111 protein-coding genes and 3 pseudogenes (2 of these 114 only partly in view) are annotated in these 111,494 nt (G+C 65.1%); 58 read left to right on the forward strand and 56 right to left on the reverse strand.

All coding sequences use genetic code 11. The features are described from left to right. The 3 genes from J2W49_RS08095 to J2W49_RS08105 form a co-directional block, all read left to right on the forward strand. Nucleotides 1-58, forward strand: the 3' end of a protein-coding gene (locus J2W49_RS08095) for an acyl-CoA dehydrogenase family protein (protein WP_310314110.1). The gene continues 1,112 nt to the left of window position 1, outside the view; 58 of the gene's 1,170 nt are visible here — the last part of the coding sequence; its start codon lies off the left edge, out of view; its stop codon occupies nt 56-58. 83 nt (nt 59-141) lie between these two features. Then, the gene (locus J2W49_RS08100; RefSeq protein WP_310314113.1) at nt 142-1,791 is read left to right on the forward strand and encodes an AMP-binding protein; all 1,650 of its coding nucleotides are present in this window, start codon (nt 142-144) and stop codon (nt 1,789-1,791) included. Nucleotides 1,792-1,968: 177 nt separating this feature from the next. Continuing rightward, the gene (locus J2W49_RS08105) at nt 1,969-2,358 is read left to right on the forward strand and encodes a RidA family protein (RefSeq protein ID WP_310314114.1); all 390 of its coding nucleotides are present in this window, start codon (nt 1,969-1,971) and stop codon (nt 2,356-2,358) included. Nucleotides 2,359-2,514: 156 nt separating this feature from the next. On the opposite strand, the gene J2W49_RS08110 is transcribed toward J2W49_RS08105, so the two are convergent. After that, nucleotides 2,515-3,738 carry an Acg family FMN-binding oxidoreductase gene (locus J2W49_RS08110; RefSeq protein WP_310314116.1) on the reverse strand — a complete coding sequence of 408 codons (1,224 nt, stop codon included), beginning with the start codon at nt 3,736-3,738 and terminating at the stop codon, nt 2,515-2,517. 37 nt (nt 3,739-3,775) lie between these two features. Here J2W49_RS08110 and J2W49_RS08115 point away from each other — a divergent pair, with 37 nt between their 5' ends. The 4 genes from J2W49_RS08115 to J2W49_RS08130 all read left to right on the forward strand — a co-directional run bounded on the left by J2W49_RS08115 (nt 3,776) and on the right by J2W49_RS08130 (nt 7,076). Further along, on the forward strand, nt 3,776-4,666 hold the full coding sequence (locus J2W49_RS08115) for a LysR family transcriptional regulator (protein ID WP_310314117.1): 891 nt from the start codon (nt 3,776-3,778) through the stop codon (nt 4,664-4,666). Nucleotides 4,667-4,703: 37 nt separating this feature from the next. After that, entirely contained in the window at nt 4,704-5,642 is a 939-nt protein-coding gene (locus J2W49_RS08120) for an alpha/beta fold hydrolase (protein WP_310314120.1), read from the forward strand. Nucleotides 5,643-5,682: 40 nt separating this feature from the next. Further along, nucleotides 5,683-6,342 carry a glutathione S-transferase family protein gene (locus J2W49_RS08125; protein ID WP_310314123.1) on the forward strand — a complete coding sequence of 220 codons (660 nt, stop codon included), beginning with the start codon at nt 5,683-5,685 and terminating at the stop codon, nt 6,340-6,342. A 221-nt stretch (nt 6,343-6,563) separates the two neighbouring features. Continuing rightward, nucleotides 6,564-7,076 (forward strand): CZB domain-containing protein, encoded by a 513-nt coding sequence (locus J2W49_RS08130; RefSeq protein WP_310314127.1) that lies wholly within the window; start codon nt 6,564-6,566, stop codon nt 7,074-7,076. Between the two features lie 69 nt (nt 7,077-7,145). Here J2W49_RS08130 and J2W49_RS08135 read toward each other — a convergent pair whose 3' ends face one another. Then, on the reverse strand, nt 7,146-7,940 hold the full coding sequence (locus J2W49_RS08135) for a UPF0149 family protein (protein WP_310314131.1): 795 nt from the start codon (nt 7,938-7,940) through the stop codon (nt 7,146-7,148). A gap of 116 nt (nt 7,941-8,056) precedes the next feature. Here J2W49_RS08135 and J2W49_RS08140 point away from each other — a divergent pair, with 116 nt between their 5' ends. Next, on the forward strand, nt 8,057-9,676 hold the full coding sequence (locus J2W49_RS08140) for an FMN-binding glutamate synthase family protein (RefSeq protein WP_310314133.1): 1,620 nt from the start codon (nt 8,057-8,059) through the stop codon (nt 9,674-9,676). An 18-nt stretch (nt 9,677-9,694) separates the two neighbouring features. Here J2W49_RS08140 and J2W49_RS08145 read toward each other — a convergent pair whose 3' ends face one another. The 12 genes from J2W49_RS08145 to J2W49_RS08200 form a co-directional block, all read right to left on the reverse strand. Then, nucleotides 9,695-10,072: a DUF2784 domain-containing protein gene (locus J2W49_RS08145; RefSeq protein ID WP_310314136.1), complete on the reverse strand. Its 378-nt coding sequence runs from the start codon at nt 10,070-10,072 to the stop codon at nt 9,695-9,697. Between the two features lie 91 nt (nt 10,073-10,163). Beyond that, complete coding sequence (locus J2W49_RS08150; RefSeq protein ID WP_310314137.1) at nt 10,164-11,300, reverse strand: toxin-antitoxin system YwqK family antitoxin; 1,137 nt, start codon at nt 11,298-11,300, stop codon at nt 10,164-10,166. A gap of 9 nt (nt 11,301-11,309) precedes the next feature. Next, entirely contained in the window at nt 11,310-11,747 is a 438-nt protein-coding gene (locus tag J2W49_RS08155; protein ID WP_310314139.1) for a putative toxin-antitoxin system toxin component, PIN family, read from the reverse strand. Between the two features lie 176 nt (nt 11,748-11,923). Continuing rightward, entirely contained in the window at nt 11,924-13,246 is a 1,323-nt protein-coding gene (locus J2W49_RS08160) for a THUMP domain-containing class I SAM-dependent RNA methyltransferase (RefSeq protein WP_310314142.1), read from the reverse strand. A gap of 105 nt (nt 13,247-13,351) precedes the next feature. After that, complete coding sequence (gene rpoN, locus J2W49_RS08165; RefSeq protein ID WP_310314144.1) at nt 13,352-15,013, reverse strand: RNA polymerase factor sigma-54; 1,662 nt, start codon at nt 15,011-15,013, stop codon at nt 13,352-13,354. A gap of 22 nt (nt 15,014-15,035) precedes the next feature. Continuing rightward, the gene (gene lptB, locus J2W49_RS08170) at nt 15,036-15,818 is read right to left on the reverse strand and encodes an LPS export ABC transporter ATP-binding protein (RefSeq protein WP_310314147.1); all 783 of its coding nucleotides are present in this window, start codon (nt 15,816-15,818) and stop codon (nt 15,036-15,038) included. After that, complete coding sequence (gene lptA, locus J2W49_RS08175; protein ID WP_310314149.1) at nt 15,815-16,441, reverse strand: lipopolysaccharide transport periplasmic protein LptA; 627 nt, start codon at nt 16,439-16,441, stop codon at nt 15,815-15,817. Before lptA ends, lptB begins: the two co-directional genes overlap by 4 nt. A gap of 181 nt (nt 16,442-16,622) precedes the next feature. Continuing rightward, nucleotides 16,623-17,267, reverse strand: a complete 645-nt coding sequence (locus tag J2W49_RS08180) for a thiol:disulfide interchange protein DsbA/DsbL (protein ID WP_310314153.1) — start codon at nt 17,265-17,267, stop codon at nt 16,623-16,625. A 72-nt stretch (nt 17,268-17,339) separates the two neighbouring features. Beyond that, a complete protein-coding gene (locus J2W49_RS08185; RefSeq protein WP_310314156.1) occupies nt 17,340-17,987 on the reverse strand; it encodes an SPOR domain-containing protein in 648 nt (215 codons plus the stop codon). Nucleotides 17,988-18,018: 31 nt separating this feature from the next. After that, complete coding sequence (argS, locus tag J2W49_RS08190; protein ID WP_310314159.1) at nt 18,019-19,692, reverse strand: arginine--tRNA ligase; 1,674 nt, start codon at nt 19,690-19,692, stop codon at nt 18,019-18,021. Nucleotides 19,693-20,993: 1,301 nt separating this feature from the next. Next, nucleotides 20,994-21,278 carry a hypothetical protein gene (locus J2W49_RS08195; protein ID WP_310314162.1) on the reverse strand — a complete coding sequence of 95 codons (285 nt, stop codon included), beginning with the start codon at nt 21,276-21,278 and terminating at the stop codon, nt 20,994-20,996. A 129-nt stretch (nt 21,279-21,407) separates the two neighbouring features. Then, nucleotides 21,408-21,584: a hypothetical protein gene (locus J2W49_RS08200; RefSeq protein WP_310314165.1), complete on the reverse strand. Its 177-nt coding sequence runs from the start codon at nt 21,582-21,584 to the stop codon at nt 21,408-21,410. Nucleotides 21,585-21,661: 77 nt separating this feature from the next. Between J2W49_RS08200 and J2W49_RS25730 the strand changes: the two are divergent. Continuing rightward, nucleotides 21,662-21,880, forward strand: a pseudogene (locus J2W49_RS25730) (PKD domain-containing protein); the annotation flags it as partial. A gap of 192 nt (nt 21,881-22,072) precedes the next feature. Next, nucleotides 22,073-22,984, forward strand: coding sequence for a hypothetical protein (locus J2W49_RS08205; protein WP_310314167.1), 912 nt, complete (start codon nt 22,073-22,075; stop codon nt 22,982-22,984). A 338-nt stretch (nt 22,985-23,322) separates the two neighbouring features. Here J2W49_RS08205 and J2W49_RS08210 read toward each other — a convergent pair whose 3' ends face one another. After that, nucleotides 23,323-24,234, reverse strand: a complete 912-nt coding sequence (locus tag J2W49_RS08210) for an HTH-type transcriptional regulator ArgP (RefSeq protein WP_310314169.1) — start codon at nt 24,232-24,234, stop codon at nt 23,323-23,325. Nucleotides 24,235-24,402: 168 nt separating this feature from the next. Between J2W49_RS08210 and J2W49_RS08215 the strand changes: the two genes are divergently transcribed. The 3 genes from J2W49_RS08215 (at nt 24,403) to J2W49_RS08225 (ending at nt 27,645) form a co-directional block, all read left to right on the forward strand. Continuing rightward, nucleotides 24,403-25,083, forward strand: coding sequence for a LysE/ArgO family amino acid transporter (locus J2W49_RS08215; protein ID WP_310314171.1), 681 nt, complete (start codon nt 24,403-24,405; stop codon nt 25,081-25,083). Between the two features lie 64 nt (nt 25,084-25,147). Further along, complete coding sequence (locus J2W49_RS08220; protein WP_310314174.1) at nt 25,148-26,821, forward strand: flavin monoamine oxidase family protein; 1,674 nt, start codon at nt 25,148-25,150, stop codon at nt 26,819-26,821. Nucleotides 26,822-26,826: 5 nt separating this feature from the next. Beyond that, nucleotides 26,827-27,645, forward strand: coding sequence for a carbon-nitrogen hydrolase family protein (locus J2W49_RS08225; protein WP_310314177.1), 819 nt, complete (start codon nt 26,827-26,829; stop codon nt 27,643-27,645). Nucleotides 27,646-27,713: 68 nt separating this feature from the next. Here the strand turns inward: J2W49_RS08225 and J2W49_RS08230 are convergent, their stop codons facing one another. Next, nucleotides 27,714-28,499, reverse strand: coding sequence for a S1 family peptidase (locus J2W49_RS08230; protein ID WP_310314180.1), 786 nt, complete (start codon nt 28,497-28,499; stop codon nt 27,714-27,716). A 95-nt stretch (nt 28,500-28,594) separates the two neighbouring features. After that, a complete protein-coding gene (locus J2W49_RS08235; RefSeq protein ID WP_310314182.1) occupies nt 28,595-29,527 on the reverse strand; it encodes a LysR family transcriptional regulator in 933 nt (310 codons plus the stop codon). Nucleotides 29,528-29,739: 212 nt separating this feature from the next. Between J2W49_RS08235 and J2W49_RS08240 the strand changes: the two genes are divergently transcribed. Then, a complete protein-coding gene (locus tag J2W49_RS08240) occupies nt 29,740-30,438 on the forward strand; it encodes a haloacid dehalogenase type II (protein WP_310314185.1) in 699 nt (232 codons plus the stop codon). 75 nt (nt 30,439-30,513) lie between these two features. Next, nucleotides 30,514-32,724, forward strand: coding sequence for a malate synthase G (locus tag J2W49_RS08245; protein WP_310314188.1), 2,211 nt, complete (start codon nt 30,514-30,516; stop codon nt 32,722-32,724). A gap of 163 nt (nt 32,725-32,887) precedes the next feature. Here J2W49_RS08245 and J2W49_RS08250 read toward each other — a convergent pair whose 3' ends face one another. From J2W49_RS08250 to J2W49_RS08270, 5 genes are all read right to left on the reverse strand, one after another. Continuing rightward, nucleotides 32,888-33,277: a thiol-disulfide oxidoreductase DCC family protein gene (locus tag J2W49_RS08250; RefSeq protein WP_310314191.1), complete on the reverse strand. Its 390-nt coding sequence runs from the start codon at nt 33,275-33,277 to the stop codon at nt 32,888-32,890. Next, nucleotides 33,274-33,789 carry a DUF4166 domain-containing protein gene (locus tag J2W49_RS08255; protein WP_310315191.1) on the reverse strand — a complete coding sequence of 172 codons (516 nt, stop codon included), beginning with the start codon at nt 33,787-33,789 and terminating at the stop codon, nt 33,274-33,276. The genes J2W49_RS08250 and J2W49_RS08255 overlap by 4 nt, the downstream gene beginning before the upstream one ends. A gap of 26 nt (nt 33,790-33,815) precedes the next feature. Continuing rightward, nucleotides 33,816-34,925: a saccharopine dehydrogenase family protein gene (locus tag J2W49_RS08260; protein ID WP_310314194.1), complete on the reverse strand. Its 1,110-nt coding sequence runs from the start codon at nt 34,923-34,925 to the stop codon at nt 33,816-33,818. Between the two features lie 72 nt (nt 34,926-34,997). Next, nucleotides 34,998-35,399 carry a tautomerase family protein gene (locus tag J2W49_RS08265; RefSeq protein ID WP_310314197.1) on the reverse strand — a complete coding sequence of 134 codons (402 nt, stop codon included), beginning with the start codon at nt 35,397-35,399 and terminating at the stop codon, nt 34,998-35,000. Between the two features lie 2 nt (nt 35,400-35,401). Continuing rightward, a complete protein-coding gene (locus J2W49_RS08270; RefSeq protein ID WP_310314200.1) occupies nt 35,402-35,611 on the reverse strand; it encodes a hypothetical protein in 210 nt (69 codons plus the stop codon). Nucleotides 35,612-35,740: 129 nt separating this feature from the next. Between J2W49_RS08270 and J2W49_RS08275 the strand changes: the two genes are divergently transcribed. Together J2W49_RS08275 and J2W49_RS08280 are read left to right on the forward strand one after the other, a co-directional pair. Beyond that, the gene (locus tag J2W49_RS08275; RefSeq protein ID WP_310314204.1) at nt 35,741-36,661 is read left to right on the forward strand and encodes a LysR family transcriptional regulator; all 921 of its coding nucleotides are present in this window, start codon (nt 35,741-35,743) and stop codon (nt 36,659-36,661) included. Continuing rightward, nucleotides 36,658-36,975, forward strand: a complete 318-nt coding sequence (locus J2W49_RS08280) for a hypothetical protein (RefSeq protein WP_310314206.1) — start codon at nt 36,658-36,660, stop codon at nt 36,973-36,975. The genes J2W49_RS08275 and J2W49_RS08280 overlap by 4 nt, the downstream gene beginning before the upstream one ends. A gap of 33 nt (nt 36,976-37,008) precedes the next feature. On the opposite strand, the gene J2W49_RS08285 is transcribed toward J2W49_RS08280, so the two are convergent. Further along, on the reverse strand, nt 37,009-37,740 hold the full coding sequence (locus J2W49_RS08285; protein ID WP_310314209.1) for a M48 family metallopeptidase: 732 nt from the start codon (nt 37,738-37,740) through the stop codon (nt 37,009-37,011). Between the two features lie 195 nt (nt 37,741-37,935). On the opposite strand from J2W49_RS08285, the gene J2W49_RS08290 reads away from it, so the two are divergent. The 6 genes from J2W49_RS08290 (at nt 37,936) to J2W49_RS08315 (ending at nt 44,401) form a co-directional block, all read left to right on the forward strand. Beyond that, entirely contained in the window at nt 37,936-38,421 is a 486-nt protein-coding gene (locus J2W49_RS08290) for an Lrp/AsnC family transcriptional regulator (RefSeq protein ID WP_310314212.1), read from the forward strand. Between the two features lie 383 nt (nt 38,422-38,804). Then, entirely contained in the window at nt 38,805-39,893 is a 1,089-nt protein-coding gene (locus tag J2W49_RS08295) for a TRAP transporter substrate-binding protein (protein ID WP_310314214.1), read from the forward strand. A 15-nt stretch (nt 39,894-39,908) separates the two neighbouring features. Next, nucleotides 39,909-40,442: a TRAP transporter small permease subunit gene (locus J2W49_RS08300; protein ID WP_310314217.1), complete on the forward strand. Its 534-nt coding sequence runs from the start codon at nt 39,909-39,911 to the stop codon at nt 40,440-40,442. Between the two features lies 1 nt (nt 40,443). Further along, on the forward strand, nt 40,444-41,760 hold the full coding sequence (locus tag J2W49_RS08305; RefSeq protein WP_310315194.1) for a TRAP transporter large permease: 1,317 nt from the start codon (nt 40,444-40,446) through the stop codon (nt 41,758-41,760). 37 nt (nt 41,761-41,797) lie between these two features. Next, entirely contained in the window at nt 41,798-42,631 is an 834-nt protein-coding gene (locus tag J2W49_RS08310; protein ID WP_310314220.1) for a sulfite exporter TauE/SafE family protein, read from the forward strand. Nucleotides 42,632-42,814: 183 nt separating this feature from the next. After that, nucleotides 42,815-44,401: a gamma-glutamyltransferase family protein gene (locus J2W49_RS08315; RefSeq protein WP_310314223.1), complete on the forward strand. Its 1,587-nt coding sequence runs from the start codon at nt 42,815-42,817 to the stop codon at nt 44,399-44,401. Nucleotides 44,402-44,417: 16 nt separating this feature from the next. Here the strand turns inward: J2W49_RS08315 and J2W49_RS08320 are convergent, their stop codons facing one another. The 4 genes from J2W49_RS08320 to J2W49_RS08335 all read right to left on the reverse strand — a co-directional run bounded on the left by J2W49_RS08320 (nt 44,418) and on the right by J2W49_RS08335 (nt 48,187). Then, entirely contained in the window at nt 44,418-45,158 is a 741-nt protein-coding gene (locus J2W49_RS08320; protein WP_310314225.1) for an SGNH/GDSL hydrolase family protein, read from the reverse strand. 44 nt (nt 45,159-45,202) lie between these two features. Further along, nucleotides 45,203-46,042 carry a crotonase/enoyl-CoA hydratase family protein gene (locus J2W49_RS08325; RefSeq protein ID WP_405001003.1) on the reverse strand — a complete coding sequence of 280 codons (840 nt, stop codon included), beginning with the start codon at nt 46,040-46,042 and terminating at the stop codon, nt 45,203-45,205. A gap of 178 nt (nt 46,043-46,220) precedes the next feature. After that, nucleotides 46,221-47,552, reverse strand: coding sequence for a c-type cytochrome (locus J2W49_RS08330; RefSeq protein WP_310314230.1), 1,332 nt, complete (start codon nt 47,550-47,552; stop codon nt 46,221-46,223). Further along, entirely contained in the window at nt 47,549-48,187 is a 639-nt protein-coding gene (locus tag J2W49_RS08335) for a c-type cytochrome (protein WP_310314233.1), read from the reverse strand. The genes J2W49_RS08330 and J2W49_RS08335 overlap by 4 nt, the downstream gene beginning before the upstream one ends. Nucleotides 48,188-48,351: 164 nt before the next feature. On the opposite strand from J2W49_RS08335, the gene J2W49_RS08340 reads away from it, so the two are divergent. The 6 genes from J2W49_RS08340 (at nt 48,352) to J2W49_RS08365 (ending at nt 54,316) form a co-directional block, all read left to right on the forward strand. Next, nucleotides 48,352-48,618: a cysteine-rich CWC family protein gene (locus tag J2W49_RS08340; protein ID WP_310314235.1), complete on the forward strand. Its 267-nt coding sequence runs from the start codon at nt 48,352-48,354 to the stop codon at nt 48,616-48,618. 112 nt (nt 48,619-48,730) lie between these two features. Beyond that, nucleotides 48,731-50,224: an MFS transporter gene (locus J2W49_RS08345; RefSeq protein WP_310314237.1), complete on the forward strand. Its 1,494-nt coding sequence runs from the start codon at nt 48,731-48,733 to the stop codon at nt 50,222-50,224. Nucleotides 50,225-50,504: 280 nt separating this feature from the next. Continuing rightward, nucleotides 50,505-51,269 carry a class II glutamine amidotransferase gene (locus tag J2W49_RS08350; RefSeq protein ID WP_310314240.1) on the forward strand — a complete coding sequence of 255 codons (765 nt, stop codon included), beginning with the start codon at nt 50,505-50,507 and terminating at the stop codon, nt 51,267-51,269. 229 nt (nt 51,270-51,498) lie between these two features. Beyond that, nucleotides 51,499-52,518 (forward strand): ABC transporter substrate-binding protein, encoded by a 1,020-nt coding sequence (locus tag J2W49_RS08355; RefSeq protein WP_310314243.1) that lies wholly within the window; start codon nt 51,499-51,501, stop codon nt 52,516-52,518. Between the two features lie 125 nt (nt 52,519-52,643). Further along, complete coding sequence (locus J2W49_RS08360) at nt 52,644-53,459, forward strand: ABC transporter ATP-binding protein (protein ID WP_310314247.1); 816 nt, start codon at nt 52,644-52,646, stop codon at nt 53,457-53,459. Nucleotides 53,460-53,488: 29 nt separating this feature from the next. Next, the gene (locus J2W49_RS08365; RefSeq protein ID WP_310314251.1) at nt 53,489-54,316 is read left to right on the forward strand and encodes an ABC transporter permease; all 828 of its coding nucleotides are present in this window, start codon (nt 53,489-53,491) and stop codon (nt 54,314-54,316) included. Nucleotides 54,317-54,347: 31 nt separating this feature from the next. Here the strand turns inward: J2W49_RS08365 and J2W49_RS08370 are convergent, their stop codons facing one another. The 5 genes from J2W49_RS08370 to J2W49_RS08390 are packed head-to-tail and all read right to left on the reverse strand — an operon-like array spanning nt 54,348 to nt 58,247. Then, entirely contained in the window at nt 54,348-54,770 is a 423-nt protein-coding gene (locus J2W49_RS08370) for a hypothetical protein (protein WP_310314255.1), read from the reverse strand. Continuing rightward, nucleotides 54,767-55,315: a TetR/AcrR family transcriptional regulator gene (locus J2W49_RS08375; protein ID WP_310314257.1), complete on the reverse strand. Its 549-nt coding sequence runs from the start codon at nt 55,313-55,315 to the stop codon at nt 54,767-54,769. The genes J2W49_RS08370 and J2W49_RS08375 overlap by 4 nt, the downstream gene beginning before the upstream one ends. A 7-nt stretch (nt 55,316-55,322) precedes the next feature. Next, complete coding sequence (locus J2W49_RS08380) at nt 55,323-55,706, reverse strand: DUF6463 family protein (protein ID WP_310314261.1); 384 nt, start codon at nt 55,704-55,706, stop codon at nt 55,323-55,325. Nucleotides 55,707-55,766: 60 nt separating this feature from the next. After that, complete coding sequence (locus tag J2W49_RS08385) at nt 55,767-56,912, reverse strand: alkene reductase (protein WP_310314264.1); 1,146 nt, start codon at nt 56,910-56,912, stop codon at nt 55,767-55,769. Between the two features lie 3 nt (nt 56,913-56,915). Then, nucleotides 56,916-58,247 (reverse strand): SGNH/GDSL hydrolase family protein, encoded by a 1,332-nt coding sequence (locus J2W49_RS08390; protein ID WP_310314267.1) that lies wholly within the window; start codon nt 58,245-58,247, stop codon nt 56,916-56,918. Nucleotides 58,248-58,356: 109 nt separating this feature from the next. On the opposite strand from J2W49_RS08390, the gene J2W49_RS08395 reads away from it, so the two are divergent. Both J2W49_RS08395 and J2W49_RS08400 read left to right on the forward strand, forming a co-directional pair. Continuing rightward, nucleotides 58,357-59,310, forward strand: a complete 954-nt coding sequence (locus J2W49_RS08395) for a LysR family transcriptional regulator (protein WP_310314270.1) — start codon at nt 58,357-58,359, stop codon at nt 59,308-59,310. Further along, the gene (locus J2W49_RS08400; RefSeq protein WP_310314273.1) at nt 59,295-59,504 is read left to right on the forward strand and encodes a DMT family transporter; all 210 of its coding nucleotides are present in this window, start codon (nt 59,295-59,297) and stop codon (nt 59,502-59,504) included. The genes J2W49_RS08395 and J2W49_RS08400 overlap by 16 nt, the downstream gene beginning before the upstream one ends. Nucleotides 59,505-59,611: 107 nt before the next feature. Here J2W49_RS08400 and J2W49_RS08405 read toward each other — a convergent pair whose 3' ends face one another. Next, the gene (locus tag J2W49_RS08405) at nt 59,612-60,220 is read right to left on the reverse strand and encodes a TetR/AcrR family transcriptional regulator (RefSeq protein ID WP_310314277.1); all 609 of its coding nucleotides are present in this window, start codon (nt 60,218-60,220) and stop codon (nt 59,612-59,614) included. Nucleotides 60,221-60,295: 75 nt separating this feature from the next. Between J2W49_RS08405 and J2W49_RS08410 the strand changes: the two genes are divergently transcribed. Beyond that, nucleotides 60,296-60,676, forward strand: a complete 381-nt coding sequence (locus J2W49_RS08410) for an NAD(P)H-dependent oxidoreductase (protein ID WP_310314279.1) — start codon at nt 60,296-60,298, stop codon at nt 60,674-60,676. Between the two features lie 24 nt (nt 60,677-60,700). On the opposite strand, the pseudogene J2W49_RS25735 reads toward J2W49_RS08410, so the two are convergent. The 4 genes and pseudogenes from J2W49_RS25735 to J2W49_RS08425 all read right to left on the reverse strand — a co-directional run. Then, nucleotides 60,701-61,060: pseudogene (locus tag J2W49_RS25735) on the reverse strand (GNAT family N-acetyltransferase); the annotation flags it as partial. 69 nt (nt 61,061-61,129) lie between these two features. Beyond that, nucleotides 61,130-61,576: a hypothetical protein gene (locus tag J2W49_RS08415; protein WP_310314281.1), complete on the reverse strand. Its 447-nt coding sequence runs from the start codon at nt 61,574-61,576 to the stop codon at nt 61,130-61,132. Then, a complete protein-coding gene (locus J2W49_RS08420; RefSeq protein WP_310314284.1) occupies nt 61,566-62,228 on the reverse strand; it encodes a DUF4304 domain-containing protein in 663 nt (220 codons plus the stop codon). Before J2W49_RS08420 ends, J2W49_RS08415 begins: the two co-directional genes overlap by 11 nt. Nucleotides 62,229-62,579: 351 nt before the next feature. Next, nucleotides 62,580-63,281: a class I SAM-dependent methyltransferase gene (locus tag J2W49_RS08425; RefSeq protein WP_310314286.1), complete on the reverse strand. Its 702-nt coding sequence runs from the start codon at nt 63,279-63,281 to the stop codon at nt 62,580-62,582. A 140-nt stretch (nt 63,282-63,421) separates the two neighbouring features. Between J2W49_RS08425 and J2W49_RS08430 the strand changes: the two genes are divergently transcribed. Then, on the forward strand, nt 63,422-64,168 hold the full coding sequence (locus J2W49_RS08430) for a PQQ-dependent sugar dehydrogenase (protein ID WP_310314288.1): 747 nt from the start codon (nt 63,422-63,424) through the stop codon (nt 64,166-64,168). A gap of 184 nt (nt 64,169-64,352) precedes the next feature. Here J2W49_RS08430 and J2W49_RS08435 read toward each other — a convergent pair whose 3' ends face one another. Beyond that, on the reverse strand, nt 64,353-66,077 hold the full coding sequence (locus J2W49_RS08435) for a type III effector protein (protein ID WP_310314290.1): 1,725 nt from the start codon (nt 66,075-66,077) through the stop codon (nt 64,353-64,355). A gap of 5 nt (nt 66,078-66,082) precedes the next feature. Continuing rightward, the gene (locus tag J2W49_RS08440; protein WP_310314293.1) at nt 66,083-66,574 is read right to left on the reverse strand and encodes a type III effector protein chaperone; all 492 of its coding nucleotides are present in this window, start codon (nt 66,572-66,574) and stop codon (nt 66,083-66,085) included. A 574-nt stretch (nt 66,575-67,148) separates the two neighbouring features. Here J2W49_RS08440 and J2W49_RS08445 point away from each other — a divergent pair. Continuing rightward, nucleotides 67,149-67,616, forward strand: a complete 468-nt coding sequence (locus J2W49_RS08445) for a hypothetical protein (protein WP_310314296.1) — start codon at nt 67,149-67,151, stop codon at nt 67,614-67,616. Nucleotides 67,617-67,683: 67 nt separating this feature from the next. Here the strand turns inward: J2W49_RS08445 and J2W49_RS08450 are convergent, their stop codons facing one another. Then, entirely contained in the window at nt 67,684-68,229 is a 546-nt protein-coding gene (locus J2W49_RS08450) for a VOC family protein (protein ID WP_310315197.1), read from the reverse strand. Nucleotides 68,230-68,316: 87 nt separating this feature from the next. Further along, nucleotides 68,317-68,619 (reverse strand): annotated as a pseudogene (locus J2W49_RS08455) (YciI family protein); the annotation flags it as partial. A gap of 135 nt (nt 68,620-68,754) precedes the next feature. Here J2W49_RS08455 and J2W49_RS08460 point away from each other — a divergent pair. Continuing rightward, nucleotides 68,755-69,087, forward strand: coding sequence for a DMT family transporter (locus tag J2W49_RS08460; RefSeq protein WP_310314299.1), 333 nt, complete (start codon nt 68,755-68,757; stop codon nt 69,085-69,087). A gap of 9 nt (nt 69,088-69,096) precedes the next feature. On the opposite strand, the gene J2W49_RS08465 is transcribed toward J2W49_RS08460, so the two are convergent. Then, entirely contained in the window at nt 69,097-69,633 is a 537-nt protein-coding gene (locus tag J2W49_RS08465) for a hypothetical protein (RefSeq protein WP_310314302.1), read from the reverse strand. A gap of 148 nt (nt 69,634-69,781) precedes the next feature. Continuing rightward, complete coding sequence (gene gshB / locus J2W49_RS08470) at nt 69,782-70,738, reverse strand: glutathione synthase (protein ID WP_310314305.1); 957 nt, start codon at nt 70,736-70,738, stop codon at nt 69,782-69,784. 207 nt (nt 70,739-70,945) lie between these two features. Between gshB and J2W49_RS08475 the strand changes: the two genes are divergently transcribed. Beyond that, nucleotides 70,946-71,881 carry a SphA family protein gene (locus J2W49_RS08475; protein WP_310314308.1) on the forward strand — a complete coding sequence of 312 codons (936 nt, stop codon included), beginning with the start codon at nt 70,946-70,948 and terminating at the stop codon, nt 71,879-71,881. 1 nt (nt 71,882) lies between these two features. Here J2W49_RS08475 and J2W49_RS08480 read toward each other — a convergent pair whose 3' ends face one another. Continuing rightward, entirely contained in the window at nt 71,883-73,013 is a 1,131-nt protein-coding gene (locus tag J2W49_RS08480; protein WP_310314310.1) for a helix-turn-helix transcriptional regulator, read from the reverse strand. Nucleotides 73,014-73,104: 91 nt separating this feature from the next. Here J2W49_RS08480 and J2W49_RS08485 point away from each other — a divergent pair, with 91 nt between their 5' ends. Genes J2W49_RS08485 through J2W49_RS08520 form a run of 8 tightly spaced genes read left to right on the forward strand, consistent with a single transcriptional unit; the run spans nt 73,105 to nt 81,532 of the window. After that, the gene (locus J2W49_RS08485) at nt 73,105-74,748 is read left to right on the forward strand and encodes an amidohydrolase (RefSeq protein ID WP_310314313.1); all 1,644 of its coding nucleotides are present in this window, start codon (nt 73,105-73,107) and stop codon (nt 74,746-74,748) included. Then, complete coding sequence (locus J2W49_RS08490) at nt 74,745-75,800, forward strand: CobW family GTP-binding protein (RefSeq protein WP_310314315.1); 1,056 nt, start codon at nt 74,745-74,747, stop codon at nt 75,798-75,800. Before J2W49_RS08485 ends, J2W49_RS08490 begins: the two co-directional genes overlap by 4 nt. A gap of 22 nt (nt 75,801-75,822) precedes the next feature. Further along, on the forward strand, nt 75,823-77,127 hold the full coding sequence (locus J2W49_RS08495; RefSeq protein WP_310314316.1) for an ABC transporter substrate-binding protein: 1,305 nt from the start codon (nt 75,823-75,825) through the stop codon (nt 77,125-77,127). A 10-nt stretch (nt 77,128-77,137) separates the two neighbouring features. Then, nucleotides 77,138-77,863, forward strand: a complete 726-nt coding sequence (locus J2W49_RS08500; RefSeq protein WP_310314319.1) for an ABC transporter ATP-binding protein — start codon at nt 77,138-77,140, stop codon at nt 77,861-77,863. Beyond that, a complete protein-coding gene (locus tag J2W49_RS08505) occupies nt 77,850-78,548 on the forward strand; it encodes an ABC transporter ATP-binding protein (RefSeq protein ID WP_310314321.1) in 699 nt (232 codons plus the stop codon). The genes J2W49_RS08500 and J2W49_RS08505 overlap by 14 nt, the downstream gene beginning before the upstream one ends. 1 nt (nt 78,549) lies before the next feature. Then, nucleotides 78,550-79,416 carry a branched-chain amino acid ABC transporter permease gene (locus tag J2W49_RS08510; protein WP_310314324.1) on the forward strand — a complete coding sequence of 289 codons (867 nt, stop codon included), beginning with the start codon at nt 78,550-78,552 and terminating at the stop codon, nt 79,414-79,416. Then, entirely contained in the window at nt 79,413-80,381 is a 969-nt protein-coding gene (locus J2W49_RS08515) for a branched-chain amino acid ABC transporter permease (RefSeq protein ID WP_310314326.1), read from the forward strand. The genes J2W49_RS08510 and J2W49_RS08515 overlap by 4 nt, the downstream gene beginning before the upstream one ends. Then, nucleotides 80,381-81,532, forward strand: a complete 1,152-nt coding sequence (locus J2W49_RS08520; protein WP_310314329.1) for an ABC transporter substrate-binding protein — start codon at nt 80,381-80,383, stop codon at nt 81,530-81,532. The genes J2W49_RS08515 and J2W49_RS08520 overlap by 1 nt, the downstream gene beginning before the upstream one ends. An 8-nt stretch (nt 81,533-81,540) precedes the next feature. On the opposite strand, the gene J2W49_RS08525 is transcribed toward J2W49_RS08520, so the two are convergent. After that, on the reverse strand, nt 81,541-82,446 hold the full coding sequence (locus tag J2W49_RS08525) for a LysR family transcriptional regulator (RefSeq protein WP_310314331.1): 906 nt from the start codon (nt 82,444-82,446) through the stop codon (nt 81,541-81,543). Nucleotides 82,447-82,550: 104 nt separating this feature from the next. Between J2W49_RS08525 and J2W49_RS08530 the strand changes: the two genes are divergently transcribed. Genes J2W49_RS08530 through J2W49_RS08545 form a run of 4 tightly spaced genes read left to right on the forward strand, consistent with a single transcriptional unit; the run spans nt 82,551 to nt 87,798 of the window. After that, complete coding sequence (locus tag J2W49_RS08530; protein WP_310314334.1) at nt 82,551-84,716, forward strand: thiamine pyrophosphate-dependent enzyme; 2,166 nt, start codon at nt 82,551-82,553, stop codon at nt 84,714-84,716. A gap of 2 nt (nt 84,717-84,718) precedes the next feature. Further along, nucleotides 84,719-86,329: an indolepyruvate oxidoreductase subunit beta family protein gene (locus tag J2W49_RS08535; protein WP_310314337.1), complete on the forward strand. Its 1,611-nt coding sequence runs from the start codon at nt 84,719-84,721 to the stop codon at nt 86,327-86,329. Between the two features lie 41 nt (nt 86,330-86,370). Next, the gene (locus J2W49_RS08540; RefSeq protein ID WP_310314338.1) at nt 86,371-87,339 is read left to right on the forward strand and encodes a Bug family tripartite tricarboxylate transporter substrate binding protein; all 969 of its coding nucleotides are present in this window, start codon (nt 86,371-86,373) and stop codon (nt 87,337-87,339) included. 24 nt (nt 87,340-87,363) lie between these two features. After that, nucleotides 87,364-87,798: an acyl-CoA thioesterase gene (locus tag J2W49_RS08545; RefSeq protein WP_310314340.1), complete on the forward strand. Its 435-nt coding sequence runs from the start codon at nt 87,364-87,366 to the stop codon at nt 87,796-87,798. A gap of 26 nt (nt 87,799-87,824) precedes the next feature. Here the strand turns inward: J2W49_RS08545 and J2W49_RS08550 are convergent, their stop codons facing one another. The 7 genes from J2W49_RS08550 to J2W49_RS08580 all read right to left on the reverse strand — a co-directional run bounded on the left by J2W49_RS08550 (nt 87,825) and on the right by J2W49_RS08580 (nt 96,202). Further along, a complete protein-coding gene (locus J2W49_RS08550; protein WP_310314343.1) occupies nt 87,825-88,781 on the reverse strand; it encodes a phosphotransferase enzyme family protein in 957 nt (318 codons plus the stop codon). After that, the gene (locus J2W49_RS08555) at nt 88,781-90,103 is read right to left on the reverse strand and encodes an aspartate aminotransferase family protein (protein WP_310314347.1); all 1,323 of its coding nucleotides are present in this window, start codon (nt 90,101-90,103) and stop codon (nt 88,781-88,783) included. The genes J2W49_RS08550 and J2W49_RS08555 overlap by 1 nt, the downstream gene beginning before the upstream one ends. Before the next feature lies 1 nt (nt 90,104). Beyond that, complete coding sequence (locus J2W49_RS08560) at nt 90,105-90,812, reverse strand: HAD-IA family hydrolase (RefSeq protein ID WP_310314350.1); 708 nt, start codon at nt 90,810-90,812, stop codon at nt 90,105-90,107. Continuing rightward, the gene (locus J2W49_RS08565; protein ID WP_310314353.1) at nt 90,809-92,080 is read right to left on the reverse strand and encodes a Tm-1-like ATP-binding domain-containing protein; all 1,272 of its coding nucleotides are present in this window, start codon (nt 92,078-92,080) and stop codon (nt 90,809-90,811) included. The genes J2W49_RS08560 and J2W49_RS08565 overlap by 4 nt, the downstream gene beginning before the upstream one ends. After that, nucleotides 92,077-93,453, reverse strand: coding sequence for an aminotransferase class III-fold pyridoxal phosphate-dependent enzyme (locus tag J2W49_RS08570; protein ID WP_310314357.1), 1,377 nt, complete (start codon nt 93,451-93,453; stop codon nt 92,077-92,079). Before J2W49_RS08570 ends, J2W49_RS08565 begins: the two co-directional genes overlap by 4 nt. Nucleotides 93,454-93,586: 133 nt before the next feature. Further along, nucleotides 93,587-95,047, reverse strand: coding sequence for an NAD-dependent succinate-semialdehyde dehydrogenase (locus tag J2W49_RS08575; RefSeq protein WP_310314360.1), 1,461 nt, complete (start codon nt 95,045-95,047; stop codon nt 93,587-93,589). Nucleotides 95,048-95,185: 138 nt separating this feature from the next. Continuing rightward, complete coding sequence (locus tag J2W49_RS08580; RefSeq protein WP_310314364.1) at nt 95,186-96,202, reverse strand: helix-turn-helix domain-containing protein; 1,017 nt, start codon at nt 96,200-96,202, stop codon at nt 95,186-95,188. Between the two features lie 179 nt (nt 96,203-96,381). On the opposite strand from J2W49_RS08580, the gene J2W49_RS08585 reads away from it, so the two are divergent. Then, nucleotides 96,382-97,893 (forward strand): APC family permease, encoded by a 1,512-nt coding sequence (locus J2W49_RS08585; RefSeq protein WP_310314367.1) that lies wholly within the window; start codon nt 96,382-96,384, stop codon nt 97,891-97,893. Nucleotides 97,894-98,060: 167 nt separating this feature from the next. Here the strand turns inward: J2W49_RS08585 and gshA are convergent, their stop codons facing one another. Both gshA and J2W49_RS08595 read right to left on the reverse strand, forming a co-directional pair. Continuing rightward, a complete protein-coding gene (gene gshA / locus J2W49_RS08590) occupies nt 98,061-99,353 on the reverse strand; it encodes a glutamate--cysteine ligase (RefSeq protein ID WP_310314370.1) in 1,293 nt (430 codons plus the stop codon). 184 nt (nt 99,354-99,537) lie between these two features. Continuing rightward, nucleotides 99,538-100,818: a glutamate-5-semialdehyde dehydrogenase gene (locus tag J2W49_RS08595; RefSeq protein ID WP_310314372.1), complete on the reverse strand. Its 1,281-nt coding sequence runs from the start codon at nt 100,816-100,818 to the stop codon at nt 99,538-99,540. A gap of 142 nt (nt 100,819-100,960) precedes the next feature. Here J2W49_RS08595 and J2W49_RS08600 point away from each other — a divergent pair, with 142 nt between their 5' ends. Then, nucleotides 100,961-102,115 (forward strand): DUF2855 family protein, encoded by a 1,155-nt coding sequence (locus J2W49_RS08600; RefSeq protein WP_310314374.1) that lies wholly within the window; start codon nt 100,961-100,963, stop codon nt 102,113-102,115. An 82-nt stretch (nt 102,116-102,197) separates the two neighbouring features. Beyond that, complete coding sequence (locus tag J2W49_RS08605) at nt 102,198-102,578, forward strand: rhodanese-like domain-containing protein (RefSeq protein ID WP_310314376.1); 381 nt, start codon at nt 102,198-102,200, stop codon at nt 102,576-102,578. Nucleotides 102,579-102,643: 65 nt separating this feature from the next. Here J2W49_RS08605 and J2W49_RS08610 read toward each other — a convergent pair whose 3' ends face one another. Beyond that, entirely contained in the window at nt 102,644-103,429 is a 786-nt protein-coding gene (locus J2W49_RS08610; RefSeq protein ID WP_310314377.1) for an IclR family transcriptional regulator domain-containing protein, read from the reverse strand. 139 nt (nt 103,430-103,568) lie between these two features. On the opposite strand from J2W49_RS08610, the gene J2W49_RS08615 reads away from it, so the two are divergent. The 7 genes from J2W49_RS08615 (at nt 103,569) to J2W49_RS08645 (ending at nt 109,215) form a co-directional block, all read left to right on the forward strand. After that, the gene (locus J2W49_RS08615; RefSeq protein ID WP_310314378.1) at nt 103,569-104,459 is read left to right on the forward strand and encodes a shikimate dehydrogenase family protein; all 891 of its coding nucleotides are present in this window, start codon (nt 103,569-103,571) and stop codon (nt 104,457-104,459) included. Between the two features lie 32 nt (nt 104,460-104,491). Beyond that, nucleotides 104,492-105,283, forward strand: coding sequence for a 3-ketoacyl-ACP reductase (locus tag J2W49_RS08620; RefSeq protein WP_310314381.1), 792 nt, complete (start codon nt 104,492-104,494; stop codon nt 105,281-105,283). Nucleotides 105,284-105,383: 100 nt separating this feature from the next. Beyond that, nucleotides 105,384-106,373, forward strand: a complete 990-nt coding sequence (locus J2W49_RS08625) for a tripartite tricarboxylate transporter substrate binding protein (protein ID WP_310314384.1) — start codon at nt 105,384-105,386, stop codon at nt 106,371-106,373. A gap of 88 nt (nt 106,374-106,461) precedes the next feature. Further along, entirely contained in the window at nt 106,462-106,962 is a 501-nt protein-coding gene (locus tag J2W49_RS08630; protein ID WP_310314387.1) for a tripartite tricarboxylate transporter TctB family protein, read from the forward strand. Continuing rightward, nucleotides 106,959-108,455 (forward strand): tripartite tricarboxylate transporter permease, encoded by a 1,497-nt coding sequence (locus J2W49_RS08635; RefSeq protein WP_310314388.1) that lies wholly within the window; start codon nt 106,959-106,961, stop codon nt 108,453-108,455. Before J2W49_RS08630 ends, J2W49_RS08635 begins: the two co-directional genes overlap by 4 nt. Next, nucleotides 108,452-108,793, forward strand: a complete 342-nt coding sequence (locus J2W49_RS08640) for a hypothetical protein (protein ID WP_310314391.1) — start codon at nt 108,452-108,454, stop codon at nt 108,791-108,793. The genes J2W49_RS08635 and J2W49_RS08640 overlap by 4 nt, the downstream gene beginning before the upstream one ends. A 188-nt stretch (nt 108,794-108,981) precedes the next feature. Beyond that, nucleotides 108,982-109,215 carry a DUF6429 family protein gene (locus J2W49_RS08645; RefSeq protein WP_310314394.1) on the forward strand — a complete coding sequence of 78 codons (234 nt, stop codon included), beginning with the start codon at nt 108,982-108,984 and terminating at the stop codon, nt 109,213-109,215. Between the two features lie 282 nt (nt 109,216-109,497). Here J2W49_RS08645 and J2W49_RS08650 read toward each other — a convergent pair whose 3' ends face one another. Continuing rightward, a protein-coding gene (locus J2W49_RS08650) for an ATP-binding cassette domain-containing protein (protein WP_310314396.1) crosses the window boundary here: on the reverse strand, nt 109,498-111,494 show its 3' portion. It continues 238 nt past the right edge of the window; only the last 1,997 of its 2,235 coding nucleotides appear in the window; the start codon falls outside the window, past its right edge; its stop codon occupies nt 109,498-109,500.

The raw sequence follows: 111,494 nt of genomic DNA on the forward strand, positions 1-111,494 counted from the left end.
TTATGAAGGGGCGAGCGAGGTGCAGTTGCTGATCCTTGGCAAGGCAGCTCTGAGATGAACACCCCGCCGCACTTCGCGCGAGGCATGTTCTGTGCATGGTCTGACACACCTTGTCCTCACCGCCATCACCCGGCGTATTGAATGAAAGAACCAGCCATGCTTTCTGCCCAGACCGACCGATTCGTTCATGACCATTTGCCGCCTGCCGATCAATGGCCGGAGATGCGCTACGACTTGCCCGAATTGCGCGTATCTGAGCAGTTCAACGTGGTGCAGGCCCTGTTTGATCGGGCGTTTGCGAACGGCCACGCCGACCGCCCGCTGTTTCGCAGCGACGAACGCACCCTGAGCTACGCGCAGGCACTGGCCGAGGTGCAGCGCATTGGCCATGTGCTCACGAAGGACCTGAGTTTGGTGCCCGGCAACCGCGTGCTGCTGCGCGGGGGCAATTCCATTGCCATGGCATTGGCCTGGCTCGCAGTGGTGCGTGTGGGATGCATCGCGGTGGCCACCATGCCGCTGCTGCGGGCCAGCGAGCTTCAAGCCATCGTGGCCAAGTCAAAACCCGGCGCAGCGCTGTGCGACGTGAAACTGCAGGACGAACTCAAGACCGCGCTGGCAACCGACCCGACCACAGCCACGCTGCCCCTGCGGGTGTTCAACGTGGGCGATGCCGCCGCGGCCCTGCCCGATTCGTTGGAAGCCCTGGCACGCCACCACAGCGCCACCGGCGACGCCTGCCCCACGGCCGACAGCGACATCGCCCTGCTGGCTTTCACCTCAGGCACCACCGGCAAACCCAAGGCCGCCGTGCACAGTCACCACGACGTGATGGCCGCCTGCGAAGCCTGGCCGCGCCACGTGCTGCGCGCCACCCCTGAAGACATCGTCATGGGTTCACCGCCACTGGCCTTCACTTTCGGCCTGGGCGGCCTGCTGGTGTTCCCCATGTGGGCCGGTGCTTCGGTGTACTTCCCCAGCATCCCGTACACGCCCGAAGCCATGGTCACGCTCATGAACCGCGTGGGCGCCACCATCTGCTACACCGCACCCACTTTCTACCGGCAGATGGCGCCTTTCGCCAAACAGCACGGCGTGGGCCAGTTGCGCATCAGCGTGAGCGCAGGCGAGGGCCTGCCCGATGCGACACGCCAGTTGTGGAAGGAAGCCAGCGGCCTGGAAATGCTTGATGGCATCGGCGCCACCGAGATGTTCCACATCTTCATCTCATCGCCCCCCGAGAGAGTGCGTGGCGGCGCCATCGGCCAGGTGGTGCCGGGCTACGAAGCCCGCATCGTGGACGAACAAGGCCAGCCCGTGCCGCACGGCCAGGTGGGCCGGCTGGCCGTGAAAGGCCCCACCGGCTGCCGCTACCTCGACGACGCGCGTCAGGCGCAGTACGTGATCGACGGCTGGAACTACCCCGGCGACGCCTTCAGCCAGGACGCCGACGGCTACTTCTTCTACCAGGCGCGCACCGACGACATGATCATCACCGCCGGCTACAACGTGGCCGGCCCCGAAGTGGAAGCCTCGCTGCTGCTGCACCCGGCGGTGGCTGAATGCGGTGTGGTGGGCCGGCCTGACGACGAGCGCGGCATGATCATCGTGGCCTATGTGGTGCTCAAGCCGGGCGAAGCGGGCGATGCGGCACAGGTCAAGGTCCTGCAGGACCATGTGAAGCACAACCTGGCGCCCTACAAATACCCGCGCGATGTGATTTTCGTGAATCAGTTGCCGCGCACCGAGACTGGCAAGTTGCAGCGGTTTGCACTGCGCAGGCTGACATGACTCCCCCCGCGTCGCCTGACGGCGCCACCCCGCTCTCTGGCGCCTTCGGCTTGGAGGGGGGCGACACTTCGGGCCGGCGGAGCCGGACCCTCGGTGTCCCTTGAAGGGTCTGTAGCGATCGTTGCGTACCGTTCTTTGTCAGAGTCCCTTTGTTCGAACCCACCCACCCGCTCTCACATGAAACTGCTTCAACCGCCCGGATGGGCCACTCCAAAAGGTTATGCCAACGGCGTCGCCGCCAAAGGCACCATGGTGTTCGTGGGCGGCCAGATCGGCTGGAACGGAGCACAGGAATTCGAGAGCGACGACTTCATCGCCCAGACGCGACAGGCGCTGCTCAACATTCGCGACGTGCTGGCCTGCGCCGGCGCCGGCCCGCAACACATGGTGCGCATGACCTGGTACATCGTCGACCGCGTGGAATACAACAACCGCCTGCGCGAACTGGGGGCGGTGTACCGCGAGGTCATGGACAAAAACTTCCCCGCGATGACCTGCGTGGAGGTGAGTGCGCTGGTGGAGGAGCGTGCGAAGGTGGAGATCGAAGTCACGGCGGTGGTTGACTAGGTCCACCCCCGCTGAAATAGGCTCACCCCCGCCGAGCTTCGCTCGACCCCCTTCAAGGGGGCGATGCCTCGGACCGGCGAAGCCGGATCTTCGGCATCCCTCGAATGGGACAACTCGCGCCGAAGGCTTGCGTTCTACTCTGCTGGTTCACGTTCGTCACCCCCGCATCACATGCGCATCCACGCCCCTCCTGGGTGATGGCCCAATCGTCGGCGCGTGCCCCAGCCTGGCCCACATCTGCACCGTGAAGCGGGGCAGCGGCGCGCCGACCAACTCGTGTATCTCTCGATAGAGCTCCGCTTGCTCTGGGTATTCCTGCAGGGCCTGTGAAATGGGTTGCATGGACAGGCCCTGCGCCGTGGCGGCAAGCTGGGCGCGGGCCCAGGCGCGGCCGGCTTCGATCTGGGTCACGCGGTCATTGCCTTCGGTCACCAGCCAGTAGAACGCGGGCGTGGTGTCGATCTTGGGATTGAAATCGTCGATCTGCATGCGGGTGGCCGAATCCTCGGGGCCCGGTGGCTTGCTGCGGTCGAACAGGCCCACGGCGGCCAGTGCGCGCACCAGGGGGTCGTTGACCGTGAGGCCATCGCGGTGCTGGGCGATTTCTTTTGGCCCCACGCGCAACACCTGGATCGATTCCATCACCGTGCGTGGTGTCACCAGCTCGATGCGCCAGGCCTCTTTGGCGATGCGTCGGTGCTGTGCGATGGCCTCAAGCTGCGAAGCCAGCACGAAGCCGGTGCGCATGCGTGCCGGTGAAGCGCTGCCGGCGATGGCGGCCAGTGCTTCGGGCGCGGGCTCGCGGGTTTCGTAGGCTTCGCGGTTGGTGCGCCGGTGGAACACCTGCTGGAACAAGGGGTCGCGCATCACCCCTGCGTCGGGCACCAGGCGAATCTGCGCCGTGGGCCGTGCGTCAATCGCCGTCGGCCCGAACACGCCCTGTGGAAACAGCGTGATCTCGGCGCGCAGGCCTTTCTCTCTTGCGGCCAGATCCAGCAACTCCAGGAAGGTGCCCTGGCTCATCATCATCTGACGTGAGAAGGGATCGGTCTCGGGCAGCAAGCGGCTGCGATCGATGTGCAGCGTGATCGTGTCGGGCACGGACAGATCCACCAGCCAGCTCTGCAGGTTGTGGGAGTGTGGCGCCAGAATGGCGTGGCTGATTACCCAGCGCCGGGGATCGGGTTCGTTGCCCGGTCCGTTCCAGGCCGCAATGGCTTCGGGTGGCAGCGCGCTGCTGCAGCCGACCAGGGTGGTGGCGCTGGCGGCGGCAATGGCGCCCCCGCCGGCGAGGCGAATGAACTGTCTGCGTTGCATGGTGAACCCTTCGGCGCCGAACACCAGCGCCATGGCATGCATTGTCGAAAGCTCTTGCGTCATACACAATGGCTCAAACTCGAACACCAGCCATGCACGAATGAATACCAGTGAATTCAACTGGACGCTCATCCGCTCCTTTCTCGCCGCCCTCGACCGGGGCAGCCTGATGGCAGCGGCGCGCTCGCTGGGCACGACACAACCCACCGTGGGGCGCCACATTGGCGAGCTGGAAACCCAATTGGGCGTGGTGCTTTTCGAGCGTACCGGGCGTGGGCTCGAACCCACCCTGCACGCGCAGCGCCTGGCCGACGCGGCGCGCGCCATGGCCAGCGCTGCTGACCAGCTGGCGCGCCAGGCCTCGGGCGCCCAGAACGAAGCGAGCGGCACGGTGCGCATCAGCGCCAGCCAGCCGGTGACCTGCGTGCTGTTGCCCCCCGTGCTGTCGCAAATGCGCCTGGCATTGCCCGACATCCAGATCGACCTGGTCTCCAGCAATGCGGTGAGCAACCTGCTGCAGCGCGAGGCCGACATTGCGCTGCGCATGGTGCGACCCGACCAGGCGTCGCTGGTGTGCAAGCGCATCGGCCAGGTGGTCATTGGCACCTACGCCCATCGCGACTACCTGCGCCGACGGGGGACGCCGCGTGCACCTGCCGATCTGCTGACCCACGACCTGATCGGCAACGACCGCAACACCGACATTCTTCGTGGCTTTGCCGACATGGGTTTCTCGATCAAACGCGAAGACTTTGCCGTGCGCACGGACGACCTCAACGCCTACCACGCCGCCGTGGGTGCGGGGCTGGGGGTGGGCTTTCTGCCGCGCTACGCGGCGCGCCTGAATCCGGAGCTGGTGCCCCTGCTTCCCTTGTTGTCGATTCCTCCGCTGCCCATGTGGCTGGCGGTGCACCGCGAGATTCGCAGCAACCCTCGCATCCGGCAGGTCTGGGACTTTCTGGCCCAGGCCCTGCCACAGGCGCTGGCCTGAATCACGTACCCTCTTCCACAACAGGAGCACAACCCCTATGGAGACAGACTGGTTTGATGGATTCGAGCGACTCACCGTGCTGACCGCCGGGGAGCAGACCACGGTGCGGGTGGGTGGCCGGGCCGACGGCCCACCCCTGGTGCTGTTGCACGGTTTCCCTCAGACGCATGTGATGTGGCATCGGGTGGCGCGGTTGTTGGCGGCTGACTACCGGCTGGTGCTGCCTGATATGCGCGGCTATGGCGATTCTTCGCACGCCCCCGGCCTGCCCGACCACAGCAACTACAGCAAGCGCGCCATGGCGCAAGACGTCGTTGAAGTCGCCAACGCATTGGGCATTGACGATTTTTTCCTTTGCGGTCACGACCGGGGTGGCCGCGTGGCACACCGGCTTGCGCTGGACCACCCGGCACGTGTGCGCAAGCTGTGCCTGATCGACATCGCGCCCACGCTGGACATGTACGAACACACCGACATGGCCTTTGCCCGCGCCTACTACCACTGGTTCCACCTGATCCAGCCCGCACCGCTGCCCGAACTCATGATCGGCGGCAATGCGCGCGCCTATCTCTACACCAAGCTCGGTGGCTGGGGCTCGGCACCGGCGGCCGACAGCGCCGCAGCGGCGCGGCTGCCCCACATCGAACCGCAGGCCCTGGCCGAATACGAGCGCTGCTTCTGCCGGGCCGAATCCATACACAGCGCCTGCGAAGACTACCGAGCGAGCGCGGGCATCGACCTCGAACACGACCGCGCCAGCCGCAGCCGGGGCGAGCGCATCGCCTGCGAGACCCTGGTGCTCTGGGGTGAACGTGGCGTGGTGCACAGGCTGTGCGAGCCTCTCGCCTTGTGGCAGGCCCGTTGCAGCGCGCTCGTGACCGGTCATGCCCTGCCGGCGGGTCATTTCATTCCGGAAGAATTGCCCGAGCTCACCGCTGAAGCGCTGCGCGCATTTATACGTAACGAGAATCGTTGAGGTACGCTCGCGCTCATTCCCTCAGACACAGAAAGTCGCCATGCTCACCGTTCACCACCTCAACAACTCCCGTTCGCAGCGCGTGCTCTGGATGCTCGAAGAGCTGGGGGTGCCCTACGAGATCCAGCGCTACGAGCGCGACCGCAAGACCATGTTGGCACCGCCTGAGCTGCGCAAGGTGCACCCCCTGGGCAAGTCGCCCGTGGTCACCGATGGAGATGCCACGCTGGCCGAATCGGGCGCCATCCTGGAGTACCTCGTGGAGCGCTACGGTGAGGGCCGCTACTCGCCCGCGCCTGGCACGCCCGAGCACCTGCGCTACCGCTACTGGATGCACTACGCCGAAGGTTCGCTCATGCCACCGCTGTTGCTCAAGCTGGTGTTTGACCAGGTGGAAAAGGCGCCCTTGATCGTTCGCCCGGTGGCCAAGGCGATCTCGGCCACGGTGAAGCGCACCTTCATCACGCCCAACCTCACACAGCACCTGAACTTTCTGGAAGGCGAGTTGAAAGCCTCCCCCTGGTTCGCTGGCGACCGGTTCAGCGCGGCCGACGTGCAGATGAGCTTTCCGGTCGAAGCCGCCGTCGCGCGGGCGGGCCTCGACACCAGCCGCCCGCGCCTGATGGAATGGCTCAAGCGTGTGCACGGTCGCCCAGCTTATCAGCGCGCCATCGACAAGGGTGGTCCCTTCGCGTTGTGAGTCCGGGCGGGCTCGCCCCGCCACCTTCCCCTCGCCCCTGTCGGGCACGTACCACATTTGGGGGAAGGCCCAGCGTGCACAGGTTCACACACCCGCCATCCTTGAGCGAACACGGGCGCCAGAACCGCCACCTTTTGTTACGCTCACACGAAGCGGTCAAGTGCCACGCAAGGCTGTGCCCTGCAGCGCCTGGCAACCCCTCTTGCAGGGACGTCGTCGAGATGAAGATCCAGAACCTGTTCAAGCACCTGTTCAGGCCGATGTCGAACCCGGCCAGTACCCATGGCCGGGGCGGCAACGCGTCGTCGCGCCATTCGGAACTGGAGCGTTCTTCGTCACTGTCGGCGCAGGACCCTGAAGAACTGCTGGCGCAGGACATCGCCAAGCTCGACATTCAACGCGCCCTGGTGCACCACCTGGAGTGGTGCGTGGTGTTCAACGAACGCCTGCACCGCGCCAACAGCCTGCTCACCGAAACCGAGGCCCATCTGCCCGACGCTCACGAAAGCGGCCTGGGCCAATGGCTGGCCAAGGCCGCTGAACAGATCGTGGGCCATCACGACATGTTTGTGGAACTGCGGGACGAGCACGAGCGCCTGCATGAACTCGCCAGCCAGGCCTTGATGCATGCGCGCAGCGGCCGCATGGACCTGGCCAGCACCCTGCTCAACACCGACTTCGAGCGCAGCCGCATCCGCGTGCTGGAAACCTTGCGCATGCTGCAGCGCGGCTGAGCCACGCAGGGGCCCAGGCGCCGTGCGATGGGCGTGCCCGTCAGGCTCGCACGCCTTGTCAAGGTACGGTCAATTCAGACCGTGGCACTTCTTGTATTTTTTCCCGCTGCCACACCAGCAAGGATCGTTGCGACCCGGTGTCTCGGCTTTGCGCACCGTCTCCACGCGCGGTCCGATGCTCTGCCACAGTTCGCGCAGGTCGTACACCGCCCAGATGGCGGCGCCAAAGTCGTTCAAGCGCGCTTCGCTCACACTGGGCGGGCCGTCTTCGGTGTGCATGGAAACCGTTGGCGGATCGGTATCGTCCTCGGTCAATGACACGATGCTGTCCAGTGCTTCATTGAGCAGCGCTGCGGCCTCCTTGTCGCGCGGGGCCGCCCATTCCTCGGGCCAGTTTTCCACCACGAACATGAACCCCAGTGCCCACACCTGCGCGAACGCCGGCAGCTCCTGATCCCCGATCTCGGCACGGGCCTCGTCAGGCAGGCTGGCCACCGCACCGCGCACATCCATCACCTCGGGCTCGTAAGTGCGCTCGTCTTCCAGCGTCTCCACGTCGGCACCCAGCGCCTGCGCCACCTCGTTCCATCGTCGGGTCCACAGCGTCACGAAGCGGGTGAACTGCTCCTCGTCTTGAAACTGGTTGTCGCCATCGTCGCCGGTGCCCAGCAGCACGGGAAAGTACTCGCTGGGCAAGATCAGACGGCGCGTGCACAACAGGGCCGCGATCGCGCCTTCGCAGAACTCCCATTGCGGCACATCTTCGCCACGCGTGCGCAGGTCGTCCAGGATGTCTTCCAGGGCTTCGAATTCGTCGGATGTCAAGGGCGCGTTCAGATCGGCGGGCGTGGCAGGGATGTTCATCTCGTGAGGGAGCGCAGGGTTTTATGATGCCCGCCAGTGTAGGGCCTGTTCACACTGCGATCCACCTGGCGTGACCGCGTGAACCGGCCCTGCGGCCCACCCCTTTGAAAGCCCGCATGCTCGCACGTCTGAATGCCCTGTACCCCGTCCGATACACCGCACTGGCCCTGTGTGTGGCGGGTGCATTGCTGAGCCTGTTTTCCTGGGTGGCATTTGGTGTCGGCGGGGCCTACCTGGTGGTGTTTCTGGCGTTGTCGCTGCTCGGCCTGCGCGACCTGAAACAGACCAGGAGCTCGGTGCTGCGCAACTACCCACTGATCGGTCATCTGCGCTTCATGCTCGAAGGCATTCGCCCCGAGATGCGGCAGTATTTCCTGGAGGCCGACAACGAGGCCACGCCATTTTCGCGCAGCCAGCGCAGCCTGGCCTACGCACGCGCCAAGGGCGAGACCGACAAACGCCCCTTCGGCACCCAGGTCGACCAGAACGCCAACGGCCACGAATGGCTCAATCATTCGCTGACCCCCACCCTTCTGCCATCGCACGATTTCCGCACGCTCGTGGGCGGCCCGGCCTGCACGCAACCCTACGACGCCAGCGTGTTCAACATCTCGGCCATGAGCTTTGGCGCCCTCTCTGCCAACGCCATCCAGGCCCTCAACGCAGGCGCCCGGCGTGGCGGCTTTGCCCACGACACGGGTGAGGGCTCCATCTCGGCGTGGCACCGCCTGCACGGGGGCGACCTGATCTGGGAGATTGGCTCGGGCTACTTCGGCTGCCGCGACGACGAAGGGCGGTTCAGCGAAGACCGCTTCAAGGCCAATGCACAAGACCCGCAGGTCAAGATGATCGAGCTCAAGCTCAGCCAGGGCGCAAAGCCGGGTCACGGCGGTTTGCTGCCTGGCGCCAAGGTCACACTGGAAATCGCCGCCGCCCGCGGGGTGGCCGTGGGCAAGGATTGCGTGTCACCGGCTGCCCACAGCGCCTTTGCCAGCCCGATCGAATTGCTGCAGTTCATCGCCCACCTGCGCGAACTCTCCGGCGGCAAGCCCACCGGATTCAAGCTCTGCATCGGCCATCCCTGGGAATGGTTCGCCATCGTCAAGGCCATGCTGGAAACCGGCATCACGCCCGATTTCATCGTGGTCGATGGTGCCGAGGGTGGCACCGGTGCGGCCCCGCTGGAATTCACCGACCACGTGGGCGCGCCGCTGCAGGAAGGACTGCGACTGGTGCACAACACCCTGGTCGGCGTGAACCTGCGTGACCGCATCAAGATCGGTGCCGCCGGCAAGATCATCTGCGCTTTCGACATCGCCCGAACCATGGCTGTGGGGGCCGACTGGTGCAACAGCGCGCGCGGCTTCATGTTCGCGCTCGGCTGCATCCAAGCGCAGACCTGCCACACCGGCAACTGCCCGACCGGCGTGAGCACCCAGGACCCGGTGCGTCAGCAGGCACTGGTGGTACCCGACAAGACCACGCGCGTCTTCAACTTCCACCAGCAAACGCTCGAAGCCCTCAAGGAACTGGTGCAAGCCGCGGGCCTGCACCACCCCAGCGAGATCAGCGCCCACCACATTGTGCGCCGCGTGAACGAGAACGAAGTGCGCCTGCTGGCCAACCTGTTGCCCGAGGTGCCGGCCGGCTCCCTGTTGCTGGGTGCCGAAGGCCAGCACGCGGTGTTCACCACCTACTGGGACAAATCCAGCGCCGGGCATTTTGGGCTGGAGTAAGTTCGGTATGGTGTTGCCTCAGGTGCCCGCCGTGCGCAGGTTGAGCCACCAGACAATGCCCGCGTAGAGCAACCCGTTCCACAGCAGGATCGACACGCCGGCGATGCGCTCCATACGCTGGGGCATGCCACCGGGATACACCAGCGGGCCCAGGTAGTGGTGGACGAACCCGCCCTCATAGGACTTGCCGCCTGAGGCTTCACGCAGCCGGTTCTCCAGCGGTGTGAGCGGACAGGTCCACCCCACCAGGTTCACCACAGATGACCAGATCACGATGGGCAGGTGAATCCACACCCAGCCAGGTGCGATCAGAACGCCTAGCGCACCGAACACCGCGAGCATCACAAAAGCAAAATGCAACAACAGCACCAGCTCGGCAGCAAGACGGCGGATCATGGCGCAGGCACCTCAGAGGCAGGCCGGGCGTGGCAATCTGGACTCAAGATCATGGGTGGCTCCATTTATCGCAGGGCAACCCTGGCCCTCGTCACACCCGCGAGCCGTCCGGCAGAAAGCGCTCGTCCTTCTCCAGCGCCCCTTGTGCGCCGTACTGCTTGCGGCGCAACAGCACCCCGCGGTCGCCGTGTTCTTCCTCGCGCCGCAGGACACCGGCCTCATCAAAATACTTCTGCCACCCCAGCAAGCGGCCGTTGCGGTCCACGTTGATGGCGGCGGGTTGGCCGTTGTCCCAGAAACTTTCGGTGTGGCGTTGCTGATGGCGCCCGTCGCGCTGGATCGCCTGCCGCAGCTTGAGGCGCCCGTTGAGGTACCACTGCCGGATGGTTTGCTCCTGACCGTTGGCCCACTGCGTTTCCTGCGTGAGCTGGCCGCCCTCGGCCCACTCCCGCGCCAGGCCTTCGCGCCCCTCGCCTGAGGAAGGGTCCCTTTCAATGAAGTCGGCTTCAGACCGCAATTGGCCTGAGGGATAGTAGACACGCTTGATGCGCCGACCCTCTTTGACTTCTTCCGTGCGTACGATCGCGCCACGTCCGTCGATCACGGCGTGGTATTGCAGCTGCCCCGCGAGGTAGCGCAACTTGCCACTGGGCGTTCCCGGCTCGCGAAAAAGCGTGACTTCGCTGAGCACACCTGCATGCCCGCAGGGTGTCCGGTCCTGCGGCAACAGCGACTGCCCGGCACAACGCAATTCGCTGAGCGAACCATCGGACAGCAGCCCCAGTGTCACCACCGCTCGGCCATCCACAAAAAAGTCCAGCCGCTGCAAGTGCCCGGCCTCGGCGAACTGCTTTTGCTCGCCCACCGCCCGTCCGTCAACCAGCTGCTCTTCCCTGCGCAGCGTACCCCGGGCATCGAATTCACGAGCCACACCGTGGCGGTTGCCCCGCTCGTTCACGCTGTATTCCTTGCGGGTGCCGTCGCGCAACTCCAGGCGCACCGGTCCTTCGAAGCGTCCTTCGCGCACCGTCTGTTCGCGCAAGCGCAGCTCACCCAGATCGTCCGTGCACCGCATGACGCCGCTCTTGCCGGAAATGGTGTGCCCGTTGGCGGGGTTGACCGCTTCGCCATTGAGCTCGCACAGAGGCAAGGCATGCACCGTTGTGCCCACCGCGAAGAGCACCACCCCAAGGCCGATTCGGCGTGCGGTGCGGGCGGGCCAGTGCATGGCGGTCACTCAATCCAGATGGGCAGCTGCAAGGGATGCCACGGTCCAGACCCGGCACACACGCACCCCCAACCGTTCAAGCCGCCGCGCCATGCACAGCACCTCTGCGTCCTTGCTCACCAGCGTGGCACCGTGGGCCGCCGCCAGATCAATGAACACCTGATCGTCCGGATCCTTGCAAGTGAAAGGCGCCTTGGCTGCGGCTGGCACGATGCGGACGTGCCGGTCGAAAGCGTCCAGCACCTCGCGTTCCGACAAAGCTGCCGCCACCCGACGGCGCACGATCTGCGGGTAGGCCAACACACGTGCCAGCTCCTCGCGCATGGCACCCGTGGCCAGCCAGTTGAGCGCGTCGCTCTTCAGGGCTTCGCGCAGCGGCGCAATCGCCGGATCTTGAAAAACAAAAAGATCGAGCGTGATATTGGTATCAATCACAACCGCGCTCATGTCAGACCTCCTTCATTGCGGTGCACAAACCGCTGCGCGCGAACCGCCGAACCACGAACCCCTTTTCCGGAGGGAAGTGCCCCCAATCCAGGACACCCGAAGATCCGGCTCCGCCGGTCCAAGGGTGTGCCCCCCTCTCCGAGGGGGGTGACGCCGAAGGCGGCGCGGGGGGAGTTTCACTGCCGCCTCGCCATGAGATCAAACCGGAACAATCGGCATTCGATCGGCCCGTTCCACAAAGGTACCCGACGCGACTCCTTGAAACGCATCTTGCCCGGCAGCTTCAGGTCTGGCGTGAGCAGCCAGGCGCTCCAGCCCGCGTAATGGGACTTCCAGTGCGAAGCGAGTTGCTGGAAGAACTCGCTGCCATCCCCGCCATCGGCCATCTGGGCACTCTCGCGGCCCAGACCGGGTGCGGGTGGTGCCGCCTGGCCCACGGTGAAAGTGCGCGGCGCGCGCGGCGCCATGCGCTGGGCCCGTGCACTGGCGCGGTCTTCCGAGCTTTGCCCAGCCACGCCGGCAGCGGCAATGCGCTCGCCGTAAGGCGGATTGAGCAGCAGCACGCCTGGTTGGGTGGTGGGCGGCTGGCGCTGCAGCGCATCGCCGCCCCGCAGCTCAACCGCATGCGCCACCCCGGCGCGCTCCGCGTTGCGCTGGGCGAAGTCGACCATGCGGAAGGACACGTCGCTGCCGAACACGATGGGGGCGTGTCCCTCTGGCCACTCACGCTCCCCGCGCACGGCATCGTCCCGGATCGCCTGCCAGACATGGGGCTGGAACGGCAGCATTTTCTCGAAAGCAAAGCGGCGGCGCAGACCAGGCGCGATGCGAAGCGCGATCTGTGCGGCTTCGATCACCACCGTGCCACTGCCGCAGCACGGGTCGTACAGCGGCACGATGTCATCCAGCGCCTGATCGGCGCACGCATCCCAGCCGGTGGCGGCGATCATGGCGGCCGCCAAGGTCTCTTTCAGGGGCGCGTCGCCTTTGTCTTCGCGCCAGCCCCGCTTGAACAGCGGCTCGCCCGAGGTGTCGATGTAGAGCGTGAGCGCGTCTGTGGTGAGGTGGGCGTAGATGCGCACGTCGGGCCAGGTGGTGTCCACGCTGGGACGCTCGCCGCGCTTGTGGCGGAATCGGTCACAGATGGCGTCCTTGATCTTCAGCGCCGCAAAATTCAGGCTGGTCAGTGGGCTGTGCTGGGCGGTGATCTCCACCTTGATGGTCTGGGCCGGTGTGAACCAGATTTCCCAGGCCACGTCGCCAGCGGCGTTGTAGAGGTCCTGCTCGTTGCGGTATTCGCCATGCCAGAGCTGCACCAGCACGCGCTGGGTGAGCCGACTGTGCAGGTTCAGCCGCATGGCGTCGCGCCAGGAAGCCTGCACCCCCACGCCGCCACGCGCCTTGTGCTGCGCGGCCTCACCGGTGATGCGCTGCACTTCGGCGCTGAGCATGTCCTCCACGCCGGCGGCGCAGGGAAGAAAGAGCTGGAGCTGGTTCATGGAAAAGGCAAACGCTGGGCTGACAGCGTAGGGCAGAAAGTCAAAAGAGTGAAGAGGTGGGCCATAGACGGCGTGTTCAGCCCCAGGCGACGAGACCGAGTCCCGTCAGCGTTTGCGCAGATTGGCCGGCGCAATGCGCAAGGCTTCGCGGTATTTGGCCACCGTGCGGCGAGCGCACTCAATACCCTGTTCGCGCAGCAGATCGGACAACTGGTTGTCTGACAGCGGTTTGGCAGGCGTCTCGGACGCAATGAACTGCTTGAGCAAGGCCCGCACGGCCGTGCTCGACGCGTTGCCACCGGTCTCGGTGCCCAGCGACGAACCAAAAAAATACTTGAGTTCGTAGGTGCCGAAGGGCGTGGCCATGTACTTGGCGGTGGTCACCCGGCTGATGGTGGATTCATGCAGGCCGAGTTCGTCCGCAATCTCGCGCAGCACCAGTGGGCGCATGGCGAGCTCGCCATGCATGAAGAAGTTGCGCTGGCGCTCGACGATGGCACTGGAGACCCGCAGGATGGTGTCGAAGCGCTGCTGGATGTTCTTGATGAACCAGCGCGCCTCCTGCAGGCGTTGCTGCATGGCCGCATGACCGGCTTCGCCACCGTTGTCGCGACCGCCCCTGTTCTGGCGCATGGCGTTGGCATACACGTCGTGCACGCGCAGGCGCGGCATCACGTCGGGATTGAGGATGACCTTGAAGCCCCGCCCGGCACGCGAAACAATCACGTCGGGCACCACCAGGTTGCGTTCCAGGTCCACAAACTGGCGGCCCGGCTTGGGCTCCAGCCGGGCGATCAGCGCCATGGCAGCACGCACGATGTCTTCATCGAGCCCGCACAGAGTGCACAGGCGCTTCACGTCTCGTTTGGCGATCAGCTCCAGGGGTTGGTTGCAGATGGCCAGGGCCGCGCGCGCCTCGGGCGTGTTGCGCAGTTCCATGATCTGCAGCCGCAGGCATTCGGCCAGATCGCGCGCGCCCACGCCAGCCGGCTCCATGTGCTGCAGCCAGTGCAAGGCCGTGGCCAGGCGCTGCTCCAGCGCTTCGCGGTCTTCCAGGCTGGACTGCATATCCGCACCGGGGCTGTCACCGTCACCGGCTGGAACGCCCATGCGCAGCCAGGCAGCAGCAAGGTCGGACAGGCTTTCTTCCAGGTAACCGTCGTCGCTGAGCGATTCGATGAGAAAGTACAGCGCCGCACGGTCTTCATCGCTCAGTCGCAGGCAGCGGGCCTGGTCGTGCAGGTGGTCCTGCAGGCTGACGTTGGCCCGCGCCAGGTCGGCGGCCGAGGCGGTCTCGTCGCCGTCTGACACGCCGCTGTTGCGCGCCGGCGCCTCGCCACCCCATTCGCCATCGTCGGGCGCGATGTCCACCGAGCCATCGCCTTCCCAGCTTTCTTCCAGCGGAGACGCGCCGTCGATGCGGCTCTCGACTTCTTCACTCTGCGGGGTGTCGGTGCTGATTGAGCCGTCCCGGTCCATGGAGGCCCGCTCATGCTCGACCGGGCCCACAGCCAAGGGCTCATCACCGGGCAGGGAGGCGTCAGCGATCTGTTCACCGGCACTGACCGGCGCATCGGCCTGCTCAAGCCCAAACGCTTCGCGCTCGGCGATTTCTTCGGTGCGCTCCAGAAACGGGTTTTCATCGAGCATCTGCTCGACTTCCTGGGCCATTTCCAGCGTGGAGAGCTGCAGCAGGCGGATCGATTGCTGCAGCTGCGGTGTGAGCGCCAGATGCTGCGAAACACGCAGTGAAAGGCCTTGCTTCATGATGCGAGCAACAGGCAGGCCATCACATCCGGAAGTGCTCACCGAGGTACACCCGGCGCACGTCGGCGTTCTCCACGATCTCGGCGGGTGTGCCGCTGGTCAGCACGTGCCCATCGTTGATGATGTAGGCACGGTCACAGATGCCCAGGGTTTCGCGCACGTTGTGGTCGGTGATCAGCACACCGATGCCGCGCCCCTTGAGAAAGCCGATGATGCGCTGGATCTCGATCACGGCGATCGGGTCAATGCCGGCAAACGGCTCGTCCAGCAGGATGAACCGCGGATTGGTGGCCAATGCCCGCGCAATCTCCACTCGGCGACGTTCACCACCGGACAGCGCGGGCGCAGGTGAATCCCGCAGGTGGTCCACATGCAGTTCTTTCAGCAGGGCTTCAAGCCGGCTGGAAACCTCCGCTTGCGATAACGGTTTGCCCTCGCCATCGGTTTGCAGTTCCAGCACGGCGCGCACATTGTCTGCCACGTTGAGCTTGCGGAAGATGGAGGCTTCCTGCGGCAGGTAGCCCAGCCCAAGGCGTGCACGGCGGTGGATGGGCAGGCGCTCGATGGACTTCCCGTCGAGCATGATCTGTCCGCCGTCGACACGCAGCAGGCCCACGATCATGTAGAACGAGGTGGTCTTGCCCGCACCGTTCGGCCCGAGCAGACCCACCACCTCGCCTTTGTCCACAGCGAGCGAAACATCTTTGACCACCTTGCGGCTGCCGTACGCCTTCTTCAGCCCTCGGGCCTCCAGCGTGCTGCGGTCAACCGACACGGGCGGCCGGGCGGCCGCGTCTGTCGTCACTGGCTTTTCTCTTTGATCTGGCCACTGGGGCGCAGGGTGGCAGGATCGGCAGGAGCGGCAGCGGGTGCAGCCCCTTCGGTCGGCGTCGGCGTGAGCATGGCGCGCACGCGTCCGGACGGATTGGCCGCATCGCGCCCTGGCTCATTGCCCTTGACGGTGAACACCTCCGTGGCGCTGTTGTAGACGATCTGGTTGCCACGGGCTTCGTCGTTGATCTGTTCCCCCCGGTAACGCCGCAGCACGGCACTGCCCGTGAAGCGGATGATTTCCGACTTGCTGTCGTAGTCAATGCGCACCCCTTCACCCTCGATCCATTCATCCAGCCCTTCACGTTTCTGGCGGAAGAAACCAGGCGTTGCGGCGGTACCGGTGAGCACCCCCACCTGATTGCCCTGCGCGTCCTGCTTCACCTCGATCTGTTTGCCCCGCATGATGATGGTGCCTTTGGTCAGCACCACGTTGCCGGTGAACACGCTGGTCTGCTTGGCGTCGTCATAGCGCAGGGCGTCGGCCTCGATGTTCATGGGTTTGTCCTTGTCGGCCGCCTCTGCCAGGGCCGCACCCATGCAGAAGAGACTGGCGGCCAGCACGGAAACAAATCGGGTCAGGGTTTGGGTCGGCATAGAGGAGGGTATGACGGTTTGGGGCACGAAACTTGCATTCATTGTAACGGCGTGAATCCGGATTCCTGTGGCACTTTCACCCCTGATGGGAGCCCCACGCAGAAACAGAAAACCCCGCAGGGCGGGGCTTCTCGTGGCGTGATTTCTGGCCGACACCCAGGGGGTCCGGGAAGCGGCACTTTCAGCCTTTGCGCACCTCGGCGATCAGGGCATTGGCCACAGCCAGTGTGCGCGCGCCCTGGCCGGGTATGTAGAACCGGCCAGCCACGCCGAGTGCAGGCGTGCCTTCGACCTGGTAGGCCTCTTGCAGTTGCGTCGCCCGCCGCGCTTTGCCGGCCACGGCAAACGAGTTGTAGAACTCGGTGAACTTGGCCCGATCAACACCCTGCTTCTCAATCCAGTTGGTGATGGCGTCGGGCGTGGTGATCCGTTGCTTGTCGATGTGGATGGCTTTGAACACCTTGTCGTGCAGAGCATCGACCTGTCCCATCGCCTCCAGCGCGTAGTACAGGCGCTGCAGCGGCAGAAAAGCGTCGCTGAACGCCACAGGGGTGCGGCGCAAGGTGACATGGGCCGGCTTCTTCTTGAGCCACTCGGTGATGTGCGGCTCGAAGTTGTAGCAGTGGATGCAGGTGTAGGCAAAAAACTCAACCACCTCCACCTGGCCGGCGGCGCTGTCCACGGGCGCCGGGCGCGCCAGACGCAGATAGTCCGTACCTTCCTTGAGGCCAGCGATCTGGGCCTGGGCGGTGCCCCAGCCCAACGTGCCGGCTGCCGCCAGCCCACCACTGGCCAGCAGGGCCCGGGAAAAATTTCGACGTTGCATGTGTTCAGACTCCTGATGTTGACCGCACTTGGGGCGTTGGCCGGGTCGATAGTTCCCGTCGATTCACTGGGTTCAGCGATCGACGCGAACCAGGGCTGCGTCCACGCCGTTGACGGTGAGCTGCTCACGGGTGACATCCGCCAGCGCACGGTCGGCGAACGGGCCGACGCGCACACGGTAGACCGTCCGGCCCGCTTGTTCTCGCTCGGTCACGGCGGCATCGATACCGAGCATGGCCAGGCGGGCGCGCTGGGCCTGTGCGTCATCGGGATTGCGAAATGCACCCGCCTGCACAAAATACGCTGAGCCGCCTGCGGGATCGGCAGCAGCAGGCGCAGCAGTGTTCGGTTGACCCAGGCGCGATTGCACCAGATCCCCCAAGGGGTCACCAGCCGTGGCGGATGGCGCGCCGGCAGGCGGAAGGGATCGGCCGTCCGCAGGGGGCACCACGATGGCGCCTGCCGGGTCGGCGGGAGGCACCACCACCGGCGCCACCGGCTGGGTGTCGGGCCGCCCACCGAGCGTCGCATTGGGGTTCCAGCCACGGTTGCGCTCGGCCTCGATCAGATCCTGGTTCGCATTGCGCGACACGCCCCGATCTACAAAGGGAATCGGTACTTTGGTGACGTAAACGGCCACCGCCAACGCGGCGCCGAGCCCGACCAGCACCCCAACGACAAAGCCAAGCAGGGTGCCGCCTTGCTCTCGGCGTCGGTTCAAACACGGGGATTTCATAGACCAGGCTTCCACTTCACATCTTTTGGGGCGCGCTCACACCCAACACATTCAGGCCATTGTGCAACACCTGCGCCGTGGCAGCGACCAGGGCCAGGCGGGCGGTTCTGACCGCTTCATCATCCACCAGGATGCGCTCGGCATCGTAGTAACTGTGGTAGCTCGCAGCCAGCTCACGCAGGTAAAAGGTGACGTCGTGCGGTGCGAAGTCCCTCGCGGCGTCGCTCAACATGCCCGGGTACTTGGCCAGCAGCAGCATCAGGGCCTGGGCAGGCGCGCTGTCGAGGGCCAAGAGGTCGGCGTCTTTCAGGGTGGCCACATCACCGCCCCAGCTGGTCAGCACCGAACAGATGCGGGCATGGGCGTACTGCACGTAGTAGACCGGGTTGTCGTTGTTCTTCTGCACCGCCAGATCCACGTCAAACGTGTACTCGGTGTCGGGCTTGCGGCTGAGCAGGAAGAAGCGCACCGCGTCCTTGCTGGTCCACTCGATGAGGTCGCGCAGCGTCACGTAACTGCCCGCGCGCTTGCTGATCTTGACTTCTTCGCCGCCGCGAACCACACGCACCATGGTGTGCAGCACGTAGTCGGGGTAGCCTGGGGGAATCCCCACATTGGCCGCCTGCAGGCCAGCGCGCACCCGGGCGATGGTGCCGTGGTGGTCGGTGCCCTGGATGTTGATGACCTTAGTAAAACCGCGCTCCCACTTGCTGATGTGGTAGGCCACGTCGGGCACGAAGTAGGTGAACGAACCATCGGACTTGCGCATCACGCGGTCCTTGTCGTCGCCGTAGTCGGTGGACCTGAGCCAGAGCGCACCGTCCTGCTCGTAGGTCTTGCCGGCGTCGATCAGCTTCTGCACCGTGGCCTCGACCCGGCCGCTGGTGTAGAGGCTGGATTCCAGGTAGTAGTGATCGAACTTGACCGCAAAAGCTTGCAGGTCCAGGTCCTGCTCATGGCGCAGGTAAGCGACCGCAAACTGCCGGATGCCGTCGAGATCATCGATGTCGCCACTGGCGGTGAACTCGCGGTCGTCGGCCTTCACGGTCTTCTTCGCCAGGAAGTCGGCCGCGATGTCGGCAATGTAGTCGCCGTTGTAAGCCGCTTCCGGCCAGTTCGGATCGCCGGGCTTGAAACCCTGTGCACGCAGGTGGGTGGACGTGGCCAGGGTGCCGATCTGCACCCCTGCGTCGTTGTAATAGAACTCACGATGCACGCTCCAGCCCTGGGTTTCGTACAGGCTGCAGATGGCGTCACCCAGCGCGGCCTGACGGCCATGGCCCACATGAAGAGGCCCTGTGGGATTGGCCGACACGAACTCGACCATGAGTCGCTGACCGTTGGGCTCGGCAACGCCGAAGCGTCCAGCGGCAGCCAGCACTTCACGCACGATCTGCTGCTTGGCGGCTGGCTTGAGCCGGATGTTGATGAACCCCGGACCAGCGATGTCGATGTCGGACACCCATTGGGCGTAGACCGGCTGCGCCAGCAGGTCGTTGCGCAAGGCTTCCGCCAGTTGGCGTGGATTGAGTTTGAGTGGCTTGGCCAGCTGCATGGCGGCGGTGCACGCGAAATCGCCGTGGGCCGCCACTTTGGGCGACTCGAACGCGGCCTTCTCGCCTGCGCCGGGGGAACGCATTTCCAGTGCGGCGGCCAGTCCCGCCAGCAGTTCTTGTTTGATCTTGAGCATAGGGCGAGATTCTAGGGCTGCGGGCATGGTCGGCTCCCCACGCATCACGAGAAGCAGCGCCAGCAAGGATCCAGCAGTGATCCGGAGGGAAAGGGGACAAGCGCGGGACTTGCCAGCCCGACGGGTCCGTAAAAGAAAGTAGCTCAGTCACATTCGTTGCAACTCGGTTTGAATACCTTCTGTATTGCGGAGCATCCGAAGTCATGCATTTGAGATGGTCCAGGAACGAAAACAACACTTTGGGTTGCAGTTCCATTGGCTATCAAATCGGCGGTTTAACTGGGCGTGCAACCCATTTTTTTACGTCCTCTTACAGGCCTCCCCGCTCAAGCCTCCGGATAATCCGTTCAGCGGCGAGGGGGCCAACCACTGACTGGGCCTGAATACATTGGCGTTGTGGATTTTCTGAAAGCTGTTCCAAACATCAATCAGACATTCACGAGGATGTGTGAAGGACTGAGGGTTTGCCCACCAGCCCTGCAATGACTGCGGCGAGGTCCGTGAAGTGAGTGTTGTACAGGTACGGCGCTTGCATCACGGATACCTGGTTCAGCTGGATCTGATCGAGCTGTCCCGTCTCCTGAGTCACATATCCCATGAACTGGTTTCAAAGTTCTCGCGAGGGTGCTGTACCTCGCGGAGGGTAGGTTTGTCTTGGACGTTGACGGGTGCAACACCTGTCCGAGATGTGCAGCGCAGGAATTGTTTGACCATTACCGATTGCACCGTATTTGAATTTCGTTAAAGCGACATTGACCCCATGATTTACCTCAAAAACTCCGAACTCAAATCGTTGCACTCCAGCGGGATCGTACTGGCAACCCTGGTGTTGGCCTCTGCTGCTTCGTTTGATGCGCACGCACAGCAAACCATCGGTGGAATCACCTTCAGCTCCACAGCCTGTGCCACTGAAAATCGAACCTGCAGCTTCACTGGGACGCGCACAGTAGCCTATGGCGCTGCCAGCAGATTCAATGTCCGTACATTGGCGGGACCTGTGAATTGCAACAACAGCACCTTTGGCGAACCCATCTATGGGATCGTCAAGGCATGCTATCTGGCGACAGCTCCTGCTCCTGCTCCTGCTCCTGCTCCTGCTCCAGCTCCTGCTCCTGCTCCAGCTCCTGCTCCTGCTCCTGCTCCTGCTCCAGCTCCAGCTCCAGCTCCAGCTCCAGGCACCCAAATCATCAATGGTCAGACATTCGGCAGCTTGGCATGCGCCACCGAAAGCCAGATGTGCAACTTCTCAGGGCAACGGACTGTCGCGTATGGCGCTGCTGGGAGGTTCAGCTTGAGGACACTCAGCGGCCCCGCAAGTTGCTCCAACGGGGTTTTTGGTGATCCAATCCCCGGCACGGCGAAGTCTTGCTACCTGAGCACGACCACAACAGCACCAGCACCAGCACCAGCACCAGCACCAGCACCAGCACCAGCACCAGCACCAGCACCAGCACCAGCACCAGCACCAGCACCAGCACCAGCACCAGCTCCTGCACCTGCACCTGCACCTGCACCTGCACCTGCACCTGCACCTGCACCTGCTCCTGCTCCTGCTCCTGCACCTGCACCTGCTCCTGCACCTGCACCTGGAACCCAGATCATCGATGGCCGTTCATTTGTCAGCTCGGCATGTGCCAACGAAGGTCAGAGCTGCAATTTCGCTGGTCAACAGGAGGTGGCGTACGGTGCTGCGGGGCGCTACAGCATCAGGGCACTCAGTGGCCCTGCAAGCTGTTCAAACGGTGTGTTTGGCGACCCCATTCCTGGCACGGCGAAGTCTTGCTACCTGAGCACGGCCGCAACTGCTCCAGCTCCAGCTCCAGCTCCAGCTCCAGCTCCAGCTCCAGCTCCAGCTCCAGCTCCAGCTCCAGCTCCAGCTCCTGCACCCGCACCCGCACCTGCTCCAGCTGGCGCTCCTACCGCAGCTCTGCAGGCGACCCGGTTGACTGGCGTTGCACCGCTTGCCGTCATGTTCGATGCCACGGCATCGTCAGTGGGTACAAGTGGCACCCATGCCTTCCATGACCTCTCCTACGAATTCAACTTTGGCAACAACAATGGCCAAACCTGGAGTCACTCAGGCGAGCTGAAGAACACGCAGACGGGAGGTCCGCTCGCAGCCCATGTGTTCGAGCAGGCTGGCACCTATTCGGTCCGCGTCCGGGTGCGGGCACCCAATGGGCAATACACCGATGCCACCGTGTCCGTGACGGTCCAGGACCCTTCCGCCTACTATTCGGGCACACGAACGGTTTGTGTCTCGACTTCAGCCAACTACACAGGCTGCCCCACGGGTGCGACGCGGCAGACCACGTTGCCAGCCAGTCTGGACGGCAAACGGGTCCTCTTGCGCAGGGGTGAGAGCTTCCCCGCGATCACTGTGCGTCACGAAGACGATGTTGTACAAGTCGGCGCCTACGGAACCGGTGCAAAGCCAAGGGTGGCATCGGTACAAATTGGCCCGGGCCGCGCGGCGACTGCAGATTTTCCCGATGACATCACCGTGATGGATCTGGATGTCGCCAACGGCATCGAACAGACGGCGTCGGCGTCCAAGCTGCTCTTCCTGCGCAACGACCTTGACGACGCAGGCAGCAGGGTGAACAACAGCATCGTCATCGGCAGTGCCATGGGTTACTGGGCGACCACTTCCGATCCCTATCGCACCGTTCCCTTGAATGCGTTCTACAACCCGCACGAAATCTTTGTCGTCGAGAACCGTGTGATCGGCAGCACCGAGAATGATGACGTACCGCTGGCCAACCTGCACGGAAGCGGTGCTCGCATGGCCCTGCTGGGCAACGAGTTTGGCCGCTCCAGCCAACACACGGTGCGGCTGTACAACGCCTACAAGACGGTCATCGCTCACAACGTGATCAGGGGTATTTCTTCAGACGGCGTTCGTCATGCGCTCAAAATCCACTCGGGTGGGTTTGGGGAATACAACAACAACTTCTCCATCTCGGGCGGAACCTGGGCAGCCAAACAGATCGTGATCACGAACAACCTGATGGGCGATCCCGCCGACAACAACAACTGGACTGTGGCCATTCGCCCGCAGAACAGCCAGGAAAACAGCGGCGAGGGCATTGAGGACGTCATCGTTGAGAACAACCGCCTTGCCCGCGGCCCTCGGACCAACGTAGACATCCTGGTTGTCGGTCGCCGTGTCACTACCCGTGGCAACGCCCGGACCGTTGATGGCCAAAACCTGAGCGTCAGCACGGAACAGTCCGCCAGCTACCCGCTGTTGCCACAGTCTTGGAGAGGCCCGTACTTCATCAGGGACTGACGCGGAATGGGAGGGGAGTTTTCGCTACCTGAATTGCCGCAGTGACTCCCCCTCTTGGTTGCGCAAGGACTTTCCAGGAGCCTGCGCGGCAGAAGGCATCGAACGAAACGCACGCAAATCGGGGATTGTGTGGTGCGACCCAAAGTCCAGAAAATCATCTCTGGACTCAGCAGGTGGTACCAGTGGTCACAGGTTTGGCGTGCGCTTCAGTTGATGCTCTCTCTGCCGCGCAGGCTCCTCGTTTTGCGCGGTAGGTTCGCCTGCTGAAGAGCCTCCCCCTCTGAACACCGGAGGCAGGGCGCAACGAATGGCCGGACTCCTGTGTTTCGCAATCACCCTCAACTCAAAGCCAGCAGACTGCCTCGTGCGGCCGCCTTCACAGCGGCCGTGAGCCGCTGGGCTGAGGGCGGTTCGTGTGCCCAGTGTTGCCAATACAGCACCACGTCCACCGTGGCGCCAGGGAGCAGTTCTTCCAGGCCCGGCTTGTTCAGCAGGTGCTGCTCGGGCACCATGCCCCAGCCCAGCCCCAGTTCGATGGCAGTCTCAAAGGCCTCTACGGCGGGAGCGAAATGCCGGGGGTAGTTGGGCTGGTGCAAGCCGAAGTGCTGCTTCAGGAAATCGTCCTGCAGCGCATCTTTCCGGTTGAAGATGACGGCGGGTTGTGAGAGCAGTTTGTGCGGCGACACCGCGCCACTGGGTGTTCGACAGCGCTGCACCAGCTCGGGCGCGGCCACACAGCGGTAGCGCATCACGCCCAGAGGTTCGGCCACGCAACCGCGCATGGCGACAGCCAGCGTGGTCACACAACCCATCACGTCGCCGCTCTTGAGGGCGTCGTGGGTGTGGTCCTGATCGTCAATGACGATTTCCAGCAGCAAACGGTGGCGGTGCAGCATGGCCGCCACGCCGGGCAGGAACCAGCTCGCCACCGAATCGGCATTGATGGCGACCGACAGGCTCTGCCAGCGCGGCCCGCGACCGCCCGAAGCCGCTGCCCCGCCCTGCAGGTCGGCCAGCAGATCCGACTCCATCAGGCGCACTTGCTTCACATGGCCCAGCAACGCCTGACCGGCGGGCGTGGCCCGGACCTGTTTGCCACGCACCAGAAGACGCTGGCCCAGTGTGTCTTCCAGTGACTTGATGCGCAAGGACACCGCAGCGAGTGTGAGCGACAAGGCCTTGGCGGCAGGACCGAAGCCACCGTGTTCGACCACGGCGGCCAAGGCTTCCAGTTGACGGGCGTCGAGCATGAGAGAGCAGGCACTTCAAAGAAATGACATTGAGAAATGGCATTGATTTCAATATAACTTGAGTGAAGCTACTTTTAATTGATTTTGTTTAATTATTTGACGGTGACGCGCACACTCTCATCCATCGGCGCCCGGACTCCTACCGGGCGCTGCACCGTGAGAAACACCATGTCTGCCCTCGCCCTCCCTGCCCTGAACTTGCCTGCCCTGTTTTCACCCGCTTTCACCGCCGGCATGGTGCTCAGCATTTCACTGATCATGGCCATCGGACCCCAGAACGCGCACGTGCTGCGCATGGGTCTGCAACGCCAGCATCTGTGGCTCACGGTCGCGGTGTGTGTCGTGGCCGACATCGTTCTCATCGGTTTGGGGGTGCTGGGCCTGGCCCAGCTTGGCGGCCTGTCGGACAAGTTGCATGGCGCGCTGGTGGGTGCCGGCATGTTGTTCCTCGCGGTGTACGGCTGGCAGGCTTTCCAGCGATTCCTGCACCCCAGGACGCTGGCCATCGTGGCCGACGAAGACAAATCAGCGACCGACAAACCCGACGCCGCAGCGGTGACGCGCCGCCAGGCCTTGTTGTCGGCACTCGCTTTTTCCTGGCTGAATCCTCACGCCTGGCTCGACACCGCCGTGTTGATAGGCACCGCCTCGCTTGCCTATGGGCAGGGCAGCACGGTGTTCGGCCTGGGGGCCGCCGCCGGCTCGGTGGTGTGGTTCCTGGCGCTCGGCGCGGCCGCCTTCTGGCTGGGCCGCAGACTGAATTCACTGCGCGTGTGGCGTGCGCTGGACGGCATGGTCGCGCTCATGATGTGGGGCACCGCCATTGCGCTGCTGGTGAGCCTGTTCTGATCACACCCCCATTGCACAACCGGCAGAAACAGAGAAGACTGACGTCTGCCCTCCGCCCAAACCCATGACAACCTTGCGCACCCCCGACGCACCCGTCACTGTCTTCGGACCGGACTTCCCTTTCGCTTTCGACGACTGGATTGCCCACCCCAAGGGCCTGGGTGAGTTGCCCGCCGAGGTGCTGGGCAGCGAAGTGGCGATCGTTGGTGCCGGCATGGCCGGTCTGGTCGCCGCTTACGAACTCATGAAGCTGGGGCTGCGCCCGGTGATTTACGAAGCCTCCAAAATGGGCGGGCGTCTGAGATCACAGGTCTTCGAAGGCGGACGCGGCGTGGTGGCCGAGCTGGGCGGCATGCGGTTTCCGGCGTCGGGCACGGCGTTCTTCCACTACGTGAACCGGCTGGGCCTGCAGACCCGGCCCTTTCCCAACCCGCTGACGCCGGCTGCGGGCTGCACCGTGATCGACCTGGAAGGCCAGACCCACTGGGCGCGGCACCTGGACGAGCTGCCGCCGCTGTTTCGCGAAGTGGCCGACGCCTGGGCGCAGGCGCTGGAGCAGGGTGCGGGCTTCAGCGGTTTGCAGCAGGCCTTGCGCGAGCGTGACGTGCCGCGCCTCAAAGCCTTGTGGGACCGGCTGGTGCCGCTGTGGGACGACCGCACTTTTTACGACTTTGTGGCGCAGTCCGACGCCTTCGCGGCGCTCTCGTTCCGGCACCGTGAGGTGTTTGGCCAGGTCGGTTTCGGCACCGGGGGCTGGGACTCGGACTTTCCCAACTCCATGCTGGAGATCCTGCGTGTGGTGCTGACCGCCTGCGACGACGACCAGCATCTGATCGTGGGCGGTGTGCAGCAGGTGCCCCTGGGTCTCTGGCAACACGCGCCCGAAGCACGCGAACTGCGGCATTGGCCCGCCGGCACCACCCTGGCCTGGCTGAACGCAGGTGCCCCCCGCGCCGGCGTGAAGGCAATCGCCCGGGCCCCCGACGGCCGACTGGCGGTCACCGACACCTGGGGCAACACCCGCGCCTATGCCGCCGTGCTCACCACCTGCCAGAGCTGGCTGCTGACCACGCAGATCGCGGTGGAAGAATCGCTGTTCTCGCAAAAGCACTGGATGGCGCTGGACCGCACGCGCTACATGCAATCGAGCAAGACCTTCGTGATGGTGGACCGCCCGTTCTGGAACGACCTGAAGGCCAACGGCTGGCCGCAGATGGGCATGACGCTGACCGACCGCCTCACGCGCGGCACCTACCTGTTCGACAACGGCCCCGACCAGCCCGGCGTGATCTGCCTGAGCTACGCCTGGATGGGCGACGCGCTGAAGATGCTGCCCTACGACACCGAAAAGCGGGTGCAGCTCGCACTGGCTTCGTTGCGCAAGATCTACCCGGACGTGGACATTGCGAGACACATCATTGGCGACCCGATCAGCATCTCGTGGGAAGCCGACCCGCATTTTCTGGGGGCCTTCAAAGGTGCGCTTCCCGGCCACTACCGTTACAACCACCGCATGTACAGTCATTTCATGCAAGACGGCTTTCCCACCGTCGAGCGGGGCATTTTCATTGCCGGCGACGATGTGTCGTTCACACCAGCCTGGGTCGAAGGTGCGGTGCAGACCTCGCTGAATGCGGTCTGGGGCATCGTGCACCATCTGGGCGGTCGCAGCCACGCCGACAACCCGGGCCCGGGCGATGTGTTCGCAGAAATCGGCCCCGTGGCCCTGCCGGACTGACGAGCATGGACGCGCCCGCCGACACCCTTGCCTTGGCGCTTTGGCAATGCGCCTATGCCGAAAACACCTCGGACGCCCTGCTTCGGCTGGATTCGACAGCAGCGCAGGCACGAGCCCATGGCGCGGAGCTGCTGATCTGCCCCGAGATGTCGCTCACGGGCTATGCCATTGGCGCTGAGCGTGTCGCCCACCTGGCCGAATCCCCTGACGCCCCGCTGGCTCAGGCGGTGGGCATGATCGCTCAGCGCCACGGCCTGGCGATCGTGTATGGCTACCCCGAAAGCAACGGCACCCACCCACCTTTCAATGCCGTGCAGATGATGGGCCCGGATGCCCGCCCCCTGGCGCATTATCGCAAGACGCACCTGTTCGGTGACACCGACCGCGCCCAGTTCACCCAAGGCGACCGGCCACCAGCCGTGTTCACCTGGCGCGGTTGGCGCCTGGGCCTGCTGATCTGCTACGACGTGGAATTTCCCGAAACCATGCGCCTGCTGGCCCTGCAAGGCGCCGACGCTGCGCTCGTGCCCACCGCCAACATGCTCGCCTTTGATGAAGTGCCGCAACTGCTGGTGCCTGCCAGGGCATGTGAAAACCAAATGTATGTGGCCTATGCCAACGCCTGTGGAGAAGAACCGGGGTTGAGCTACGGTGGACTGAGCACGCTGGCATCCCCCCGGGGTACCGTGATGGCACGGGCCGGGCGTGAAGCCGATTTGCTGTACGGCGAGTTGCGTCGCTCGGTCAGGGGCGAAGCGAGTGCGGCATCTCAACTACGAAACCGCCGCATTGACTTGTACGGAGGCTTGCTGATTCAGCCGTGACCGCCTCGGACCGCCGGTCCAAGGTGCCGTTGTCTGGTGAGTGACGCGAAGCGGCGCGGGGGAGGCCTCTAGATCACCACGGCGTCTGGGGCGTGGGTGCGAATGAAGTCCAGCACTTTGGGTGTCTGGATGTTGGTGAACAGCGACACATCGCCCACGCCGCAGTCGCCGCTGGTGCCCGAAGACGTGATGCCCACCACACCATGCGTACCTCCCACTGCACGGTACATGGGGCCGCCAGAGTCACCAGGGCAGGTGTTGGCGCCTTTGCCGTCGTAGGTGTAGCCCAGGTGCAGCGCATTGACGATGCTCACCTTCGCGAAGCCTGCGGCCAGCTCGTTGTCCGGCCCGCCCCAACCCGCGATGAACACGCTCTGGCCCGCGGAAGAGGGGTTGCTCACCAGCAAGGGCATGGGCGGCGCAGGCAACGGGCTGCTCAGGGTGATGACGGCCGCGTCGTTCAGGAAGCCGGCTGACGTGCGCTGGTATTCCGGGTGCACCGCCCAGCTCTTTGCGCGCAGCGCGCGGGCCGTGCCGTCGGCCTGCCAGACCGGCGTGGTGACACGCGTCACCTCAGACGGCAGGCAGTGCGCGGCGGTAAGGATGCGGGTGGGGCTGATCAGGGTGCCCGAACAGTACAGGCCGGAGCCGTCGCTGCGGGTGGCGATGAACACCACCACCGGCGTCTGGCCCGGCAAGGCGCATTCCGTTCCGCCCCGGATCTTGGGTACCACACCGATGCTGGCGCACTGCGCCGCCGGCGTGGGGTCGGCCACCGCGTCCCCCCCTCCACCGCCGCAGCCAGCGAGCGCCAGAGCCGCAAGCGCAAAAGAACCGTTTGCAAACCAACCCATGACACTCCCTTTCGTGGATGTATTGAATGTTCTGAGGGTGGCACATGCCACCAGCAGCGGATGTTAGTCGAAAGCCCGATCACCCAGCCCAGCGCTTACCCGACAGGCCCCGACCAGAAATCGGCCTGTCCATAGTGGTGCTTGAGAAAGTCGATCCACAGTCGCACACGCAGCGCCAGGTGCTTGCGCTGCGGGAAAAGGGCGTAGATGCCGTTGGGCGGCGCAGCGAAAGCGTCCAGCACGCTGACCAGGCGCCCGGCTGCAAGGTCGGCCTCGACCTCCCACATGCTTCGCCACGCAATGCCATGGCCTGCCAGACACCATTCGTGCAGCACCTGTCCGTCCGAACAGTCCAGCGGGCCACCAGGGCGCAAGTGCACCAGTTCACGCTCATCGCTGTCTTCGATCGGCACGGAAAAGGCCCAGCCACGGGTCTGCGAGGCGTCGCTGGACAGCGTCAGGCAGTCGTATCGCGTCAGGTCGGCCGGCGTTTGGGGCGATCCATGGTGTCGCAAATAAGAAGGGGCGGCCACGCACAGGCGGCGGTTGTCGGCCAGGCGCACGCTCACCAGCGAAGAATCTGGCAGGTCGCCCACCCGCACCGCACAGTCGTATGCCTCGCCAGCCACATCGACCACACGGTCACTCAGGTTGAGCGAGATCGTGACCTCCGGGTGCAGTTCGCGAAACCGCGGCACCAGGGGCGCGACGTGGCGGCGGCCAAAGCCGGCCGGTGCGGTGAGCCGCAAATGCCCGCTGGCCTTGACGCCCCCGGCGCTGACGCTGGCTTCGGCGTTGGCCAGGTCCACCAGCAGGCGCTGGCAGTCCTCAAGGAAAGCACTGCCTTCGTGGGTGAGCGTGATGCGTCGCGTGGTGCGCACCATGAGCTTCACGCCGAGGCGAGCCTCCAGGGCGTCCAAGCGCCGACCAATGATCGCGGGGGCCACGCCCTCGGCACGCGCTGCGGCTGTGAGGCTGCCTCGCGAAGCCACCGAGGCGAAGGTTTCAAGCTGCTTGAGTTTGTCCACTGGCGCAGATTACCTCATGAAAAATGACAAATCAATCCAATAACTCCATTCATTTTTGTGTTTTTGGTGGCTATTCTTGAGGACGCGCATGGTAAGCCTGATCCTGGTCGCGCCACACATGATTGCCTCGAACCCATTACCCATCAAAAAGTCACAGATCCATCGCTTTTACCGCCATAAATCGAATTGCAAGTTCGGAATACAGTACATGCATGAGCCCACCCCGCGCTGTCTTGTTTGACGCCTATGGCACCTTGTTCGATGTGTACAGCGTCGGACTGCTCGCCGAGCAGCTGTTTCCCCAGCACGGCGCACGGCTGGCGCTGGTGTGGCGCGACAAGCAGATTGAATACACCCGGCTCGTGACCACCAGCAACCACGGCGCGCACTACCAGCCGTTCTGGTCCATCACGCGGCAAGCGCTCACTTTCGCCATCAAGCTGGTGGCCCCCGCTGCCCGGCAGGACTGGGCGCCGTTCGAGCCGCTGGCGGTGCAGCTGATGAACCAGTACCGCCACCTCTCCGCCTTCCCCGAGAACCACGAGGTGCTCAAGGCCTTGCGCGCACGGGGCGTGGTCACCGGCATTCTGAGCAACGGCGAGCCCGAGATGCTGGGCATTGCGGTGCGCAGCGCCGGGCTCGAAGGCCTGCTGGACCACGTGATCAGTGTGGACCCGATCCGCAAATACAAAACCCACCCCGACGCCTACGCGCTGGGCGAAGCCGCCACCGGCCTGCCGCGCTCGCAGATTGCGTTCGTCAGCAGCAACGCCTGGGACGCCCTGGCCGCGACCTGGTTCGGCTACCGCACCCTCTGGGTCAACCGCCAGAACCTGCCGTTTGAAGAACTGGGCACTCAACCCACCCGCACCGGCAGCAATCTGCGTGAAGTGCAGGGCTTCTTTGATTGAGCCTTACCTTTTCAACGTTTTCCTCTCCTCTCCGTTCGGGCTGAGCTTGTCGAAGCCCTCACCAGAAAGCCATCCATGACTCAACGCACCACGATCCACGGCCTGCAAGTGGCCTCCGAGCTCTACACCTTCATCAACGACAGCGTGCTGCCCGGCACCGGCGTTTCGGTCGATGCGTTCTGGAAGGGCTTCGACAGCATCGTGGCCGACCTGGCCCCCAAGAACGCCGCCCTGCTGGGCGAGCGCGACCGCCTGCAGGCCGAGCTGGACACCTGGCACAGCGCCAACCCCGGCCCCATCCGCGACATGGTGGCCTACCGCAAATTCCTGGAAACCATCGGCTACCTGGTGCCCGAGCCCAAGAAGGTCAAGGCCACCACGAAGAACGTGGACGACGAACTCGCCACCCAGGCCGGCCCGCAGCTGGTGGTGCCGATCCTGAACGCGCGTTACGCGCTCAACGCCGCCAACGCGCGCTGGGGCAGCCTGTACGACGCGCTCTATGGCACCGACGTGATCAGCGAAGACAAGGGCTGCGGCAAGGTGGCCAAGGGCAAGAAGGGTGGCTACAACCCCAAGCGCGGCGCCAAGGTCATCGAGTACGCGCGCCACGTGCTGGACCGCTGCGCGCCGCTGAAGAAGGGCTCGCACGTGGGCTCCACCAGCTACAAGGTCAACAAGGACGGTGAACTGGTGGTGGGCCTGGCCGAGGGCGGGACCAGCAAACTGGTCGACAAGACCCAGTTCATCGGCTTCCAGGGCGATGCCAAAAAACCCAGCGCCATCCTGCTCAAGCACAACGGTCTGCACCTGGACATCCAGATCAATCGCAGCACCCCCATCGGCGCCAGCGACGCAGCCGGTGTGAGCGACCTGGTGGTGGAAGCCGCCCTGTCCACCATCCTGGACCTGGAAGACTCCGTGGCCGCCGTGGACGCCGAAGACAAGGTGCTGGCCTACCGCAACTGGCTGGGCATTCTGCAGGGCACGCTGGTCGAGTCGTTCGAGAAGGGCGGCCAGACGATGACGCGAGGTTTGAACGCCGACCGCGTGTACACCTCAACCACCGGCAAGACCGTGCGCCTGCACGGCCGCTCGCTCATGTTCCTGCGCAACGTGGGCCACCTGATGACCAACCCGGCCATCCTCTGGGGCACGGAAGGCAAGGAGATTCCCGAAGGCATCATGGACGCGATGGTCACCACGGCGATTGCCATGCACGACCTCAAGCGCACGAAGAAAGACGCCATCCGCAACTCGCGCAAGGGCTCGGTCTACATCGTCAAGCCCAAGATGCACGGCCCGCGTGAAGTGGCGTTTGCCGCCGAACTGTTCGGCCGGGTGGAGAAGGTGCTGGGCCTGCCCGAGAGCACCGTCAAGCTCGGCATCATGGACGAAGAGCGGCGCACCTCGGTCAACCTCAAGGCCTGCATTGAAGCCGCCGCCAGCCGCGTGGCCTTCATCAACACCGGGTTCCTGGACCGCACCGGCGACGAGATGCACACCGCCATGCTGGCAGGCCCCATGGTGCGCAAGGGCGACATGAAGGCCAGCGCCTGGATCCAGGCCTACGAGAAGAACAACGTGATCGTGGGCCTGAACTGTGGCCTGCGTGGCAAAGCACAGATCGGCAAGGGCATGTGGGCAATGCCCGACCTGATGAAGGCCATGCTGGAACAGAAGATCGCTCACCCCAAGGCCGGCGCCAACACCGCCTGGGTGCCCAGCCCCACCGGCGCCACGCTGCACGCCCTGCACTACCACCAGGTGCTGGTGAGCGACGTGCAGAAGGAGCTGGAAAAGATCGACGCCACCGCCGAGCGCGACAACCTGCTCACCGGCCTGCTCACCGTGCCCGTGAGCAGCAACCCGAACTGGAGCGACGCCGAGAAGCAGCAGGAACTCGACAACAACGTGCAGGGTATCCTGGGCTACGTGGTGCGCTGGGTTGACCAGGGCGTGGGCTGCTCCAAGGTGCCCGACATTCACAACGTGGGCCTGATGGAAGACCGCGCCACGCTGCGCATCAGCAGCCAGCACATCGCCAACTGGCTGCACCACGGCATCGTGAGCGAAGCGCAGGTGAAGGCCAGCTTCGAACGCATGGCTGCCGTGGTGGACGGGCAGAACGCTGGCGACCCGTTCTACAAGAAGATGGCCGGCAACTTCGCCACCAGCAAGGCCTACCAGGCTGCGCTGGACCTGGTGTTCCAGGGCAAGGCGCAGCCGAGTGGTTATACCGAGCCGCTGCTGCATGCGTGGCGGCTCAAAGTGAAGGCTGCCTGACCGCCGCCCGCTCCCCCTGGGAGTGTGCTGGGGTGGGGAGACTGTGCAAGCCATGGACTGGAAAAGGAGCGGCGCCATCCGGCGCCGTTTTCTTTTTGGTTCCCGTATGAATGCGCACATGAACAACGCGCTTCCGAGTGCCACCCATTTCGGATAGATCGGATCAGTCCAGAAATCTGGTGGCGAAATCTGCGGGCGGCAGGATGCAAGTTTCCGAACGGCCAAAGATCCAGTAGCGGTTTCTGGCGATGAACCGGTATGCCGCGTCTCTCAGCACGGAAGGTATGAGCCATGCCACCCATGCCAGACGCCAAGGCCAGCCCAGTTGGTGCAGCACCTGAAAAATGGCGGCAGAGTATTGCCACCTGCGGTTCCCCTGAATCACCAGCAAGGTGTCGAGGCCTTCGGTTTTCAACCCGACCTCATCGAGCAGACGCATGCCGTTTACACCTTGAATGGAAGCGAACCTGATGTCACCCCGCCGGTCGTTCCGCAACAGAAACTGGACCCAGCCGTTGCAGAGCAGGCACTCAGCATCGAACACGACGATCATGGCCGGACCTCCGGCTCGAGCACCAGGTGCCCCTGATAGCTGGCCACGATGCCAATCAGGGGCACCGTCGCCGATACCCTGAAGTGGATCTGGTTGTGATCGCCATGTTCCTGCGCAACAATGGTTGGCAGCAACCAGCGGGGACACGGCACCCCCAGAAAGTGCAGGCGCTCAAGTTCCATCTCCAACCCGGCATCGGTGGCGCGCAACCTGAAGCGCAACCTGGACGCACCCAGCTGCTCCTCCACCCGTTCACCCGACCTGACCAGCCGGGACTTCATGGTTTTGGCGGGGAAGTGACGAACCCAGATCTCGGCTTCGGGTTGGGCATCCAGTTCAAACCGAATGCGTCCACGCTCGTCCTCTTGGGGCGAACCCAGACAGTACGCCAGCAATCGTGCCAGCGGGCTTGAAGGTGCACGGGTCTCCACCCAGCCTTCCAGCGACCGCTGGCCAGAGAGCCTGTGAAACCGCTGCACGGCAGCGGGCAGGCGCGCAAAACTCGTACCCATCACCTGTTCATACAAGGAGAGCTGGCTCACTCGTTGGGTCCCGTCATCTGAATTTGCAGTCCGTCGCATTCGCGAATGAAGTCTTCCAATGACAGTATGCCCACGCAGGGCCTGGCACCCGCCAGCGAGCCGTCGGCATTCTTGAGCTTTCGCACCAGGGCGGCGGCGGCGAGGGTCGGCACATACGGCCCGTCGCCGTGTGTGGCTACCAGATGCCATGTCCGGTGGCTCAAGTCTCCGGCAGTGGTGGTGCCCTTGACCGTGACGTGCATGGCGCCCGCGTCGCTGCCCAATGTCTGGAAGACATCGGCAGCGCGCTTGAGCAGCGGTGCGTGGACCGACCAGTCCGGCACCAGACCCCAGCGGGCCAGCCGGGCCATGGCATTCATGCCGCGATGCAGCGTGCGCAGTTCCAGACCGGCACCAAACCTCACCCGAGGTTTGCCCGGGTACCGATGGGGCAACAGCGCAAGGTCCGGCACATCGCACGGCGAAAGCAGGCGCTCACCGACCGGCGCAGGGTACGCGTGGCGGTAGCTGCCGACCCAGCCGAAGGTGTCATCTGGGCCGGGCAGCGGCTTTCCGCAATAGCTCAGGATGGCCTGCACGGTGGACAGACCACGTTCGGTGCGGTTGCCCGGGCTGATGCCGATGTCAATGGTCTGGATTTCCTTGAGGCCTTGAGCCAGGTGGTCGACCGCCGCACTGGAGAGCGCGGGCACCGAACTGGCCCCGCTGATGACGCACAGACCGGCGGCCTGGGCGGCGCTATGCAGCACGACGATTTCTTCCACAAACCGGCGCCCGTCAGCAAGGTCCACATAGTGCGATCCGCAGGCCAGGCAGGCCTCTGCCACGCGGTAGTCCTGGGCCTGGAACGGCCCCGAGGTGTGGATGGTGAGCGCCGGGGCAAGGGCGGCCAGATCGCGTTTGAATGTGGGCGACAAAATATCGAGTGTCGTGGCACTCAGCATGGACGTACCCGACGCGCGAAGTCTCTCTACCAGTGCATGCGCTTTCTCGGCAGACCTTCCGCCTACCACGATGTGCAGCCCGCTCTGCCTGACCAGCCGTTCCAACAGGCGGCTACCGAAGAATCCATACCCGCCTATGACCAGCACCCGGAAAGCTTGCATGCCACGAGTCTATCCATCGGCGCTGAGGTCTTTCGCAAGGCAGCGCGAGGTGCAGAGAGCGCTCAGGGCCGGTCAGGCTGTTGCACGTGCCAACTGCCGTGCACGCTGCGTCTGCCCACCATAGCCCCAGTCGGTGGCCGGCAGTTCGCGCACCGTGACATAGCTCGCCACCTCAAAGCCACCGTCCGGTGCCAGTTGGCGTTGCAGTTCGCGGAACGCGGCTTCGATGAATTGCGCCTTTTCCGCATCGGTGTTGGTGCCGGCGGTGATGGCGATTTCCAGTTGGGCGGTGGCGCCCTGCACCGGCCTGCCGCCCACGCACCAGCGCGCGCGGGGCAGGTCGTCGATAAAAACCGCCGTCACTTCAGGGCGCTTGCCCAGGATGTCGGCGGTGAGGGTGGTGAGCGCGGCGGCCAGGGCGTGGTAGCGCTCGGGGTTTTGCAACGGCGCGACTTTGAGGTTGAGCGTGGGCATGGTCAGGCCGCCTCGATGACACGTGTGCGGGCGGCAGGATGGCGCACGCCTGCCACCGTCTGCAGCAACCGGTGCGGCCAATCAACAAGCAGGGCATGAAAAAAGGTTTGCACGGCTTGGCGGTGCTCGCTCTCGGCCTGTTGCCTGATGTCGTCCTGCAGCCTGGCGTAGGCCTGGGGCGAAAGGGTTCGGTGAAGGTGTTCGGTGTGCATGGTCAGCTCCTTTGAGAGGGTGACTGGACTTTAGGCAAGACCCCTCCAGGCGGAAACGGTACCGGGCTCAAAACGGTTTTGCAGTGCGTGCAAGGCACGGGCCCGCCGCACTGGCCTACCATCGCCGCCATGGACAACCTCGCCTTCGACGACCTGAAGCTCTTCGCGCGTGTGGCCGCGCTGGGCAGCCTCTCGGCCTTGGCGCGCGAGCGCGATGTGCCGGTCAGCCAGGTTTCGCGTGCCCTGGCCCGCATTGAAAAGACCTGCGGTGCGCGCCTGGTGCACCGCTCCACCCATGGGCTCTCGCTCAGCGCCGAGGGCGAGACATTTCTGGTCTATTGCCACCGCATCACCGGTGCAATCGACGAGCTGCAGGGCGAATTCGCGCACCAGGCGGGCGAAGCCAGTGGCATGGTGCGGGTCGCGGCCAGCTCCCTGATCGCGCAATACCTGCTGCTGCCCAGCCTGGGCGCACTCAACCTGCGCCACCCGAATCTGCGCGTGGACATCCAGGTGAGCGACCAGCTCGCGGACATGGCGCGTGAAGGGATCGACATCGCCATCCGCACCGGCACCGCCCTGCCCGAAACCCAGGTGGCCCGCGCCCTCGGCCACCTGGACCGCGCGCTCTATGCCGCCCCGGCCTACGCCAGCCGGCTGGGGTTGCCGCAGCATCCGGATGAACTGAGACAACACCGGCTCATCATCAACACCGCCGCACCCCACCTCAACCAGTGGCCATTTGTGGTGGGTGGTCAGACGGTGCAGCTGCCGGCCGAAGGCTACTGGCGCATCAACGACACCGGCCAGGCCGCCAACATGGTGCTGCAGGGTCTGGGCATCGGGCGGCTGTCCACGCTGGCGGCGGAACCACTGGTGCGGCAAGGGTTGCTGCTGCCCGTGCTGCCCGCCTATGTGGAGCACAAGCCGGTGCCGCTCTACGCCATCACCGCCAGCGCACGCCAGCGCCTGCCCAAGATCCGGGCCTGCATCGAGTTCTGGGTCGAGTGGATCGCCCAGCAACAGAATCCCACTGTCACAGCCCCTTGACGGCCCCCTTCGCCATGCCCCTGCACTACCTGATCTTTGAAGCCTGCGATGACGGCGAAGGCTCCGGCACCTGGGACGCCATGGCCGGCGTGCGGGCCGAGCATGTGCCTGCCGTGATGAAGGAGGTGGAGGCCGTGATGGCCTGGGCCGATTCACACAGCCCCGGCCCGCGTGGCCCGCTGGACGAAGGCGGCGCCTGGGACGCCGACCAGCAGGTACAGACCGATGGCGAATGGACCACGGTGACGCTGACGATCACCGGGCCGTGGGTGTGGGGGGAGGAGCTGGTGCGCAGTCTGTGTGGCCCAGACTGACGGCTGCGGCCTGAAAGGCCGGGCCGGGTGTGCTCAGCGGCTTTGTGAGCGCGCCGCACGCGGTGGTTTGGTGCCAGCGTTGGCCGCCGCCTGCGCCCGCTGCAGCCGTTCGCGCACGTCCGGGTGGGTCGATCCCATCAGCAGGTTGAGCGAGGGGGTACCGTTGCCGTGCAGCTTCGCCAGCACGCTCACCATGGCATGGGGGTTTCGGCCGACGCGGCGCAGCAGTTCGATGCCACGCAGGTCGGCGTGATGTTCCTGGTCGTGCAACTCGCGACGTGCTTCACGTGCAATGTGGGAATAGGGGTTGAACATTTCCAGCGCCATGCGGTCGCGGGCCTCTTCGAAGCTGAGGTCGGGTTGTTGCAGGCGGTTGAGGTTGGCACAGGCTTCGATCAGCGAATCACGTTTTTCAATGTGGGCGAGTTCGTGGGCGATGACGGCGGCCAGTTCGTCGTCCGACAGGTTTTCCTTTTCGCTCCACAGCGCGCTGGTGAGGATCACCAGGCCGTGGTCGGCCGCATAGGCGTTGAGTTCGGCGTCATCGAAGGCCAGCAGGTGAATGGCGGGGCCATCGCGAAGGCGGGGAGAGGCGGCCACCAGGCTGTCCAGCATGCGGTGCAGCCGCTGTGGCAGGGCGATCACCTGGAAGCTGTCCATCATGTCGATCACCTGGGCTTCGTCCAGCACGCGCAACTCGTGGGCACGCTTCGGGTCGTTCAGGCAGGCGTCGCGCGCCAAAACCTGGCCGGGCCAGAGCAACATGGTGCAGAGGCTCAGCAGCAACGCCATAAAACGAGGCATACCGTTCATACTGTTTATACCGTTTACGCTTGCCGTTGTACCCCTTTCCCCGCCGGCCGACCACCCCTGGCGTGCGCCCGGATCAGCCGGGCCGACAGACGGCAGGGGCGCCGATCCGCAACAATGCGGTCAACGCCCCACTGCCCGGACAGCCCCATGCCCAAGAACCCTGCCCCTGAAACGCCCGATGTGGCCTTGAGCAAACTCGACAGCGCCCTGCTCAACATCCTGGTCAAGGATGGCCGCGCGTCGTTTGCCGACATCGCGCGCCAGCTGGGCATTTCGCGTGCCCACGCACGGGCACGCGTGCAGGCCCTGCAGAGCAATGGCGTGATCGAGTTGTTTGGCGCGGTGATCAACCCGGAAAAGCTGGGCAAGGTGATCTCCACCTTTGTGGACATCAAGGTGGCACCGGCTGCGATGGAGCAGATCTCGCAGGAGCTGGCGGACTGCAAGGAGGTGGTGAGCCTCTACATCATGAGCGACCTGCAAAGCCTGCATGTGCACGCGCTCACCGACAGCTACGAGACCTTTGATGCCTTCGTGCGGCGCCACATCTTCAACCGCCCGGAAATCCTTTCAGTCGATTGCAAGACGCTGATGACGCGGGTGAAGAACCGGCGCGGCGGCGCCCGGCTCTGACAAAAAACAACAGTTGACGCCCCGCACCCCCGTCGTGGTGCGCCCGCACGGTCGGCGTGCATGGTGTGCATTTGTTTTCTGCAGGGGTTGCCACTCCCCGTCTGGATGACCAAGATTTGCCAATTGGCAGTTCCGGCTGACGAATGTTCATGAAATGGCTGATTTCTTGCCATTTGGTCGAACGAGCATGCTGGGAAATTTCAATGAATGCACCTTGCCGGACATCTCCCGATTCGGCTACATTGCATTTTTATTCAATAAAATCAATTACTTGAATCACACGTCCAGCGTGGCACAGCGATTGCTATGAAGGGTCAGCGCCGCTTTACAAACGGCATCCACGGGCTCTGCCCGCCCTCCAACCGCCACAGGAGTCCACGCTCATGACACCGATTCGCCGCCAGTTCCTTGCCACCGCCGCCCTCTCAGGCGCCGCGCTGGCCGCGCCCAGCATCGCCAGCGCACAAACGACCAAGTTCAACTGGAAGATGACCAGCGCCTACGGCAAAGGCTCGCCTTTCTACATGGACGGCCCCGGCAGCGCGACCGACCTGGCCAAACGCATCCGCGAGATGTCGGACGGCCGGCTGAACATCCAGGTGTTCGGCGCCGGTGAATTGATTCCCGCCTTTGAAGGTTTTGACGCCGTTCGCGCCGGCACGGTGGAAATGAACCACGCCAACAGCTATTTCTGGACCGGCAAGACCTTCGCCGCCCAGTACTTCACCGCCGTGCCCTTCGGCATGAACTTCCAGGGCATGAACGGCTGGCTGTACGACGGCGGCGGCATCGACCTGTGGAACGAGGTCTATGCGCCCTTCGGCATGGTGGCCATGCCCTGCGGCAATACCGGCGTGCAGATGACGGGCTGGTTCAAGAAAGAACTCAAGACCGTGGCCGACTTGAAGGGCCTGAAGATGCGCATTCCCGGCCTGGCCGGCAAGGTCTACGCCAACCTGGGTGTGGACGTGAAGGTGCTGCCCGGTGGCGAAATCTTCCCCGCGCTGGAGCGCGGCGTGATCGACGCGGCCGAGTTCGTGGGCCCGTTCCAGGACCGCCGCCTGGGCCTGCAGAAAGCCGCCAAGTTCTACTACACCACCGGCTGGCACGAGTCGGCCACGGTGTCTGAGCTGCTGATCAACAAGGCCGCCTGGGACAAGCTACCCAAGGACCTGCAGGCCATCGTGAGCAACGCGTCGGCCGCCTGCAATGTGATCAGCGAAGCCTGGTGCCAGAAGGCCAACTCGGAAGCCATGGAAGACCTGGTCAAGAACCAGGGCGTGATCGCCCGCCCGCTGCCAGACGACATCATCAAGGCCCTGCGCGCCGAGACCGACAAGGCCCTGGCCGAAGCGGTGGCCAAGGACCCGATGACGAAGAAGGTGCACGACTCCTACATGGCCTTCATGGCCAAGTACAACCGTTGGACCGACGTGAGCGAAGGCGCTTTCCACGCCAGCGTGCGCGGCTGAGGCGGAGGCAGGTTCATGCTCAAGTCCCTGCGGCCCCTGGCCACTGGCATCGAAGGTTTCATCGACCGGCTGGGCTCGCTCACGGCGTGGATCGCGCTGGTGATGATCGGCCTGGTGGCCACCAACGTGATCCTGCGCTACACGCTGAGCCTGGGCTCGGTGTGGGCACAGGAACTGGAGTGGCACCTGCTGGCCGCGCTGATCCTGCTGGGCATGAGCCACGCACTGCAGCGTGGCGACAACGTGCGCGTGGACCTGTTCTATGCGCGCTACTCGCCACGCCTCAAGCGGGTGGTGGACGTGATCTCGGCGCTGCTGCTCATTGCGGTGGCGCTGGCGTTCATCCAGCTCTCGCTGGGGTATGTGGAACAGTCGCGCTCCATCATGGAAGGCTCACCGGACCCCGGTGGCATTCCCTACCGCTGGGCAGTGAAGGCCCTGATTCCATTGGGCTACGGATTGCTGGTGCTGCAACAGCTGGCGCATCTGCTGCGTCTGCTGACAGACCCGGTGGTGCCGGTCGAGCCGAAGGAGGCCGCCCGTGTTTGAAATGCAGACCTACGCCCTGATGATGCTGGGCGGTTTTTTCCTGATGCTGATGATCGGCATTCCGGTGGCGGTGAGCATCGCCACCGTGGGCTTTGTCTTCGGCTGGCTGGGCTTTGGTGACGTGCTGTTCAACCTGCTGCCAGCGCGCTTGTACGGCATCGTGAGCGGCTACCAGTGGATGGCGATTCCGCTGTTCGTGTTCATGGGCGTGATGCTGGAGAAATCGCGGCTGGCGGATGACCTGCTCGACGTGATGGGCCACATCGCCGGCGGCGTGAAGGGCGGCATGGCGGTGGGCATCGTGCTGTTCGGCGTGCTCATGGGCGCGACCACCGGCATCGTGGGCGCCACCATCATCACGCTGGGTCTGCTCACCCTGCCCACCCTGATCCGGCGCGGCTACGACAAAAGCGTGGCCTGCGGCGTGATCTGCGCCTCCGGCACACTGGGCCAGATCATCCCGCCCAGCCTGATCCTCATCTTGCTGTCGGACATCATGCAACTCTCGGTGGGCACCTTGTTCGCGGCGGCCGTGGGCCCGGGCATGCTGCTGGCGGCGGTGTACATCGTCTACCTGCTGGTGATGGGCTGGCTGCGCCCGGCCAGCATGCCGCCCATTCCCCTGGCCGAGCGCGACGCCGTTTCACGCCGTGAACTCTGGGCGCGCTTCTTCAAGGTACTGGTGCCGCCGGTGATGCTGGTGGTGGCGGTGCTGGGCTCCATCGTGGGTGGCATTGCAGCACCCACCGAAGCGGCCAGCATGGGCGCGGTGGGCGCGGTGCTGATCACGGTGTTTTCAGGCCGCTTCAGCTGGGCCACGCTCAAGGCCACCGCGCTGGACACCAGCAAGATCACCGCCATCATGATGTTCATCCTCATGCTGGCCCAGGTGTTCGCACTGTCGTTCCGCGGCTTGCAGGGCGAGGCGCTCATCGAAGGCCTGTTCGAGGCCCTGCCGGGCGGCGCCAATCTGGCCGTGTGGTTCATGATGCTGATCATCTTCGTGCTCGGCTTCTTCATCGAGTGGATCGAGATCAGCTACATCGCCGTGCCGCTGTTCCTGCCCATCCTCATCAACCTGGGCGTGGACCCGGTCTGGCTGGCCATGCTGGTCACGCTGAACCTGCAGTCGAGCTTTCTCACCCCACCGTTTGGCTGGGCGCTGTTCTACCTCAAGGGCGTGGCGCCACCCGAGGTGAACATCAAGGACATCTACCTGGGTGTGCTGCCGTTCATTGGCCTGCAGTTCACCGCGCTGGTGCTGCTGTTCTTCTACCCCCAGATCGCCCTGTGGCTGCCCAAGGCCATCGGCTGGTGATTCCACAACCACCTCTCAACAACAACGACGGAGACCCATGGCTTTCTTTGACCAATACAGTGCGGCCTGGCTGATCGGACTGGTGCTGGCCCTGCTTGCCACCGGCCTGGTGGCCGGCACGCTCGCCGGACTGCTGGGCGTGGGTGGGGGCATCGTCATCGTTCCGGTGCTCTATCACCTGTTCACGCTGCTGGGCATCGACGAATCCGTGCGCATGCACGTGGCGGTGGGCACCTCGCTGGCCACCATCATTCCCACCTCCATCATGTCCAGCCGCGCCCACCGCAAGAAAGGCAGCCTGGACATGGCGCTGATCAAGCGGCTGATGCCATCGGTGATCGTGGGCGTGATCGCTGGGTCGATCGCCAGCCGTTACCTCAGTGGTGCGGTGCTCACCGCCGTGTTTGCCACGGTGGGCCTGGTGGTGGCGCTGAACATGGCGTTCAAGAAAGACGGCTTTGCCGTGGGCAACGGCCTGCCCGGCACGGCTGGCACCGCGCTGCTGGGCGCCGGTATCGGCGGCATTTCCACGCTCATGGGCATTGGCGGCGGCACGCTCAGTGTGCCCATCCTCAATGCGCTGCGCGTGCCCATGCACACCGCCGTGGGCACCGGCGCCATGCTGGGCATGGTGATCAGCTTTCCCGGCGCGCTGGCTTTTCTGTACAACGGACTGGGCGTGCCGCTGCGCCCGCCGCTGAGCGTTGGCTATGTGAACCTGCTGGGCATGGCGCTGATCGTGCCGGCCACCATGCTCACCACGGGTTTTGGCGCGAAGCTGGCGCACAGCATCGATGCACGGCGGCTGCGGCAAGTGTTTGCGGCGTTTCTCGCTCTTACTTCGTTGCGAATGTTTTACGGGATGCTGTGACTCCCCCCTGCGCTGCTGACGCAGCTTCCCCCCTCTGTTGCGCGCCTGCGGCGCTTCGAGGGGGGACGCACCCTGTGGCCCGGCGAAGCCGGTTCCACGGGTGCCCTGGAGGGAGGCATTTCGCGCCGGAATGATGTTTGAACGCCTATTGCTTTTCCTGTCAGTCAAGAAAGAGAGACTCCGATGATCCACACCCTCAAATCCCTCGGCGGCATGGCCGTGGCGCCGCATCATCTGGCCGCGCAGGGGGCACGCGATGTGTTGCGCGACGGCGGCAATGCGGTCGAGGCCATGGTGGCGGCGGCTTCCACCATTGCGGTGGTGTACCCGCACATGAATGCCATTGGCGGTGATGGCTTCTGGTTGATCCATGAGCCGGGCAAGGTGCCAGTGGCCATTGACGCCTGTGGCCCGGCTGCGGCGTTGGCCACACCGGCTTTCTATGCCGGGCAGAAAGCCATCCCGGCGCGCGGTCCCCAGGCCGCGCTGACCGTGGCCGGCACCATTGGTGGCTGGCAGAAGGCGCTGGAAGTTTCCAGCCGCTGGGGCGGTTCGATGCCGCTGTCGCGGCTGCTGCAAAACGCCATCGACCACGCCCACAACGGCGTGGTGGTGACCGCCAGCCAGTCCCAGCTGACGCGCGAAAAGCTGCCCGGCCTGAAAGACGCACCCGGTTTTGCCGAAACTTTTTTAACCAAGGGCGATGCGCCCGAACCGGGCGCAGTATTGAAGTACCCCGCTCTGGGCCACACGCTCAGGCAACTCACCGAACGCGGGCTGGACGATTTCTACCGCGGCGAACTGGCCCAGCGCATGGGCGCCGAGCTGGAGCGCGTGGGCAGCCCGCTGCGCACCAGCGACCTTACTGCCTACCGGGCCCAGTTTGTCGACCCGCTGGCGGTGCGGCTGAACGACAGCACGGTCTACAACCTTCCGCCGCCCACGCAGGGTTTGTCGGCGCTCATGATCCTGGGGCTGTTCGAGCGACTGGGCGTGACCGAGGGCGAGGGCTTTGCCCATTTGCACGGTCTGGTGGAGTCGACCAAACGGGCCTTCCGCGTGCGCGAGCGCGTGGTGACCGACCCCGGTCGCCTGCCGGCCAACCCGGCGGACTTCCTCACCCCTGAAAAACTCGACGCACTCGCCGCCGACATCGACATGCAGCGCGCCCTGCCCTGGCCCGACCTGGCCAAGCCCGGCGACACCATCTGGATGGGTTGCGTGGACGCGCAGGGCCGGGCGGTCAGCTTCATCCAGAGCGTGTACTGGGAATTCGGATCGGGCGTGGTGCTGGGTGACACCGGCGTGTGCTGGCAGAACCGGGGCACCAGCTTCTCGCTGGACCCGAAAGCCCTCAACACCCTGGAGCCCGGGCGCAAGCCGTTTCACACACTCAACCCCTCGATGGCCTTGTTCGACGACGGCCGCGTGATGCCCTTCGGCACCATGGGTGGCGAAGGCCAGCCGCAGACGCAGGCTGCGGTGTTCACCCGCTACGCGCGCTTCGGCCAGGGCCTGCAGCAGGCCGTCACCGCCCCGCGCTGGCTGCTGGGTCGAACCTGGGGCAGCGAAACCACGTCACTCAAGCTGGAGTGCCGCTTCGATGCCGTCGTCGTTGAGCAGTTGAAGGCCGCTGGTCACGATGTGGAGGTACTGAATGAAGCCTTCAGCGACACCATGGGTCATGCGGGGGCTCTGGTGCGCCATCCCAATGGCGTGATCGAAGGCGCGGCCGATCCACGCAGCGATGGGGCGGTGGCGGCGGTGTGAAATGGCCCGGGTCGGCTCAGCGGGCCGGCGCCAGCACCTCGTCCAGCCCGGCCTGCGCCATCAGCTCGTCGAACCACAGGCGGTAGCCGGCGTCGCTGGGGTGCAGGCCGTCCACCGCATGCAGCCCGGGTTGCTGCGCAAACGGATCGTTGGCCGCTTCCTTGAACAGGTTGATGTAGACCGCGCCGTGACGCTGGGCGGATTCGCGTACCAGGGCATGCAAGGTGCGGGCGCGCGAGGTCATGTACCAGGAGGCCGGCGCGATGAAGAACGGGGCATTGCCCACGTTGCCCGCGGGCATCACCAGCACACGTTCGCTGCGCGCGCGGGCGAGTTGCAGGGCGCGGTCTATGTCGGCGCGCATGTCGTCTTCGCTGCGCAGGCGGATCACGTCGTTGCCGCCAGCGTGGATCAGCACCAGGTCGTAGCGCTCATCGCCAGCCAGTTGCTCCACCACACCTTCAAAGGTGGCGCCATCCTTTGCGCGGTTGTCGATGTGGAGCCTGGGGTAGGCGCTGGCGAGCAGGCCGGCCAGGCTGGTCTGGGGCGAGCTGGCCCCGGTGCCCACGCCGGTGCTGTCGCCCACGATGAGCAGCCGCAATGCGGTGTCTGCAGGGCGGTGCTGTAACGGCTCGCTCTGGCGAGCCAGGTCGGCCGCTTGCCCGATGCGCCAGGCGGCGCAGCCGGACACCAGCAGCAGCGCGGCCCCGGCGGCCAAAGCGATCAAGGGAGCGAAGCGGCGGGAGCGGGAAGGCATCAAGGCAGTGTAGGAGCAGCGTTCCCCGTCAACTGCACCCGCATTCAATGCCCCGTGAACTTGGGCGGTCGTTTTTCGATGAAGGAGCGCACGCCCTCTTTGGCGTCTTCGCTGTTGGAAAGGCGCTGCTGCACGGTCTCGAACTCGCCCATGGCCACCAGCGGGCCGTGCTCCAGCGCCTTCAGCACACTGTGGCGTGTGGCCACCACGGCCAGTGGGGCCTGCAGGGCAATGGCACGGGCAATGCGCACGGCCTCGGCCAGTTCCTGACCGGCGGGCACCACCCGCTGCACGAAGTTCAGGCGAAGCGCCTCGGCGCTGTCGAACTCATCGCCGGTGAGCAGGTGCAGCATGGCATTGCCCAGTCCCGCCCGCTCGGCCATGCGCAGCGTGGCGCCACCGGTGGCCATGATGCCGCGCCGCACCTCCAGCTGGGAGAACCGCCCGTTGTCTGCCGCCACCACGATGTCGGCTGCCAGCATCAGCTCGATGCCCAGCGTGAAGGTGATGCCCTTGACCGCCACCACCATCGGCTTGTTGCGGCGCCGGTAGCCGGCACGCCCCAGGTCGGTGGGGTCCACCAGCCCGAACGGCACGGCCCGCTCACCGCGCTGCATGAGCGGCGCAAAACTCGGCAGATCCAGCCCGGCCGTGAAGTGATCGCCATGCGCATGCAGCACCCCCACCCGCAGCGCTGCGTCAGCGTCCAGCTGCGTATAAGCCTCGGCCAGCGCCGCCATCATGGCCGGCGTGAACCCGTTGCGTTTGGCGGGCCGGTCAATGCCGATCAGCAGTACACCGTCCTGCACTTCGCAGGTGATGCGGCCGTCGGGTGGCGAGGGTGAATCCGATGTGAAGGCGGTGGTGGTGTTCATGGCCACCATCTTAGGATTCAAGACGCGCCATCGCCATCGCCTGCGCGACGGATGAACCCAACTCGAAGACTCGACATGAGGAGGTCTCCGGCGCGAGGTGCCTTCTTCCAGAACACCCGTGGAACTGGCTTTGCCAGGCCACAGGGTGTGTCCCCCTTTCAGGGGGGACGCGAAGCGGCGCGGGGGGTTAACGAATTTTGCTCACCTCCAGCGGCGTCACCGCACTGGCCTGGTTGCCCCACGACCGGCGGACGTGGGACGCCACGGTGGCAATCTCGACATCGGTGAGCAGTGTGCGGTACGGGGGCATGCCAAATGGCTGGGGATGGCCTTCGGTGGTCGGCGCGAAGCCTCCGCTCAGAATGGCTTGCACCAGATTCACCGGCGAGTCCATGAGCACGGCCCGGTTGCCCGCCAACGGCGGGTAGGCATGGCGCGCACCCTGACCCCCCGCTCCGTGACAGTCCATGCAGTGGGTTTCGTACAGGCGCTGGCCCAGTTCGCGATCCCATGGAGCGGGCGCTGCCTTCGCAGGCGGCGCGGCCACCCGCGGCTCAAGGCCCTGAAGGTAGACGGCCATGGCGCGCAGATCGGGCTCATTGAGGTGCTGGGTGCTGTGAAACACGACTTCGGCCATGGGCCCCATCACGGAGGCCGATGCGTCTCGCGCCACGCCAGTCTGCAGCAGACGCACCACGTCGTCTTCGCGCCAGTCGGTCACACCGCCTTCGCGACGGTCGTGCAGGGAAGGCGCGTACCAACCCTGCTCGTGCATCAATCCGCCTGTGAATTCGGCCCCGCTGGACACCCCGGCCAGCCTGTCGCGTGTGGCGTGACAGGCCGCGCAATGGCCCAGGCCCCGCACCAGGTAGGCGCCACGGAGCCACTCGGCTGCGCGGGACGGATCCACCGCCGGCCCAGGCTGTGGCAGCGCCGTCTCGGGGTCGAAATACAGCGCCCGCCACACCGCCAGTGCGGTCTGCGTGCCGAACGGAAAACGCAGCGCATGAGGCGGGTTGGGTCGGGACACCGGCGCCTGACTCTGGAGGAAGGCGTAGAGCGCATCGCTGTCTACACGGGTGATGTGGGTGTAGCTGGTGTAGGGAAACACCGGGTTGAGCAGGCGCCCGTCGCGCGACTGGCCGTGGCGCATGGCGCGCCAGAAGGCGTCGGCGCTCCAGCGCCCCAGGCCGTGTTCGGGATCGGGCGTGAGGTTGCCCGGGTAGACACGGCCGAAGCGCGTTGCGATGGCCACACCGCCGGCGTAGGGCGCCTCGCCGCGTTCGGTGTGGCAGACCGCGCAATTGCCGGCGCGGGCGAGGTAGGCGCCGCGCTCCACCAGTTGAGGCGATGCCGCCGGTGCCGGGTCGGCCGCCGGCGGCAGCGCGGGCACGGCGAGCTGGGACACCAGCGCCACGGCAGCACCGGCCAGCATCAGCACGCTCAGCCCCCCCGCCAGCCACAGGAAGCGGCGCGCCACGCGCGATGCACCGCCAGAGGCCTTCATGCGCTCGATCATGGGCGGCTCCCCTGCTGCGCGTGACTGCCACAGGCCATGGGCAAGGCCTGGTCCGTTGCGGGCGCCGCACGGGTGTTCGCGGGCAGGGGCTGCGCGGCAAGCCAGCTGGCGGCCGCGCTCACCTCCTCAGCCGACATGCGCCGGGTGATCTCGCCCATGCAGTCCGGCTGGCTGGCCCGACGCAAACCGGTTCGCCACGCACCCATCTGGCCGATCAGGTAGTCGCGGGGCAAGCCCAGCAGACCCGGTATCGCCCGCCCAAGACCCGTGAGTGCCGACCCGTGACAAGCCATGCAGGCAGGAATGCCGCGCTCCGCATCACCCTGGCGCACCAGCGCCTCTCCTCGCGCCAGCACCTCGGGCGACACGGCCGGTGGCTGCGGCGGCGGGTAAGGCAGGTCCAGACCGGCGAAGTGCGCGGCGATGTCGCGCAGGTACGCCTCGGACAGGTTGTCCAGCAAACGGGCCATGCCTTCGTTCTGCCGGCGCCCGTCGCGGAAATGCAGGAGCTGGTTGTAGAGGTAGTCCACCGGCTTGCCGGCAATGCGCGGAAAGTAGCCGCTGCTGGTGGCGCGGCCCTGGGCACCATGGCACAGGGTGCAGGCCTGCATGCGCTGGGCCATGGTGTCGGGCACGGTGCGGGGATCGGGTTCAGCGGCCTGTGCCCCGAATCTGGCTTGCCCAAGCCACAATGCAAGAAAAACGAATGCGAAAAAGCGGAGGAATGGAACATGTGGCATGGCCTTTCGAAGCTACCACAGCGCCCCACCCTTCCGCGTAGACCGGAGACCGAACCCCCATGAAACCCACATCCCACCCTCCCCCACCCGCCAGCGGCTTTGACCCGACGCGTTGCCCCCTGTGCGGCGGCGACAACCGCTGCGCCATGGAAGTCGAACGGGAAACCGGGGTGCAACAGCCGCCTTGCTGGTGCGTGTCCGCCTCCTTCAGCCCGGACCTGATGGCCCGTCTTCCCACTGAATCCGCGGGCAAGGCCTGCATCTGCCCAGACTGCGTGGCGCGCTTTGCGGCCGAAGCACAGGGCCGCACTGCAGCTGACCGATGAAGGGCTTGATCGCCTGCAGCTGCACCGCAAGCCCAGCGCCCAGCCACGCTGACCGTTGCAGACATCGCCGGGTGCAAACCCGATAAGCTCGAAGCCCCTGCAACCCGCACCCATGAAGCCCGACGACCACACCCTGCCCACCCTGCGCGAACGCTATGGCGAGCGCTACCGCTGGTTGCTGCTGCTGTCGGTGATGGTGGGTACCATGGCGGCCATCATGTCGTCCACCATCGTCAACGTGGCCATCCCGGACATGAGCCAGCACTTCGCGCTTGGGCAGGAACGCGCGCAGTGGGTGACCTCCGGTTTCATGGCCGCCATGACGGTGTCGATGCTGACCACGCCCTGGCTGCTGGCGCGCTACGGCTACCGCCGCACGTATTCGGGCTGCATGTGGTTGCTGCTGGTGGGCGGTGTGGTGGGTGGCTTTGCGAACGACTTCCCGCTGGTGCTGGCCGCGCGCGTGGCCGAAGGTCTGGCCGCAGGCGTGGTGCAACCCATCCCGGCCATCATCATCCTGCGCGCCTTTGAACCGCACGAGCAGGGGCGCGCCAGCGGCATCTTCGGCATGGGCGTGGTGCTGGCGCCGGCCATTGGCCCCAGCATCGGCGGCGTGCTGGTCGATGGGTTTGGCTGGCGGTCCATCTTCTTCATGGTGGTGCCGTTCTGCCTGGCCTCGCTGTACCTGGCCAAACGCTTCGTGCCCACCACATCGCCGGGCGGCGTGGCGGCCAACCCGCAAGGCGCCGCACTCGACTGGCGCGGCCTGACGCTGGCCGCTGCGGGCACGCTGTGCCTGCTCAACGGGCTGGTGGAACTTCAGGGCGGTTCACCGGTCACCGGCATGGTGCTGATGGGCGTGGCCGCGTTGCTGTTGCTGACCTTTGTATGGCTGCAGCGGCGCACCCTCAAGGCCCGGCGCCGCCAGCCCGAGGAAGGCGTCGACCCGCTGATGAACCTGTCGCTGTTCAACGACCGGCGTTTTGCCATGGGCAGCATCGTCGCCTTCATCTACGGCATTGCGCTGTTCGGCTCCACCTACCTGCTGCCGGTCTACATGCAGATGGGCCTGGGCCTGTCGGCCTCGTACGTGGGCACCATCCTGCTGCCGGCAGGCCTGGTGCTCGCGGTCACGATCGCCATCGTGGGCCGCCTGGCCGACCGCCAGCCCACACACCGGCTGGTGAGCATTGGCCTGGTGCTGCTGGCCGCCTCGTTCGCGCTCATGGTGTCCATTGACCTGAGCCGCCCGGGCCAGATCATTCCCCTGCTCATTACCTGGGCCATCCTGGGCCGCATTGGCCTGGGCTTCATCCTGCCCTCGCTCAACATCGGCGCCATGCGCGGCCTCGACCGCAGCTTCATCCCGCAGGGCTCCAGCGTCATCAACTTCCTGCGCATGCTCGGCGGCGCGGCCGGCGTGAGCCTTTGCGGCATCGTGCTGGAATGGCGCGTGGCCGCCCACGGTGCGCTGCTCGACACCGGCACCACCAGCCCGGCCCGCATGGCGGCGTTCAATGAGACCTTTGTCATGCTGGCGGTGATTTGTGGGTTGGCGATTGTGGCGGCGCTGCGTCTTCGCGAGCGCCAGACTGGAGGACAATGAGCCCCTCACCCTCAGGAACAGCAATGCGTGTGAACAGCCGCCCGGAGCGAAAGGCTCCTTCAAGCACACACCGTGGAGCCGGCTTTGCCGGGCCACCGGCGTGGTCTCCCCTTCCAAGGGGGAAGGCGCGCAGCGGCGAAGGGGGCAGCCCCCAGACGCACAACTGGCCGGAGCGAAGGGTTTCCTCAAGCACACGCCGTGGAACCGGCTTTGCCGGGCCACTGGCGTGGCCCCCCCTTCCAGGGGGGAAGACGCGCAGCGGCGCAGGGGGGTCTCTCTAGTGTGTCAATTGCTCGGCCTCAACTGCGCCACCCCCACCGACGCCTCCTTCAGCTTCACCGGCTTCTGCCAGCGCGGCGGCAACACCGACCACCACGCCGATGGCTGGGGCATCGCCTTCTTCGAGGGCAAGGGCCTGCGCCTGTTTGTCGACCACGAAAGTGCCTCGCAGTCGCCCATGGCGGAGTTCCTGCAGCGATACCCACTCAAGAGCCGCAACATCATCGCCCACGTGCGCAAGGCCACGATTGGCGAAGTGGCCCTGGAGAATGCCCACCCGTTCGTGCGCGAACTATGGGGCCGGCATTGGGTGTTTGCGCACAACGGCGATCTCAAGGATTATTTTCCGCCGCTGCACGGCCACTTCCGCCCGGTGGGCACCACCGACAGCGAGCGCGCCTTCTGCTGGCTGATGCAGGAACTGGCCAAGTCGCACGCCAGCCTGCCCGACGTGCACGAGCTCACCCTGACCCTGCGCGAGCTCATTCCGCAGGTACGCCGCTTTGGCACTTTCAATTTTTTGCTCTCGAACGGCGAAGCGCTGTGGGCGCACTGCAGCACCAAGCTGCACTGGCTGGTGCGCCAGCACCCGTTTGCGCAGGCCACGCTGATGGACCGTGACTGGACCGTGAACTTCGCCGAACTCAACCACCCCGGCGACCGCGCTGCGGTGGTCGTCACCACACCGCTGACCAGCAACGAGCAATGGGCCGCGTTCGAGCCCGACGAACTCAAGGTGTTCATGGACGGCCTGCCCGTGGGGTAGAACCCACCCCCGCGCCGCCTTCGGCGTCACCCCCTGCAGGGGGCACACCTTTGGACCGGCGAAGCCGGATCCTCGGTGTTGCTGGATGGAATCGCTTCGCGCCGGGTCTGGCCTTGGGCATAGGGCCAACCCTGATACCCCCGTGACCCATCGGGCGGCGGTCACGGACTATCATGGTCCGGCACCCCTTGCAGGGTCAACCGGTTCACATCACAACAGGAGACACAGCATGAAAAGACGCGATCTGATTGCCGGCGGCCTTGCCGCGGCCACCTTGCCCACCTTCACCTTCGCCCAGGGACTTGAGAAGCCCAAGGCCACCATCGCGGTGGGCGGCAAGAACCTCTTCTATTACCTGCCGCTGACCATCGCCGAACAGCTGGGCTACTTCAAGGACGAAGGGCTGGACCTGACCATCGTGGACTTTGCTGGCGGCTCGCGCGCGCTCGCTGCGGTGGTGGGCGGCAGCGCCGACGTCGTCTCTGGCGCTTTCGAACACACGGTCAACATGCAGTTCAAGGGCCAGCCCATGCGCGCCTTTGTGTTGCAGGGCGCAGCCCCTCAGATCGTGCTGGGCTACAACCCCAAGACCATGCCCAACTTCAAGGGTGTGGCCGACCTCAAGGGCAAGAAGATCGGTGTGACCGCACCAGGCAGCTCCACCAACGTGATGGCCAATTTTGCGCTGGCCAAGGTCGGCTTGAAGCCCGGCGACGTGAGCTTTGTGGGCGTGGGCGCCAGCAGCGGCGCGGTGGCCGCCATGCGCGCGGGCCAGATCGACGCCATGAGCAACCTCGACCCGGTGATCACCTTGCTGCAACGCTCGGGCGATCTGAAGATCATCTCGGACACGCGCATCGTGAGCGAAGCAGAAAAGGTGTTTGGCGGTCCCATGCCCGGAGGCTGCCTGTACTGCCCACAGTCCTTCATCGACAAGAACCCCAACACCGTGCAGGCCATGACCAACGCCATGGTGCGGGCCAACAAGTGGATCCAGAAGGCCGGCCCGGGCGACATCATCAAGGTGGTGCCCGAGAGCTACCTGCTGGGCGACCGCTCCATCTACATCGACGGCTTCCTGGCTGCACAGAAGGCGCTGTCGCCCGACGGTACGTTCCCCGTCCGGGGCGCCGACACCGCGTTCAAGGCACTGGCCAGTGTGGACGCCGAACTCGCCAAGGCCAAGCTGGATCTGGCTGCGGTCTACACCAATGCGTTTGCTCAGAAAGCCAATCAAAAATTTAGGTAACCCCCCGCGCCGGCCCTTGCGGGCCGTCACCCCCTGCTGGGAGGGGGGGGACACCTGAGGCCCGGCAGAGCCGGTTCCTCGGTGTCCTTGGACATTGCCTTGGCGCTTGAACATCTTTTCTTTATATGCAACATCCAGCCATCGAACTGCAGGACGTGGCCTGCACCTTCATCAGCAAGGACGCACCCGGCCAGCGCTACACCGCTGTGGAGAACGTGTCGCTGACCGTGGGTGCGGGCGAGTTTGTGAGCGTGGTGGGCCCCACCGGCTGTGGCAAGAGCACGCTGCTCAATGTGGCAGCCGGGCTGCTGACGCCGAGCAAGGGGTCGGTGCGCATCTTCGGTGAACCGCTCACCGACATCAACGCTCGCGCCGGCTACATGTTCCAGACCGAGAGCCTCATGCCCTGGCGCACCGCCCGCGACAACGTGCTGGCCGGCCTGCAGTTCCGTGGCGTTCCCGAGGCCGAGGCGCAACAGCAGGCCGACGACTGGCTGCGCCGCGTGGGCCTGGGTGGCTTTGGCGACCGCTACCCGCACCAGATGAGCGGCGGCATGCGCAAGCGCGCCAGCCTGGCGCAGACCCTGGTGCTGGACCCAGACATCATCCTGATGGACGAGCCGTTTTCTGCCCTCGACATCCAGACCCGGCAGCTGATGGAGAACGAGGTGCTGGAACTGTGGCAATCGAAGAAGAAAGCCGTGCTGTTCATCACGCACGACCTTGATGAGGCGATCGCGATGAGCGACCGCGTGGTGGTGCTCAGCGCCGGCCCGGCGAGCCACCCGATTGGTGAATTCCATATCGACATCGACCGGCCGCGCGACGTGGCCGAGGTGAAGGCCACGCCGCGCTTCATGGAGCTGCACGCCGCCATCTGGAGCGTGATGCGCGAGGAAGTGCTCAAGGGCTACCAGCAACAGCTGCTGAAAGCCGCGTGACGCGCGGCACCGAAAATGAAACCCAAACCATGTGGAATCTGATCAAACCCCGCGCAGCCACGCTGCGCATCTGGCAAGTCGGCATTCTGGTGATGCTGTTCGTGTTCTGGCATGTGATGACCAAGCCGGGCCTGGTGCCCACCTTCATGTTCGAGAACGACCGCCAGGCCGCCTTCTTTTTTGGAGAACCACTGAAGATCTTCCAGCGCATCTGGGTCTGGTTCGTCACCGACGCCGACATCTACAAGCACCTGTGGGTGACCCTGGCCGAGACGGTGATGGCGTTTGCCATTGGTGCCGGTGCCGGTCTGGGTGGCGGTCTGTGGCTGGCGCTCAGCCCCATGGCATCGGCCATCCTGGAGCCCTACATCAAGGCCTTCAACTCCATGCCACGCATCATCCTGGCGCCCATCTTTGCCGTGTGGTTCGGCCTGGGCATGGGCTCCAAGGTGGCGCTGGGGGTAACGCTGGTGTTTTTCATCGTGTTCTTCAACGTCTACCAGGGCGTCAAGGAAGTGAGCCCGGTGGTGCTGGCCAATGCGCGCATGCTGGGCGCCAACCGCAAGCAGTTGCTGCGCCACGTGTACCTGCCCAGCGCCACCAGCTGGGTGTTCAGCTCGCTGCACACCAGCGTGGGCCTGGCCTTTGTGGGCGCGGTGGTGGGCGAGTACCTGGGCTCTTCGCAGGGCGTGGGCTACCTGATCCTGCAGGCCGAAGGCCAGTTCGACATCAACACCGTGATGGCCGGCATCCTGGTGCTGACCACCTTCGCACTGGTGCTCGACGCCGCCGTGGGGCGCATCGAGAAGCACCTGATGAAGTGGCAACCCAAGGCGGGGGAGACGGAGAAGCTGTGAGTGACGGGCCGCTGTTGCAAGCGGTCCGGTTTCAAGTGACCAGGGCCATGCCGTGGGCGAGCGCGTAGACGCCACAGATCAGTGAAGACACGATCATGAAGCGTGTGCGCATGGGCGCCAGCACCGGCACAAGCAACAACGGCGCAAAGGCCCTGACCGCATAGATGGCGGTGATGGCCATGAGTGCTGCCTGTGGCACGGGCAGGGCGGGAAAGTGACCACCCGCCGTCATGGCGTAAGCACCGAACAGGCTCAAGGCCGTGGCGATGGCCAGCGTGACCACCGTGGGCCATGGGTGGCGGCGTTCGGCCATGCGCGCCATGGCTTCGCCCGCACCAAAGAACCGGTACCAGGCAGGGCCACCCAGCACGATGCCCACATGCAATGCGGCCGCCAGGAAATCCAGCCCGGCGGCCCAGACCCAGGCGCTCACCGGACCACCCGCGGTGCTCACGAGGGGTTCCCCATGTTGGCGAATGCCATGGCTTGCAGCGCGTGGTCCATCTGCACGGCATCTGCAGGTGAAATGAACGCCTGCAGGTGCTGCATGCCCACCAGCTGCGCGTAGGCCATCTTGGCCAGCATCACGGCCTGTGCGTCGGAGGCGCCCATGCGCTGAGCCAGTTCCACCAAGTACGCCAGGCGCTGGGCATCCACCTCACGCACGGTGGCGGCCACTTCGGCATGGCTGTTGGCCCAGGCTCGCATGGCCACTTCGGGGCGCATGTCTTTCTGGTAGACCAGTTCGCTCAGTCGCTGACTGCGAGCGTATGGATCATCGATGCCCGCCACCGCCTGAATGAGCTGCTGTGTGTAGGTGGTTTTCCAGTACTCGAGCAGGGCGCTCACGTAGGCGGCATGGTGCTTGAAGTGGTGATAGAACGAGCCCTTGGTGACGCCCAGCACCTTGCACAAGGTGTCGATCTTCAGGTGCTGGGGGCCCTCGGTGCTCAGCAGGTGCAGGCCTTGTTCCAGCCAGTCGGTGCGGCTCAATTGCATGGGAGCCTCATGCCGGATTCAGTGCGGTGCGGGGCGGCAGGGCGACGCGCAATCCCAGGGGCATGAACAGCCAGGCCCCTGAAATGGGCAGCACATAGGCCACCAGCACACCCGTGGCGAGCAAAGCCCAACCCAGCGCCACAGGCAGCGACCCGAACCGCTGCAGCCACTGCTGCATGAGCCAGCCCAGCGCGATCCAGCCCAGGCCCGCCACCTGAAACCACAGCACCGCGAAGCGGTCCATGTGCAGGGTGTCCACGCCTTCGATGCTGTGCCACCACCCGGCGTCGTGCCAGGCCGCCAGGATCTCCCAGCCCAGGATGAGTCCGATGCCGCAATGAATGATCCCGATCGCCACCAGCAACCAGCCGGCTTTTTGGTATGCCCACATGAAACGCTCCTTTGAAGTTGTTTCGTGTGGCGGAAAGAATACCATACTGAACGGTATGTTTCAGGTGGTGTCTGTGGGAGGTCGCCCATTTGAGGACGGCAAATCACTGCCATGCGTCGAATAGTCCACATAGCCCGCCGCGCCACCGCCGAAGAAAAGACGGGCATCGGGTTCCTGAAGTGGCCAACCGTGGCGAAGGCGCGCCGGCAGGTCGGGGTTGGCAACGAACGGGCGGCCAAACCCGATCAAATCTGCCCAGCCCTCGCGCAGGGCCACTTCGGCGCGTTCGGCCGAGTACTTGCCGGCATAGATCAGCGTGCCGGTGTAGATGAGGCGCAGCGCCTCCTTGAACGCTGGCGGCATCTCGGGTGCGTCCTCCCAATCGGCTTCGGCAATGTGGAGGTAAGCAACGCCGATCTCATCAAGCAGCTTGGCCGCTGCCAAGTAGGTGGCCTGGGGGGTGTCGTCCACGGTGCCTTGCAAGCTTGTCAGCGGTGCCAGACGCACGCCGACGCGTTCGCGCCCCACCACGGCCACCACCGCCTCCGTGACTTCGCGCAGGAAGCGCAGCCGCTTGAGCAGCGTTCCGCCATAGCCGTCGGTGCGGGTGTTCGCCCGGGAGTCGATGAATTGATTGATGAGGTAGCCGTTTGCAGCATGCAGTTCGACGCCGTCGAAACCGGCTTCCAAGGCATGGTGTGCAGCGGCGGCAAAGTCCTGCACCACCTGCATGATCTCAACCTCGCTCAGAGCGCGCGGCGCCGAGTGCTGCACCATGACACCGACGCCGGCTTGAGGTCCAAGGCCCTCGGGGTCGATGAAGACCTTGACGCCTTCGGCCGTCAGTGGAGAAGACGACACCGGCGATGCGCCGCCCGGTTGCATCGACACGTGAGAAACCCGGCCAACGTGCCACAACTGGGCGAATATGTGGCCCCCGGCGGCATGCACGGCATCGGTCACGCAGCGCCAGCCGGCCACCTGCTCGGGGCTGTGGATGCCGGGGGTCCAGGCGTAGCCTTGGCCTTGCTGACTGATCTGCGTGCCCTCGCTGACGATCAAGCCGGCAGAGGCGCGCTGGGCGTAATACGTCGCCATCAGCGGTGGGGGGACGTTTCCGGTCCCCGCGCGCGAACGCGTCATCGGGGGCATCACGATGCGATTGCTCAGGTTCAGCTTGCCCAGGCGGTAAGACTCGAACAGCATGATTCAGCGCTCCTGTTTGGTGGTCGGCATGCTTCCGTTCGGCGTACCGATGCCCTTCAGCAAGGTTTCAAGATCAACGGAATCGGCCATCGCGCGGTTGCCTTCGTCTCCGGGGTGCAGCCGGTCACCAGAATCGAAACGCGCGCCAAGGCGGGCCGGATTGGCGGGGTCGCGCAGCACCGCGTCGAAGTCGATCACCGCATCGAACACACCGCTGTCACGGATCCAGTCGTTCAGTTGCCGCCGCAAGGCGTCTTTGTCGGCGTGGTAGTAGTTGTCCAGGGGTGTACCGGGCAAAGCGCCTTCAAATGGCGTGAGCGTCGCGCCGATCACACGGACGCCATGGCTATGGGCCTGTGCGACCAACTGGCGATAGCCTGCCTGCAGGGTCTCCAGTGTCGGCCGCAGACTGGTCGGCGCGAACGCGGTGCCAGGCCAGGCGATATCGTTGATGCCCAGCATCACAATGACGCTTTGCACACCCGGCTGGGCCAGCACATCGCGGTCAAACCGCGCCAGGGCGTTGACGCCCATGCCATCGGACAGCAGGCGGGCACCCGAAATGCCCGCGTTGACCACGGCCACGCCATGCGGAGCCAGACGAGTGGCCAGAAAATCTGGCCAGCGACTGTTCTTGTCCAAGGTCGCGGTGGCCCCGTCGGAAATGGAGTCGCCAAGCACCACGAACGCGCGCGGTGTCTGCGCCGTCTCCACCTGAATCCCTGTCAGAAGAAGGCGCGCCGTGGTGTTCAGCACGGATTCGTGTCCCGCCCTCAGTTCCCGGGCCAGAGTCTGATTGCCGGGGACGATCCAGGCGCTCTGGCGACCGTCCCAATGGAAGGTGGCTACCGGCGTCGCTTCAGGCAGATACAGACTCACGGCGACTTGCTCGAGCGCAGCGATCGGCAACTCAACAGGATCACTGAGCAGTGATGCGCCTGGCAGGATCGTCGCTGCCTCTTGGCCGCCAAAGGTCACGCGGCGCACACTGCCAGGGATCACGGTGCTGCCCGCCCCCGGCATTGCGACAGTGGCCCCGCCCACGACGAGTGGCTGCCGACCAAAAGCGTTGGACAACACGATGCGCAGACGTGCCCCACCCAGGCTGACGCGCGCGATCTGGCGCACTGTCTGGTGGTGCAGCACGGGTGGAACGTTGGTGGGGAGGAGGAAGTCCGGTCCCCACGTGGGTTGAGGACTGGCCTGCCAGGTCGTTACCCAGTTTGCAGTGGCCGCAGTCGCAATTGCGGGGGAGCCACCGAGGACGGCACATGTCAAAAGCGCGAGAGTCAACACGGCTTTGACGGCGGACATGGAGAAAGAGACGGTGTTCATGTTTGTGAATTCATGGCCTGAAGAAGACCAAATAATGAATTCAACGACTCAAATGGACTAGACTGCCGCCTGGAAAAACACATGTGACTTGAACTCACAAGGAGGCGGCATGGCCCGCTTGGAAGTCAACCGATCTGGTGAGCTGGAGGTGCTCACCCGCGTCATTGAATTGGGCGGTTTTTCTGCCGCTGCCCGGGCCTGCGGGATGACACCCTCCGCCGTGAGCAAGCTGATTTCGCGCATGGAACAGCGTCTGGGGACACGACTGTTGAACCGGTCCACGCGACAGCTTCAACTCACCCCGGAAGGCTGTGCCTTTTATGAACGCGGCGTGCGCATCCTGGCCGACCTGGACGAAGCAGAACGCTGCGTCAGTGAGCGCTCAGCACCGCGTGGGCGGCTGCGAGTGAATGCGAATGTGCCGTTCGGACACCATTTCCTGCTACCGCTCGTCCCGGAATTTCTGGAACGCCATCCGGGCATGACTCTGGACATCGTGCTGACCGATGAGGTCATCGATATCCTGGAGCAACGCACCGACGTGGCGGTGCGAGCCGGTCCGCTTAAGAGCTCGAACCTGATGGCGCGCAAGCTCGGTCAAACAAGAATGGTCATCGTGGGCGCTCCCGGCTATCTGGCGCGTCATGGCACGCCGTTGACACCGCAGGATTTGACCCAACACAATCGTCTGGGTGCGAACTACGTGCGTGCCCAGCCGGGCTGGCCATTGCGGCAAGGTGGCGAGGACGTCGTGGTGCCGGTGACCGGTAACGCACAGGCCAGTGATGGCGAGGTGCTGCGTCGCCTGGCGCTCGCCGGCGTGGGGTTGGCGCGACTGGCCGCCTTTCAGGTGCGCGAAGACGTCGCCGCCGGTCGATTGCGACCCGTGCTCGAAGACTTCAATCCAGGCGACAGCGAGGAAGTCCATGCCATATACGTCGGCCAAGGCGGGTACCTGCCGCTGCGTGTGCGCGCCTTTCTTGACTTTCTTGTAGAGCGCGTCGACATCGGTGCGGGAGCCGCTGGGGCCCGGGCATCGTCGACATCGTGGCTGCAGCACTGAGCTTCGTGGGTCTGTCCGTCGCCCTGCGCCATCTCCCCGTTGGCACGGCCTATGCGGTATGGGTGGGTATCGGTGCTGTTGGCGTAACACTTGCCGGAATCCTGGCGCTGGGTGAATCGGCTTCGCCACTGCGTCTTCTTTTTCTCGCGGGAATCACTTCAAGCGTGGTGGGGCTGGTCTTGATCGAGAGCTGAGCACGTGCGCTCGCAATTGCTTGTTTTTGAAATGCTGGCTTTTGGGTTGGCCTGAAAGCTCACCCTGGATGAACAAGCGGCGACGCACCCGCATGCAGGCACCGCTTTCACTTCCTCCGCGTGATGCGCAGAATGGCGTCGTAGATCTCGTCCTCTGCATCCACCGGATCGAGCTCGCCTGCGGCCGCCGCAAATGACACAGCCTCCGCTGTTCCCAGCATGGCGCGCATGCCTGCGGGCCCAATTGGCTGTTTCGAAAACGGCTGGAGCGCCGCCTGGCACTTCGCCGAGAACGCGGCCTCGTGCTTCTTCTTCACGGCGTCGAGCTCCGGCGACCCGGCCAGCGCGGCGCTGATGCCGGGCATCTCGCGGCCCATTTCCACGACGCAGTTCACATATGCGCTGGCGATCACCCTTGCAACGGCCGGGAGCGACTTTGCGGACGCACTCAGCGCCTCGTCCATCAGTGCGTGTTGCCGGCTGTCGTATTCCCCGTAGAGGGCGGCGAGCAAGCCGGTTCGTGTGCCGAAATGGTCGTACACGACGGGTTTCGTCACACCAGCGCGCTCCGCCAGGTAGCCCAGCGTGAGCGCGTCCGTTCCCTCGCTCCTCACGATGGCCCATGCATTCGCCATGAGCTGGCGGTTTCGGTCCTCCTTGGGCAGGCGCTTCTTCGCAGTGGTTTGAACCGACAACTTGGGTTGTTTGCTTGACATTTATAACCTACCAAAGGTAACCTACGATAAGTAATCTACCAAAGGTAGTTTACATCTCAACCTCAAGGAACCAGCATGCACGCTCTCATTGTCATCAGTCATTCAGACCCCCAGTCTCTCACCCACGCCATCGGGCGCTCGTTCGCCGAAGGTATAACGGCATCAGGCGACCACAGCGTCGAGATCGCCGACATCGCCGCAGAAGGCTTCGACCCGACTTTCAATCAGGCAGACCGCAGCGCCTATCTTCTCCAGAAGCCCGTGCCATCGGACGTCCTGCGCGAGCAGGCGCGTATTGACCGGGCCGACGCACTTGTGCTTGTCTACCCCGTCAACTGGTGGTCGTTTCCCGGCCAGCTCAAAGGCTGGATTGATCGCGTATTCTCCAACGGATGGGCCTATGACGAGGCTCCCGACGGCAAGCTCAAGCGCCGACGTATTTCGAGCAAACACTGAGACTCGGAGCCATCGAGCCGAGTGAGAAGCAACGAAACTGACAGCGCGAGTCATCAGCATCTTCCCCAAACCGTGACCACGAGCTGAATCGGCAACATAGAGGTCTACAACTCTGGCCTCATGGGTCACACCGTCAAGCGGCTCGGCAACAGGAACAGCAGCAAGTACCGAGATAAAGCCAACAACCTGGCCTCCCGACTCGGCGACGAAAATTGCGCCTTTCCACATGGCGCACTTCTCCTGTAGGTCGGCGAGGTATCGACTTGAAATCTGGCACCCGGGGGGCATCCTCGCATCCTGCGCGCGACCAAAGTCCTGGAGCTCGCAGATGTATGTCCTGACTACATCGGAATCTAGCTCCGCGCTGAACTCTCGGATACGCATCGCTACCTCCTTGAACGTCCGCTCCTGGCCGACTATCGACGTTGCCCTCGCTTTTCACTGCTCCCGTCGCTATTTGTAAAGTTCATCCCACGCCAACTTCTCTTCGACCAGCTCGTCAAGCTCCGAACTGTCCAATGAAGACACCAGTGCTCCGAGCTTGATCTGACCCTTGCACAATGCAAGTGCGCCCAGGATCGCTTGTACCGTCAAATCATCGTCTCGCAACGGCAAATCAATCAAAGCAAGGGCCTGCATCTGCTGCAATGCGGCTTGGTAGTCGTCAATGAGCCAACCGGGCAGCGGCGGGTTACTTGTTCTGTGCCGCTCGACCTCAATCGTGGATACGAGCCCGTAGAAGTTCCAGTCGCGCCGATCTGTCTCCGCTGCTATGCGGACCAGGTGAGGGACGGCGGCATACGAAGCCTCGTCAACATCTCCTTGATGGTGAAGATCGTTCCACAGATCTTGCCAAGCGTCCTCACCTCGTTCGAGTCGCGACAGGGCGTCAGATGGCACGGTTTATGGCTCCTTCCACGCTATCGAATAGCGCGGTGAAACACTTCGATGCCACAGCCTCATCGAGCTTCTCGCGGGCTAAGTCTTGCATTCCCATGCTGAGGGCAACATAGCCCGTCATGTAAGACCGGATAGGCGAAGGGCGCCTTCCAAAGCCCCAGAGCAATTCCATGTCTTCGCCGTCCTCAAGAAGCACTCGCAGAACTTCGCTGCGGTCGCTGAGCCTACCAAACCACCGGTGAACCTCGGGAAGCTGTCCAACCACGTCCTGAATACTCCACGGAAGGTTCCTTCCTTCGTTGTCGACTGACCATACGCCGCTTTGCTTACTTCCGGGCTGTGAGACTGTCGGGCTGAGCCTACCCCTGAAATTGCACTCGGATTCTTGGGGCATGAGCTGTCCCTCTTTTGTCTTGGGCGGCCACGTCGGCGGGACGTAGGTCAGATAGCAGCCTAAGTTCACGGAGAACGAAAAAGGTGTCACGCCCATGACGTCTGCGTTGTATCGGTTGAACGACTGGAAGTTGACGACATCAACTTGTCCTTCGCTATCTCGCCATGCAGTCCTTGAGCTGAACCTCGTGAATCCCTGCTCTTTTAGCAGTGGCCAAATCCGCCCTCGAATTTCCTTGGTTACTGCTTTGCTGTCCATTTGGGTGCCTCTCCTCGTTACCGCTAGTGTCTTACCGCAGTTGAGATGCTACTTCGCTCAGGGCCGGGGTCGCCAGTCCAAGTGTGGAGAAGCGTTCCGTGGCGCGGCGCCTTCCAGACCGCAGAGGCCCTATGACTGCAACACGTCCCACAGCCGCCACTCGGGCCAGCGCCGGGCGTATTGATCAACAGCCGCTTCGAGGCAGTCAAGTTGAGTACGCCTGGCAACGCCCACCGACCGCAATCGCTGCAGAGCGACCCTTCACTGGCCGCCACGAATGCTCACAAAGGACCGAGCAAGCACTGCAATTAATGCAATTTCCACGCAGTTAAGCATCGCGAGTGCAAGAGATCAGGCATACCCCACCCAGCCCCGGAACGTGAACCCCGCGTAGAACAGCTGAACATCGCGGAACCCGGCCTCGCGAAGAATGGTCTCGTCCTGTGCGGGCGTCAGCACCGGCAGCTCGCGCTGCACGTTTTCACGCGCCGCGTTGGCCTGCGTTGGCGTCACGCCTGATGCAGTGATGTAGGCGGCGTAGCGGGACATCCAGCGGTCGCGCTCCTCGCTTTGTGCGCCGCCCTCCACGCTCATGTGTGCGGCCACGAAGGGTGCGCCGGGCTTCAGGCGTTGGTAGATCTGTCGGGCCATGGGCGGCCGCTCTTCGGCCGGGACGAAGTGGAAGGTGAGCAGGCAGGTGGCGCCGTCGAAGGGGCCGGCGGGGGCGTCTTGCACATAGCCTTCGTGGAGTGCCACGCGTGATGCCAACGGCCCCAGCCGGCGGGCGGCCAGGTCGAGCATGGCTGCGCTCGGGTCCACGCCGTCGAACTGCCAGCCGGCATGCGCTTTTGCAAGGTCTTCCAGTTCAAGCCCGCCGCCCGCGCCCACCACCAGCACGCGGCCTTGGGGCGGCACGCGTTCAGCCAGCAGCACGCGGGTCATTTGCAGCAGGCTGTCGAACCCGGGCACGTTGCGGCGCGGGCCCTGGGCGTAGTTGGCAACGGCCTGGGGATCGTTGAAGACGGTGTTGGAAGTGGCAGGTGGCTCGATCATGGGCAATGATCCTGGAAACAGCAGTTGACCGCACTCTAGCCGATGGAAATCCCCAGGAAAGGCCGGCGCGGCGACCAGCGGCGCATTCAATGTGCGGAGCGCACGGACCTTTTTCCTCATGCGTTCAGACAATTGCGCCCATGCGACTATCGCCCACCTTGCTGCTCGCCTCGGTGCTTGCGTTGGGGCTGCTGAGCGCGTGCGGTGGCGGTGATGGTCCCAAGTTCAAACGCACCACCGAGCCTGTCCCCGTGGCCGAGCTGCCTGTCGCGGTGGGGAATCCTTCGGCCATGGCGTTTCTGCCCGACGGCCGTTTCGTCGTTGTGGTGCGCGACGTCTACGTGCGCCTGTACGAAGCCGACGGCTCAAGCTACATGTACCTCAATCACGCCGCTTTCCGCAATGTCGTTCGGGGTTCGGAACACACCGGCTTGCTGGACGTGGCGGTGGACCCGGACTTCGCCAGCAACCGACGGCTCTACTTCACGGTCACTGAAGCGTCCGTAGCGACCTACGGCACGGCGGCGGTGCGTGCGGAGATGACCGACGATCAGGATCTTGCGAACCCTGAGGTCATCTACCGTCAGCTGCCGAAGGTCAGCGGCCTCATGCACTTTGGTTCGCGCATGGCGCTCGACCGCGAAGGCCATCTCTTCGTCATGCTGGGTGATCGGGAGAGCGTCGAGCAGCGCGAGTTCGCACAGGACGTGACGCGGGGAAACGGCAAGGTGGTGCGCATCACCACCGAAGGCGATCACGGCGCCCGGGCGCAATTACGGCTGGCCCGCTATCGACTGCGCCGGGGCCAAGTCGGCGCGCCACAGTGTAGGCCTCGCATGTCGCGCCTACTCGTCGAGCTGGGTCGCTGCGCCCAATCCGTGCGCTGATCCGGCAGAGCTGCGCCTGCCGGACGGCGCACAGCTCAACCTGTCATGGACGCACGCAGCAGAACGCTGGTCTCTGCGCGTCGATCGAAAGCGTGTTCAACCGCGCGCTCTAGGCAACCCAGACCACGACGGGCTGGGGCTGACCGCCACCTTCATGCACTGACCTGAAGGCTGCCCCGGTGCCTTACACCAGCGGGCGTTGAGTGGCCTGCGCGTCGACGCTTTCCTGGCGCTTGGCCTTCATGGCGTTGTCCCCGGCGGGGATGTCTTTTGCGAGCGCATCGAACCAGGGCTTGATCGCGGCGTGGATGCCCACCGCATTGCCCAATGCCAGCACCGCACGCTGGGCGGGGCCCTCGACCGCGCTGGCAAGCATGTTCGTGACGGTGGCAGCGGCGCTGGTTCCCACGGTTGCAGCCGCCATCTCCCCCGCCCGGCGCACACCGCTGGCCACGACGTTGTCCACGGTGTGCCGGACCCGGTTCGCCGTGCTGGCACTCTCCGCACCCGGCGTCGTCGGTAGCGGTTCGGCCAGCGGGCCGGCGACAAAGGCTTGTTTCACAGCGGCGGCAGGAACGCTCACCACGCTGGTCAGCCCGTTGCCGACAGCCTTGAGCGTGTCTCGGATCTCTGCCATCCGGCTGCGCTGTTCCGCGCCTGAGGCCACCGCAGCGCCACCCATCTCGATGTCGAGTGGGCCGGCTTGAGCAGGCGCAGCAGCGCCCATGTGCTTGGCAAAGAACAGCGGCACGGCGTTCGTCGGCACCTGGGCCAGCATCGCTGGGCCATCGGCCAGACCCGCCGCAACCGCTTGACGCAAGTCATCGATCTTCGGGATGTCCATCGTCGCGACCGACTGGCGAACCGCCATGGTGGCGCCGATCGCCGCGCCCGCTGTGGCTGACACGGCCAGGCCCACACTCACCTGCCCGGCCACGCCGAGCGGTGTGGCGCCCTGCATGGCAAAGCGGCCCGCTGTGATGGCATCGAATGAAATCTGGCCCAACTTCACGTTGCTCGCGCTGGAGATGTTCGTGATCTCGCCCTGGTTGGCCTTGACCTGGTCACGCAACTCGTTGCCGGAACCCGGCTTCAATTGGTTCATCAGGGCGACGGTCTCATCCGGCACCACGGCACGCGCGTCGATGGGGTTGAACTGCCGCGGCATCAGGTTGAGCACCGGCGTGACCACGAACTGCCCGGCCAGGTTTCCCGCAGCGCCGGTGGCCGCCCCAAGCGCCCATTGCTTCACGCCGCTTGCAAGCGAATGGCCCACCGCCTCCGAAGACAAGGTCGAGGCCGGTGCCGCACTGCCGCTGATCACACCGCCCGACTGCTCCGCGCCGCGAGCGGCACGCGCGGCCGCATCACCGGCGGCCGCGCCGCTGTTGCGCCCCAGGCCGAAGGCCATGGACGTGCCGGCCACGGCGATGCGCGCCACCGACAGCACGAACGGCAACACGCGGTCGAGCATCTGCGCCGAGTGCTTGCCGTACGCCACCGCCTGTTCGTGAGCGCTCATCTGGGCATCGGCTTGCGCCAGGTTTGCGCCCAAGGCGGCCTGCAGGGGCTGGCTCGAGGCCGACGGTTGAGCGGCCTGCTTCACGCCCTTGATGCCAGTGGCCACGATATCCACGGCCAGTGACGCAGCCGGTTTCGCCACGGCACTCGCCAGACCCCCGAGCGCCTGGGCCACGCTGGAATCGGCCACGGCGGCAGCTGCCTGCGGCAGTCCCACGCGGCGCGCCATGCCCGCAGCGCCATCGACAATGGCCGCCACCCGCGATGGCGGGGCGCCCTCAAGGGCCACTTGGGTCTGCGGCGTGGAGGGTGCAGTGCTGGTGCGGCCACCCGAGGGAACAAGGGGCTCCGGGCTGCGCGTGGGCGTCGTGCCCGTGACAATGGACATGCTCATCATTGCTCTTTCGCAGCGGTCATTTCGACGTCGAGCAGCCGGGCGAGTTGGCGTGCGACGCGCATGCTGTGCGCCAGGTCGCCGGCCGCCGTGTCGACGACGCTCATCACTCGGTGCAGCACGATCGCACCATCGGGCTGGCAGCCGATCGCCGCATCGAACACGGCAAGCAGGCCGGGCGCTTGAGCGAGCAGCTCCACGGCGGCCTGCGCACTCAGGTCTTGCAGACGGCGGCCGGTGTCCACCGACACCATCAGCTTGCTGTTCGCCAGCGGCCCATCGGCAGGGTCCAGGGGCAGCGCAGACACGGTGACCAGCGCGCCATCGAGCACCACACCACCGTCGACCGCCGCCTGGGCCGCAGCCTGGGTGTTCAGGCCCAGGGCCTGGGATGCGTCTCGGGTCAGGTCGTGCGCTCGCGCCAGCAGCGCAGCGTAGGCCGCATCCGTTGCTGGTGCGTTCACGGCAGCGGTGGAAAAAGTCGATGTCATGGGGTTTCCTCGTGCATGTGGATGGATACGAAGGGCCGTCGGCAACCTCTTGCATGAAGCTTATGAACCCCACACCGGGTGCGCACCACATTGGACGAAGCCATGTATTCGCGAACGAAGCCGCGCCGAAACGGTGCGCAATTTCGGCTCTGCATCATGTCGTTCGCATTCACGCCACCGCATGTGCACCACGCAAGAACACTGTGCGCAAGACATCTCGAAGAAGACAGACATGACGTACAGCCGCATCCCTACGGTCGCTTCAAATGCCCTACGGCTGGCGAGCACTCCCGCACTCCAGCTGTTGCAGCGCAGCAGCAGCAGCAGTACCAGCGGTGGGCGCGCGAGCGGCCACGGTGCCCAGGCACCAGACGGTGTCCCACCGTCACGGTCCGGCACCGCAGCTGCGGACGCGAACCTGGTGCCACGACAGCCACTGTCTGCCCTGGCGAATAGCGGCGCAACCGGCCGCACCGCGGCGAGCAACGACCCTTCCGCGCCAGCGGCCCCCCCGGGTTCGAGCCGCCCCATTTCCACGGTTGCGACTCCGACGGTCACCGATCCCAAAGGTCGTGTGCGGGACCCCGGGCACATCCAGCTGCAAACGTCTCCTGCGGAGCAGGCGCAGTATGGGGTTGGACCGGTGCTCGGCCACTCGCCACAGACTGGCCAGCGACCAGCCTCGCGCACGGTCGAGCACGAGACGGGCACTTTCCCTGACGGTCGGCCGTTCGACATCAAGGCCGTCCGCTCGCCCGCGCTGGCCGCCGGGCAGGACAAGGTAATGAAGGATGCCCCCATACGCCACGACCACGGCCACATGACGCCGGAACAGGCCGAGCGCTTCAAGTCCTTCGAGGGCAAGCCGGTGAGTCCCGAGTATCAGACGGTGCGCGACAACTGCGTGACGGGCTACGACCAGATGTTCTCGGGCGTCATGGATCGCCCGCCACTGAACCCGCCTGTGGGGACGCGGCCGCAGGACATCGCGGACGCCAACAAGGACGTGCGCACCGACGGTTCAGACCTCAAGCGCAAGTGAACCGAGGGAGGAGCGCGGCCGAACTGGTCATCGAGAGATGATCACATCCCGCTTGCCGGCACGTGCGCTACCGCTGTGCCGGCGCTTCACCCCGCCGCGCTGCTTCAATCGCGGCGATGTCGATCTTCTGCATGGTCATCATGGCTTCGAACGCGCGCCTGGCGGCGGCGCGGTCCGGGTCGGTGATGGCCTGGGTGAGGGCGCGTGGGGTGATTTGCCAGTTCACGCCCCAGCGGTCTTTGCACCAGCCGCAGGCGCTCTCCTGGCCGCCGTTGCCCACGATGGCGTTCCACAGGCGGTCGGTTTCGGTCTGGTCGTCGGTGGCGATCTGGAAGGAAAAGGCTTCGTTGTGCTGGAACGTGGGGCCGCCGTTCAGGCCCAGGCAGGGGATGCCGGCCACGGTGAATTCAACCGTGAGCACGTCGCCCTGTTTGCCGCTCGGGTAGTCGCCGGGGGCGTGGAGGATGTGGCCAACGGTGCTGTCGGGGAAGGTGGCGGCGTAGAAGCGGGCGGCGTCGAGTGCGGCGCCGTCGTACCACAGGCAGATGGTGTTGCGCGGGGTCGCGGAACGGCGCTGCCACGACGCGCTCCACGCGGGTGCGGCGGAGCGGATGAGCGCCAGAATCTCTGGCGGCAGGTCGCCGGCGCCGGTCAGGGGGCGGACCTCCAGCACGTCGTCGAAGCCCATGCCTGAGGGTGCGCGCAGGGCCCACCGGATGGCTTCGTCCAGTGAATCCACTTCAATGATGTAGAAGCCGCCCACCAGTTCCTTGGACTCTGCAAACGGCCCGTCGACGACTTGGCGCTTGCCGTTGGTCAGCTCGATGCGCGCGCCCCCTGCACCGGGGTTCAGCCCTTCGGACGCCACCAGCACGCCGGCCCGGTGCATTTCTTCGTTGAACTTCATGTAGGCGGTGAAGAGCGCTTCATTGAAGCCGGGTTCAGGGGCCGCCGTCTTCGTGGCGTCTTGCTGACCGGACTGTGCGGTGATGATGAATCGCATGGGGTGCTCCTTGGGCGTTGCGGTGGAAAGGTGAGGGCCTGATCACACGACGAACGAGGGTGGGTGAATTCGACAGGCATTCAACACTTGTGGCAAAGTGGTTCCGGCACTTGAACCACTGAGGGAGACCACTGCTTGAATGCCTGGATGATGCTCGCGCTGGCCATCGTGGCCGAAGTGATTGGAACCACCGCCCTGAAAGCCAGCGAGGGCTTCACGCGGCTTGCGCCTTCGCTGATCGTGGTGGTGGGCTACGCGGTGGCGTTCTATTGCCTATCGCTGGTGCTCAAGAGCATTCCGGTGGGCGTGACCTACGCGATCTGGTCGGGCCTGGGCATTGTGCTCATCACCGTGGTGGCGTTTCTGGTGTACGGCCAGCGCATCGACCTGGCCGGCCTCATCGGCATGGGCCTGATCATTGCCGGTGTGGTGGTGCTCAACGTGTTTTCGAAGACAGCGGTGCACTGACCGCGAAGCTCACAGCACCTTGAAGAGCTTTTCTTGCAGATCGGGCAGGCGTTTTTTGCCGGTGCGGTCACCTTCCATGGCCTGCAGCCATGACAAGTAGGCCATGCGCAGCTCGTCGGTGGTCTTGGAACGGCTGATGGTTTCGATCAGCGTCAGGCGCGAATGCTGGCCAAAGATGGTGTTGACTGTGTTGACCATGAAGTTGCGGGCCATGTCGTTCTCTGCCGGGCTGCGCGTGGCAGCGTCGGGCAGCACCGCCAGGCCGTTGTTGGCAGATGGGGCTTCCTGAGCCGCAGGAGGAGGTGCCACAGGTGCGGGAGCCGCCTTGGCTTCAACGCAGCCCTTGTCGACCAGCTCTTGAAGAATGGGTTCAACCTCGTTGCCCGCGACAAACACGGCCAGGTCCTTGCCTGTGCGCTGGCCGTCCACGAGCACCAGCAAGCGCCTGACCAGCGGGGCAAGACCGAGCGAACGTTTCTGGATTTCCTGCTGACCTGTTTCGGTTTTTGCAAAGGAGGCTGCTATCAGATCAATGGCTTCAGACATAGGCGGATATGGGCGTGCACGCGAAATCTCCGGGGCACTGGGTATCAAAAGTGCCGGAATTGTGCAGTGCGCTCCCGCCTCCCACAAGTGGGGTTTGGCCTTGGTTTGGGTCGTTCATCGACGATGGTCGGCCGCAAACGGAAGATATTCAGCCGTTTGATGAATTCATCACAGTCTGCAATGCGTCGACAAACATGGCCGGCACATCAAAACCGGTCTGTTGATGAATCTCCTGAAAGCAGGTGGGGCTGGTCACGTTGATCTCGGTCACCTTGTCGCCGATCACATCCACCCCCACCAGCAGCAGGCCGCGCGCGGCCAACGTGGGGCCAATGGCGCGGGCAATGGCCCAGTCGCTGTCCGACAGCGGCATGGCCACACCCTTGCCGCCAGCGGCCAGATTGCCCCGGATCTCGCTGCCCTGGGGAATGCGCGCCAGGCTGAAGGGTGCTGCCTCACCACCGATCACCAGCAGGCGCTTGTCGCCGTCCACGATCTCGGGCAGGTAGCGCTGCACCATCACGCTGGTCGCGCCGCCCTGGTTGAGGGTTTCAATGATCGAGCCCAGGTTCATGCCATCAGGCCCCACGCGAAAGATGCCCATGCCGCCCATGCCGTCGAGTGGCTTGAGAATGATGTCCTTGTGTTCGGCGTGGAAGTGGCGAATGGCCTCGGGCGAGCGCGTGACCAGCGTGGGTGGCGCGAACGCGGCGAATTCCATGAGCGCGAGTTTTTCCGGGTGGTCACGCAGCGCGCGCGGGCTGTTGAACACTTTCGCGCCTTCGCGCTCGGCCTGCTCCAGCAGGTGTGTGGCGTAGAAGAACTCGCTGTCAAACGGCGGGTCCTTGCGCATGAGCACGGCGTCATAGGTGTGCAGCGCTTCGCGGCCCTGGTGCAGCACGCGGTACCAGTCGTCGGCGTCACCGGTCAATTCGATCTGGCGCACCAGCGCGGTCACGGGATGGCCCGTCTGCCATTGCAGATGCTGCGGCTCACAGGCCGCCAGCGTGTGGCCGCGTTTCTGCAGCTCGCGCATCATGGCAAAGGTGGTGTCTTTGTAGGTCTTGAACGAGACCAGCGGGTCGGCAACAAAAAGAATGTTCATCCTGGGATCACGGCTTGCTTTTCTGGCGAAGCCCGTACTGTTGCACAAACTGCGGCAGCGCGTTGGCCGCAGAGGTTTTGAACACCCTCCCGCGTAAACCCTAGTCGGCTCACCTCCCGTTTGGTAGGTGCCGTCGCGCGCGCCGATCCCTAACCTCCGGTATCAGGTTTTGTTGCCTGTTCCACCCTGATCCACGAGAGGTTACCCATGATCCGCCCTTCCCTGCGCACCCCGGCCAAGCACTTGCTCGCCATGGCCCTGGTCTGCGTTGCCAGCGTTTCCCACAGCGTCGAGAATGGCGCGCCCATCACGCCGTTCGGCGTGTTCGACTTTGGTGCAGGCATGCTGCCCCCGGCGGGCGTGACGGTCGGGGTACGTGGTGCGGCCTACAGCGCCAGCGAATTGCGCGATACGAATGGCGATCGTTCGCCGGTGGGCATCAAGCTCAACGTGAACAGCGCCGCGTTGGCGGTCATCAAGACCACCGACATTCCACTGCTGGGCGGCACCTATGGGTTCGCTGCGGTGGTGCCGTACCTGGACATGGACAACCGCTTGACGGTGCCCACACCCATGGGGCCGCTGGGCCTGCGGGGCGCCAATGTCGCCATCGGCGACGTGAGCATCGCACCCGTGATGGTGAAGTGGACGCCTTCGCCCGGGCTGTTCGCCAACGGCCGGGTGGAGTTTCAGTTGCCCACCGGTTCGTACAAAGCCGACCGTCTGATCAACACCGGCGCCAACCACTGGACCATCTCACCTGCGTTTGCGTTCACCTGGATCAGCCCCTCTGGCCTGGAAGTGTCTTCCAACATGCAGCTGAACTTTCATGGCAAGAACAAGGACACCCAGTACCAGTCGGGCGTCGAGTACCAGCATGAATTTGCCGTCGGCCAGCACGTCGGCCCCTGGACTTTTGGTGTGGGCGGCTACCTGTACCAGCAGCTCAGCGACGACAAGGTGGGAGGTGTGCGGTTCGAGGACGGCAACCGTTCGCGCGTAATGGCACTGGGCCCGGCGATCAGCTTCTTCGAGCTGGGATCGGACTGGCCGCTGATCTGGGCCCACGTGTACAAGGAGTTCGGCGCGCGCAACCGCACCCAGGGCACGCAGTTCGCCATTCGCGCGGCCTGGTCGTTCTGAATCAGATCCGGGACCCGGGAGCCACCAGATGGGCCGCTGCGGAAGACAGCACCAGGCGCACCAGGTCGGCCTGACGGCGCTGGCCGGTCTTGGCCTGGATCTGCTTGAGCTGCATCCGCGCAGTGCCCACAGAGACGCCGCGCAGCTGGGCGTATTCCTCCACGGTGCTGCCGGTGGCGATGGCGCCCAGCAGACGGGCTTCGGTGGGCGTGAGGCCGAACAGGCTCTCCAGCGCCAGCGCGGGCAAGTCCAGCGGCTGCGCGGCGCGGGAGATCACGAGCATCAACGCCGCGGGGTCGTCACCCGGCCGGATGGCGACGTGCAGCACCTGGTCCGCATCTTCGCCCAGCCGCAGATAGCCCACGCGCTGCTGCCCGGCGCGGCGGGCGCCAGACAAGGCGGTCAGCAGCGCCTGGGTGTCCGCAGCGGTGCGCCCGTGCAGGTGATCACCGCGCAGGCTCAGCGTGGGGTTGCGCTCGAGCATGGCCAAGGCTTGCTGGTTGGCCCATTGCACCCGCCCCTCCACATTGCACAACACGATGCCAAAACACAGGCTGTCCATGAGACGGCACAGGCGCTCATCGCGCTGCACCGAGACCTGCAGCTGATCCGTCAGCAAAAAGGCTTGCCCCAGATGGGGCGCAAGGTCTGCGAGGCGGTTGACATGTTCGTCGCCGAAATTCGTGGCGTCATCCACCGAGCGGTGCAAGGCCAGGCCCAGGTAGACGCCCCGACCGACGTCCTGCAAGGTGCCCATGAAGCGGCCCAGGCCCAGGGTCGCCAGGCGCTGTTGCAGCCGCGGGCGCGCTTCGTCCTCGGGGTCGAACAGCAGGTCATCACTGGCCACCCGGTCCAGGCCGCGCAGCACGCGGTGCTGGTCCATGCGCGGGTTGTCGCCAGACGCAAGTTCGGGGGACTGCACGGATGTGGTGTCACGGGTGCGCGAGTCCTGCGCCGACCAGAACACCTGCGCCCGCCCCTGTTCAAAACGGAACGCCTGCACCACCGCCGACTGCGCACCCGTGATGCTGCACAAGCGGTCCATCGACTGTGTCCATCGTTCTGGCTGCGCGGCGCTGGCGTACAGGTCCACGAGCAGTTCGTCAGGTTTTCTCAGGTAGGCGGTGGACATGGTGGTGAGCTTAGCGAACGCGGCCGACTTCGCCACGGTGGATTCCCTGCCTGAACGTTTTCCCAATCTCTCTTGACATTGAAGCCACACCATGAATGAAACCATTTTTCATCACGCCCGCATCTGCACCATGGCGCCTGAACGTCCATGGGCAGAAGCAATTTCCGTGCGCGATGGGCGCATCGTTGCGGTGGGCACGCTCGAAGAGGCGCGGGCTGCGCTGCCCGGTGCGCCGGTGGTGGCGCTGCCCGGGGAGATGGTGGTGCCGGGCCTGCTGGACGTGCACAACCATTTTGTCTGGGCCGGCCGGGCCGAGCTGTACGAGATGTTCGTGCCGCCCATCCTCAGCCTCGACCAGGTGCTTGACGCCGTGCGTGAGACGGCCAGCAAAAAGGCGCCTGGCGAATGGATCGTGGGAGGCATGCTGGGTTCTTCGCTGATCGGTCAGGTCGACCGCAGCACGCGCCTGCGGCTGGACGAAGCCGCAGGCGGCCGGCCCGTGATGCTGCGGGACGACTCGCAACACAACCGCTTCGTGAGCACGGCCGCGCTGGCCGCCGCCGGCATTGACCACGACACGCCCGATCCACTCAACGGCACCATCGTGCGCGACCCGGCCACCGGTGAAGCGTCTGGCCTGCTGGTGGAGGCCGCCTGCGGTCTGGTGGAACTGGCGCTGGCGCGCGCGCTGGCGGCCACGCCGCACCTGGACGTGGAAGCCGCTGCGCACGCCGTGAAGCGGCTCAACGCTTTTGGCGTGACCGCCATGCAGGAAGCGCTGAGCTCGCGTGCCGTGCTGCGTGCCGTCAAGACGCTGGACGACGAGGGGCGCCTGAGTGCCTGGGTGGTCGGGTCGATCCCGGTGACCGAGGCGCCGCTGGCACCGGGCGAAATACCCGAAGAACTGCTGGCCATGCGCGAGGATTTCCGCACCCGGCACTTCATGCCCGACGCCGGCAAGATCTTCCTTGACGGCGTGCCCACCTCGCGCACCGCTGCCATGCTGGAGCCCTACCTGCCCGACGCGATCCACGGCTGCTGCTTTCGCGGCGGCACCACGCTGACTGTGCCCCAGTTGGCCAAAGTGCTGGCCGAGGCCGAGACCAACGGCATCCGCGTGAAGATCCACTGCACCGGCGACGCCTCCACCCGCGCTGCGCTGGACGCCATCGACGTGCTGCGCAGCTTCAACGGCCCGGGCCTGAGGCACCAGATCGCCCACGCCAGCTTCATCGACCCGGCAGAGATTCCGCGTTTCGCCGAGCTGAACGTGGTCGCAGACCTGTCGCCGCCGCTGTGGTACCCGAGCGTGATCGTCGAGGCCATTCGCACCACCTTGCCGCAGACCCTCGTCGACCGCCTGGCGCCCATCCGCTCGCTGGTCGAAGCGGGCGCATTGATCGCCGGCGGATCGGACTGGCCGGTGGTGCCCGACCCCAGCCCCTGGCCGGGGATCCAGGGCATGGTCACCCGCCGCGACCCCACTGGCCGCATGGAAGGCGCGCTGTGCCCGGAACAGGCCATTGGTGTGGCAGACGCGCTCAAGGCCTACACCATCAACGCCGCGCAGGCCATTGGCCTGGGCCACCTCACCGGTTCCATCGAAGTGGGCAAGTCGGCCGATCTGGCCGTGCTGAATGCGCGGCTGTTCGATGTGGATCCGGCGGACATTGGCAAGACCCAGGTGCTTCAGACCTGGTTCGAAGGCCGCTGTGTGCACGAAGCCAACTCATGATCTTGGACACGCGAACACCCGTCATCCTGCTCACGGGCTTCCTGGGCAGCGGCAAGACCACGCTGCTCAAGAACCTGATGGCGCGCGCGCAGTGGCAACACACCGCCGTGATCATCAACGAACTGGGCGAGACGGGGCTGGACCATCTGTTGGTGAAACACGTGGCGCCCGAAGTGCGCTTGCTGCAAAGCGGCTGCGTGTGCTGTTCGGTGCGCGACGACCTGACCCAGACCCTGGCGGAGCTGGGCACGCTGGCCGAGAGCGGTGCGGTGCGGTTTGATCGGGTGATCGTGGAAACCACGGGCCTGGCCGATCCCATGCCCGTGATGCACACGCTGGTCACCGACCCGGCCACCGTCCGCCGCTTCCGGCTGGGCGGCGTGGTCACGGTGGTGGACGCGCACAACGGCTTCAACGCGCTGGATCAACACGAAGAGGCTCGCCGCCAGGTGGCGTCGGCCGACACCGTGTTGCTGAGCAAGACCGATCTGGTACAGGCCTCGGCACTGGAACGGCTGACACAGCGCCTGAGCCGCATGAACGCCAGCGCGTCCCAGCACCGGGTGCAGCACGGCGCTTTGCATTCCGATCACCTGCTCCAGTTGCAAACCCGGTTTCTGGCGCCGTTCGGCAAGGGCCCAGGCACAAGCACCGGTCTCTTGCGGGTAGCGAGCACCCACGCGTCAAAGTCAAGCTCGGCGTTCACACGGTTTCCGTCGCCGCACGTGGGCGACATCCAGACCCATTGCTTCACCGTGGACGAGCCGTTGGAAGCAGAGCGCTTCGAACACTGGCTTGCGCTGCTCACCGCCATGCGCGGCGAAAAGCTGTTGCGCTTCAAAGGCCTCATCCACATCGCAGAGCACCCGTCGCAGCCACTGGTGGTGCACGCCGCCCAACACCTGATCCACCCGCCGGATCGGCTCGCCGCCTGGCCCGATGAAGACCGGCGTTCGCGGCTCGTCTTCATCACGCAAGGCATGCCGAAGGAGCTGATCGAAAGCACCTTGCTCAAGTACGCCGGCGCCTGCGCCACCGCCCTTTCCGTCTGAAATTTCAATGTTGGAGAACACCATGACCGACCTGCGCCCTTCACTTTCAACGTCCTCCCCGCGCCGCCAGTTTCTGAAAAGCTCGCTGGCGCTCACGGCCGCCGGCAGCCTGCCCGGCTTTGCCATCGCGCAAGCCAAGTCGCTGCGCATCGGCTACATCACCGCCCTCTCTGGCCCGCGAGCGCCATTTGGCGTGTCGGACCAGTGGCACCTGGCCAAGCTCAAGGAGCTGTTGAAGAACGGTCTGGAGGTGGGTGGCAAGCGCGTGCCAGTGGAGATCGTGCTCAAGGACAACCAGTCCGACCCCAACCGCTCGGTTCAGGTGGCCAGCGAGCTGGTGCTGCGCGAAAAAGTGGACCTGTTGCTGGTGCAGGACGGCGACGCGGCCACGCCCGCGGGCCAGCTCTGCGATGTGCACGGCGTGCCGATGATCAGCACCATGTCCCCCTGGCAAGCCTTCCTGTTCGCCCGCAATGGCAAGGTCAACAAGGGCTTTCCCTTCTCGTTCAATTTCTTCTGGGGTGCGGACGACGTGGTCAACACCTTCACCGCGTTGTGGGACAGCGTGAAGACCAGCAAGTCGGTGGGCACGCTCTACATCGACAACCCGCCCGGCGCGGCCTTTGCCGATCGGCTGATGGGCATGCCGCCGGCCCTGAACAAGGCGGGCTACCGCGAAACCACGGGTGGTTTCTTCAAGGTCGCCACGGACGATTTCAGCAACCAGATCGCCACCTTCAAGAAGGCCAACGCGGACATCGTGTCCGGCTTCATGTACGAGAGCCACTTCGCCACCTTCTGGCGCCAGGCGCAGCAACAGGGCTTCAAGCCCGAGGTGTGCACCGTGGCGGCGGCGTTCCTCTTCCCCAGTGCACTCAAGGCCCTGGGCGCAGCGGGCAACGGCATGTCCACCGAGGTGTGGTGGACGCCCAGCTTCCCCTTCAGCTCGTCGCTCACCGGCCAGAGCGCGACCGAACTGGCCGCCGAGTGGGAGAAGAGCACCGGCAACCAGTGGACGCAACCGCTGGGCTATGTGCACGCCCTGTGGGAAGTGGGCCTGGGCGCCCTCAAGACCGCAGGCGATCCGTTCGACCGCAAGGGCGTGCGAGACGCGATCCAGAACATGACCCTGGACACCATCGTCGGCAAGGTGGACTTCAAGAACAGCCCCATCAAGAGCGTGGCCAAGACTTCGCTGGCGGGCGGCCAGTGGCGCCGCTCGGCCGACGGTGCCAAGCACCCGTTCGAGCTGGTGGTGGTGAACAACACGCTGGCGCCAGCCATTCCCCTGGGCGGGAAGCTGGAACTGCTCTCGCAGCTCAAGTGAAGACCGCCCCATGACACTTCAAGTCAGAGGCCTGTGCAAGGCCTATGGGCAGGTGGTGGTGGCCGACCAGATCGATCTCGATCTGTCGGCGGGCCAGTGCCTGGGTGTGATCGGCCCCAACGGGGCAGGCAAGAGTTCGCTGTTTCACCTGCTGACCGGCACGGTGAGCGCCGACGCCGGTCAGATCGTGCTGGAAGGGACCGACATCTCCAGCGCGCCCGTGCACCGGCGTGCCTGCCTGGGCGTGGCCCGGGCGTTCCAGGTGCCCCAGCCCTTTGGCAATCTCAGTGTGTTCCAGAACGCCCTGGCCGCGGCCAGCTTTGCGGGCGGCCTGCACGGCGACGCGGCTGCGCAGGCGGCGGCCGACGCGCTGCGCCTGTGCGGGCTGGCGGCGGCAGCCGACAAGACCGCGGGTGCCCTGCCCCTGCTGGACCGAAAGCGCCTGGAAATGGCCAAGGCCGTGGCATCGGGCCCGCGCCTGCTGCTGCTGGACGAAGTGGCCGGCGGGCTGACCGAACGCGAGGTGCACCAGATGGTGGCGCTGGTGGGCGAGCTCAAACAGCGCTACGCGGTGATCTGGATCGAACACATCGCCCAGGCCCTGCGCGCCGTGGCCGACCGCATCATGGTGCTGCACTTCGGTCGCAAGCTGCTGGAAGACGCCCCGGCCCGGGTCATGGAAAGCGCCATCGTGCACGAGATCTACATGGGGGTGCCCGCCAATGCCGCTGCTTGAAGTGCAACAGGTCGACGTGTTCTACGGCGATTTCCGGGCCATCGCCGGCGTGAGCCTGTCGCTGCAAGCGGGTGAGGTGCTGGCGCTCATTGGTGCCAACGGCGCCGGCAAGACCACGCTGCTGCGCACGGTCACCGGCCTGCTCAAACCGCGCAGCGGGCGCATCTGTTTTGAGGGTGCCGACGTGACCGCCCTGCCCGCCGAAGAACTGGCGCGCCGTGGCGTGGCCATGGTGCCAGAGGGGCGCATGCTGTTCCCTTCGCTCACGGTGGAAGAAAACCTGCAGATGGGCACGCTCACGCGGCGCAAGGGCGCCTGGACGCTGGACACCGTGTACGACATCTTTCCGGTGTTGAAGGACCTGCGCCAGCGCAATGCCATGCAGCTCTCAGGCGGGCAGCAGCAGATGGTGGCCATTGGCCGCGCCTTGTTGAGCAACCCGCGCCTGCTCATCTGCGACGAACTCTCGCTGGGCCTGGCGCCGCTGGTGGTGGAAGAGATCTACCGCACCTTCGAACGCATCCGCGGCGCGGACCTGTCCATCGTGTTGGTGGAGCAGGACGTGGCGCGCGCCTGCGCAGTGTCTGACCGGGTCAGCTGCCTGCTCAAGGGACAGGTCACGCTGCAGGGCGCCAGCCGGGCCATGGAGCTTTCGCAGGTGACTGCGGCCTATTTTGGGGAATGATGTGGATTGGTTGTCGACTTTGATCAATGGCCTGCTGCTGGGTGGGCTGTACGCCCTGTTCGGCCTGGGCCTGGCGCTGGTGTTCGGTGTGATGCGGGTGGTGAATCTGGCACACGGCGAATTCATCGTGCTGGGCGCCTACGCCGGCTTCTTTCTGGTGGGCTGGTTCAGCACGGTGCCGGTGTGGGCCATGCTGCTGCCCGTGGTGCTGATTGGGTATGTGTTTGGCTGGGTGCTGCAGGCCACGCTGCTCAACCGGGCCGTGCGCACGGGCAATGTGCTCACGCCGCTGGTGCTCACGTTCGGGCTTTCGGTGTTGCTGCGCAACGGCATGGTGGAGCTCTTCGGTGCCGACTCGCGCGCGGTGGATCCCGGCGCCCTGGGCAGTGCCAGCATGAACCTGTTCGGCATGTCCGTGGGGGTTTATCCGGTGCTGATGCTCCTGCTGGCGCTGGCCCTGTTCGCCACCCTGCAATGGGTGCTGAAGCACACCGAGTTCGGCCGCACCGTGCGCGCCACCGCTGACTTTCCTGACGTGGTCCGCCTTATGGGCGTGAGGCCCGAGCGGGTGTTCTGCCAGGTGATGGGCCTGGCCGCGGCCTTCGCCATGGGCGCGGGTTACCTGCTGGCACAGCGCACCTTGTTCACGCCGTTTTCCGGGGTGGAGCGCATGCTGGTGGCCTTTGAGGTGGTGATCATCGGCGGCCTGGGCTCGTTCTGGGGCGCCATCGCCGGTGGCCTGGTGCTCGGCGTGGCGCAACTGTTCGGCCAGCGTGTCGATTCCAACTCGGGCTCACTGTACGCCCACCTGCTGTTCCTGGTCACGCTGATGATCATGCCCAAGGGTTTGGCCGGAGGCCGCTCATGAAGGCCGCGTCACTTGCATCCCTGGCCTGGACACTGCCCTGTGCCATCGCGGCCCTGCTGGCGCCGCAGTGGCTGGACGCTGGCCTGATGCGCCTTGCCAGCGAGGTGCTGCTGGCGATCTGCATGGCGCAGATGTGGAACCTGCTGGCCGGCTACGGTGGCCTGATGTCGCTGGGCCACCAGCTTTTCATTGGCGTGGGTGCCTACGTGCTGTTCGACCTGGCGCAACGCACCGGGCTCTCGCCCTACTGGCTGTTGCCGTTGACCGGCGTGGCGGGCGCCCTGTGCGCGGCGCTGATCGCCCCCGCGCTGTTCCGTCTGCGCGACGCGTACTTCGCCATCGGCATCTGGGTGATGGCCGAGGTGGTCGCGCTGCTGGTCTCGAAAACCTCGGCGCTCGGTGGCAGTGCGGGCATCACGCTGGACATGTCGGCGCTGGACGACATCGCGCTGTTTGGCCAGATCAGCTTCTGGCTGGCCTGCGCACTGGGCATCGCCTCGGTGGCTGGGCTGCAGATCCTGATGCGCTCGCGTCTGGGCCTGGCCATGACCGCCGTGCGTGACAACGAAGTGGCGGCCCGCAGCGTGGGCATCGACGTGCAGCGCGTGCGCCTGGTCGCCTTCGTGATCTCCGGCGGCACGACCGCACTGGCCGGCGCGGTGTATTTCATGGGCGGCCTGTTTGTGGTGCCCGCCTCGGCCTTCGACATCAACTGGGTGGTGATGATGCTGTTCGCCACGCTGATCGGTGGCATCGGCACCATCGGCGGCCCGGTCATCGGCGTGCTGATCTGGTTTGCGCTGCGGGAAGTGCTGGCCACTTCGCTCGGCATCTCGGGCGGCTGGTACCTGATCGCCATGGGTGCCGTGGCCGTGCTCGTCAGTCTGTATGCACCGCGCGGATTGTTGGGCCTGTTTGGCCAGCTTGGCATTCGTTTGCGGGCCTCGCCCAAAGGAGCGGCATGATGAAGCACCGTCGTCTCACCACCCTGGTCTTTGCGGTGCTTGCCGCCACACCCCTCGCCGGGCATGCCCAGGCGGGAGACGACAAAGGTCCCATCGTGGTGGGCGCGGTGAGCAGCCTCACCGGCGCCGGCGCATCAGACGCCAGCACCCAGGCCGCACAGCTCGTGTTCAATGCCGTCAACGCGGCGGGTGGCATCCAGGGGCGACCCATTGCATACCGGGTCATCGACGACCAGATGAATCCTGTCAAGGCGCAAGAGGCGGCCCAGGCCCTGGTGAACGACCCGCGCGTGGTCGCTCTGGCCGGGGGTTCCAGCGTGCTGGAATGTGCCGTGAACCACGCGCGCTACGCCCAAGCCGGCCTGTTCAGCCTGCCCGGCGCCGGTGTGGACCCGGTCTGTTTTTCCGCCACCCACATCGCCCCCTTGAACGCTGGCCCCTATGCGTCCACCGCCAATGCATTGACCTTTGCCAGCAAGGTGCTCAGGCACCAGACCATCTGTGTGGTGTCACCCGCCCTGCCCGGCATGACCGAAGCTTTCAAAAAGACGGTGCTGGAATGGGCCCAACGCGCATCGGTAACGGCGCCCACGCTGGATGTGTACCAACTGGATGACCCGCTGCCCCCGCTGGTGCAACGCGTGGCCGCACGGGGGTGCCAGGTGGTCGTCTACACCGGCCCGGGCGGACCGGCCGTCGGCTGGGTGCTGGCCAGCCGACCGTTCATGCCCAAGGTCCCCGTGGTGATGCTCACCTCCGCCTACACCTCTCAGGCGGCCAAGGCGCTGGAAGCGGTGGGCCAAGGCATCTATGCGATGGCCGAGTTCGACCCCTGGTCCAGCGGCACGCTGCAGATCATGAATTGGCGCCGTCTGCTGATTGCGCGCCAGGTCGAACCCAGCTCGCTTTCGCAAGGTGGCCACATTGCCGCGCAAGCGCTGGTGCATACGCTGCAAGGCATCAAGGGCCCCATTCACCGGGCCAACGTGGCCAAGGCCCTGGAGACCATGGCGCCCTGGCGCAGCGGCATGACCCATCAAGCCTTTCGCGTTGGCGCCCAGGGAAAGCACGAACTCAACCGCAGTGCACTGCCCATGCGGCTGGATGGAGACCGCTGGCGCATCGCGCACCCCGAGTGGATCAGCAATTGATACTCGGTTTACTCGGCGAAGAGACGCAACACATGTTCGCGGAACCAGCGGTTGTCGGGGTCGCTTTCAAAGCGGTGGCTCCAGTGCAGTGAAACCGTGAAGCTGCGGCCAGCGAACGGTGGTTGCACCATCACACAGCCACCCGCTTCCACAAAGCCCTGCGCGATATTGCCCGGCATCACCACGCAAAGATTGGTCGCGCTCACGATGGAGGGCAAGACCATGAAGTGTTCGGTGGTCAGTCGCAGGCGGTCCTGCAGGCCGGTCTGCTCCAGGATGCGCAGCGTATCGCTGTGCGTGCGCACGCCCACGAAGTCCAGCTTTCGCAGCGCCTTGAGCTGGGCTGCGCCGCGCATGCGATTCAAGGTTTCGTACATGGGGTGGCCGGTTCGCATGAGCACCACGTAGCGGTCGCGCAGCAGCTCTGCCCGCTGCGTGTCTTTCACCTGCGGCAGAAAGCCGAAGGCAAAGTCGATCACGCCGGTGTCGAGTGCCTCGGCCATCTGGGCATGGGCCACTGGCCGGGTCGCCAACCGCACGCCGGGGGCGCTTTCCTGCAGGCTGGCCATCAGCTCGGGCAGAAAACGGTTCTCACCGATGTCGCTCATGTGCAGGCGAAACAGGCGCCGGGATTTCTGAGGGTCAAAGCCGGCGGATTCGTTGATCGCCTGTTCCATGATGGACAGCGCGCTCTCGATCGCACCCGCCAATCGCTCGGCACGCGGCGTGGGCTTCACCCCGCCGGGCGTGCGAACGAACAGCGCATCTTTCAGCAGCAGGCGCAGCCGGCCCAGGCCCTGGCTGGCCGCCGGCTGGGTGATGCCCACGTGTTCGGCGGCGCGGCTCACGCTGCCGGCGCGGTGGATCGCTGCGAACAGGCGCAGCAGGTTCAGGTCGATGTCATTGATATGCATGGAATTGATATTCGATATCGCCTGAATCATATTTCCGAATAAGCTGCGCCCCCACACAATCCGCCGTTCGGTCACCCCACAGATGGCCACAGGAGACAAAAGAAGTGGAAGTTTCATTCACCCAGGAGATCGAATCCCTGCGGCTCGGCAACGGGCAGACCTTTCATGGCGAGGGCATCCTCGCCATCACCAAGGCGCTGCTGCAATCGGGCGTGTCCTACGTGGGCGGCTACCAGGGCGCACCGGTTTCCCACCTGCTCGACGTGATGGTGCAGGCCAAGCCCTACATGGACGAACTGGGTGTGCACGTGGAGGCCTGCTCCAACGAAGCCTCGGCCGCCGCCATGCTGGGCGCCTCCATCCACTACCCACTGCGCGGCGCCGTCACCTGGAAGTCCATCGTGGGCACCAACGTGGCGGCCGACGCGCTGTCCAACCTGGCTTCGCCCGGCGTCACCGGTGGTGTGCTGGTGGTGGTGGGCGAAGACTACGGCGAGGGCGCCAGCGTGATCCAGGAGCGCACCCACGCTTTTGCGCTCAAGTCGAGCATGGTGTTGCTGGACCCGCGCCCGGACCTGGCATGCATGGTGCACATGGTCGAGCAGGGTTTCCGCCTGTCCGAGGCGTCCAACATGCCAGCCATGATGGAGCTGCGCATCCGCGCCTGCCACGTGCGCGGCAGCTTCACCACCAAGGACAACGTCAAGCCCGCGCTCTCGCGCCACCAGCTGATCGACGAGCCGGCCAGCTTCGACTACAACCGCCTGGCGCACCCCCCGGTCACGTTCCGCCACGAGAAGCTCAAGGGCGACGAACGCATTCCCGCCGCGCGGCACTACATCGTCGAACACGGCCTCAACGAACACTTCGACGGTCAGCACCAGGACCTGGGCCTGATCGTGCAGGGCGGCTTGTACAACACTCTCATCCGCGCGCTGCAGCAGTTCGGCCTGGCCGATGCATTTGGCGACACCGCCATTCCCATGCTGGTGCTCAACGTCACCTGCCCGCTGGTGCCACAGCAACTCACCGACTTCTGCGTGGGCAAGCGCGCCGTGCTCATGCTGGAAGAGGGCCAGCCTGAATACATCGAACAGGAGCTGGCCACGCTGCTGCGCCGCAGCGACATCCAGACCCCGCTGCACGGCAAGGACATGCTGCCCAACGCCGGCGAGTACACCGCCGAGGTGATGGCCAACGGCCTGGCCAAGTTCATCGGCCGCTACCTGCAGGACCCAGCCACCCAGGCCACGGCCGACGCTGCACGCGCCTGGCTGCAGGGCAACCAGACACGCCGCGCCGAAGCCGCTCAACAACTGCAGGCGCCCTTGCCCGCTCGACCACCCGGCATGTGCATCGGCTGCCCGGAGCGGCCGGTGTTCTCTGCGCTCAAGCTGGCGCAGGAGGACACCGGACCGGTACACATTGCCGGCGACATCGGCTGCCATGCGCTCGCCACCTTCGAGCCGTTTTCGTTCGGCCACTCCATCCTCGGCTACGGCATGAGCCTGGCCAGCCGCGCCGGTGTATCGCCGGTGATGAAGCGGCGGGTGCTGTCGGTGATGGGCGACGGTGGCTTCTGGCACAACGGCCTGCTCACCGGCGTGCAGAGCGCGCTGTTCAACGGCGACGACGCGGTGCTGCTGATCTTCAAGAACGGCTACACCTCGGCCACCGGCACGCAGGACATCATCTCCACACCCGACGACGACGCCAAGAACAGCGCCAGCGACAAACAGGCCAGCCTGGCCCACACCAACCAGACCATCGAGACCACGCTCAAGGGCCTGGGCGTGCAGTGGATGCGCACCGTGAACACCTACGAGGTGGACACCATGCGCGCCACACTCACCGAGGCCTTCAGCACGCCGTTTCAAGGCCTGAAGGTGATCGTGGCGGAAGGTGAATGCCAGCTCGAACGGCAGCGCCGCATAAAGCCCTGGATCGCCAGCCTGCTGAAGAAGGGCGAGCGCGTGGTGCGCGTGAAGTACGGCGTGGACGAAGACGTGTGCAACGGCGACCACGCCTGCATTCGCCTCTCAGGCTGCCCCACGCTCACGCTCAAAGACAACCCCGACCCGCTCAAGGTCGACCCGGTGGCCACCGTCATCGATGGTTGCGTGGGCTGCGGCCTGTGCGGCGCCAACGCGCACGCGGCCACGCTGTGCCCCTCGTTCTACCGCGCCGAGGTGATCCAGAACCCGCGCTGGTTTGAGCGCCTGGTCCATTCGCTGCGCGGCTCCGTCGTTCGCATGCTGCAACCGTCCTGAACATGTCTTCCAACCAACAACCCATCTCTCTGCTGCTCTGCGCCCTGGGCGGCGAAGGCGGCGGCATCCTGACCGACTGGCTGGTGGAGACCGCGCGCCACGCCGGCTACGCCGCGCAGGCCACCTCCATCCCCGGCGTGGCGCAGCGCACTGGCGCCACCACCTACTACCTGGAAGTGTTCCCGGTGCCCGTGAGCGAACTGGACGGGCGCCGCCCGGTGTTCGGCCTCAATCCTCTGCCCGGCCGGCTGGATGCACTGGTGTCGTCCGAGTTGCTGGAAGCCGGCCGCCAGATCACCAACGGTCTGGCGTCGAACACGCACACGCTGGTGATCAGTTCGTCGGCGCGGGCACTGACCACCGGCGAGAAGATGGTGATGGGCGATGGCCGGCGCGATGCGGCCGAGCTGCTCGCCCTGGTGAACACCCACAGCCGCGCGCGCCACGTGCTCGACATGGCCGCGCTCACCAAGCAGGCCGGCACGGTGGTGAGTGCGGTGATGCTGGGCGCGATCGCCGGCAGTGGCCTGCTGCCTTTTGCGCGGCGCGATTACGAGGCGGTGATGGGCGACAGCAGCGCCAGTGCCAAGGCCAGCCTGCGCGGCTTCGCGCTCGCCTTCGATGCGGTGCAGGCTCAACGCGCCCAGACCGCGTACGTGGAACAGGTGCTGGCAGATGAGCCGGAACCCACGCCCACCCGGGCTCGCCTGCCCGACGCCTTGCAGCACGAGTTCCCGCCCGAGGTGCACGAGCTCATGGCGCTCGGCCATGCGCGGGTGTGCGAATACCAGAACGCCGCCTACGGTGATCGCTACGCCGATCGCTTGCGAGGCGTGTTGGCCGCAGAGAAACAAGGCGACCCGCAGAACCTGCACGGCTTTCGCACCACGGTGGAGATGGCGCGCTGGATCGCGCTGTGGATGGCGTTCGACGACATCGTGCTGGTGGCCGATCTGAAAAGCCGTGCCAGCCGCCAGGCCCGTGTTCGCACCGAGGTGAAAGCCGGCAGCGACGACCTGCTGCGGGTGTACGACCACTTCAAACCCGGCGCGCCCGAGTTCGCTGCCATGCTGCCCGTCTCGCTCGCGCGGCGTGTGCTGGCCTGGGACCGACAGCGCGTGGCCGCAGGCAAGAGCCCCTGGGCCCTGCCGCTGAAGATCGGCACGCACTCGGTGCTGGGCATGCTCGCGCTGCGGGGCCTGGCGGCCACCAAACGCCTGCGCCCCCTGGGCAGCCGCTTCCACACCGAACAGGCGCTGATCGACCGCTGGCTCGACGCCGTGGTGCAGCTCACCGCCCTGCACGCGCCGCTGGGCCACGAGGTGGCCCTGTGCGGCCGGCTCATCAAGGGCTACGGCAGCACCAACGAACGCGGCAAGGACAACCTGCTGCACATCATGGACCACCTCGCCTTGCCGGCGCTCGCAGAACCAGCGAGTGGCCCGCAACGCTGCGCCGCGGTGGCGTCGGCGCGGCAAGCCGCCCTGAGCGACGAAGCCGGCGTGGCCCTGGACCAGGCCCTGCGCCAGCACGGCGCCCCCGCACGACCCGTGAAAGAGCAACCCATCCGCTGGCAACACAACCCGCGCTTGAAGGTGCGCGCCGGCACCTGAGGTGCGCAAGACATCCCTCGATAACCACAAGGAGACAAACCATGAAACTGCCGATCAAATCCACCCTCGCTGCCATCCTGGCCCTGGGTTTTGCCCCCGCGCTGCTGGCTCAGAGCTACCCCGACAGACCGATCAAGGTGGTGGTGGGATTCCCGCCTGGCGGGGCAGCAGACCAGATCGCGCGGTTGGTCACCACGCCCCTGGCCGAGGCCCTCAAACAGCCGGTCACCGTGGAGAACCGGCCCGGTGCCAACGGCAACATCGCGGGCGGTGCGGTGGCCAAGTCGCCGGCCGACGGCTACACGCTGCTGATGGCCTCAGGCGGCATGGTGTCGATCAACCCCCATCTCTACGCCAACATGCCTTTTGATCCCGTGCGGGATCTCACGCCCGTGGCCTCGGCCGCCAGCGTGCTGGTCTACCTGATGGCGCGGCCCACGCTGGAGGTGAAGGACGCCAAAGCGTTGATCGCGCATGTGAAGGCCAACCCGGGCAAGCTCTCCTACGGCTCCGCCGGCAACGGCAGTTCACCCCACCTCGCGGGAGAAATGTTCAAGGCGCAGGCGGGCCTGTTTGCGGTCCACGTGCCTTACCGGGGCGCCGCGCCCGCTCTCACCGATCTGATGGGTGGCCAGATCGACTACTACTTCGACCCGGGCATCGGGCTGCAGGCCGCCAAGTCGGGGCGCACCAAGCTGCTGGCCGTGGGCAGCCTCAAGCGCTCTCCGCTCTTCCCCGACGTGCCCACGCTGGACGAGGTCGGCCTCAAAGGCTTCGATGCCGACAGCGTGTTCGGCTTCTACGCGCCGGCCGGCACACCTCCGGCGATCATCGAACGGCTGCACGGCGAGATCAACCGCATTCTGGAAACACCGGCCTTCAAGGACCGCATCCACCAGCTCGGAGGTAACCCGCTCGTGCTCACCCCCGCCGCGTTCGCGGCCAAGATCACGGAAGACTCCCAGCGCTTCGGCGCGCTCATCAAAGAGCGCGGCATCAAGAGCGATTAGTCGCGCGCCATTCTGCGCCCACCCATGTCACACACCGCCGTCTACACGGTCAACGTCGAGTTCGGCGATTGCGATCCCGCGGGCATCGTCTGGTTTCCCAACTTCTTTCGCTGGCTCGACGCCGCTTCGCGGCACTATTTCATCACCTGCGGCGTGCCCCGATGGGAAACCACCCGGGACAGCCTGGGCATCATCGGCACCCCACTGGTCAATACCCAGACCCGCTTCGTGCAATCGGCCACCTATGGCGACACGCTGGCCATTCACGTCAGCGTGCGCGAATGGCGCCGCAAGAGTTTTGTGCAGACCTACGAGGTGCGGCGCGGCGAAGCGCTGATCCTGGCCTGCGAGGAAGTGCGCGTGTTCGCCGCGCAGCGAGAAGACGGGCCGGGCATCCGGGCATTGCCTGTTCCGTCTGAGATTCGCGCCCTCTGCGAGAACTTCGAGGCGCTTGCCTGAGGGTGATCGGCTGCTTGCGCCCCCACTCACCGCGAACCCAGCCACGCCTCGGCAAGTTCGATACCGGTTGCCACGAAGCGCGCGCTGCGCTCCACACCACCCTCTTCATCCATGCGCGGCACGATCCAGCCGATGTAGGTGAGCGCCCTGAGCATCAGGAACAGCTGGAGCTGCCCGGTGTCGATCACGCGCAGCGAACGGTAGCCCTCGCAGAGGGCCGCTTCCAGCGCGGGGTAGTCCGGTTCCGCGCGGTTCCTGAGCAGGGCCGTGGCCAGGTCAAACAGCCGAAAGCCGTAGGCGCAGTCGTCAAAGTCGATCAGCTGGATGCGCCCCTGATCGATCAGCACGTTCTCGCGCACGGCATCGGCGTGAATCAGGCCGAAATCGAGTGCCGGCATCCATCCTCCCAGCGCATCGATGGCCGCAGCACGGGCCCTCTCCAGTGTGCGCCTTTGCACCGCCTCCAGCCGGGGGTGCGCCCAGAAGGACCCCCAAAGCGGTTGAGGGCCCAACAAACCGTCAAGCCCCCACTGTGGCCGAGTGAACCCCGGCGGCGGGCTCCAGGCGTCGGACAGGTTGTGCAATCGCGCCAGCGTTTGGCCAAGCGCCCGAAAGACGCCTTCGCGTGACGCGATGTTCAGCGGCGTGCCCGAGCGGCCCAGGGGCACACCGGCCAGCCACGAGAGCATGCTGACGCGCTGGCCCTTGACCGCTTCAAGCATGCGCCCCTCCAGCGAAGCCAGCGGGGCGGGCACGGCCAGCCCACCTCGGGACAGCGCCTGCATCCAGGCAAGTTCCGATGCCAGCTCGGCGTCACTGCGGTAGCCGGCCCGGTGGACGCGCAAAGCGAAGTGCTGCCCAGTCACCGTGATGAGACGGAACACCTTGTTCTCGCGGCGGGCAGCAAGTTCGATGCGCTCCACGGAAAGCGGCCAGCGAGAGGCTGCCTCTCGTGCGAGAGCGAGCCAAGCAGCGTCCTCCATCAGGCGTCCAGGTCCAGCGGCAGTTCGATCAACACCTCGTCAAGCCGGGCCAGCAACAGGTCGGCGTCGGCACGCGAGAAAGGCATGGGCGGCCTGATCTTGAGGGTGTTGTAGTGAACACCGAGGAAGTTGATGATGACCCCGCGCCGACGCATTTCATTGGCCACCTGCTTCGTGTAGGCCGTAGCGGGTTCGCGTGTGGTGCGCGACTTGACCAGTTCCGTGCCGAAGAACAGACCACTGCCACGCACGTCGCCGATGACCGGGTGGCGCAGTGCCAGATCGGCCAGTCCCTGCCGTGCATGGGCACCGACCTCCCGAGCGTTGTCCATCAGCTGCTCATCCTGCAAGACCGAAAGCGTGGCCATGGCGGCGGCGGCCGAAACCGGGTTGCCGCCGAAGGTGTTGAAGTAGCGAAAGGACTTGCGAAAAGCGGCCATGGCGTCAGGCCGCGTGACGACACCGCCGACGGGGTGTCCGTTGGCCATGGGTTTGCCCAGGGTCACCACGTCGGGCACGAAGCCCATGCGTTGGTGGCCCCACATGTGCGTGCCCAAGCGGCCAAAGCCGGGCTGCACCTCGTCGGCAATGACAATGCCTCCTGCCCGTCGCACCACCTCGATGGCTGGATCCAGCCAGCCCGGAGGCAGATCCGGAAAACCTTCGTTGGCAAAGAAAGGGCAGAGGATGATGGCAGACAGGCCGAATCCGTCGGCTTTCAGTTCAGCAATCGCACGCTCCACCTCGGCCGCAAAGACCAGCGCATGGGCTTGCCCCCCTTCGCCGCCCAGCGGGCGGTAACTGTCCGGTGCGGGCACGAACTTCACGTTGGGCCAGTGGCCGCCAGGGGGCGGATTGGTGCGGCTCAGCTGCGACACGGCCAGGGTGTTGCCATGGTAGGTGTGATTGGTGGCGATGATGCCCGTCTGCCCGGTGACGGCCCGGGCCATGCGAATCGCGATGTCGTTGGCCTCCGATCCGGTGCAGGTGAGGATGGCGGTGGACAGCTCGGGCGCAAAGGTCGCGGTCAGTCGATCCAGGTAGTCGAGCATGCCCTCGTGAAGGTAGCGCGTGTGCGTGTTCAGCATCGACGCCTGCCGGCAGATGGCCTCGACAACGCGCGGATGGCAGTGCCCCACATGGGGCACATTGTTGTAGCAGTCCAGGTAGCGGTTGCCATCGGCGTCCCAGACCCAGACGCCTTCACCCCTCACGAGGTGCAGCGGCTCTTCGTAGAAGGTGGAGACGTTGGGTCCCAGGCGCAGGGCGCGGCGCTCCACCAGTTCACGCGTGCGCGTTGATACTTCGGTGATGCGGGTCATGTCATCCCTTTGCTGAGCGCCCAACGGCGCGCGGTTCGTCAATCTGCGCATCAACGCCCAGCATTTCCAGCGCCTGCTGGTAGGACGCGGCGGGCCGCAGCACATCGAAATGCACCACCCGCATGCCAGCGCGCACACCGCCGTCGGCGTTGCGCTTCTGGTCGTCCACAAACACGCACTCGCTGGCCGGTAGACCGAGCGCCTCGGTCACCGCCGCATAGGCGCGCGGATCGGGCTTGAGGATGCCGGTGTAAGTGGCGTCCACGATGAGGTCGAAGTGCTGCAGCAGCGGCAGGCGGCTGCGAAAGTCGGCGCCGTAGAACAGGTCCAGCTCGTTGGAGAGGATCGCCAGGCGCTTGCCCGCGGCCTTCGCTGCGTGGATGGTTGCAATGGCCTCGGGGCGGATCACCGCTGTGACATCGGCGCCGCGCGCCCGCTGCACAAAGGTTTCCATCGCGCCCCAGTCTTCGCCCACCAGACGGCCCACCTCGCGGGTGCGGGTCATCCAGTAGTCGCGCTCGCTCAGTTTGTCGGCCTGCATGTCCTGCCACAGCGGGTCGCTGCCAGGGTCGAACGGTCCCTTCCAGGTGAGGGAGCCGGGCGCCAGACCCAGCGCCTGTTCGGTCAGGGGGTGCGTCTCAAACAGCATACGGCTGATCACGCCGCCGAAGTCGAGCACCAGGGCTTTTGCATTCGATGGTTCGCTCATGCGACCGCCCTGGTGGCAAGTTCGTGAGTGACACCCGCTGGTACCAGCCCGGCGGCCACCCAGGCATCAAACACCTGCAGTGCGGCCTGCGCGAAGGCCTCGTCGTTGATGTGAGCGTCCACCGGCTGGAACACGGTGTCGGGCGAGACCACGTGGGTCATCTCGTCGACAAAGGCCTTGAGGCCCTTGGGGTCGTGCAGGGCTTCGCCGGGGCGGTCCCATTGCTCCACGCCGCCCGTGGGCAGCAGCAGGCAGGTGGGGCCGGTGGCCTCAGTCAGTCGGTCGCTGATGGCGCGGGCCACGCTGCGGCGCATGTCGTGGTCCACACAGACTGAAGCGATCAGGCGGTTGTGGTCGTGCACGGCGCGCCCGGCGAAGCGTTCGGGGCAGCGCGTCCAGGCCGCAAAGTCCACCATGTCGGTGGCGCCGGGTGCGACGATCTGCGGCACACCGGCCCGGCCCGCGCCCAGCAGGCGCTCACTGCCCGCGCTCACACAACTGCCCGCCAGATCGTTCACCAGTTCCTGCAGGCTGAAGTCCATCACCGCCGCAAAGTAGCCGCGCTGCGCCAAGTCTTCAAAGGCGCGCCCGCCCATGCCGGTGGTGTGGAACACCGCCAGTTCGTAGCCGCGCGCCTCCAGCGCGGGCTTGAGCTTTTTCATGTACGAGAGCGCACTGCTGCCCAGCGAGGTCATGCCCACCACGGGACGCGGATCGCCCTCGACCGCCTGCGCCCGGCAGGCACCCACCACCGCGCCCGCAGCCTGGCTCAGCGCGGCCTTGCACAAACGGTTCAGGCCGTACAGGCCACCGGCCCAGAGCCGCATGATGAGATCGGGCGGGATGCGGGCGGGTGGGATCAGGGGCGAGTACGCGATGGTGGACAGCACCACCTTGGGGCAGCCCAGGGGCAAGGCGTTGGCCACGTCCAGCGCGAGGTCGGTGCCCATGGTGCCGCCCAGGGCCAGCAGGCCGTCGAAGCGGCCTTCCAGGTGCCACTGCGTTGCGATCAATGCCGCGCCGGTGGCCATGAGCTTCATCGAGGTGTTTTCGTCGCCCGTTTCCATGACCTGCTGCAGCGTCACGCCAGCGGCGGCGGCCACCTCGGTGTTCAGGATGTCGGGCGTGAAGCCGCCTTGGCCGAGCACGCCCACGTCCATCACCAGGGCTGTGCCGCCGCCGTGTTCGACCGACTCGCGCAGGAAGGCGATCTCGTCGCTCTTGGTGTCGACCGTGCCAATGAGCAGGATCACCGGCGGCCTGCTCACAGCGATGCCTCCACCGCCGCGAAGGATGCCTCCAGCGTGTCGCACAGGTGGTCGACCTCGGTCTGCGAAATCACCAGCGGCGGCGAGAGGATGAGGTTGGGGCCGGAGATGCGCACCATCAGGCCGCGCTGGTAGGCCTCTTTGGCCACGCGGGCGGGAATGTCGCTGCTGCGTGGCATGGGCGTGCGCAGCGCCTTGTCCTGCACCATCTCGATGCCCAGCATCAACCCCACGCCACGCACATCGCCCACGAAGCTACAGCTCTGCGCCAGCTTGCGCAGACGGGCCTGCATCACGGCGCCCACGCGCCCGGCGTTGCCCGGCACGTCCAGCCGCTCGATCTCGTCCAGTGTGGCGAGTGCGGCGGCGGCGCCCACCGGGTGGGCGCTGTAGGTGTAGCCATGGCCCACGGCGGCCTGGCCAGTCTTGTCGTCGTTGAACACCTGCGCCACTTTCGAGGAAATGGCGGTGGCGCCCAGCGGCACGTAGCCCGAGCTGATGCCTTTGGCCAGGCACCACAGGTCGGCGCGAATTCCCCCTCCTTGGCCCCACAGGCGGGTACCGAACAGGTGGCCGGTGCGACCGAAGCCGGTGACCACCTCGTCGGCGATCAGCAGCACGCCGTGCTTGTCGCAGATCTTGCGCACCAGGGGCCAGTAGTTGGCCGGTGGCACGATCACGCCGCCTGCACCCTGCACCGGCTCGGCGATGAAGGCGGCCACGGTGTCCGGCCCTTGAAACACGATTTCGCGCTCCAGCAGTTCGGCGCAGATCTCGCCCAGTTCCAGCGGGTCGTCGGTGAAGGGGTTGCGGTAGAGCCAGGGCGTGTCGATGTGAAAGCACCCGGGCAGCAGCGGCTCGTAGGCACGGCGGAAGTTGGTGTTGCCGTTGACACTCATGCCGCCGAAGTGCACGCCGTGGTAGCCCTGGCGCAGGCTGATGAACTTGAAGCGGTCTTTCTCTCCGCGCAGCTTGTGGTACTGCCGCGCGAGCTTGAGCGCGGTCTCCACCGCGTCGGAGCCGCCGCTGGAGAACATCACGCTGGCCACGCCATCGGGTTCCATCAGCTTGACCAGCCGGGCGGAGAGTTCAATGGCGCGGGGATGCGAGGTGCCGCGGAAGGTGTTGTAGAAGGGCAGCTCGTCGAGCTGGGCCACGATGGCGTCGCGCACCGCCGTGGCGCTGTGGCCCAGGTTGCTGGCCCACAGGCCACCGACGCCGTCGAGCAGCTTGTGCCCGTCCACGTCCCAGATCCAGCAGCCCTCGCCGCGCGCGACGATGTCGGGTCTGGTCTTTTTCATGGCCGCCGGGTGGGCCATGGGGTGCCATTGGTACTGGCCGTTGTCTGCCTTGAGTTGTGCGATGTTGCTCATGATGTACTTTCAAATAAAACCGATGTCTTGCCCAGCAAACACTGCGGAACCGGCTTTGCCGGGCCGCTGGTGTTGCCCCTTGAGGGGCTGAGCGGCTACGCGCAGCGAGCAAGCGATGGGGGTGGTCACGTTTTTAGAATGGCTGACCGACGGTGATGGTCTTGACCTCGGTGTAATGCGTGATGCCCTCGGCACCCTGCTCCTGCCCGATGCCACTCTCCTTGTGGCCACCAAAGGGCAGCTCGGGCTGCGAGACGCCGAAGTGGTTGATGCCGACCATGCCGGCCTCGATGGATTCGCCCAGTCGGTGGGCGGTGTGCAGGTCGCTCGTGAAGGCGTAGGCGCCGAGCGCGTAGGGCAAGGCATTGGCCTGAGAGATCGCGTCGTCCAGCTCGTCAAAGGGCTGGATCACGGCGATGGGGCCGAAGGGTTCCTGCTGCATCAAACGACTGGTGGGCGGCGCCTCGGCGAACACCGTGGGCTCGAAGAACCAGCCTGGCCGGTCGGCACGGTGGCCGCCCGCGAGCAGGCGCGCGCCCTGGCCCACGGCGTCGTCCACGAAGCGCTCCATGTCTTCGATGCGGCGAGCGTGGGCGAGCGGACCCATCTGGGTGGCGGCGTCCAGGCCCGAACCCAGCTGCAGCTTCTGCGCGGCGGCGGCGAAGCGTTCGCTGAAGGTGGCGAGCTGCGCGCGCGGCACGTAGAAGCGGATCGGCGAGGCGCAGACCTGGCCGGCGTTGCGGTACTTGGCGGTGACCGATTGCTTGAGCACGAAGTCCAGCGCAGCGCCCTCGCACATGTCCTCACACACGATCACCGGCGCGTGGCCACCCAGCTCGCCGGTGAAGCGTTTGACATGGCGCGCGGCCTGCTCGCCCAGCAACTTGCCCACCGCCACCGAACCGGTGACCGAGACCTTGGCGATCTCTGGCCGCTCGATGAGGAACGACGACACCAGCGCCGGGTCGCCACACAGCATGTTGATGACCTCGGCGGGCAGCCCGGCATCCAGAAAGCAGCGCACCAGCAGCATGCAGCTGGCCGGTGTTTCTTCGGCCGGCTTGATCACCACGCTGCAACCCGCAGCCAGCGCACTGCCCAGCTTGCGGCTGGGCAGGTTGACCGGGAAGTTCCAGGGCGTGAACGCCGCCACCGGGCCCACCGGGACGCGGCTCACGGTGTGCGAGAGGATGCCATCGACCCGTGGCGCCACCGTGCGGCCGTACAGGCGCTTGGCCTCTTCGGCCTGGAAGTCGATGATGTCGGCCGACAGAACCACCTCGCGCTTCGCTTCGGCGAGCGGCTTGCCCTGCTCCAGCGTGAGCACGGTGGCGATCTCATCGGCGCGCTGTCGCAGCAGCTCCGCCGCGCGGCGCAGGATGACGTAGCGGTCGTGCGGGCGCACGCGGCGCCATTGTTCGAAGCCGTGCTGTGCCGATTCGGCAGCCGCGGCGAGTTCGGCGGGGCCGGCCAGCGGGAGCTGGCCGATCTCGGTGGCGGTGGCCGGATTGAACACAGGGCGCGCGCCGCCGGAGGCCTTCTCAAGCCATTGGCCGGCCACGTACAGGGCCGGGTTCACAAAGGTGGTCGTCATGAGGCTCTTGGGTTGAAGTCGCATCGGCGGCCAGGATTGGCCACCGGGACTTGAACCTTAAAAGCACCCCCTGCGTGGGCGTGATCGGTTTTGCGCAAAGCCAGGCTCAGGGTTTACCCCGACGGCCCAGCGCCCCGTTCAACCGCGTGCAAGTTGAAGAGTCTGCGAGGGCAGTTCGTGGAACTGGCGCTTGTAGTCCAGCGAAAACTGTCCCAGGTGCCAGAAACCCCAATGCGCGGCCACGTCCTGCACCGTGGTACGCGCATCGGGCTGGCTCAGGGCGCGGCGCACGCCGTTGAGGCGCAAGGCGCGGAAGTACTTGGTGGGCGAGGTGCCCAGCACGTCCTGGAAACAGTAGTTGAGCTTGCGCCGACTCGCCCCCACCCGGCTGCACACCTGCAGGATCGACAAGGGTTCGTCCGGCTGGGCCAGGGCGAGTTCGCAGGCGCGGTCCACCATGCGTTTGCGCCGCTCCTGGGTTTGCAGATCGCTCAGGTCCACAGACGGGGGCAGCGCCTCGATCCACTCGATCAGGATGTCGTCGCGCATCTGCAGCATGGGCGCCGGCATGTCCGGCAGGGTCTTCAGGCTGAGCGCCTGGCGCAGCAGCTGTTGGTGGTTCAGGCGCAAGGCTGCGGCCGCCTCCGGCGAGGCCTGCAGCACCAGTTGCTTCTCCAACCAGAGCGCCAGCGGCTTCTGGTACATGCGCTCCCACAGCGGGGTCAGCAGTGAACGCTCCACCACCAGTGCGATGAGCTGGTGCCCGGCGGGCGTGACCAGGTCGATGTCGTTGCCGCGCCCGCACATCACCGCATGCGGCGGGACCTTGCGGCCATGGAAGTACACCTCGTCCACCGGCGCCAGCGACATGGCAAAGCCATAGACCTCGTCGCCCAGCCGGCCTTGCTGGCGCAGCACCACGTTGGTGCTTTCTTTGACCAGCCGCAAGCCCGGCAGTTGCACGAAGACCAAGCCCCCCTCGAACCGGCCACTGGACAACTGTTCATAGGCCAGCGCCCAGCCACCCTGCGCGCGCGCATGGGCGTCGATGTCCTGGCTTTGCACCGCGCGGACCCATGAGGCCGAATCGTGCGACGACGACACCGCCGCCGCCGCTGGGACGGCACCCGCTTCCTCTTCCTGCATGACCGCCATGAAAACTCCTTGCCCTCAGCTTGCCTTGCGAGGCGATCCGGGGTCTTGGTGGTAACCCTTAGAGCGTCCTGCGCGCTTTTGATAACGGATCTGCGACCGCGACTCCTAGCATCGCACCACCAGTTTTCGCTGGCTTGGCCCGCCCTGAGTCACAGCAATTTTCAAACCAGGAGTTCGCGATGAGCACCCCCAACCCCGCCCCCGAAGCCAGCCACGGCGCTGGTCAATCCTTGCACAAGAGTCGCCTGGTGGCGGTCGATATCGTCTTCTTCGTGATTGCCGCAGCAGCTCCACTGGTGGGCATGACGGGCGCACTGCCGGCAGCCATCGTACTGGGCAACGGCGCGGCCGCGCCGGGCGCCTACCTGCTGGTGGGCCTGGTGCTGCTGCTGTTCAGCATCGGCTACGCGGCCATGGGGCACCGCGTCACCAACGTCGGCGCCTTCTTCGCCTACATCGGGCGCGGCCTGGGCATCCACTTCGGGGTGGGGTCGGCCTTCACTTCCCTGCTCGCCTACCTGGCCATCCACCTGTCGGTCTACGGTTTCTTTGGGGGCCTGGTGGCGGAACAGGTGGGCGGCCTGCCGTGGTGGGGTTGGTCGGCACTCGCCTGGTGCCTGGTGACCTACCTGTCGCTGCGCCGTGTGGACGTGGGTGCGCGCATCTTGGGCGTGCTGCTGGTGCTGGAACTCCTGGTGCTCATCGTCACCAGCACCGCCATCTTCATCAAGGGAGGTCCCGAGCTGGCGCAATGGGGCGCTTCGTTCAACCCCACCAACATCCTCGCGGGCGGACTGGCCGGCTCGGCGGGCATCGCCTTCGCGTTCGCCTTCGCCTCCTTCATCGGCTTCGAAGCCACGGCCATCTACGGCGAGGAGTCGGTCAACCCCAAGAAGACCGTGCCGCGCGCCACCTACATGGCCGTGACGCTGATCGCCACCTTGTTCGCCGTGACCGCGTTCGCCGTGGTGACGGGCCTGGGCGCCGGCAGCGTGGTCGACAAGGTGGTCGAACTGTCCTCGGTGGATGGTGTGCCACTGGCCAACCCGGCAGCGGTGCTGTTCACCCTGGCCTCCACCTATGTGGCGCCCTGGCTGGGCAAGACCATGGAGGTGCTGGTGATCTCCAGCATGTTCGCCGGCCTGCTGGCGTTCCAGAACTCGGCCAGCCGCTACTTCTATGCACTGGGCAGGGCGGGCACCTTGCCCGTGGTGCTCAGCAAGGTCAACCGCCGGGGCGCGCCGGCCGCCGGTTCGCTGGCCACGTCGGCGATCACAGCGCTGGTGATCTTCCTGTTCGCCGTCAACGGGCTCGACCCGGTGGTCAACATGTTCTTCTGGTTCAGCGGCATGGCCGTGCTGTCGATCCTGCTGATCGAGATCCTGGTGTGTCTCGCCGTGATGTCGTACTTCCACAGCCACCCGCAAGACGCCAACCTGCTGCAATCCAAGATCGCACCCGCCCTGGCCAGCATCGGACTCACCATCGGCCTGTACCTGCTGATGTCGCGCTTCGGCCTGCTCACCGGCGAAGTGGCCGAAGGCATCGACCCCACCGTCACGGCATGGGGCCTGAATGGCCTGGGCTGGTTCATGCTGTGGCTGCCCTTCGCCACCCTGGTCCTAGGCTACGCCTACTCCCGCCTGCGCCACGCCAACCAAGTGCAAGCCATTCAGGACGTGGTGACCTGAGAGGCTCGATTAAAAAAGCAGAGACAGGCCCTGCTACTTCTCCGACGCGAAATGCCTTGATCAAGGGATTCCGTCGGGCCGGCTTTGCCGGACGACTGGAATCGCCCCCTTGAAGGGGGTGACGCCGAAGGCGGCGCGGGGGTGGACCTTAACTTGCGGAGCGGGGGTTATTCGTAGACCTCCGCTTCCGGATCCGTCGCCTCCAACTCGTAGCTGGCAGCCAGCATGGCCAGCCGCCCGATCACGCCGTACATGTAGAAGCGGTTGGGCACGCTGGCACCGGGTTTCACGCCGGGCTGCGGCAGCTGGGCGCTCTGCTCGAAGGCCAGGGGCACGAAGCGCGAACCCGGGGCGTTGAGGTTTTCGTCCACGCCGCGCTCGGCATGCACGCGGTAGAAGCCGCCCACCACGTAGCGGTCCATCATGTAGACCACCGGTTCGGCCACCGCCGCATTGACGCGCTCGTTGGTCAGCACGCCTTCCTGGATGATCACGTCCGTCACCGTCTGGCCAGCCTGCACCTGGGCCATGCGCTCCTTGGTGGCGGGCGACAGGTTGTCGATGTCCTTGGCGTCGCGCACGGTGAGGATGCCCATGCCGCCGGTGCCGTTGTCGGCCTTGATCACCACAAACGGCTTTTCGTTGATGCCGTATTCCTTGTACTTGCGGCGGATCTTGGCGAGCAGCGCGTCGGTGTTGCTGCGCAGGCATTCCAGGCCGGCGTCTTCAGCGAAATTGACCTCGCCACACTGGTTGAACATCGGATTGATCAGCCAATGGTCCATGCCCAACAATTTGCCGAAGCGCTTGGCCACTTCCTCATACGCCTTGAAGTGGTGGCTCTTGCGGCGCACGCCCCAGCCGGCGTGCAGCGGCGGCAAGAGGTACTGCTCGTGCAAGTCTTCCAGAATGCCGGGCGCGCCGGCACTGAGGTCGTTGTTCAGCAGGATGGTGCAGGGATCAAAATGCTTGAGACCCAGGCGGCGCTTGCTGCGGATCAGCGGCTCCAGCGTGACCGACTCGCCCCCGGGCAGATCGATCTTGGTGGGCGCCTTGATGTCGTTGGAGAGCGAACCCAGGCGCACGTTCAGGCCAGCCTGGAAGAAGATGCGCTGCAGCTGCGCCAGGTTGCTGAGGTAGAAGATGTCGGTGGTGCTCTCGGGCACCAGCAGCAGGTTCTTCGCCTCTGGGCAGATCTTTTCAATCGCGGCCATGGCGGCCTGCACCGCCAGCGGCAGCATTTCCGGCGTGAGGTGGTTCCAGCCGCCGGGGTAGAGATTGGTGTCCACAGGCGCCAGCTTGAAGCCGGCGTTGCGCACGTCCACCGAGGTGTAGAACGGCGGCGTGTGCTCCATCCATTCCAGCCGGAACCAGCGCTCGATCACCGGGGTGGATTCAAGAATGCGCTGTTCGAGCTCGTTGATGGGGCCGGTGAGAGCGGTGACGAGATGCGGAACCATGCTGGAGGAGCCCCCCGCGCCGCCTGCGGCGTCACCCCCCGGTGGGGGGCGCCAGCTGGGCCCGGCAAAGCCGGTTCCGCGCTGGCCCTGGACGCTTGTGCGTTGCGTGTGGGCTGGAATTGGAGGGGTTAAAGAGGCGAAGGCTTCGAGGATATGGGGACAAAGGCCGGGCTTGCAAGCTCGATCAGCCCCTGATTTCACCCTCGCCAAGCACCACGTACTTTAGCGAAGTCAGCCCTTCCACCCCGACCGGGCCCCTGGCGTGAAATTTGTCTGTGCTGATGCCGATTTCAGCACCCAGCCCGAACTCGAATCCATCAGCGAAGCGTGTACTCGCATTCACCATCACGCTCGCCGAATCGACCTCGCGCAGAAAACGCTGGGCGTGCACGTGGTTGGTGGTGAGGATGGCGTCGGTGTGGTGGCTGCTGTAGCGGTTGATGTGGGCAATGGCTTCGTCCACGCCTTCGACGACCTTGATGCTGATGACCGGTGCCAGGTATTCCTCGGACCAATCGGCCTCGGTGGCGTCTTTCAGGCTGCCGCCCTGCACCGCAGAAAGAATGCCCTTCGACGCCGGGCACACCCGCATCTCCACCCCTTTGGCTGCATAGATCGCGCCAATCTTTGGCAGGAACTCTGCCGCCACGCCCCGCGCCACCAGCAGGCTTTCGGTGGCGTTGCAGGGGCTGTATTTCTGGGTCTTGGCGTTGTCGGCCACCGTGACCGCCATGGCGATGTCGCAGGGGTCGTCCACATAGGTGTGGCAGTTGCCGTCCAGGTGCTTGATGACGGGCACCTTGGCCTCGGCGCTGATGCGCTCGATCAGGCCCTTGCCGCCGCGCGGAATGATCACGTCCACGTACTGCGGCATGGTGATGAGCTGGCCCACGGCGGCGCGGTCGGTGGTGGGCACGAGCTGCACCGCATCGGTCGGCAGACCGGCGTCCGTCAGCGCCCGCTGCACCAGCGCGGCCAGGGCACGGTTGGACTCGATCGCCTCCGAGCCGCCACGCAGAATGGCGGCATTGCCGCTCTTGATGGAGAGTGACGCGGCTTCGATGGTCACGTTCGGCCGGCTCTCGTAGACCATGCCGAACACACCAATGGGCACGCGCATCTGCCCCACCCGAATGCCGCTGGGCATCTGCTTCATGCCGGTGATGTCGCCAATGATGTCGGGCATGGCCGCGAGCTGCTCGCAGCCCTGAGCGCAGGTTTCGATGACCTTGGGGGTGAGCTTGAGGCGATCCACCATGGGCTCGCTCAAGCCGTTGGCCCGGGCGCGCTCCAGGTCTTTGGCGTTGTCCAGCTGCAGCGCGTCCACGTTGGCGCGCAGCAGAGCCGCCAGACCACGCAAGGCCGCGAGCTTGGTGGCTGCACTGGCCTTGGCCATAAGTGCCGAGGCCGCCTTGGCCTGCAGCCCCAGCGTGTTCATGAGTTCGGTGGTGTTGGTCGCGTTCATCGGGCGATTTTCGCAGAGCAACAAGCACTTGGGGGAATCAGGGCCACACCGGTCGCACAAGAGGCGAAACGCGTGTGACAACCGCACGCGCCGAACCGGTGCACCATCTCGACTCCCTGTTCCCCTCTTCGCGAGCCGCCGCATGACCACCACCCAGTTCCAGGTCCGCAAGGACCGACTCGACAACACCCGCACCGTGGAGTTGCCCCAAGCCGCCCTGGCTGACGGCGAAGTGCGGGTACGCATCGAACATTTCGCGTACACGGCCAACAACATCTCTTACGCCGCGTTTGGCGACGCCATGAACTACTGGCAGTTCTTCCCTGTGCTGCCGCAGGCGGGCGAGCCGGCTGACGACAACGTGCCCTGGGGCCTCATCCCGGTGTGGGGCTTTGGCGTGGTGGTGGAGACCCGTTGCGCCGGGGTGGCCGAAGGTGAGCGCCTGTATGGCTACTGGCCCATGGCCACGGATGTGGTGCTGCAACCCGCCCGCGTGTCGCCCGAGGGTTTTTTTGACGGCGCCCCGCACCGCGCCGCCCTGCACCCGGTCTACAACCAGTACCTGCGCTGCGCGACCGACCCCTTGTACAACCCCGCCAACGAACCCCTGCAGGCGCTGCTGCGGCCTCTGTTCCTCACCGCCTGGCTGATCGACGATTTCCTGGCCGACAACGATTTTTTTGGAAGCAATCAGCAAGGCCAACGCGGCGTGATGCTGCTCTCGTCGGCCAGCAGCAAGACCGCCTACGCCACCGCCGCCCAGCTGGCCCGGCGGCCCGAGGTGAAGGTGGTGGGCCTGACCTCGCCCGCCAACGTGGCATTCTGCGAAAGCCTGGGCGTGTACAGCCGCGTGCTCACCTACGACCAGCTCGACACGCTTGCGGCCGATGCGCCCTGCGTGTACGTGGACTTTGCAGGCAACGGCACGCTGCGCAAGGCCATCCACAGCCGCTTCACGGCGCTGGCCTACAGCTGCTCCATTGGTGGCACCCATGTCGACCAACTCGCCGGCGGCCGCGACCTGCCCGGGCCGCGACCGGTGCTGTTCTTTGCGCCGGCACAGGTGAAGAAGCGCCATGGCGACTGGGGTGCAGCTGGGTACAAAGAACGCATGACCCGCGCCTGGCACGCATTCGTCCAGCAGGTGAATCAGCCGGAAGCGCCCTGGCTGGTGGTGCAGCAGCACGGTGGCCCCGAGGCCGTGCAGGCGGCGCACGCGCTGGTGCTGGGCGGGCGTGGCGACCCGAGGCTGGGGCACATGTTGTCGCTGGTGGCCTCCACACACTTGCGCAATTGAGCGGATGCGCATGGCGCAGACTTGAACCCAGGCCATTGCGCCACACCTGCCTTGAACCCGTCGCCCCTTGTAAGAGATCCCGATGAAAAACGCCATGAACCTGGTCGCCGCCGCCAAAGCCCACGTCACCGAAGTGCCACTGGATGCGGCCGATGCCGCGATCCGCGATGGCGATGTGCTGATCGACGTTCGCGAAGAAAGTGAATTCGCGGCCGGGCACATTCCCGGCGCCGTGCACGCCTCGCGCGGCATGCTCGAGTTCAAGCTCAGCAGCACACCCGCCCTGCAGCCGCGCGACCTGAAAGTGGTGCTCTACTGCAAGACCAGCGGGCGTGCCGCCCTGGCGGCACAAACCATGCGCGACATGGGTTACCTGAACGTAAAGTCGCTTGCCGGGGGCTTTGATGCCTGGAAGGCGGCGGACAAGCCCGTGGTGCAGCCGGAGCTGCCGAGTTTCGGCTGACTCGCTTTAAAGGGAAGCGGCCGCGCCTTTAGCCAGAGCATGCCCAACCATCCCCTGAACAGGCTCTAAATCAAGGGCAGGAGCGCCATGGCTGTCTCGCGCAGCTTGGGCAGCAGTTGCTTCTCCACCGATTCGATGGACCAGGCGTGAACCTGCAGCGTCATGCCAAGCGCGCCCTTGCATTGGCCATGCCGGTCAACGAGCGCCACGGCAACGCCCATAAGGCCTGGATCCAGCAGTTGCATGGTGATCCAGTGGTCCATGCGCTTGGCCTGACGCACCCACTCGACAAAGGTCTCACCATCGCAAGCGGCATGGGTGGTGAACACCGCAAATTCATGTTCATCGATCCATTTCGACAGCGCCTCGTCGTTCATTCGCGCCAGCAGCACCACGCCCGGCGTGACCACATGCGCCGGCACGCGAGCGCCGGAGTGAAAGCCGATGGACACCACACGCGGGCTGTTGCTGCGCGCGATGTAGACCACCTCGTGGCCGTCGAGCACGCTGACGTTGACGGTCTCGCCGGTTTCCATCGAGAGCCGCTGGATGAAGGGTTGCACCAGACGCGGCAGGCGCGCCGCGCCCAGGTAGCTCTGGCCCAGGCGGAGCACGCGCGGCGCCAGCCAGAAGCGTTTGCCGTCGGTCTGTGCGTAGCCGAAGTGGCACAGGCTCAGCAAATACCTTCGTGCCGCCGTGCGGGGAATGCCCGTGCGCTGCGACACCTCGCTGACGGTCATTCTCGGATGGTCATCGTCGAACGATTCGATCACCAGCAAGCCCCTGCCCAAACCCGCGATCAGGTCGGCCGGATCGATCGGGAACTCGACATGCAGCGCGGAGGTGGACATAGGGAAAGCGATAGATATGACCGGAGATCGGACAGACCCATCCGATTATCGGTGGAGATGAAACCCAACGCTATCGACTGAATCGGCGGCAGTTCGTACAGTCGCCGACATGCCATGCATCCAGTCATTTGTTACCGCCATGCCCGCCGTCCGCGGAAGCACCGAACTGCTCTTCACCGTCGCCAACCCCGTCGCCCAGGTCATGGCGCCACAGGCGTTGAACCTGATTTTTTCGCGTTTTGACATGGATGCGGTGGGGGTCCCCATCCGGATCGAGGACCATCAGTTCAAACCTTTCATGACCAGCGCGCTGGCGGCGGGCAATGTGCGCGGCATGCTGGTGTCCATTCCGCACAAGACGCGATTGATGAAGCTGCTCGACAAGGCAGACCCGGCGGCCACGCGGGCTGGCGCGGCAAACGCGGTGCGCCGCAACGCCGACGGAATGCATGAGGGCGCTCTGCTTGATGGCAGCGGCTTCCTCGGTGCGCTGCGCCACCATGGTGTCGAGGTTGAAGGACGCAGGGTGCTCCTGCTGGGCGCCGGTGGCGCCGGCCTGGCCATCGGCTGCGCACTGGCCGCCTGCCAACAGGGTCCCGCCGAAGTCGCGGTCTTCGACTCGGACGGACATCGCGCAGAGCAACTGGTGAAACTGCTGGAAACCACCCCACCGGTGCGCACGCACGCGCGCGTCGCTTCCAGCAGCGACCCTGCAGGCTTCGATCTGGTGATCAATGCAACGCCCCTTGGACTGCGCGCGACCGATCCACTGCCCTTTGACCCGCAGCGTATGGAGCGCAGCGCGACCGCCTTCGACATCCTGATGAAGAGCCAAACCACGCCGGTGGAGCGCGCGTGCCTAGAAAGAGGCATCCGGGTCTTCCATGGCCACGAAATGATGGTTCAACAGATCCCCGGCTACCTCGACTTTTTCGGGTTCGGAGCGATTGCCGCAGAGCTTCGTCAGGCCGATCACCCGGTGATGGCTGAGGTTCGCCACGCCATCGTCGGTCGGGCCCGCGCAGCCTGATTCACCCGCAACCAGCCAGCCACCACCACCTCATGTCGTCGAACAGCCGCCCCTCTCTGCGTCGACCCCGCGCACTGGTCACCGGTGCGCGCCGCGGCATTGGCAAAGCCATTGCCCTGTCGCTGGCGCAATCGGGCTTTGACCTTGTGTTATCTGATCTGGAAGACAGCAACGATTTGCAGCGGGCTGTGGATGAGGTGAGAGCGTTGGGCATCCATGCGGCCGCTGTGCCCGCCGACATCGCCGACGTGTCCTCCCACCAGCAATTTCTTGCTGACGCAGAAGCCACCATCGGCGAGCTGGATTGCCTGGTCAACAACGCGGGCGTTTCCGTGTTGTCCAGGGGCGATCTGCTGGATGTGACACCCGAAGGGTTTGACCACTGCCTGCACACCAACACGCGCGGTACTTTTTTCCTCACCCAGGCTTTCGCCCGCAAGCTTCTCGCCCGGCCGGCCACCGCTCATCACCGCAGCATCATCACCATCACGTCTTCCAATGCCCAGGCGGTGTCGGTGCAACGGGCCGAATACTGCGTGTCCAAAGCGGCGCTGGCAATGGTGTCTTCGCTGTTCGCCGTGCGTCTCGGCGGTGAAGGTGTGGGTGTCTATGAGGTGGTGCCGGGTTTGATCGAAACCGAAATGAGCGCGGCATCAAAATCACACTACGATGCGGCGATCGAGCGCGGCTGGCTGGTCATGCCCCGGTGGGGGAAACCTGAAGAGGTGGGCAAGGCCGTCAGCACGCTGGCGATGGGTCTGCTGCCCTACACCGTCGGCCAGTCGATCAAGGTCGACGGTGGCATGCTGATCCAGCGTTACTGAAGGAGTACCCAACAACCGTGTACAACCCTCGCCGAGCAACCCTTTTCCCCCGGTCCATCGAAGACCCTTTTTTCAAGTCCGCAACCACCAGGAGACAACGATGAAATTGATTCGAACCACCATGGCCGCCTTGGCGAGCGTGGCCATCATGGCCAGCGCCTCGGCGCAAGGATTCCCGGAGCGCGAGCTCTCCGGCATCATCCAGTGGGGCGCAGGCGGCGCGACCGATGTGGTCAGCCGTGCGCTCACGCCAGGCGCCGAAGAGGCACTGGGCAAAAAGATCGTGCTGCAGAACAAGCCTGGCGGCGTGGGCGCCATTGCCACCAACTTCATCAACCAGCAGCCCAGCGACGGCTACACCTTGCTGTTCGGCGCAGAGAACCCGCAACTGCATCCGATCCTGGGCATCAGCGACCTGGACTATTCCAAGTTCTATCCGGTGAACATCGTGGGCCGGGGCAATGTGCTGCTGGTGACGACCCCCAACAAGCCATGGGCTTCTTTCAAGGATCTGCTGGCCGACGTTCAGGCCAATCCTGGAAAAATCAAACAGGCGTCAACCGGTACCGGCGGCTTGCCTTTCACCGTGGGCGCCATGATCTCCACGGTCGCCAAGTTTCCCGTGACCTCTGTGCCGTTTGATGGCGACGGACCGGGCGTCACCGCCTTGCTCGGTGGCCATGTGGATCTGATGTTCGTGGGCGCGGGTGCTGCGGCCGAACACATCAAGGCGGGGCGCCTGAAGGCATTGGCCGCCATTGACGCGAAGCCCTTTGGCGATGTGCCTCCGATCACCCAAGACCTTCCTGCGCTGGGGAAGTACCTGCCCTGGGGACCGTTCTACGGCGTCTTCGTCAAGAAGGACACGCCCGATGCAGCCAAAACCCGGTTGACCGAGGCCTTCAAGAAGGCCGTTGACGACCCGAAGTTCAAGGAACTGATGGCGGCCCGCGGCAACGTGGTGATGAACCTGTCGGGCGCCGAAGCTGAAGCCTTTTTGAAGAAGTGGCAGTCGGTCACCGCCTGGACCTACCAGGAGGTGGGTGTGGCGAAGAAGAACCCGGCCGACCTGGGCATTGCCAAGCCCTGAGAGGGGCCCATGGGCCTAGCAGGCCCGGCGGCTCCAGAGTCGCTGGGCCTTGCACCACCTTGAAGCCTCAAAAGAGGAACACCCCATCATGCACCTCCAACGAAGCCGGCTGCCCGGCCAAATCGCATTCACTGTGATGCTGTTGATGTTCAGTGTCTTCATGCTCTGGACCGCTTACGGCATTTCAGGCTTCGAGTCGCTGACGTCGGCCGGTTCGTTCCCCATGCTGGCGACCGCCGTCATGGTGATCACCGGTCTGGTCAACGTCATGCAAGCCCTGCGTGAAACACCCAGTCCGGCTCAGGAGGGCGAGTCATTGCCCCGGCAGTTCATGCGCCAGCTCACACCGGGCGTGCTGATCGGTTTCACGCTCGCGATCGTGGCCTACATGCTGGCGCTGGAATGGGTGGGTTTTCTGCTGTCTTCGTATGTGTTCCTCGTGATCTCCATGTGGCTGCTGGGCAGCCGACGCATCGTGCTCAATCTGGTGGTGTCGGCACTGAGCCTGGGCGCCATCTACATGATCTTCCAGACGGTGTTCTCTGTCGTTCTGCCCAGCGGAAAGCTCTTTGCCGGGTGGCTCCCATGAGCGAGACGCTCGGGTTTTTTCTCATCCCCTGGCTGGATCCGCAACTGCTGATGCTGACAGCGGCCGGCACACTGGCCGGCATCTACATCGGCGCCATTCCCGGCTTGTCCGTGACGATGGCGGTGTCGATCCTGATCTCGTTCACGTTCAAGTGGGAGGTCAATTCGGCGCTGGCCTTGATTGCCGGGATCTACTTTGGCGGTGTCTATGGCGGCTCGCGCAGCGCCATCCTGCTGAACATTCCCGGCGCGCCCTCGGCCATCGCCACGGCGCTGGACGGCTACCCCATGGCCAAGCGCGGCGAAGCCGGCCAGGCCATCGGCCTGACCACCATCATTTCGGTCTTTGGCGGCTTCATCGGCATCCTGGCGCTTGCGCTGGCCGCCCCTGCGGTGTCGGAACTGGCCCTGAAATTCGCGCCGCGCGACTACCTGATGCTGGCAGTCTGGGGCATCCTGCTGGTGGGCAGCCTGTCCGGCAATTCGCTGTCCAAGGGCATCTTCGCAGGCGCGCTCGGCGTGCTGATCGGTTCCGTCGGGCTGGACCCCATGACCGCGGAGCCACGCTTCACCTTCGGCAACCTCCAGCTCACGGCGGGCATCTCGTATGTGGCGGCCATGATCGGATTTTTCGGGGTGGCAGAGGTACTGGCTCAGTTGCACGAGTTGAAACTCAAAGCAATCAAGCAAAACGTGTCCAAGATCATCCCGTCGTGGAGCGTGGTGCGCAAGCACCTTCCCCTGGCCACGCGCACATCGGCCATCGGGGTGGTGGTGGGCGCCCTGCCCGGGGCCGGTGGCGACATTGCCGCACTGATGGCCTACGACCACGCCAAGCGCAGCGTCAAGAACCCGGAGGTTCCCTTTGGCGAAGGAGCGGTGGAGGGTCTGGTGGCCCCCGAGTCCGCCAACAACGCGGCCATTGGCGGTGCCTACATTCCGATGATGACGCTGGGCATTCCCGGCGATGCCGTGACCGCCGTGGTCATTGGCGCGATGTACATCCACGGTTTGAAGCCTGGGCCGCTACTCATGGTTGAGACGCCCCACCTCTTCTGGTTCACCGTGGGTTGTCTGACGCTGGCCAACATCTTCCTGCTGGTCTTCGGCCTGACCGGCATCAAGCTGTTTGCCAAGATCGTCGAAACGCCCAAATCCATGTTGCTGCCCTTGATCCTGGTGCTGTCAGCGGTGGGGGCCTACGCGATCAGCAACAACCCCACCGATGTCTACTGGATGCTCGGTTTCGGGGTGCTGGGCTATTTCCTGAAGATGTATGGCTACCAGGTGGGCCCGGTGATCCTGGGGATCATCCTCGGACCCCTGATGGATCGCAGCTACCGACAGGCCATGATTTCAGCTGAGGGCAATGTGGGCCAGTTCATCGGCGAGTTCTTCACCTCACCCCTGTCTGCCATCATCCTGGCGGCGCTCACCTTCACCATCGTCAGTCAGACCCGATGGTGGAAGCGGATGCGCCACCGCGCCGCATGAAGGGTGCCATTTTCACCGCTGTGGTTGCCGAACTGACAGGCGAACCAAGTGTCTCTGTTGGCCAGCGCGGAAAGAAGGGCTTTGGCTCGTCCGCGTTGCAGGTGAACGGCAAGATCTTCGCCACGGTTTCTTCCGAAGGCGCATTCGTGGTCAAGCTACCGAAGCAGCGCGTTGAAGCGCTCGAGGCTCAGGGCAGGGGCCAGCGCTTCGACCCTGGGCACGGTCGGCTCATGAAAGAGTGGCTGGTACTTAACCAAGCTTCAACAGGGGAGTTCATTTCACTCGCCCGCGAGGCATTGCAATTCGTGGGTGGTGGAACGCGAGACCCCTCCAATTGACGCCGAATCGGGTAACCGGGAGTTACTCGAACGCCTGGTGCCCACACCACCCACCACACGGGTTCGCAGCGGGCGGATCAGCAAGAGCGATTGAAGAAGATGGGTTGTTGCGGCTCACACGCAGAGCAACTTGAAGAAGCCATTTCCTGGTTTTGCATCGACATATGGCCTCTCATTAGGAGAAGCCCATGAAGCTAGACCCCGATCGAATCGACCAAGCCGTCTTGGCGCTCCTCTTCCTTGGGCTGCATGAAGGCTCCAGAGCCTGGAAGTCTTTCGACTGGGGCTTTGAAACGAAACGGGCGCTGTACCAGGCCATGATTTGCCGCTTAGGTGACGATGGGATTCCGCGCGAGAACTGGGGTCTGGCCGGTGGTCAGGTTGGCTCCGAAGTCGATCCAGGCTATCAGGTCGAAAGGTAGCGAAGCGCCCTGCTCCGCTCTCGAGACAGCGCGGTGCGCGGGTGGGAATCAGGAAGACGCACAGCAGACGGTATTCGGAGGTTGACGGCGGGACCAGCGCGCCGTCGGCATGGCGCAGCAACGCACGAAGCCGAGCCACCAGCTCGCCAGGCTCGAACGGCCCGAACGGCTTGCTGACGTAGTCAGCCGGACCGATTTAGAAGGGCAGGAGCCAGTCTGAAGAAGACGTTGGCCAAATCCGAGCCGAAGATCCCAACCTCGACGCGGATCCCGCCTCACCTCTCAGGCCACGTGCCTTCGAAGGTGAGTGGCGGTTTCACCCGTTCCGTTGGCGAGCATCGCGGCAACGGTTCCTGCGAACACGACACGGCCGCCCCGCTGGCCGGCCTCCGGACCCATGTCGATGACCCAGTCCGCCTGGGCGATCACGTCCAGCTGGTGTTCGATGACGATGAGCGTCGCGCCACGCTCGATGAGGCGGTCGAACAGCCGCAGCAGACGGTCGATGTCCGACAGGTGCAGGCCCGATGTCGGCTCGTCAAACACGTAAATGCGCCCGGACTGCGCCAGCTCTGTCGCCAGCTTCAGCCGTTGCCGTTCCCCTCCTGACAGGCTGGACAGCGGCTGACCGAGCGACAGGTAGGCCAGTCCGACTTCATCCAGCCGATCCAGCGCGGGCAGAATGTCCGGTTCATCGAAGAAAGCCCGTGCCTCGCCCACGCGCATCGCCAGGATCTCAGCGATGTTCTTGCCGCGCAGCCGATGTTGCAGCACTTCCTCGGTGAATCGGCGGCCGCGACATCGCTCGCAGACGCTGACGATGGGCTCCATGAAGGCTAGGTCCGTTTCCGTGGTGCCAAGGCCCTTGCAGACCGGGCAGGCACCGTCCGAGTTGGTGCTGAACAGCGAGGCACTGGCCGTGTTGGCTTGCGCAAAAAGCCGCCGAATCGGATCGAGGATGCCGGTGTAGGTCGCAGGGTTCGAGCGGCGCGATCCGCCAATGGCACCTTGGTCGATGCACACCGTCTCCGGGTACGCGTGCACGAAGGCGCCATTGATCAAGCTGCTCTTTCCCGAGCCGGCCACACCGGTCACGGCTGTCATGACGCCCTGCGGAATGTCAACGCTCACGTCTTTCAGGTTGTGCAGGCTGACCTTGCGCAGCGGCAACCAGTCCGAGGCAGCCCGGGGGGCAGAGTTGACCCGCGCGGGACGCGAGAGACAACGACCCGTGGGCGTGTTGGCCCTACGCAGATCCGCCACGCTCCCCTGGAAGGTGATGGCTCCGCCCGCTTCGCCCGCCCCGGGACCGATGTCGATGACGTGGTCGGCCATCGCGATGACATCGGGATCGTGTTCCACCACCAGGACCGTGTTTCCCTTGTCCCGCAGGTGTCGCAACAGTGCGGCCAGCCGTGCGACGTCACGAGGGTGCAGTCCGACGCTGGGCTCATCGAAGATGTAGCTCATGTCGCTGAGGCTGCTGCCCAGGTGCCGGACCATCTTCACGCGCTGGGACTCGCCGCCCGACAAGCTTGTCGTCTCGCGCCCGAGGCTCAGATAGCCGAGCCCGATGTCGACCACCTGCTGCAGCCGGTGGGCAATCATCGGAACCAGGGATGCCGCCAGGGGCGCGTCCACTTCTTGCACGACTGGCAGCAGTTCGCCCACTTCCAAGACACACCAGTCCGCGATGTTCCGGCCGCTGATGCGACTGCTCAAGACTTTCTCGTTGAGCCGCGCTCCCTGACACTGCGGGCAGGGCCCGGCGGTGACCAGCCAATCCCATTCCGCGCGGTTCAGACCCTTGATGTCGTCGAGGTTGCGGCGCAGAAAGTTGCGCCGGATGCGCGGCAGCACACCCTCGTAGCGGCTCGTGGGCGGCCAGCCCGGGCCGGGCTGCTCAATCGGCACATCCTCGGCATGGAGCAGCGTGTGCCACTCATCCTTGCTGAAGTCCTTCAATGGCTTGTCGTTGTCGAAGAGGCCGCTGTGCACGTAGCGCTTCCAGCGATAACCACCGACCGCAAACGCGCTGAAACGGATGGCCCCCTGGTTCAGCGACAACTCGCGATCGAACAGCCGATCCAGGTCGACGGTGTCGACCTTGCCCAGCCCCTCGCATTGCAAGCACATGCCGTCGGGATGGTTGAACGAGAAGATGTTGGAGTAGCCCACGAAAGGCTGCCCGATCCGCGAGAAGAGCAGGCGGATCAGCGCCAGGATGTCGGTCGCCGTACCGACCGTCGAGCGTGCGTTCCCGCCCAAGCGGCGTTGAT

Origin of the sequence: Hydrogenophaga palleronii (assembly GCF_031457455.1) — a bacterium.
Lineage (GTDB): Bacteria > Pseudomonadota > Gammaproteobacteria > Burkholderiales > Burkholderiaceae_C > Hydrogenophaga > Hydrogenophaga palleronii_A.

Coding starts and splice junctions, on each gene's coding strand:
- J2W49_RS08595 (WP_310314372.1), bottom strand. CDS start 100,818: ATGAACGCGACCAACACCACCGAACTCATGAACACGCTGGGGCTGCAG.
- J2W49_RS08340 (WP_310314235.1), top strand. CDS start 48,352: ATGAAACCCACATCCCACCCTCCCCCACCCGCCAGCGGCTTTGACCCG.
- J2W49_RS08535 (WP_310314337.1), top strand. CDS start 84,719: ATGTCTTCCAACCAACAACCCATCTCTCTGCTGCTCTGCGCCCTGGGC.
- J2W49_RS08560 (WP_310314350.1), bottom strand. CDS start 90,812: ATGAGCGAACCATCGAATGCAAAAGCCCTGGTGCTCGACTTCGGCGGC.
- J2W49_RS08620 (WP_310314381.1), top strand. CDS start 104,492: ATGTCGTCGAACAGCCGCCCCTCTCTGCGTCGACCCCGCGCACTGGTC.
- J2W49_RS08550 (WP_310314343.1), bottom strand. CDS start 88,781: ATGGAGGACGCTGCTTGGCTCGCTCTCGCACGAGAGGCAGCCTCTCGC.
- J2W49_RS08355 (WP_310314243.1), top strand. CDS start 51,499: ATGAAAAGACGCGATCTGATTGCCGGCGGCCTTGCCGCGGCCACCTTG.
- J2W49_RS08105 (WP_310314114.1), top strand. CDS start 1,969: ATGAAACTGCTTCAACCGCCCGGATGGGCCACTCCAAAAGGTTATGCC.
- J2W49_RS08505 (WP_310314321.1), top strand. CDS start 77,850: ATGCCGCTGCTTGAAGTGCAACAGGTCGACGTGTTCTACGGCGATTTC.
- J2W49_RS08300 (WP_310314217.1), top strand. CDS start 39,909: ATGCTCAAGTCCCTGCGGCCCCTGGCCACTGGCATCGAAGGTTTCATC.
- J2W49_RS08310 (WP_310314220.1), top strand. CDS start 41,798: ATGGCTTTCTTTGACCAATACAGTGCGGCCTGGCTGATCGGACTGGTG.
- J2W49_RS08330 (WP_310314230.1), bottom strand. CDS start 47,552: ATGATCGAGCGCATGAAGGCCTCTGGCGGTGCATCGCGCGTGGCGCGC.
- J2W49_RS08295 (WP_310314214.1), top strand. CDS start 38,805: ATGACACCGATTCGCCGCCAGTTCCTTGCCACCGCCGCCCTCTCAGGC.
- J2W49_RS08270 (WP_310314200.1), bottom strand. CDS start 35,611: ATGCACACCGAACACCTTCACCGAACCCTTTCGCCCCAGGCCTACGCC.
- J2W49_RS08160 (WP_310314142.1), bottom strand. CDS start 13,246: ATGAACCAGCTCCAGCTCTTTCTTCCCTGCGCCGCCGGCGTGGAGGAC.
- J2W49_RS08515 (WP_310314326.1), top strand. CDS start 79,413: ATGAAGGCCGCGTCACTTGCATCCCTGGCCTGGACACTGCCCTGTGCC.
- J2W49_RS08540 (WP_310314338.1), top strand. CDS start 86,371: ATGAAACTGCCGATCAAATCCACCCTCGCTGCCATCCTGGCCCTGGGT.
- J2W49_RS08245 (WP_310314188.1), top strand. CDS start 30,514: ATGACTCAACGCACCACGATCCACGGCCTGCAAGTGGCCTCCGAGCTC.
- J2W49_RS08440 (WP_310314293.1), bottom strand. CDS start 66,574: ATGACATCGACTTTTTCCACCGCTGCCGTGAACGCACCAGCAACGGAT.
- J2W49_RS08125 (WP_310314123.1), top strand. CDS start 5,683: ATGCTCACCGTTCACCACCTCAACAACTCCCGTTCGCAGCGCGTGCTC.
- J2W49_RS08480 (WP_310314310.1), bottom strand. CDS start 73,013: ATGTCCACCGCCTACCTGAGAAAACCTGACGAACTGCTCGTGGACCTG.
- J2W49_RS08265 (WP_310314197.1), bottom strand. CDS start 35,399: ATGCCCACGCTCAACCTCAAAGTCGCGCCGTTGCAAAACCCCGAGCGC.
- J2W49_RS08390 (WP_310314267.1), bottom strand. CDS start 58,247: ATGAACACCGTCTCTTTCTCCATGTCCGCCGTCAAAGCCGTGTTGACT.
- J2W49_RS08425 (WP_310314286.1), bottom strand. CDS start 63,281: ATGATCGAGCCACCTGCCACTTCCAACACCGTCTTCAACGATCCCCAG.
- J2W49_RS08495 (WP_310314316.1), top strand. CDS start 75,823: ATGACCGACCTGCGCCCTTCACTTTCAACGTCCTCCCCGCGCCGCCAG.
- J2W49_RS08395 (WP_310314270.1), top strand. CDS start 58,357: ATGGCCCGCTTGGAAGTCAACCGATCTGGTGAGCTGGAGGTGCTCACC.
- argS (WP_310314159.1), bottom strand. CDS start 19,692: ATGCTCAAGATCAAACAAGAACTGCTGGCGGGACTGGCCGCCGCACTG.
- lptA (WP_310314149.1), bottom strand. CDS start 16,441: ATGCCGACCCAAACCCTGACCCGATTTGTTTCCGTGCTGGCCGCCAGT.
- J2W49_RS08635 (WP_310314388.1), top strand. CDS start 106,959: ATGAGCGAGACGCTCGGGTTTTTTCTCATCCCCTGGCTGGATCCGCAA.
- J2W49_RS08225 (WP_310314177.1), top strand. CDS start 26,827: ATGGACGCGCCCGCCGACACCCTTGCCTTGGCGCTTTGGCAATGCGCC.
- J2W49_RS08250 (WP_310314191.1), bottom strand. CDS start 33,277: ATGATCGTCGTGTTCGATGCTGAGTGCCTGCTCTGCAACGGCTGGGTC.
- J2W49_RS08580 (WP_310314364.1), bottom strand. CDS start 96,202: ATGGCGGTCATGCAGGAAGAGGAAGCGGGTGCCGTCCCAGCGGCGGCG.
- J2W49_RS08385 (WP_310314264.1), bottom strand. CDS start 56,912: ATGCTGTTCGAGTCTTACCGCCTGGGCAAGCTGAACCTGAGCAATCGC.
- J2W49_RS08140 (WP_310314133.1), top strand. CDS start 8,057: ATGCTCGCACGTCTGAATGCCCTGTACCCCGTCCGATACACCGCACTG.
- J2W49_RS08180 (WP_310314153.1), bottom strand. CDS start 17,267: ATGCAACGTCGAAATTTTTCCCGGGCCCTGCTGGCCAGTGGTGGGCTG.
- J2W49_RS08625 (WP_310314384.1), top strand. CDS start 105,384: ATGAAATTGATTCGAACCACCATGGCCGCCTTGGCGAGCGTGGCCATC.
- J2W49_RS08435 (WP_310314290.1), bottom strand. CDS start 66,077: ATGTCCATTGTCACGGGCACGACGCCCACGCGCAGCCCGGAGCCCCTT.
- J2W49_RS08405 (WP_310314277.1), bottom strand. CDS start 60,220: ATGTCAAGCAAACAACCCAAGTTGTCGGTTCAAACCACTGCGAAGAAG.
- J2W49_RS08285 (WP_310314209.1), bottom strand. CDS start 37,740: ATGTTGCTCTGGCCCGGCCAGGTTTTGGCGCGCGACGCCTGCCTGAAC.
- J2W49_RS08365 (WP_310314251.1), top strand. CDS start 53,489: ATGTGGAATCTGATCAAACCCCGCGCAGCCACGCTGCGCATCTGGCAA.
- rpoN (WP_310314144.1), bottom strand. CDS start 15,013: ATGAAGCAAGGCCTTTCACTGCGTGTTTCGCAGCATCTGGCGCTCACA.
- J2W49_RS08615 (WP_310314378.1), top strand. CDS start 103,569: ATGCCCGCCGTCCGCGGAAGCACCGAACTGCTCTTCACCGTCGCCAAC.
- J2W49_RS08345 (WP_310314237.1), top strand. CDS start 48,731: ATGAAGCCCGACGACCACACCCTGCCCACCCTGCGCGAACGCTATGGC.
- J2W49_RS08255 (WP_310315191.1), bottom strand. CDS start 33,789: ATGGGTACGAGTTTTGCGCGCCTGCCCGCTGCCGTGCAGCGGTTTCAC.
- J2W49_RS08555 (WP_310314347.1), bottom strand. CDS start 90,103: ATGACCCGCATCACCGAAGTATCAACGCGCACGCGTGAACTGGTGGAG.
- J2W49_RS08100 (WP_310314113.1), top strand. CDS start 142: ATGAAAGAACCAGCCATGCTTTCTGCCCAGACCGACCGATTCGTTCAT.
- J2W49_RS08120 (WP_310314120.1), top strand. CDS start 4,704: ATGGAGACAGACTGGTTTGATGGATTCGAGCGACTCACCGTGCTGACC.
- J2W49_RS08570 (WP_310314357.1), bottom strand. CDS start 93,453: ATGAGCAACATCGCACAACTCAAGGCAGACAACGGCCAGTACCAATGG.
- J2W49_RS08320 (WP_310314225.1), bottom strand. CDS start 45,158: ATGCCTTCCCGCTCCCGCCGCTTCGCTCCCTTGATCGCTTTGGCCGCC.
- J2W49_RS08630 (WP_310314387.1), top strand. CDS start 106,462: ATGCACCTCCAACGAAGCCGGCTGCCCGGCCAAATCGCATTCACTGTG.
- J2W49_RS08375 (WP_310314257.1), bottom strand. CDS start 55,315: ATGCAATTGAGCCGCACCGACTGGCTGGAACAAGGCCTGCACCTGCTG.
- J2W49_RS08290 (WP_310314212.1), top strand. CDS start 37,936: ATGCCCAAGAACCCTGCCCCTGAAACGCCCGATGTGGCCTTGAGCAAA.
- J2W49_RS08490 (WP_310314315.1), top strand. CDS start 74,745: ATGATCTTGGACACGCGAACACCCGTCATCCTGCTCACGGGCTTCCTG.
- gshB (WP_310314305.1), bottom strand. CDS start 70,738: ATGAACATTCTTTTTGTTGCCGACCCGCTGGTCTCGTTCAAGACCTAC.
- J2W49_RS08135 (WP_310314131.1), bottom strand. CDS start 7,940: ATGAACATCCCTGCCACGCCCGCCGATCTGAACGCGCCCTTGACATCC.
- J2W49_RS08115 (WP_310314117.1), top strand. CDS start 3,776: ATGAATACCAGTGAATTCAACTGGACGCTCATCCGCTCCTTTCTCGCC.
- J2W49_RS08600 (WP_310314374.1), top strand. CDS start 100,961: ATGACCACCACCCAGTTCCAGGTCCGCAAGGACCGACTCGACAACACC.
- J2W49_RS08305 (WP_310315194.1), top strand. CDS start 40,444: ATGCAGACCTACGCCCTGATGATGCTGGGCGGTTTTTTCCTGATGCTG.
- gshA (WP_310314370.1), bottom strand. CDS start 99,353: ATGGTTCCGCATCTCGTCACCGCTCTCACCGGCCCCATCAACGAGCTC.
- J2W49_RS08645 (WP_310314394.1), top strand. CDS start 108,982: ATGAAGCTAGACCCCGATCGAATCGACCAAGCCGTCTTGGCGCTCCTC.
- J2W49_RS08260 (WP_310314194.1), bottom strand. CDS start 34,925: ATGCAAGCTTTCCGGGTGCTGGTCATAGGCGGGTATGGATTCTTCGGT.
- J2W49_RS08325 (WP_405001003.1), bottom strand. CDS start 46,042: ATGGTGGCCATGAACACCACCACCGCCTTCACATCGGATTCACCCTCG.
- J2W49_RS08475 (WP_310314308.1), top strand. CDS start 70,946: ATGATCCGCCCTTCCCTGCGCACCCCGGCCAAGCACTTGCTCGCCATG.
- J2W49_RS08220 (WP_310314174.1), top strand. CDS start 25,148: ATGACAACCTTGCGCACCCCCGACGCACCCGTCACTGTCTTCGGACCG.
- J2W49_RS08230 (WP_310314180.1), bottom strand. CDS start 28,499: ATGGGTTGGTTTGCAAACGGTTCTTTTGCGCTTGCGGCTCTGGCGCTC.
- J2W49_RS08525 (WP_310314331.1), bottom strand. CDS start 82,446: ATGCATATCAATGACATCGACCTGAACCTGCTGCGCCTGTTCGCAGCG.
- J2W49_RS08430 (WP_310314288.1), top strand. CDS start 63,422: ATGCGACTATCGCCCACCTTGCTGCTCGCCTCGGTGCTTGCGTTGGGG.
- J2W49_RS08155 (WP_310314139.1), bottom strand. CDS start 11,747: ATGAGCGCGGTTGTGATTGATACCAATATCACGCTCGATCTTTTTGTT.
- J2W49_RS08380 (WP_310314261.1), bottom strand. CDS start 55,706: ATGTGGGCATACCAAAAAGCCGGCTGGTTGCTGGTGGCGATCGGGATC.
- J2W49_RS08130 (WP_310314127.1), top strand. CDS start 6,564: ATGAAGATCCAGAACCTGTTCAAGCACCTGTTCAGGCCGATGTCGAAC.
- J2W49_RS08610 (WP_310314377.1), bottom strand. CDS start 103,429: ATGTCCACCTCCGCGCTGCATGTCGAGTTCCCGATCGATCCGGCCGAC.
- J2W49_RS08500 (WP_310314319.1), top strand. CDS start 77,138: ATGACACTTCAAGTCAGAGGCCTGTGCAAGGCCTATGGGCAGGTGGTG.
- J2W49_RS08315 (WP_310314223.1), top strand. CDS start 42,815: ATGATCCACACCCTCAAATCCCTCGGCGGCATGGCCGTGGCGCCGCAT.
- J2W49_RS08240 (WP_310314185.1), top strand. CDS start 29,740: ATGAGCCCACCCCGCGCTGTCTTGTTTGACGCCTATGGCACCTTGTTC.
- J2W49_RS08465 (WP_310314302.1), bottom strand. CDS start 69,633: ATGTCTGAAGCCATTGATCTGATAGCAGCCTCCTTTGCAAAAACCGAA.
- J2W49_RS08150 (WP_310314137.1), bottom strand. CDS start 11,300: ATGCACTGGCCCGCCCGCACCGCACGCCGAATCGGCCTTGGGGTGGTG.
- J2W49_RS08545 (WP_310314340.1), top strand. CDS start 87,364: ATGTCACACACCGCCGTCTACACGGTCAACGTCGAGTTCGGCGATTGC.
- J2W49_RS08485 (WP_310314313.1), top strand. CDS start 73,105: ATGAATGAAACCATTTTTCATCACGCCCGCATCTGCACCATGGCGCCT.
- J2W49_RS08410 (WP_310314279.1), top strand. CDS start 60,296: ATGCACGCTCTCATTGTCATCAGTCATTCAGACCCCCAGTCTCTCACC.
- J2W49_RS08585 (WP_310314367.1), top strand. CDS start 96,382: ATGAGCACCCCCAACCCCGCCCCCGAAGCCAGCCACGGCGCTGGTCAA.
- J2W49_RS08275 (WP_310314204.1), top strand. CDS start 35,741: ATGGACAACCTCGCCTTCGACGACCTGAAGCTCTTCGCGCGTGTGGCC.
- J2W49_RS08640 (WP_310314391.1), top strand. CDS start 108,452: ATGAAGGGTGCCATTTTCACCGCTGTGGTTGCCGAACTGACAGGCGAA.
- J2W49_RS08145 (WP_310314136.1), bottom strand. CDS start 10,072: ATGATCCGCCGTCTTGCTGCCGAGCTGGTGCTGTTGTTGCATTTTGCT.
- J2W49_RS08575 (WP_310314360.1), bottom strand. CDS start 95,047: ATGACGACCACCTTTGTGAACCCGGCCCTGTACGTGGCCGGCCAATGG.
- J2W49_RS08520 (WP_310314329.1), top strand. CDS start 80,381: ATGAAGCACCGTCGTCTCACCACCCTGGTCTTTGCGGTGCTTGCCGCC.
- J2W49_RS08110 (WP_310314116.1), bottom strand. CDS start 3,738: ATGACGCAAGAGCTTTCGACAATGCATGCCATGGCGCTGGTGTTCGGC.
- J2W49_RS08215 (WP_310314171.1), top strand. CDS start 24,403: ATGTCTGCCCTCGCCCTCCCTGCCCTGAACTTGCCTGCCCTGTTTTCA.
- J2W49_RS08420 (WP_310314284.1), bottom strand. CDS start 62,228: ATGGACAGCAAAGCAGTAACCAAGGAAATTCGAGGGCGGATTTGGCCA.
- J2W49_RS08605 (WP_310314376.1), top strand. CDS start 102,198: ATGAAAAACGCCATGAACCTGGTCGCCGCCGCCAAAGCCCACGTCACC.
- J2W49_RS08210 (WP_310314169.1), bottom strand. CDS start 24,234: ATGCTCGACGCCCGTCAACTGGAAGCCTTGGCCGCCGTGGTCGAACAC.
- J2W49_RS08360 (WP_310314247.1), top strand. CDS start 52,644: ATGCAACATCCAGCCATCGAACTGCAGGACGTGGCCTGCACCTTCATC.